General features: G+C 43.8%; 93 protein-coding genes and 2 riboswitches (2 of these 95 running past the window's edge). Of the genes, 56 read left to right on the top strand and 37 right to left on the bottom strand.

The window, feature by feature from the left end:
* The 5 genes from clpB to ACSUPM_RS05445 all read right to left on the bottom strand — a co-directional run.
* Positions 1 to 965, bottom strand: partial view of an ATP-dependent chaperone ClpB gene (clpB, locus tag ACSUPM_RS05465; RefSeq protein ID WP_436880260.1) — the 5' portion only. Its footprint begins 1,633 nt before the window's first position; only the first 965 of its 2,598 coding nucleotides appear in the window; its start codon is at positions 963 to 965; the stop codon falls past the left edge of the window.
* A 456-nt stretch (positions 966 to 1,421) separates the two neighbouring features.
* On the bottom strand, positions 1,422 to 2,009 hold the full coding sequence (locus tag ACSUPM_RS05460) for a L,D-transpeptidase family protein (protein ID WP_201566020.1): 588 nt from the start codon (positions 2,007 to 2,009) through the stop codon (positions 1,422 to 1,424).
* A gap of 132 nt (positions 2,010 to 2,141) precedes the next feature.
* On the bottom strand, positions 2,142 to 2,927 hold the full coding sequence (locus tag ACSUPM_RS05455; RefSeq protein WP_025651069.1) for an SDR family NAD(P)-dependent oxidoreductase: 786 nt from the start codon (positions 2,925 to 2,927) through the stop codon (positions 2,142 to 2,144).
* A 100-nt stretch (positions 2,928 to 3,027) separates the two neighbouring features.
* Entirely contained in the window at positions 3,028 to 4,731 is a 1,704-nt protein-coding gene (locus ACSUPM_RS05450; protein WP_201566018.1) for an AMP-binding protein, read from the bottom strand.
* A 323-nt stretch (positions 4,732 to 5,054) separates the two neighbouring features.
* Positions 5,055 to 6,197 carry a DNA topoisomerase IB gene (locus ACSUPM_RS05445; protein WP_101212144.1) on the bottom strand — a complete coding sequence of 381 codons (1,143 nt, stop codon included), beginning with the start codon at positions 6,195 to 6,197 and terminating at the stop codon, positions 5,055 to 5,057.
* 180 nt (positions 6,198 to 6,377) lie between these two features.
* On the opposite strand from ACSUPM_RS05445, the gene ACSUPM_RS05440 reads away from it, so the two are divergent.
* Entirely contained in the window at positions 6,378 to 6,830 is a 453-nt protein-coding gene (locus tag ACSUPM_RS05440) for a GNAT family N-acetyltransferase (RefSeq protein WP_173239696.1), read from the top strand.
* 263 nt (positions 6,831 to 7,093) lie between these two features.
* Here the strand turns inward: ACSUPM_RS05440 and ACSUPM_RS05435 are convergent, their stop codons facing one another.
* From ACSUPM_RS05435 to ACSUPM_RS05425, 3 genes are all read right to left on the bottom strand, one after another.
* Positions 7,094 to 7,378: a pyrimidine/purine nucleoside phosphorylase gene (locus ACSUPM_RS05435; RefSeq protein ID WP_025651065.1), complete on the bottom strand. Its 285-nt coding sequence runs from the start codon at positions 7,376 to 7,378 to the stop codon at positions 7,094 to 7,096.
* A gap of 42 nt (positions 7,379 to 7,420) precedes the next feature.
* A protein-coding gene (gene prfB / locus ACSUPM_RS05430; RefSeq protein ID WP_101212133.1) for a peptide chain release factor 2 occupies positions 7,421 to 8,516 on the bottom strand; the annotation gives its coding sequence in 2 pieces (ribosomal slippage) (positions 7,421 to 8,443 and positions 8,445 to 8,516; 1,095 coding nt in all).
* A 116-nt stretch (positions 8,517 to 8,632) separates the two neighbouring features.
* The gene (locus ACSUPM_RS05425; RefSeq protein ID WP_025651063.1) at positions 8,633 to 9,334 is read right to left on the bottom strand and encodes an HAD family hydrolase; all 702 of its coding nucleotides are present in this window, start codon (positions 9,332 to 9,334) and stop codon (positions 8,633 to 8,635) included.
* Between the two features lie 193 nt (positions 9,335 to 9,527).
* On the opposite strand from ACSUPM_RS05425, the gene ACSUPM_RS05420 reads away from it, so the two are divergent.
* The gene (locus tag ACSUPM_RS05420) at positions 9,528 to 9,977 is read left to right on the top strand and encodes a hypothetical protein (protein ID WP_025651062.1); all 450 of its coding nucleotides are present in this window, start codon (positions 9,528 to 9,530) and stop codon (positions 9,975 to 9,977) included.
* 138 nt (positions 9,978 to 10,115) lie between these two features.
* On the opposite strand, the gene ACSUPM_RS05415 is transcribed toward ACSUPM_RS05420, so the two are convergent.
* Complete coding sequence (locus tag ACSUPM_RS05415) at positions 10,116 to 10,652, bottom strand: gamma carbonic anhydrase family protein (protein WP_173239695.1); 537 nt, start codon at positions 10,650 to 10,652, stop codon at positions 10,116 to 10,118.
* Between the two features lie 739 nt (positions 10,653 to 11,391).
* Between ACSUPM_RS05415 and carA the strand changes: the two genes are divergently transcribed.
* From carA to ACSUPM_RS05365, 10 genes are all read left to right on the top strand, one after another.
* Positions 11,392 to 12,624, top strand: a complete 1,233-nt coding sequence (gene carA / locus ACSUPM_RS05410; RefSeq protein WP_201576811.1) for a glutamine-hydrolyzing carbamoyl-phosphate synthase small subunit — start codon at positions 11,392 to 11,394, stop codon at positions 12,622 to 12,624.
* Between the two features lie 3 nt (positions 12,625 to 12,627).
* On the top strand, positions 12,628 to 13,395 hold the full coding sequence (locus ACSUPM_RS05405) for a hypothetical protein (protein ID WP_201566002.1): 768 nt from the start codon (positions 12,628 to 12,630) through the stop codon (positions 13,393 to 13,395).
* A gap of 92 nt (positions 13,396 to 13,487) precedes the next feature.
* A complete protein-coding gene (carB, locus tag ACSUPM_RS05400) occupies positions 13,488 to 16,742 on the top strand; it encodes a carbamoyl-phosphate synthase large subunit (RefSeq protein WP_201566000.1) in 3,255 nt (1,084 codons plus the stop codon).
* Positions 16,743 to 17,137: 395 nt separating this feature from the next.
* On the top strand, positions 17,138 to 17,614 hold the full coding sequence (greA, locus tag ACSUPM_RS05395; RefSeq protein WP_045445504.1) for a transcription elongation factor GreA: 477 nt from the start codon (positions 17,138 to 17,140) through the stop codon (positions 17,612 to 17,614).
* A 484-nt stretch (positions 17,615 to 18,098) separates the two neighbouring features.
* On the top strand, positions 18,099 to 19,064 hold the full coding sequence (locus ACSUPM_RS05390; protein ID WP_227687595.1) for a hypothetical protein: 966 nt from the start codon (positions 18,099 to 18,101) through the stop codon (positions 19,062 to 19,064).
* A gap of 184 nt (positions 19,065 to 19,248) precedes the next feature.
* Positions 19,249 to 19,863 carry a hypothetical protein gene (locus ACSUPM_RS05385; protein WP_201576814.1) on the top strand — a complete coding sequence of 205 codons (615 nt, stop codon included), beginning with the start codon at positions 19,249 to 19,251 and terminating at the stop codon, positions 19,861 to 19,863.
* Positions 19,864 to 19,980: 117 nt separating this feature from the next.
* Positions 19,981 to 21,249 carry a putative DNA modification/repair radical SAM protein gene (locus ACSUPM_RS05380; RefSeq protein ID WP_201565989.1) on the top strand — a complete coding sequence of 423 codons (1,269 nt, stop codon included), beginning with the start codon at positions 19,981 to 19,983 and terminating at the stop codon, positions 21,247 to 21,249.
* 79 nt (positions 21,250 to 21,328) lie between these two features.
* The gene (locus ACSUPM_RS05375; RefSeq protein ID WP_201617219.1) at positions 21,329 to 22,201 is read left to right on the top strand and encodes a TIGR03915 family putative DNA repair protein; all 873 of its coding nucleotides are present in this window, start codon (positions 21,329 to 21,331) and stop codon (positions 22,199 to 22,201) included.
* Between the two features lie 154 nt (positions 22,202 to 22,355).
* Entirely contained in the window at positions 22,356 to 23,699 is a 1,344-nt protein-coding gene (locus ACSUPM_RS05370; protein WP_101212127.1) for a glycosyltransferase, read from the top strand.
* Between the two features lie 528 nt (positions 23,700 to 24,227).
* The gene (locus ACSUPM_RS05365) at positions 24,228 to 25,601 is read left to right on the top strand and encodes an NAD-dependent succinate-semialdehyde dehydrogenase (RefSeq protein WP_025651051.1); all 1,374 of its coding nucleotides are present in this window, start codon (positions 24,228 to 24,230) and stop codon (positions 25,599 to 25,601) included.
* Between the two features lie 82 nt (positions 25,602 to 25,683).
* Here ACSUPM_RS05365 and ACSUPM_RS05360 read toward each other — a convergent pair whose 3' ends face one another.
* From ACSUPM_RS05360 to ACSUPM_RS05350, 3 genes are all read right to left on the bottom strand, one after another.
* Complete coding sequence (locus ACSUPM_RS05360; protein WP_101212126.1) at positions 25,684 to 27,126, bottom strand: APC family permease; 1,443 nt, start codon at positions 27,124 to 27,126, stop codon at positions 25,684 to 25,686.
* 363 nt (positions 27,127 to 27,489) lie between these two features.
* Positions 27,490 to 28,752 (bottom strand): 4-aminobutyrate--2-oxoglutarate transaminase, encoded by a 1,263-nt coding sequence (gene gabT / locus ACSUPM_RS05355; RefSeq protein WP_350588093.1) that lies wholly within the window; start codon positions 28,750 to 28,752, stop codon positions 27,490 to 27,492.
* A gap of 129 nt (positions 28,753 to 28,881) precedes the next feature.
* Complete coding sequence (locus ACSUPM_RS05350) at positions 28,882 to 30,348, bottom strand: NAD-dependent succinate-semialdehyde dehydrogenase (RefSeq protein ID WP_350588094.1); 1,467 nt, start codon at positions 30,346 to 30,348, stop codon at positions 28,882 to 28,884.
* Positions 30,349 to 30,686: 338 nt separating this feature from the next.
* Between ACSUPM_RS05350 and ACSUPM_RS05345 the strand changes: the two genes are divergently transcribed.
* Complete coding sequence (locus tag ACSUPM_RS05345) at positions 30,687 to 31,457, top strand: IclR family transcriptional regulator (protein ID WP_025651254.1); 771 nt, start codon at positions 30,687 to 30,689, stop codon at positions 31,455 to 31,457.
* 40 nt (positions 31,458 to 31,497) lie between these two features.
* Here ACSUPM_RS05345 and ACSUPM_RS05340 read toward each other — a convergent pair whose 3' ends face one another.
* Positions 31,498 to 32,706 carry a CaiB/BaiF CoA transferase family protein gene (locus ACSUPM_RS05340; RefSeq protein WP_201632056.1) on the bottom strand — a complete coding sequence of 403 codons (1,209 nt, stop codon included), beginning with the start codon at positions 32,704 to 32,706 and terminating at the stop codon, positions 31,498 to 31,500.
* A gap of 186 nt (positions 32,707 to 32,892) precedes the next feature.
* Positions 32,893 to 34,077, bottom strand: coding sequence for an acyl-CoA dehydrogenase (locus ACSUPM_RS05335; protein ID WP_101212124.1), 1,185 nt, complete (start codon positions 34,075 to 34,077; stop codon positions 32,893 to 32,895).
* Positions 34,078 to 34,253: 176 nt separating this feature from the next.
* Between ACSUPM_RS05335 and ACSUPM_RS05330 the strand changes: the two genes are divergently transcribed.
* From ACSUPM_RS05330 to ACSUPM_RS05320, 3 genes are all read left to right on the top strand, one after another.
* Positions 34,254 to 35,081, top strand: a complete 828-nt coding sequence (locus tag ACSUPM_RS05330; RefSeq protein WP_201632054.1) for an IclR family transcriptional regulator — start codon at positions 34,254 to 34,256, stop codon at positions 35,079 to 35,081.
* A gap of 526 nt (positions 35,082 to 35,607) precedes the next feature.
* A complete protein-coding gene (locus tag ACSUPM_RS05325) occupies positions 35,608 to 37,413 on the top strand; it encodes an FMN-binding glutamate synthase family protein (protein ID WP_201565968.1) in 1,806 nt (601 codons plus the stop codon).
* A 207-nt stretch (positions 37,414 to 37,620) separates the two neighbouring features.
* Positions 37,621 to 38,442 (top strand): phosphodiester glycosidase family protein, encoded by an 822-nt coding sequence (locus ACSUPM_RS05320; RefSeq protein ID WP_025651264.1) that lies wholly within the window; start codon positions 37,621 to 37,623, stop codon positions 38,440 to 38,442.
* Between the two features lie 121 nt (positions 38,443 to 38,563).
* On the opposite strand, the gene ACSUPM_RS05315 is transcribed toward ACSUPM_RS05320, so the two are convergent.
* The 5 genes from ACSUPM_RS05315 to ACSUPM_RS05295 all read right to left on the bottom strand — a co-directional run bounded on the left by ACSUPM_RS05315 (position 38,564) and on the right by ACSUPM_RS05295 (position 43,878).
* Positions 38,564 to 39,760 carry a globin domain-containing protein gene (locus tag ACSUPM_RS05315; RefSeq protein WP_025651265.1) on the bottom strand — a complete coding sequence of 399 codons (1,197 nt, stop codon included), beginning with the start codon at positions 39,758 to 39,760 and terminating at the stop codon, positions 38,564 to 38,566.
* 450 nt (positions 39,761 to 40,210) lie between these two features.
* A complete protein-coding gene (locus ACSUPM_RS05310) occupies positions 40,211 to 41,434 on the bottom strand; it encodes a vWA domain-containing protein (RefSeq protein WP_025651266.1) in 1,224 nt (407 codons plus the stop codon).
* A gap of 94 nt (positions 41,435 to 41,528) precedes the next feature.
* Complete coding sequence (locus tag ACSUPM_RS05305) at positions 41,529 to 42,392, bottom strand: AAA family ATPase (RefSeq protein WP_025651267.1); 864 nt, start codon at positions 42,390 to 42,392, stop codon at positions 41,529 to 41,531.
* Between the two features lie 297 nt (positions 42,393 to 42,689).
* Positions 42,690 to 43,301, bottom strand: a complete 612-nt coding sequence (locus tag ACSUPM_RS05300; protein WP_025651268.1) for a hypothetical protein — start codon at positions 43,299 to 43,301, stop codon at positions 42,690 to 42,692.
* A gap of 256 nt (positions 43,302 to 43,557) precedes the next feature.
* Positions 43,558 to 43,878 carry a YcgL domain-containing protein gene (locus ACSUPM_RS05295; RefSeq protein WP_350588096.1) on the bottom strand — a complete coding sequence of 107 codons (321 nt, stop codon included), beginning with the start codon at positions 43,876 to 43,878 and terminating at the stop codon, positions 43,558 to 43,560.
* Positions 43,879 to 44,115: 237 nt separating this feature from the next.
* A riboswitch (glycine riboswitch) is annotated at positions 44,116 to 44,255 on the top strand.
* Positions 44,256 to 44,311: 56 nt separating this feature from the next.
* A riboswitch (glycine riboswitch) is annotated at positions 44,312 to 44,490 on the top strand.
* 168 nt (positions 44,491 to 44,658) lie between these two features.
* Between ACSUPM_RS05295 and gcvT the strand changes: the two genes are divergently transcribed.
* The 6 genes from gcvT (at position 44,659) to ACSUPM_RS05265 (ending at position 51,880) form a co-directional block, all read left to right on the top strand.
* Positions 44,659 to 45,846, top strand: coding sequence for a glycine cleavage system aminomethyltransferase GcvT (gcvT, locus tag ACSUPM_RS05290; RefSeq protein WP_201565964.1), 1,188 nt, complete (start codon positions 44,659 to 44,661; stop codon positions 45,844 to 45,846).
* Positions 45,847 to 45,915: 69 nt separating this feature from the next.
* Positions 45,916 to 46,296: a glycine cleavage system protein GcvH gene (gene gcvH / locus ACSUPM_RS05285; protein WP_350588097.1), complete on the top strand. Its 381-nt coding sequence runs from the start codon at positions 45,916 to 45,918 to the stop codon at positions 46,294 to 46,296.
* 394 nt (positions 46,297 to 46,690) lie between these two features.
* Positions 46,691 to 47,449 carry a nitroreductase family protein gene (locus tag ACSUPM_RS05280; RefSeq protein WP_201632043.1) on the top strand — a complete coding sequence of 253 codons (759 nt, stop codon included), beginning with the start codon at positions 46,691 to 46,693 and terminating at the stop codon, positions 47,447 to 47,449.
* A 62-nt stretch (positions 47,450 to 47,511) separates the two neighbouring features.
* Entirely contained in the window at positions 47,512 to 50,409 is a 2,898-nt protein-coding gene (gcvP, locus tag ACSUPM_RS05275; protein ID WP_350588098.1) for an aminomethyl-transferring glycine dehydrogenase, read from the top strand.
* A gap of 150 nt (positions 50,410 to 50,559) precedes the next feature.
* Positions 50,560 to 51,258: an esterase/lipase family protein gene (locus ACSUPM_RS05270; protein ID WP_025651274.1), complete on the top strand. Its 699-nt coding sequence runs from the start codon at positions 50,560 to 50,562 to the stop codon at positions 51,256 to 51,258.
* 49 nt (positions 51,259 to 51,307) lie between these two features.
* Positions 51,308 to 51,880, top strand: a complete 573-nt coding sequence (locus ACSUPM_RS05265) for a hypothetical protein (protein ID WP_201575667.1) — start codon at positions 51,308 to 51,310, stop codon at positions 51,878 to 51,880.
* A gap of 23 nt (positions 51,881 to 51,903) precedes the next feature.
* Here the strand turns inward: ACSUPM_RS05265 and ACSUPM_RS05260 are convergent, their stop codons facing one another.
* From ACSUPM_RS05260 to ACSUPM_RS05245, 4 genes are all read right to left on the bottom strand, one after another.
* Positions 51,904 to 53,226, bottom strand: coding sequence for a ribonuclease D (locus tag ACSUPM_RS05260; RefSeq protein WP_101212110.1), 1,323 nt, complete (start codon positions 53,224 to 53,226; stop codon positions 51,904 to 51,906).
* 157 nt (positions 53,227 to 53,383) lie between these two features.
* The gene (gene recR, locus ACSUPM_RS05255; protein WP_025651277.1) at positions 53,384 to 53,977 is read right to left on the bottom strand and encodes a recombination mediator RecR; all 594 of its coding nucleotides are present in this window, start codon (positions 53,975 to 53,977) and stop codon (positions 53,384 to 53,386) included.
* 152 nt (positions 53,978 to 54,129) lie between these two features.
* Positions 54,130 to 54,459, bottom strand: coding sequence for a YbaB/EbfC family nucleoid-associated protein (locus tag ACSUPM_RS05250; RefSeq protein WP_025651278.1), 330 nt, complete (start codon positions 54,457 to 54,459; stop codon positions 54,130 to 54,132).
* 108 nt (positions 54,460 to 54,567) lie between these two features.
* Complete coding sequence (locus tag ACSUPM_RS05245; protein WP_436880259.1) at positions 54,568 to 55,857, bottom strand: O-succinylhomoserine sulfhydrylase; 1,290 nt, start codon at positions 55,855 to 55,857, stop codon at positions 54,568 to 54,570.
* Positions 55,858 to 56,278: 421 nt separating this feature from the next.
* Between ACSUPM_RS05245 and ACSUPM_RS05240 the strand changes: the two genes are divergently transcribed.
* The 3 genes from ACSUPM_RS05240 (at position 56,279) to dusA (ending at position 60,522) form a co-directional block, all read left to right on the top strand.
* Positions 56,279 to 57,931 carry a phospholipase D family protein gene (locus ACSUPM_RS05240; RefSeq protein WP_436880258.1) on the top strand — a complete coding sequence of 551 codons (1,653 nt, stop codon included), beginning with the start codon at positions 56,279 to 56,281 and terminating at the stop codon, positions 57,929 to 57,931.
* Between the two features lie 218 nt (positions 57,932 to 58,149).
* Positions 58,150 to 59,451 carry an MFS transporter gene (locus ACSUPM_RS05235; RefSeq protein ID WP_025651281.1) on the top strand — a complete coding sequence of 434 codons (1,302 nt, stop codon included), beginning with the start codon at positions 58,150 to 58,152 and terminating at the stop codon, positions 59,449 to 59,451.
* A 99-nt stretch (positions 59,452 to 59,550) separates the two neighbouring features.
* Entirely contained in the window at positions 59,551 to 60,522 is a 972-nt protein-coding gene (gene dusA / locus ACSUPM_RS05230) for a tRNA dihydrouridine(20/20a) synthase DusA (protein ID WP_201566587.1), read from the top strand.
* A 39-nt stretch (positions 60,523 to 60,561) separates the two neighbouring features.
* Here the strand turns inward: dusA and ACSUPM_RS05225 are convergent, their stop codons facing one another.
* From ACSUPM_RS05225 to ACSUPM_RS05210, 4 genes are all read right to left on the bottom strand, one after another.
* Positions 60,562 to 61,353 carry a CPBP family intramembrane glutamic endopeptidase gene (locus ACSUPM_RS05225; protein ID WP_025651283.1) on the bottom strand — a complete coding sequence of 264 codons (792 nt, stop codon included), beginning with the start codon at positions 61,351 to 61,353 and terminating at the stop codon, positions 60,562 to 60,564.
* Between the two features lie 103 nt (positions 61,354 to 61,456).
* A complete protein-coding gene (locus tag ACSUPM_RS05220; protein WP_436880257.1) occupies positions 61,457 to 62,344 on the bottom strand; it encodes an alpha/beta fold hydrolase in 888 nt (295 codons plus the stop codon).
* A gap of 440 nt (positions 62,345 to 62,784) precedes the next feature.
* The gene (gene sppA, locus ACSUPM_RS05215) at positions 62,785 to 63,840 is read right to left on the bottom strand and encodes a signal peptide peptidase SppA (RefSeq protein WP_025651285.1); all 1,056 of its coding nucleotides are present in this window, start codon (positions 63,838 to 63,840) and stop codon (positions 62,785 to 62,787) included.
* A gap of 199 nt (positions 63,841 to 64,039) precedes the next feature.
* Positions 64,040 to 67,084 carry a ComEC/Rec2 family competence protein gene (locus ACSUPM_RS05210; protein WP_350588099.1) on the bottom strand — a complete coding sequence of 1,015 codons (3,045 nt, stop codon included), beginning with the start codon at positions 67,082 to 67,084 and terminating at the stop codon, positions 64,040 to 64,042.
* 472 nt (positions 67,085 to 67,556) lie between these two features.
* Between ACSUPM_RS05210 and ACSUPM_RS05205 the strand changes: the two genes are divergently transcribed.
* Positions 67,557 to 68,132 carry a DUF2062 domain-containing protein gene (locus ACSUPM_RS05205; protein ID WP_025651287.1) on the top strand — a complete coding sequence of 192 codons (576 nt, stop codon included), beginning with the start codon at positions 67,557 to 67,559 and terminating at the stop codon, positions 68,130 to 68,132.
* A 34-nt stretch (positions 68,133 to 68,166) separates the two neighbouring features.
* On the opposite strand, the gene ACSUPM_RS05200 is transcribed toward ACSUPM_RS05205, so the two are convergent.
* The 3 genes from ACSUPM_RS05200 to ACSUPM_RS05190 all read right to left on the bottom strand — a co-directional run bounded on the left by ACSUPM_RS05200 (position 68,167) and on the right by ACSUPM_RS05190 (position 70,809).
* A complete protein-coding gene (locus ACSUPM_RS05200) occupies positions 68,167 to 68,475 on the bottom strand; it encodes a hypothetical protein (RefSeq protein WP_025651288.1) in 309 nt (102 codons plus the stop codon).
* A 268-nt stretch (positions 68,476 to 68,743) separates the two neighbouring features.
* Positions 68,744 to 69,424, bottom strand: a complete 681-nt coding sequence (gene lolD, locus ACSUPM_RS05195) for a lipoprotein-releasing ABC transporter ATP-binding protein LolD (RefSeq protein WP_025651289.1) — start codon at positions 69,422 to 69,424, stop codon at positions 68,744 to 68,746.
* A gap of 149 nt (positions 69,425 to 69,573) precedes the next feature.
* Positions 69,574 to 70,809, bottom strand: coding sequence for a lipoprotein-releasing ABC transporter permease subunit (locus tag ACSUPM_RS05190; protein ID WP_025651290.1), 1,236 nt, complete (start codon positions 70,807 to 70,809; stop codon positions 69,574 to 69,576).
* Between the two features lie 448 nt (positions 70,810 to 71,257).
* On the opposite strand from ACSUPM_RS05190, the gene ACSUPM_RS05185 reads away from it, so the two are divergent.
* Entirely contained in the window at positions 71,258 to 72,238 is a 981-nt protein-coding gene (locus ACSUPM_RS05185; protein ID WP_025651292.1) for a hypothetical protein, read from the top strand.
* 209 nt (positions 72,239 to 72,447) lie between these two features.
* Here the strand turns inward: ACSUPM_RS05185 and ACSUPM_RS05180 are convergent, their stop codons facing one another.
* Positions 72,448 to 72,837 carry an SCP2 sterol-binding domain-containing protein gene (locus ACSUPM_RS05180; protein WP_025651293.1) on the bottom strand — a complete coding sequence of 130 codons (390 nt, stop codon included), beginning with the start codon at positions 72,835 to 72,837 and terminating at the stop codon, positions 72,448 to 72,450.
* 278 nt (positions 72,838 to 73,115) lie between these two features.
* Here ACSUPM_RS05180 and ACSUPM_RS05175 point away from each other — a divergent pair, with 278 nt between their 5' ends.
* From ACSUPM_RS05175 to ACSUPM_RS05145, 7 genes are all read left to right on the top strand, one after another.
* On the top strand, positions 73,116 to 73,997 hold the full coding sequence (locus tag ACSUPM_RS05175) for an IS982 family transposase (protein ID WP_436880028.1): 882 nt from the start codon (positions 73,116 to 73,118) through the stop codon (positions 73,995 to 73,997).
* A gap of 697 nt (positions 73,998 to 74,694) precedes the next feature.
* Positions 74,695 to 76,173 carry a cytochrome-c oxidase, cbb3-type subunit I gene (ccoN, locus tag ACSUPM_RS05170; protein WP_025651294.1) on the top strand — a complete coding sequence of 493 codons (1,479 nt, stop codon included), beginning with the start codon at positions 74,695 to 74,697 and terminating at the stop codon, positions 76,171 to 76,173.
* Between the two features lie 9 nt (positions 76,174 to 76,182).
* Positions 76,183 to 76,821: a cytochrome-c oxidase, cbb3-type subunit II gene (ccoO, locus tag ACSUPM_RS05165; RefSeq protein ID WP_025651295.1), complete on the top strand. Its 639-nt coding sequence runs from the start codon at positions 76,183 to 76,185 to the stop codon at positions 76,819 to 76,821.
* Entirely contained in the window at positions 76,821 to 77,003 is a 183-nt protein-coding gene (locus ACSUPM_RS05160; protein WP_010199605.1) for a CcoQ/FixQ family Cbb3-type cytochrome c oxidase assembly chaperone, read from the top strand. The genes ccoO and ACSUPM_RS05160 overlap by 1 nt, the downstream gene beginning before the upstream one ends.
* On the top strand, positions 77,000 to 78,139 hold the full coding sequence (ccoP, locus tag ACSUPM_RS05155; protein ID WP_025651296.1) for a cytochrome-c oxidase, cbb3-type subunit III: 1,140 nt from the start codon (positions 77,000 to 77,002) through the stop codon (positions 78,137 to 78,139). The genes ACSUPM_RS05160 and ccoP overlap by 4 nt, the downstream gene beginning before the upstream one ends.
* Before the next feature lie 507 nt (positions 78,140 to 78,646).
* Positions 78,647 to 80,056: a cytochrome c oxidase accessory protein CcoG gene (ccoG, locus tag ACSUPM_RS05150; RefSeq protein WP_436880256.1), complete on the top strand. Its 1,410-nt coding sequence runs from the start codon at positions 78,647 to 78,649 to the stop codon at positions 80,054 to 80,056.
* A 193-nt stretch (positions 80,057 to 80,249) separates the two neighbouring features.
* Positions 80,250 to 80,831: a FixH family protein gene (locus tag ACSUPM_RS05145; protein WP_201583925.1), complete on the top strand. Its 582-nt coding sequence runs from the start codon at positions 80,250 to 80,252 to the stop codon at positions 80,829 to 80,831.
* Positions 80,832 to 80,956: 125 nt separating this feature from the next.
* Here the strand turns inward: ACSUPM_RS05145 and ttcA are convergent, their stop codons facing one another.
* Positions 80,957 to 82,060 carry a tRNA 2-thiocytidine(32) synthetase TtcA gene (gene ttcA / locus ACSUPM_RS05140; protein WP_407074178.1) on the bottom strand — a complete coding sequence of 368 codons (1,104 nt, stop codon included), beginning with the start codon at positions 82,058 to 82,060 and terminating at the stop codon, positions 80,957 to 80,959.
* A 487-nt stretch (positions 82,061 to 82,547) separates the two neighbouring features.
* Here ttcA and queC point away from each other — a divergent pair, with 487 nt between their 5' ends.
* The 12 genes from queC (at position 82,548) to ACSUPM_RS05080 (ending at position 96,554) form a co-directional block, all read left to right on the top strand.
* Entirely contained in the window at positions 82,548 to 83,264 is a 717-nt protein-coding gene (gene queC, locus ACSUPM_RS05135) for a 7-cyano-7-deazaguanine synthase QueC (protein ID WP_201566633.1), read from the top strand.
* Between the two features lie 513 nt (positions 83,265 to 83,777).
* A complete protein-coding gene (locus ACSUPM_RS05130; RefSeq protein WP_025651003.1) occupies positions 83,778 to 84,107 on the top strand; it encodes a hypothetical protein in 330 nt (109 codons plus the stop codon).
* A 158-nt stretch (positions 84,108 to 84,265) separates the two neighbouring features.
* Positions 84,266 to 84,763, top strand: coding sequence for a peroxiredoxin (locus ACSUPM_RS05125; protein WP_350588102.1), 498 nt, complete (start codon positions 84,266 to 84,268; stop codon positions 84,761 to 84,763).
* Positions 84,764 to 84,893: 130 nt separating this feature from the next.
* On the top strand, positions 84,894 to 86,390 hold the full coding sequence (locus ACSUPM_RS05120) for a dihydrolipoyl dehydrogenase (RefSeq protein ID WP_350588103.1): 1,497 nt from the start codon (positions 84,894 to 84,896) through the stop codon (positions 86,388 to 86,390).
* A gap of 116 nt (positions 86,391 to 86,506) precedes the next feature.
* Positions 86,507 to 87,694 carry a mechanosensitive ion channel family protein gene (locus ACSUPM_RS05115; protein WP_025651000.1) on the top strand — a complete coding sequence of 396 codons (1,188 nt, stop codon included), beginning with the start codon at positions 86,507 to 86,509 and terminating at the stop codon, positions 87,692 to 87,694.
* Positions 87,695 to 87,947: 253 nt separating this feature from the next.
* On the top strand, positions 87,948 to 88,475 hold the full coding sequence (locus ACSUPM_RS05110) for a peroxiredoxin (protein WP_025650999.1): 528 nt from the start codon (positions 87,948 to 87,950) through the stop codon (positions 88,473 to 88,475).
* 578 nt (positions 88,476 to 89,053) lie between these two features.
* A complete protein-coding gene (gene rlmKL, locus ACSUPM_RS05105; protein ID WP_201566599.1) occupies positions 89,054 to 91,393 on the top strand; it encodes a bifunctional 23S rRNA (guanine(2069)-N(7))-methyltransferase RlmK/23S rRNA (guanine(2445)-N(2))-methyltransferase RlmL in 2,340 nt (779 codons plus the stop codon).
* A 526-nt stretch (positions 91,394 to 91,919) separates the two neighbouring features.
* Positions 91,920 to 92,495: a TerD family protein gene (locus ACSUPM_RS05100; protein ID WP_025650997.1), complete on the top strand. Its 576-nt coding sequence runs from the start codon at positions 91,920 to 91,922 to the stop codon at positions 92,493 to 92,495.
* A gap of 299 nt (positions 92,496 to 92,794) precedes the next feature.
* Positions 92,795 to 93,862: a DUF475 domain-containing protein gene (locus ACSUPM_RS05095; protein ID WP_101210979.1), complete on the top strand. Its 1,068-nt coding sequence runs from the start codon at positions 92,795 to 92,797 to the stop codon at positions 93,860 to 93,862.
* A gap of 369 nt (positions 93,863 to 94,231) precedes the next feature.
* Positions 94,232 to 94,807, top strand: coding sequence for a TerD family protein (locus ACSUPM_RS05090; RefSeq protein ID WP_025650995.1), 576 nt, complete (start codon positions 94,232 to 94,234; stop codon positions 94,805 to 94,807).
* 196 nt (positions 94,808 to 95,003) lie between these two features.
* Positions 95,004 to 95,756: a TIGR00266 family protein gene (locus tag ACSUPM_RS05085; protein ID WP_025650993.1), complete on the top strand. Its 753-nt coding sequence runs from the start codon at positions 95,004 to 95,006 to the stop codon at positions 95,754 to 95,756.
* Between the two features lie 189 nt (positions 95,757 to 95,945).
* Positions 95,946 to 96,554, top strand: coding sequence for a TerD family protein (locus ACSUPM_RS05080; RefSeq protein WP_025650992.1), 609 nt, complete (start codon positions 95,946 to 95,948; stop codon positions 96,552 to 96,554).
* A 128-nt stretch (positions 96,555 to 96,682) separates the two neighbouring features.
* On the opposite strand, the gene ACSUPM_RS05075 is transcribed toward ACSUPM_RS05080, so the two are convergent.
* Positions 96,683 to 97,957 (bottom strand): TerD family protein, encoded by a 1,275-nt coding sequence (locus ACSUPM_RS05075; RefSeq protein WP_201566601.1) that lies wholly within the window; start codon positions 97,955 to 97,957, stop codon positions 96,683 to 96,685.
* Positions 97,958 to 98,393: 436 nt separating this feature from the next.
* Here ACSUPM_RS05075 and ACSUPM_RS05070 point away from each other — a divergent pair, with 436 nt between their 5' ends.
* The 7 genes from ACSUPM_RS05070 to ACSUPM_RS05040 all read left to right on the top strand — a co-directional run bounded on the left by ACSUPM_RS05070 (position 98,394) and on the right by ACSUPM_RS05040 (position 106,916).
* Entirely contained in the window at positions 98,394 to 99,545 is a 1,152-nt protein-coding gene (locus ACSUPM_RS05070; RefSeq protein ID WP_201566603.1) for an ATP-grasp domain-containing protein, read from the top strand.
* Positions 99,546 to 99,608: 63 nt separating this feature from the next.
* Positions 99,609 to 100,841, top strand: a complete 1,233-nt coding sequence (locus ACSUPM_RS05065) for a S1 family peptidase (RefSeq protein ID WP_101210982.1) — start codon at positions 99,609 to 99,611, stop codon at positions 100,839 to 100,841.
* Between the two features lie 81 nt (positions 100,842 to 100,922).
* Complete coding sequence (locus ACSUPM_RS05060) at positions 100,923 to 102,287, top strand: NYN domain-containing protein (RefSeq protein ID WP_101210983.1); 1,365 nt, start codon at positions 100,923 to 100,925, stop codon at positions 102,285 to 102,287.
* Positions 102,288 to 102,330: 43 nt separating this feature from the next.
* Positions 102,331 to 103,581 (top strand): phosphoribosyltransferase domain-containing protein, encoded by a 1,251-nt coding sequence (locus ACSUPM_RS05055; protein WP_436880315.1) that lies wholly within the window; start codon positions 102,331 to 102,333, stop codon positions 103,579 to 103,581.
* Positions 103,582 to 103,634: 53 nt separating this feature from the next.
* On the top strand, positions 103,635 to 104,453 hold the full coding sequence (locus ACSUPM_RS05050; RefSeq protein ID WP_201566609.1) for an HAD hydrolase family protein: 819 nt from the start codon (positions 103,635 to 103,637) through the stop codon (positions 104,451 to 104,453).
* A 78-nt stretch (positions 104,454 to 104,531) separates the two neighbouring features.
* Positions 104,532 to 105,731: a cysteine protease StiP domain-containing protein gene (locus tag ACSUPM_RS05045; protein WP_350588106.1), complete on the top strand. Its 1,200-nt coding sequence runs from the start codon at positions 104,532 to 104,534 to the stop codon at positions 105,729 to 105,731.
* An 84-nt stretch (positions 105,732 to 105,815) separates the two neighbouring features.
* On the top strand, positions 105,816 to 106,916 hold the full coding sequence (locus ACSUPM_RS05040; RefSeq protein ID WP_025650984.1) for an HpcH/HpaI aldolase/citrate lyase family protein: 1,101 nt from the start codon (positions 105,816 to 105,818) through the stop codon (positions 106,914 to 106,916).
* Between the two features lie 366 nt (positions 106,917 to 107,282).
* On the opposite strand, the gene ACSUPM_RS05035 is transcribed toward ACSUPM_RS05040, so the two are convergent.
* Positions 107,283 to 108,098: an alpha/beta fold hydrolase gene (locus ACSUPM_RS05035; RefSeq protein WP_101211511.1), complete on the bottom strand. Its 816-nt coding sequence runs from the start codon at positions 108,096 to 108,098 to the stop codon at positions 107,283 to 107,285.
* A gap of 352 nt (positions 108,099 to 108,450) precedes the next feature.
* Here ACSUPM_RS05035 and ACSUPM_RS05030 point away from each other — a divergent pair, with 352 nt between their 5' ends.
* Positions 108,451 to 109,248 (top strand): enoyl-CoA hydratase/isomerase family protein, encoded by a 798-nt coding sequence (locus ACSUPM_RS05030; protein ID WP_201566613.1) that lies wholly within the window; start codon positions 108,451 to 108,453, stop codon positions 109,246 to 109,248.
* Between the two features lie 124 nt (positions 109,249 to 109,372).
* Here ACSUPM_RS05030 and ACSUPM_RS05025 read toward each other — a convergent pair whose 3' ends face one another.
* The 3 genes from ACSUPM_RS05025 to acnB form a co-directional block, all read right to left on the bottom strand.
* A complete protein-coding gene (locus ACSUPM_RS05025) occupies positions 109,373 to 109,816 on the bottom strand; it encodes a PACE efflux transporter (protein WP_201566615.1) in 444 nt (147 codons plus the stop codon).
* Between the two features lie 398 nt (positions 109,817 to 110,214).
* On the bottom strand, positions 110,215 to 111,033 hold the full coding sequence (locus ACSUPM_RS05020) for a hypothetical protein (protein ID WP_201539935.1): 819 nt from the start codon (positions 111,031 to 111,033) through the stop codon (positions 110,215 to 110,217).
* Between the two features lie 174 nt (positions 111,034 to 111,207).
* Positions 111,208 to 113,811, bottom strand: coding sequence for a bifunctional aconitate hydratase 2/2-methylisocitrate dehydratase (acnB, locus tag ACSUPM_RS05015; protein ID WP_173240158.1), 2,604 nt, complete (start codon positions 113,809 to 113,811; stop codon positions 111,208 to 111,210).
* A 642-nt stretch (positions 113,812 to 114,453) separates the two neighbouring features.
* Here acnB and ACSUPM_RS05010 point away from each other — a divergent pair.
* The gene (locus ACSUPM_RS05010; protein WP_025650979.1) at positions 114,454 to 114,849 is read left to right on the top strand and encodes a carboxymuconolactone decarboxylase family protein; all 396 of its coding nucleotides are present in this window, start codon (positions 114,454 to 114,456) and stop codon (positions 114,847 to 114,849) included.
* A 201-nt stretch (positions 114,850 to 115,050) separates the two neighbouring features.
* Positions 115,051 to 115,343 carry the 5' end (the start) of a lipoyl synthase gene (lipA, locus tag ACSUPM_RS05005; protein WP_201566617.1) on the top strand. Its footprint extends 751 nt past the window's final position, so the window shows 293 of its 1,044 coding nt (coding positions 1–293); it begins with the start codon at positions 115,051 to 115,053; its stop codon lies off the right edge, out of view.

The raw sequence follows: 115,343 nt of genomic DNA, 5'->3' as shown, positions 1-115,343 counted from the left end.
TTTTCGATATACTTGCGATACTCGTCCAAAGTCGTCGCACCGACGCAATGCAGCTCACCACGGGCTAGCGCAGGCTTTAGCATATTACCCGCATCCATCGCACCTTCTGATTTACCCGCGCCAACCATGGTATGTAGCTCATCGATAAATAAGATGACATTGCCTTCTTGCTTGGCCAAATCACTCAATACGCTTTTGAGGCGTTCTTCAAACTCACCACGAAATTTTGCGCCGGCAATAAGCGCACCTAAGTCTAATGACAGTACTTCTTTACGGCGCAACCCTTCTGGTACATCACCATTGATGATTTTTTGTGCTAAGCCTTCGACGATAGCGGTTTTACCCACACCCGGCTCACCGATAAGTACTGGATTATTTTTAGTCCGACGTGACAGTACTTGAATGGTGCGGCGAATCTCTTCGTCACGACCAATGACTGGATCCAGTTTGCCAAGCTCCGCCTGCTCAGTTAAGTTAATCGTATATTTATTCAGCGCGTCACGTTGATCTTCCGCGTTTTGATTGTTCACGGTTTCATCACCACGTAATTGTTCAATAACGGCTTTTAATTTGGCTGCCGTCACGCCAGCGCTTTCAAATATTTTTTTGGTTTCGCCTTGTTCAGCGAGTGCTAATATCACCCATTCAGTGGCAATAAAATCGTCGCCTTCTTTTTGCGCTTGGCGATCGGCCAAATTCAAAATTTTGACCGAATTAGGGTTCAAATTAACGTCACCAGTTGGCTCGCTAATCGTCGCTTGATTATCAAGCGCCTTTGCCACGCCATTTTTTAGCGCAGGAATAGACGCGCCCGCTTGCTGGCAGATAGACAAGTTAGACTCGTCTTGCAGCAACACGGCAAGCAAATGCACAGGATCAATTCCTGTATGGTCGCGCCCTAGCGCCAAACTTTGGGCTTCTTGAATCGCAGATTGCAATTTTTGGGTAAATTTTTCGAACCTCATATTGGTGTCCTTTTAGAATTAATAATATTTTATATCTGATAGTAGCTGCGGCTTTTTATAAGTATCAAACAATGCCCAAGCTTTTCGTTGTTATCTATATCAGGTTTGTTGAGTAATATTTCAATATCAATTTAACGGTTATCAACAATCAATAATGGCTTATCAATATCAGCTCCTATCAATAACAAGCCAATAGCAAGCAGTGCGCATTGCACCTGATTAATATAAACCTTACTTATAACAATGATATGACGATAAGGCATTAATAGGCACATTGATGAGCTATTTCAAGGGAATATAGGAAAGAAAAATAGGTAGTGTTAAGTTTGTGAAAAAGAGAGAGGAATAGTTTAGGAGTGTGAATAAATCGTCGAAAAAAATATGCGGTTATTACAAAATATCTAAAAAGCTAATCAACTCAGCAAGCATTAAGTATACATAAACCTTAAAAGTGGCTTATTCAACAATTTCAATCGCGGTGCCTACTTTCACAGCCGCCATAATTTCATCCATCTCATCATTAGTGACGGCGATGCAGCCATCTGTCCAATCGCGTTGTTGATTGAGCCCGGCTAAATGACCAAAGCCATTCATTTGCCCATGAATCATAATGTCGCCACCTGGATTGACGCCGCGAGACTTAGCCTGTGCTTTATCTGCCGCATTTGGGTAGCTGACATGGATGGAGCGATGGGCTATTGAGTTTTCATTTTTATAATCTAAGGTATAGTAGCCTACTGGTGTGCGCTGATCCCCTTGTTGGTGCTTATGTCCTATCGGGCTGTCACCTAATGCAATGCGATAGGATTTGACCACGATATCTTTGCTTAATAACTTTAAAATGCGCTCAGACTTGTCAACAAAGACCTTATCGACAATGAGCGTGCTAGGAATAGACTGACCTTTATCAACCGCGTTTTTTGCCTGCGAGGAGGTTTTGACATAGCCTATCGCACTGGTACTAATGATGGCAGTCAGACCAAGTCCTATCGCAATAAACAACCAACGAGATTTGGTGCTAAGACTGAAAGAGAAAAATGACATAGGCTTTGGTCCTTATAAGCAATGCTTGATAGCAACGAGTCATAATATATCAAAGCACTATGTCATATTTAATGATCAGGTTTTGTGCAAAAATGATGAATAAGATAACAACGTGTTCTGGCAGTTGTCAAACTAAACCATACGAATGGCACCATCAAGACGAATCACTTCACCATTTAGGTAGGCATTATCAATAATATGGGTCACCAGTTTGGCAAACTCATTCGGTGCTCCTAGGCGCTTAGGATAAGGAACGGCTGATTCTAATTGCGTGCGTGCTTTTTCCGGTAAGCTCTCCATCATTGGGGTGGCAAAGACACCCGGTGCAATCGTCATCACGCGAATGCCATGACGAGTCAGCTCACGAGCTAATGGCAGCATCATACCGACAACGCCAGCTTTAGATGAGGCATAACTGGCTTGCCCGACTTGCCCATCAAAAGCAGCGATAGAAGCAGTATTGATAATGATACCATTGTCCGCGTTCTGCTCACTATCAGGGTTCACATTCGCTGCTACGCGCTTAGCAATACTAGCTGCTACTAAACGTGCAACATTGAACGAGCCCACTTGATTAATTATAACACCGCGACTGAACTGATCGAGATCAGCAGGATTGTTTTCACGATCCAGTAGCTTTTGCACCACGGCAATACCTGCACAGTTAATAGAACCTTGCAGACCACCAAACTCTTTTTCTGCTGTATCTACCGCCGCTTGCACCTCATCACCACTGGTCACATCACAACGAACAAAACGCGTATTATCGCCCAGCTCAGCTACTAGCGCTGACCCTACTGTTTCATTCAAATCAGCGATGACGACCTTGCCACCTTGAGCGACGATAGCGCGAACCACGGCTTCACCCAATCCTGATGCACCGCCGGTGACCAAAAAGCTATTTTCTTTAATCTGCATATTATTCCCTTAATAAATTTTTGTTTGATGTTGATGTTTAACGTTTTTATAACTGCTCTTTTTATAACTGCTCTGCGCCCCTACTCTGGACCAAGAGGCTTCAATCTGCAGACAGGCTACGCAGCAAAAAGCGCTGAATTTTACCGCTTGGTGTTTTTGGTAGTGCACTCACAAATTCAACTTCCCGCGGATAAGCGTGAGTCGATAAACGTTTGCGTACCAAGTCTTTGATTTGCTGAGCAATCTCTTCAGAGCCCTCGATGCCATCTTTGAGTACCACATAGGACTTAATCGTATGCCCACGCACCTCATCAGGTATACCAACGGCAGCAGACTCCGCGACCGCTGCGTGCTCGAGCACAGTGTTTTCGACATCGGTAGGACCGACCCGATAGCCTGCCGTGATAATGATGTCATCATCACGTCCTGAAAACCAATAGCTGCCGTCACTATGACGCTCGACCACGTCGCCTGTCAAATAGTAATCTTCAAAAAACGCTTGTTTTTCATTCCAACTATAGCCTCGGAAATAAAACGCAGGCGACTGACTGACCACGACTGCCAATTGTCCTTGCTCACCATCGGGCAATACTTGCATATCATCATCGAGCACTACCAGCGTATGCCCCGGTAACGCCATGCCCATCGAGCCGACTGGACATTTATGCGCCAAAGCATGATGCTCGCAGCAGGTCATACCAGTCTCTGTCTGCCCATATTGATCGCAAACCTGACAGCCCAAATGACTTTCCACCCAACTTACTACTTCAGTATTCAGCGTCTCCCCTGCCGAGTTAGCGCAGCGTAGAGACAAGGCGTTATCGTCATTTGCGGACGATGCATCAAAAACACCACTCGATTTCATCATCCGAAAAGCCGTTGGCGATGACGCTAGATTGGTAATCTTATGGCGCACCATAAAGTCGCGGGTATTGGTCGCATCAAAGCCTGCTTCGTTAAAGTAGGTCGTGACCCCTAATAATAAAGGCCCAGTAATCGCATAATATAGCCCATACGCCCAGCCGGGATCAGCCATATTCCAGTAGTTATCAGTCTCGCGCAGATCAATCGCATAACGCATATATAGATAAAAAGCAGGCAACGCCGCTAATGACACACTAACGCCTTTTGACTTGCCCACCGTACCTGAAGTAAACATTTGCAAGAATGGTGCATCCGTATCTAGCAAAACAGCTTCTATCGCTTGCGGCTGCGTCACCCTCATCTCGTGATAATTGTCATCACCCCAAGCGTCGCTATCATGAATACTGCCAATAAGTACCATTTTGGCTTGTTTGGCCAAATCTTCAAACTTGCCACGATTTTCCTGATTGGTAAATACCACCTTGGTATTGGCCTTATCCATACGGTACTTAATCGAATCGTAACCAAAAGCGGTAAATAGCGGCTGGTACACTGCCCCAATGCGCCATGTCGCTAATACAACCGTTAGTAATTCAGGCGTGCGCGGTAGCATGGTGGCGACTTGGTCACCGGCTTTTACACCATAGGACAATAATAAATTGGCAACTTGCGCACTCGCTTCATCCAACTCGCCAAAGCTCATGCGCGTTATGTTACCGCTAGTATCTTCATGGACTAAGGCCGTATTGTCCGCGCGACCGTCACGCACATGGCGACCACAGCAAGCCATGTAAGCATTTAATCGATCATCCAAATGCGCGCCAAATATTTCCTCTAACAACGCATTCATCTCGAAGTTATTATAATAATCACTATAATTGATGGGTGTTTTAGAAGTATCCGCTGTAGCGTGCGCGGTTTGTGTAGATGAGGTATTCATGGGCTAATCCTTTAGCGGTGGAGATCGAGCTGAAAATATCAATTGCTATCACAACAGTCGATATCCTATAGACTGTGTTACTTGATAAAATTGGGCGTTAATCATTAGGGTCTGTTAAAAAAGCACGTTAACATCTAATTCAATACATAACGTATCATTTATAAATATCTGAGTCCAGATAATTATCTTACTATTAGCAGTTGTTAGACTGCTATATATTCTTCTAATGTGCTTACTTTATAAAGCAACTATTCCCGAGGCCTTTATTTTATAAGCCTCTTATTTTCTAACGCAGTTACTCTAGTGCGCTTAGTCAAGTACGCTTAATCGAATGTACTCAAAAAGCCCAGCAGTGCTTTTTCTTCACAGCTTTGATACTTTCGAGTGCGTCCACGGCGCGCTTGTTTATAGGGCTCAAAAAACTGACCTGCCAAAAACCGTTCAATAATAACAGGGTGAATATAGGATGCTCGGCACACGCTTGGAGTATTGCCAAGCTCATCTGCCACTTCTTTAACCATATCAGTGACCAACTGTTGGCGCGTCCGACTGTCCGGCTCGCTAGTCAATATCTCTTTGCCACTGGCGGCTTCAAGCTCGTCATACAGATGACTGGCAGCCAATACACTGGCCATCCAAGTACGAAAATCCTTGGCACTATACAGATTGCCACTATATAAATGATCGCTTTTATTATTGCTGGCATCAGTGCAAAGGTGCTTACGCAAATAATCATTGATATCGGCACTATCGACGACTTGCTTATGACCATTATCATCTAAGTATTTAAAAATTTGATAACCGGGCAGCTCAGAACACGCTTGTACAATCTCAATCAAACGCTCATCCTGCAATTCGATATGATGGGCTTTGGCACTTTTTCCGACGAAATCGAATGCCAAGCCATCGTCTATCTCGCTCACATGTTTGCTACGCAATGTACTGAGACCGTAGCTTTTATTCATCTTCGCATAGCGGCTATTACCGATTCGAATTAACGTCGTCTCAAGCAATTTAACCACGGCAGCCAGTACATTGGCGCGTGATAGCGGCGCTGCTTCTAAGTCTTCTTCGACTTGCGCACGTAGGTTTGGCAATGCCTCCGCAAAACCTATCATCGCATCGAACTTGGCTTGGTCACGTACCGTATCCCACTCAGGATGATATAAGTATTGCTTGCGCGCTTTGCCATCACGACCGGTCGACTGCAGATGACCCTTATCATCTTGGCATATCCATACCTCTGACCACATCGGTGGAATGACCAAGGCATCAAAACGCTGGCGCAAAGCCTTGTCTTTCACCGTCTTGCCAGTAGCATCTCGGTAAGTAAAACCGCGACCCCAACGCTGACGACTATAACCCGGTTCATTATCACTGACGTAGCGCAAATTCGCCCGACGTGCTAAATGCTCATAATCGTGACGAATATCCTCTGAGGTCGTTTGTGCAGCTGCTTTGGTCATAAATAATACACTTTTAAATAATAGTGGTTTTAGCATAATTAACTATGAGAATTTTTGCTGTTTACTTGCCACGGATAAAGTGTAATCGCTATGTAAAAATGCTGTATAGAAGGGTTATCAATTATGATTGATTGCGTCATAATTGAACGTCTGTCCATTAATAAAATCAAGTGAACACCCATGAAAAATATTTCGATAAAAATAATCCCATTGTCTAAAGCTGATTACGATGCTTGGTTAAAATTGTGGCAAAGTTATTTAATTTTTTATGAAACTCGTCTGCCACCAAGTACCACAGAAAAGACTTGGCGCAACCTGCTTGATAGCAATATGCCAATTTATGGCTTTGGGGCATGGGTCGATGAAACGCTGGTAGGTATCACGCATGTCGTGCTACATCCCAATACATGGAATACCACCGAATGCTGTTACTTAGAGGATCTGTATGTTAGTGAGTCTGCCCGCGGGCAAGGCATAGGACGCGCACTGATTGAACAGGTTTATGACTTTGCTGATAAGCAACATTGCAACCGTGTCTATTGGACCACGCAAGAAGGCAACACCACAGCACGCAAACTCTATGATGCCATCGCCACCCAAACGGACATGGTGCAATATCGTAAAAAATTATAACGATTGACAAAGATAGTCAAAATATTTTAAAAACGCGATGGTATTGCTGATATAAATTTTTTGTCGCCTCTGTCTGTGCAGACACAGTAAGCTAGAAAAATTGATATCAGCAGTGCGTGATGGTTCGATATTACTTTTCACTGACTATATCTTACGACTGAAACTTAATCTTACGACTGAAACTTATCTTAAAATTTAACCATAAAAAAACGCCAAGCGTTAAACACTTGGCGTTAATTATTATATTACTACTTTAAAATCGCTTATTTACCATATACACATAAATAAGCAGTTTCCACTTCAACTTTAACATTGAATTTCTGATTGGCTTCAACGGTAAACTGCTCGCCCGCATTAAAGGTTTGCCACTCAGTGCTTTCTGGTAGCTTAACTGTCAATGCACCACTCACCACACTCATGGTTTCAAATTCGCTAGTACCGAATTCATACTCGCCAATTTCCATCACGCCAACGGTAGCGGGCTTGGTCGCGGTTTGAAAAGCAATAGAAGTGACTTTATCATCAAAATAATTATTAACGCTTGGCATAGTTTTCCTTAATAAGGTTTTAGGTAATATTTGAAAGTTTTTTTACAATCCCGCTTTTAGACTTGCTTCGATAAATTGATCAAGGTCGCCATCTAGCACTGCACCGGTGTTAAAGGTTTCAACGCCAGTACGCAAGTCTTTAATACGTGAGTCATCCAGCACATATGAGCGGATTTGACTGCCCCAACCGACGTCAGATTTACCATCTTCAACCGCTTGTTGCGACTCCATGCGTTTTTGCATCTCAAGCTCATAAAGCTTGGCACGTAGCATCTTCATCGCCGTCGCTTTGTTGCCATGTTGGCTACGCTCATTCTGACAAGTCACCACCACACCACTCGGCTCATGAGTAATACGCACCGCAGAGTCAGTGGTGTTCACGTGCTGACCACCCGCGCCTGATGAACGGTAAGTATCGATACGCAAATCAGCTGGGTTGATATCAATCTCAACGTTATCATCAATTTCAGGCGAGACAAAAACAGCGGCAAATGAGGTATGGCGACCGTTGTTACTATCAAATGGTGATTTACGCACTAAGCGATGCACGCCAATTTCGGTACGTAACCAACCAAAGGCATAATCACCCTTAATCTCAATCGTGGCTGATTTAATCCCAGCAACGCTACCAGAAGATACTTCAATCACGTCAACTTTAAAGCCATGCGCCTCTGCCCAGCGCGTATACATGCGCAGTAGCATCTCGGCCCAATCTTGCGCTTCTGTGCCGCCACTGCCTGACTGGATATCCAAGTAGCAATTATTAGGATCCATCTCGCCACTAAACATGCGACGGAACTCTAAGTCAGCAACGCGCTTCTCCGCATCGTCAAGCTCGGCTTGTACATCAGCAAGTAACGACTCGTCTTCTGCTTCTACCGCCAGCTCCAGCATGGCAGATGCATCTTCTAAGGTGGTCTCAAGCGAGACCACGACATCGATGACGCCATCAAGCTGGCTTTTCTCTTTATTAATCTTGGTTGCACGCTCTGGATCATTCCATAGCTCGGGGTTTTCTAATTCTAAATTGACTTCTTCTAAGCGTTCTTGCTTACCATCGAAGTCAAAGATACCTCCGCAAGTCCTGTCCACGCTCAGATAGATCTTTGATTTGTTCTTGATACGGATTGATTTCCATAAGTATTCCTGTGTTTTTAAATAAATATCTCACTGATATGGCGCTATTTTAAATGAGATTGACGATAAATAGTTGACTAATTATCAATGCCTTTATATTAAATAATCATAGACCAGCTAAATTGACCAATCCTCTACTGCCCAGCGATGGGCTAACGCATGCGCATGCAACGCGTCATCAGGGGACACGCAAATAGCCACATCCGCCCATTCAAGCAAAGGAATATCATTTTTGGAATCTGAATAGGCATAGGTTTTATCAAATTTTATGCCAGCCAGTTGCTTTTTATTCAGCCACTTATCGAGATGGTATATCTTGCCTGCCTGAAAGTTTGGTTTGTCCATCAGCTTACCAGTATAGCGCTGATCTTTGATTTCCAAAGGCGTAGCCAAGACATTGGCATCTTCAATACCAAAACGTTTAGCGATAGCCGACACTACAAAGTCATTGGTCGCCGAAATAATCACCACATCATGACCTTTTTCGACATGATGACAGAGCGCCTCCATCGCTTTTGGACGAATATGAGGCTCGATTTCAGTCTTAATATAATCTTCTCGCAACTCATGCAGTCTATCCATCGGCAAACTGCTCAAAAACTGGGCGACGAATTCATTATATTCGGTCGCATCAAGCGTGCCTTCGATGTACTGTTCGTAAAATGCTTGATTGGCTGTACGATATTCAGCTTCATCAACGAGGTTATGCTTGACGATATATTCGCCCCATAGGTAGTCGCTATCGACATCGAGCAAGGTATGATCTAGATCGAATAACGCCAATTCTTTTCCATCAGTGTGTGCTTGAGTTGCCTGCATAATTGGAGCCTTATGATTTTTTAAGGGAATGATTTTTTGAATGAAAAATATTTTAGAGAAAATATTGGATATAAAATGTGCTGATAATTCTCTATAAGCCTACTGTTCACCGAACAAAATTATGCTAACTTGTTTACTTTAAAATCTCATTAGCTTATCTTTAGCTTGCTTGATAATAACAATAGAGAACCTTATGAAAGCGCCTGATGATAAAACTGCTTTGTTTAATCGACCGCGACGCCCTGCCCGCTCCATCAGAGAAATTAGGCGACGGCAGTTAGGCAAAAGCTATCAATCGCCTTTAGAGCGTCTGCTTTATGCGCTGTTAAATGGCTTGATGTATGGCTTTGGCGGCTTACTTATCGACCTTGCGATTGTTGTCATTCGCTCACTTGCTGGCATGGGCAATGGCGAGATATTCTGGTTATTTACGCCGTTTATGTTGGTTTTGGGTGCTTTAATAGGCTTTATCGTTGGCAAAAGCGCCGGTGCCGAGAGCGTCAATGCTTTGCATAATGATGAAACTGGCAACAACAATGCTTATCTTAACGACTACTCGATACGCCATGACGTTTTTCGTGGAATAATCATCGGTATTATCATTTTTGCCGTTATTTGGCTTATCATGATGCTAATGGCATAAATAACATAAAAGCTTCTGCCCCAAAATTATTTGCTCAAAAAACGTTTCAATAAAGGATGAGAAATCAATAACGCTCAATCTGCTTATCACTTATAAAACGATTATCTAAAGATAAATCAATGCTCACTTTTATATTGATTAATCAGGCATGGCTATTTCTTTTAAGCCAGTCTTAAATGTCTGACAACGATCGCTATAATGCAGCGCAGACCACTTCATCATGGCAGCTTGCTCATCGGTCAAGGTTTTGACTACTTTTGCAGGTGCGCCCATTACCAGAGAATTATCTGGAATCTCTTTGCCTTCAGTGACCAACGCTTTGGCACCAATGATACAATTTTTACCAATTTTGGCATTATTTAAAATAACTGCACCGATGCCAATGAGACTATTATCACCGACTTCGCAGCCATGCAGCATCGCTAAATGACCAATGGTGACATGATCGCCGATCTTTACTTCGATGCCTGCATCGGTATGAATGACGCTGTTTTCTTGCACATTACTATAATCACCGATATGAATGCGCTCATTGTCCCCGCGAATCACCGCCCCAAACCAAACACTGGCTTGATGACCCAAATATACATCGCCGATGACACGTGCGGTATCTGCCACCCAACCGTTAAATGGAACGGCAAACTCAGGCACTTTGTCTAAATATTGGTAAATCATAACGGGTCCTTGTTACATTGGGTATTTTAATAATTATATTCGGTTCAAAGCTATATTTATAACAGCGCCGTCCATTGTGGCAAAGCTACCTGTGAAAATCTAGCTCTTTTAGTATTAGATTTATGGTTATATCAGTCACGAAAATTCATTTTTATAACTTAGGCTATTTTATATATAGTTAGAATATCCTAGAAACGCGACGGTATTGCTGATATCGATTTTTTGTAGCCTCTGTCTGCGTAGGCACAGCAAGCAAGAAAAATGGATATCAGCAGTGCATGATTTATCGATATTACTTAGGCCATTTTATATGGCTCTTATTTTAGGCAATCATGTTCTTTAAAGACGACCATACATATGCATGTCACGCAAATTTTAAACAAAGCCCAAGTATACAGATATCGGCTTTTAGCTAAGTTAATATCGGCTATTTACTACGATCAGCAAAGCCACAGTCATCAACCTTGAGAATCGGCTGGCTATCTTAGCGGATATTGTATATAATGCGCAAAATCTGTGCCTAAGCGAGCGGACATGATGCAAGTTACCTATTCACTACCTAGTGAGTTTTGTAGTTTCCATCGATAATGTCTTCTCGCTTTTTTGTGGAAAAATTTTGGCTTTAGTCCTTTTTTATTCTGGTTTTAACAGCAGCTATAACCCTATAAATAGTGATTATAAGTCAATATTTTCACCCACAAATCATGATGGCACTCACCAATAACAGCGGAGGCAACCCTTGAATTCATCGGCAGAAATACAAGCAATTTTGGCACTAGCAGACGGTACGATCTTTCGCGGTGTGAGTATCGGCAGTCTTGGTCATCGTGTCGGTGAAGTGGTCTTTAATACAGCCATGACAGGGTATCAAGAAATCCTGACCGACCCAAGCTACGCGCGCCAGCTCGTCACCCTCACCTATCCGCACATTGGTAATACTGGTACCAATGCTGAAGATACGGAGTCTGGTAATGGACACCAAGTATGGGCAGAAGGCCTGATCATTCGTGATGCAACGCTGGTTACCTCAAATTTCCGTAACTCTGAATCGTTGAGTGATTATCTACAGAGCCATGATACGGTCGCTATTGCTGATATAGATACCCGTCAGTTGACCCGCCTACTACGTGATAAAGGCGCTCAAAACGGTTGTATCATGACCGCATCTAACGGCGACACGATTAGCAGCGAAGACGAACAGCAAGCCATCAAACTGGCGCAAGAGTTCGCTGGTCTTGAAGGTATGGATTTAGCAAAAGAATGCTGTACGCCGACGACGTTTGAGTGGACCGCTGGTAGCTGGGATTTATCAGATACCTTGCTTAATCGTGATGTAGCTGGTAGCCATGATAGCGGTACGGGCGGCTTCTTTAAGAATTTGGGCACGCACGTTGAAGCAAAATATAATGTTATCGCTTATGACTTTGGTACCAAAACCAATATCTTACGTATGCTAGTCGACCGTGGTTGTCACGTCACCGTTGTACCAGCACAAACGCCTATCGCTGACGTGCTAGCGATGAATCCAGATGGCATTTTCTTATCAAACGGTCCTGGTGACCCTGCTGCTTGTGATTATGCCATCGATGCGGTACGTCACATCATTGAAGAAACGGAAATTCCAACTTTTGGTATCTGCTTAGGTCATCAGCTGATTGGTCTAGCCAGCGGTGCAAATACTATTAAAATGAAAACCGGTCATCACGGTGCCAACCATCCAGTACAAGACTTGGCTACTGGTACGGTGATGATTACCAGTCAAAACCACGGTTTTGCGGTTGACGAAGACACCTTGCCTGCCAATGTTAAATCGACTCATCGCTCATTATTCGATGGTACTAACCAAGGGATTGAGCTGACTAATAAGCCGGTCTTTAGCTTCCAAGGTCACCCAGAAGCCAGCCCTGGCCCGCATGATGCTGCGCCATTGTTTGATAAGTTTGCAGAGATGATGGAAAAGGCTAAGGCATAATCAATGTTGAAATTAGTTTTAGCAACTTTGTTCTTGATATCTTTTTCAGTAGCTAATGCCGATGATAGAAGAAATTTATTGCCTGAAGATACAAAAGAGCAGGTTGCTAAACTAGTTGCTAATAATTCAATTGATACGCCTATTACTTTAGGGGTTTTAGTCGCTAATAATCCAAAATTTTATAACAAAAGAGAAGACGCTGAAAAAATTTCTAATGCTATTTTAGGTTTATACGATTACAGCGGTTATCTTAAGCAATTTCGAACTAATATGAACGACCATGATCCTATAGAAAAGGTGACTGCCCCGCATCAAAAGGCATATTTAACATGTCTACAAAATAATTGGACTCCAGAAAAATATGCAGAGCATCTGCTAACTTATAGCTTAATATATGTAAATTCCATTAATGATAAAGAGTTAAACGAAAAACTGTTGCTATTAAATAATCAGCTAATAAAGGATTACTATAGTCTTTTAGCTCAGACTTGGGAACATTCATTAAAAGCAATAGAAGATAATGACTCATCTCTAAAAGCCTTGCTAACAAAGGATGAGCAACAACTCGACAAGATGTTGAAAAACCCTCGACTTTTGGAACTTCTACAAAATATTCATGAGTCTCCAGGTTTAACATTTTTAACAAATTATCCTATGCTGACCACTTTCGAATTTGATAATGGTATTTTAGCAAGATTTATAAATGGGACTGCAACCATATGTACTGCTGATTTTAATAAAGAGTTCTATAAAATGTTTGATAGAAAATGATTTTTTTATAGAATTCAACTCAACTATCTAATCTATACGAATTTTAAATATTTAACAAATCCCAAACCGCCAAAATAGGACTTAAAAACATTATGCCAAAACGTACCGACATAAAAAGCATTCTTATCATTGGCGCAGGCCCCATCGTTATCGGCCAAGCGTGTGAGTTTGACTACTCAGGCGCACAGGCGTGTAAAGCACTAAAAGAAGAAGGTTACCGCGTTATCTTGGTCAACTCAAACCCTGCGACCATCATGACCGACCCTGTCATGGCGGATGCCACCTATATCGAGCCGATCACATGGCAGACGGTTGAGCAAATCATTGCCAAAGAGCGTCCTGATGCGATCTTGCCAACCATGGGCGGACAGACCGCGCTCAACTGTGCGCTAGATCTAGACAAACATGGCATACTGACTAAGTACGACTGCGAGCTAATTGGCGCGACCAAAGACTCAATCGAGATGGCAGAAGATCGCGACTTGTTTGACAAGGCAATGAAACGTATCGGTCTTGAGTGCCCACGCGCTGAAACCGCTGAAACGATGGAAGAAGCTTTTGCGACCCAAGAAAAGATGGGCTATCCCTGTATCATTCGTCCCTCATTCACCATGGGCGGCTCGGGCGGCGGTATCGCGTACAACCGTGACGAATTCATCGAAATCTGCGAGCGCGGTTTTGATTTGTCTCCAAACCATCAGCTACTCATCGATGAGTCACTCATCGGTTGGAAAGAGTACGAGATGGAAGTCGTCCGTGACAAAAACGACAACTGCATCATCATTTGTGCCATTGAAAACTTTGACCCAATGGGCGTACATACAGGTGACTCAATCACCGTAGCCCCTGCGCAGACGTTGACCGATAAAGAATACCAAATCATGCGTAACGCCTCGCTCGCGGTACTGCGTGAGATCGGTGTAGAAACAGGCGGCTCAAACGTACAGTTCGGTATCAACCCTGATACGGGCCGCATGGTGGTCATCGAGATGAACCCACGCGTATCGCGCTCGTCTGCCCTCGCCTCAAAAGCGACTGGCTTCCCAATTGCCAAAATCGCAGCAAAGCTAGCGATTGGTTACACATTGGATGAATTGCAAAATGACATCACGGGTGGCAAAACGCCAGCCAGCTTTGAGCCTGCGCTTGATTATGTCGTTACCAAGATACCTCGTTTTAACTTTGAAAAATTCCCACAAGCGGACAACATCCTATCGACTCAGATGAAATCGGTCGGTGAAGTGATGGCGATTGGTCGTAACTTCCAAGAGTCAATGCAAAAAGCACTACGCGGTATGGAAACAGGCGCAGATGGTTTTGATGAGCAAGTTGATTTATCCAAAGTCAGTGCTGAGAAGGCTCGTAGCGAAATTATCAATCGCTTAACGATTCCAACCCCTGATCGTATCTACTATATCGCTGATGCTTTCCGCGTTGGTATGAGCGTCGATGAGGTGTTCAACTTCACCAAGATTGATCCATGGTTCTTGGTACAGATCGAAGACATCGTGAAAACCGAAGCAACCGTAAAATCACTCGGCTTTGGCGGTTTAACCGAGAAAAACTTGCGCAGCTTTAAGCGTAAAGGCTTGTCAGATTTACGTTTGGCTAAATTGCTAGGCGTGTCACAGAAGCAACTACGTAAGAAACGCTGGGATATGAACGTCTATCCAGTTTATAAGCGTGTTGACACTTGTGCTGCAGAGTTTGCGACCAGCACCGCTTATATGTACTCAACCTACGATAGCGAATGTGAAGCCAACCCAACTGACAAGAAAAAAATCATGGTCATCGGTGGCGGCCCTAACCGTATCGGTCAAGGTATCGAGTTTGATTACTGCTGTGTACATGCAGCGCTTGCCATGCGTGAAGACGGCTATGAGACTATCATGGTCAACTGTAACCCAGAAACGGTTTCAACTGACTATGACACTTCTGACCGTCTATACTTTGAGCCAATCACATTAGAAGACGTGCTAGAAATCGTCCGTATCGAAAACCCAGACGGTGTGATTGTCCAGTTCGGTGGTCAAACGCCATTGAAGCTTGCCCGCGCGTTAGAATCAGCGGGCGTAAAAATCATCGGTACCAGCCCTGATGCGATCGACCGCGCTGAAGACCGTGAACGTTTCCAGCATATGATTCAACAGCTAAACCTAGTACAGCCATCGAACGCCTTAGCAACGAGCTTGGAAGATGGTTTGGTCAAAGCAAAAGACGTGGGTTATCCATTGGTTGTACGCCCGTCGTATGTCCTTGGTGGCCGCGCGATGGAAATCGTCTACAACGAAGACGAGCTAAGACATTACCTGCGTACTGCGGTACAAGCCTCGAACGAAGCGCCTGTCCTACTCGATCGCTTCTTAGATGACGCCATCGAAGTCGATGTCGACTGTGTATGTGACGGTACTGATGTCGTCATCGGCGGTATCATGCAGCATATCGAACAGGCGGGTGTCCACTCAGGCGACTCAGCCTGTTCATTGCCGCCATACTCACTGTCTAAAGAGCTATGTGATGTCATGCGCGCGCAAACAGTCGCGATGGCAAAAGAGCTTGGCGTGGTTGGCCTCATGAACGTTCAGTTCGCGGTCAAAGGTGAAACGGTTTATATCTTAGAAGTGAACCCTCGTGCTGCCCGTACTGTCCCGTTTGTCTCTAAGTGTATTGGTACATCATTAGCACAAATCGCCGCTCGTTGTATGGCTGGCACGTCATTGAAAGACCAAGGCTTTACCACTGAAATCGTTCCTGCATTTTTTGCCGTAAAAGAAGCGGTATTCCCATTTGCTAAATTCCCTGGTGTCGACCCTATCTTGAGCCCTGAGATGAAATCAACGGGTGAAGTCATGGGTGTGGGTAAAACCTTTGGCGAAGCATTCTATAAAGCCGTCATCGGTAGTAATGAGCGCCTGCCCGGTCTACCTGTTGAGGGCGAAAGCAAAACGGTCTTTATCTCGGTACGTGATAGTGATAAAACACAAATCGCCCCTATCGCCCGTCAGCTAGCGGACTTTGGCTTTAACATCGTCGCTACTACTGGTACGCAAGAAGTCTTGGCTCAGAATGGTATCGAATGTAAGCAAATCAACAAAGTCACCGAAGGTCGCCCGCATATCGTTGACGCCTTGAAAAACGGTAAGATTGACCTTATCATCAATACGACTGAAGGCAAACAAGCTCAAGAGGATTCGTTCTCTATTCGCCGTAGTGCACTACAAGGCAAAGTCTTCTATGTCACGACGTTAGGCGCGGCAGATGCGGTTTGTAAATCTTATGGCATTGACCTACCGTTTGAGGTCTATAAGCTACAAGATTTGCACGAACAAGCAAAGACTATTGCTTAGCTCTATTGACTTAGCAGCATAATTTCAGTAGATTAAGCATAATGGCAACGCTCGTTTAACAGCGGATGCAAAACTTGTTATCGATTTTTATATAACAATAGGGCTTTAAAAAAACGTACGGCTTAAAAAAGCAGTACTTTAAAAAAATAAAGTTTTAAAAAGATAGACCTAAAAAGCATAGTGGCTAAACTGCGACTATGCTTTTTATTACGTAAAGTTAAAGTGCCTTGCTTGTCAGTGTATCCACGCTCACAGATAAGCGCATGTTTAGTTGTTACGCAGTCTAAACCTCATTCTTTTTATATCTTCACATACTCATTGCAACAACACTGACACCATCTCACTATTCACTAAGAGTAGGAGATGGTGTGGTGTTATTGGTTTAAGGAAAAAACATGCAACGTTATCCCATGACTCCTCAAGGACATGCGGCTCTAGAAGCCGAATTAAAACAGTTAAAAAGTATCGACCGTCCACGCATCACTGCTTCTATCGCTGAAGCCCGTGAACACGGCGATTTGAAAGAAAATGCTGAATATCATGCTGCTCGTGAGCAGCAAGGTTTTTGTGAAGCGCGTATCCGTGATATCGAAGCCAAACTTGGCGGCGCGCAAGTGATTGATCCTGCAACATTACCAAAAGATGGTCGTGTGATATTCGGCGTGAGCGTCGTTATCGAAAACATGGACACCGGAGAAGAAAAACAATACAAAATCGTTGGTGATGATGAAGCGGACTTTAAAGCGGGTAAAATCTCAGTCAATTCACCGATCGCACGTGGTTTGATTGGTAAGTCTGAAGGCGATGAAGCACGTATTGAAACGCCAAAAGGCGTGGTCGAATACGAAATCATGAAAGTGATTTACGATTAATTTTCCTGATTTGAGAAATATCTGGATAGAAAGCCTTTGATAGCAATTCTTTGATAAAGAAAAAGCTTTTGATAACAGAAGTATCTTAACGCGAATCAGCTGGCAATTCGCCTAGCAAATGAGCGTAGAAAGTAGTACACAACCTCATTATGAATAGAGCAGAAGTTACACAACGCTGCTTTTTTAGTCTGTTTGTTTTAGCGCATAATTGCTCGAGTATAGATGCTGAGCCTTGTGACTATTACAAGTGTCTCATTATAAGTATTAGACATAAGTGCTTAGCAACTGACTAAAATAATGATGGAGAGATAGCGAACGTTGGCTATCATTAGTATCTTTACCCTCGTTATTTGACATGGTTTACATGCTCATTTGACGGGGGTTTTTCTTTTCTAGGTGTTGTTTTCTAAGCGTTATTTTTTACGCTTTGCTTTCTGCTACTACATTAGCGGCTTTATTTACTGTTATTTTAAAGGAATCTATTATGACCATACACATCGATATGCCAGCGTTACTGACTATAAATAAGAAGGCGTTTACCCAGCACAGCCTCGTCAAAAAAAGCGTGATAAGCACTGCTATTCCAACAATTTTAGCAGGCGCTTTATTGACGGTATCTACCGCACATGCTGCGCCTGAGATCGCCATCACTTCGTCTGCTGGTAGTAGCACTACCGTCGTTGAGCAGTATTCTGACGGTAAAACCGCGACCATTACAGCGACACCACACGGCATCACCATGCAAGACGGCATGCCTTATGCTGTGACTCAAGTAACTAACGTTCCTCGCTATACGGTTCGCCAAGTCGCCAGTGGTGCGAGCAATACGGTCGTCACCCAAGGCAGCACCACGGTTACGAGCGTACCTGTGACCAACCAAGTCACCAATCAAACAAGCAACGTTGATGTCATAGCCGTGCCGACGACTAGCGTGACACAAGTATTGCCTGTGACGACGGCTACCCAATTGCCAGTCATCAATACGCCAACGACAACCATAGTGACGAACCAACCTGCAACGACGCAAATAGTATCTACGTCTTTAGATGCTCTGCAACTGACCCCGACCTTTAGCACGCCTGACGTGGTGAATGCACAAACCAAAGTGATGAAAATATTAAAAAATAAAGATGGTCGCGAAGTGGCTGTACCTGCGAACCATATCGCACCTGGCGACATCATCGAATACCACACCACTTATACCAATACCACGGCACAACCCGTCACTGACATCAATGCCATGGTGTCACTGCCAAATGGCGTGCAATTGGTATCATTGAATAGCCCACTACCAACGCTTGCGACAACAGGCGGCGACAGTTATCAGACTATCCAACAAGTTGGCAATACTGTAGTTATCACAGAAAATTACTCTGGACTCAAATGGAACTTGGTAGATCTTCCTGCTAACGTACCGCAAACGGTTGTTATACGTGCGAAGGTTCAGTAAAAATTAGATTTGAAAGTTTAGATTTGAAAGTATTGTTATTTAATAAATCTTAAAATTAATAAAAGGTCTTGCCGGCTAATTTCCTAGTCAGCAAGACCTTTTTGATGAGCGTACCTTATTCCTTAACAACCAACCTTTTGCTATAGTGCTATTAATTCAAAACAAATATCCGGTCATTACTTCCATGTATAAATTTACTCCTCTCTATTCATTGGCTTTTATCATTTACAGCTGTATTTTGAGTTCTATATCTTGGGCTGAAGCTGCCGAACCAAAATTTGACGATAGCTTTTATATGTCGAAAATTTGTACTGCCTATATGAGTAAAGACGGTCATGAGTATTGCGATGATGGTTACATCCTTAAAAGCGAAACCTTGAAAGACGGTCAAGTAAAAGAAACTAAACTTATGGATGGAATAGGTCATTACGGCTGGAACCATACTTCGCTCAAAAAAATCGATAAAGATACTTATCATGTTTACGTTGGCTGTGGCAATCCGTGCGGTGCTAATATGCTATTTGGTCGTGGCGGCAAGGAGCAATACTTTGGCCGTTATTTCACCTTTGACCTAAACAGTCCGTGTAGCGTTGGATATAATAGTGATAAACAATTATGGACGGCTAGCCGATTTTTTTCAGATAAAGAAATCGATTTTCCTTCGACCTATGACCCTGACGCTTTTGCAGCTTACCCCAAGTACAACGTCGAGTTTGACAAAAAAGGACGTCTTATTATCAAAGAATACTTCTCAGAAGAAGTGGTTCAAACGTTGCCTAACCCCTGTTTCTCTAATTAAAAAACTCATAAATAGCACGACAACAGTTGTCGTATGAAATCGATATTTCCCTAATAATTACAGTGACTTACAAGACAATTTGCTAAAATAATAGCCAATAAATGAATTGGTAATCTTATGGCCACCATCAATTATGAACGACTACAAGGCAAGCTCAATATTTTAGCGGACGCGGCTAAGTATGATGTTTCTTGCTCATCTTCCGCTGGTACGCGCAAAAACCAAGGCGGTGGCCTCGGTGATGCCTCAGCAACGGGTATTTGCCACAGCTATACCGAAGATGGTCGCTGCGTTAGTTTACTCAAAATTCTGCTGACCAATCATTGTATTTACGACTGTGCTTATTGCACCTCGCGCAAAAGCAATGACACCCCACGCGCGGCCTTTAGTGTTGAGGAAGTAGTCGATCTAACCATGCAATTCTATCGTCGTAATTATATCGAAGGACTGTTTCTCAGCTCAGGTATTTTCAAAAGTGGTGACTATACGATGGAGCGCTTGGTCGAGGTCGCCAAGATATTGCGTACCCGTGAGCGCTTTAATGGCTATATCCATCTGAAGACTATTCCGGGCGCATCAAAAGAGCTTTTGTTAGAAGCAGGGCTTTATGCTGATCGTTTGAGCGTCAATATCGAGATTCCAACGATATCTGGCTTGGCTTTACTCGCACCAGAGAAATCGCATGATGAATTAAAAGCACCAATGGAAACCGTTAAAACTGAAATTATTACGATAAAAGAGAGCCGTAAAACCCATAAAAAAGCACCGAAATTTGTGCCAGCAGGTCAAACCAGTCAAATGATCGTTGGTGCCAGTAATGAGACCGATTTGCAAGTAATTCAGCTATCGAGTCATTTTTATAAACAGTATGATTTAAAACGCGTTTACTACTCTGGCTATGTACCGATGTTGTCCGACAGCCGCTTGCCAGCGATTGGAACGCCCGTGCCGATGATACGTGAAAACCGCCTTTATCAAGCGGATTGGCTGATGCGTTTCTATGGTTTTGGTGCGCATGAGATCGTAGAGCCAGACTCGCCATTTCTAGACTTGGACTGTGACCCAAAATTGGCTTGGGCAATCCGCCATCGTGAGCATTTTCCGGTCAATATTCAGACAGCGAGCTATGAGATGATTGTACGCATCCCAGGTATTGGTACCAAAACGGCCAAAAAGATAATGAAAGCGCGCAAGTTTAATCAGTTAACGCTTTATCATCTAAAAAAGATGGGCGCAGCGGTTAACCGTGCCAAATACTTTATTGCAACAACGGGTAAGAATGAACATTTAGCGCATTTAACCCGTGATAACTTCCGCCAATATGTACTGGCGCAAACGCAGACCAAGTATAAAGATCAACGTAGTGGTCAATTGGCGCTATTTTAAAAACCATTTAGAACGAGTATTTAGAAAAACTGTCTTTAAAATCAGCCATAACATTTTTAGAGTTATCTTAGGATAGACAATGTCGATACTTGCTCAACACATAACGTATTCTGTCGGTCACTTAATGCCCAGTATTGTGCTTTATGAGCCAAGTTTTGAAGGTTGGCTGAGTGCCGTTTTTTATGTCTATGCTAATAAGTTACAGGACGATGCATCCTTACGGATAATTGCTGAGGATTGTTATGTACCGTCATTAATCTCACAAGCGACAAGTGTTGCCACTGATGAAGACAAAGCCGAACGGGTACTAACCAAGCTGCATAAGCTTTTGGGACGCTCGGGCATACGTAACTTGCTTTGGGGGTTTTTATCTGAAAAAGACAACATCGGCACCACTTTATTTCAAGTGGTGAAGTATGCCATTGACTACCCTAGCCGTCATATTATGCAGGATTTAGGTAATTTAGATGTGCTTGAACTGGTACAGACGGTCAAGTCTGTCGGTCGTGAGAAGCATCGCATGGAAGCCTTTGTGCGCTTTGAACATACCACTGATGATATCTACTTTGCCCGCGTTGAGCCTGACTTTAATGTTTTGCCATTGATTGGTGAGCATTTTCGTCAGCGCTACCAAGACCAACACTGGGCGATTTATGATTTGACTCGTAATTATGGTATTTATTATGACAAAAGCCAAAGCACGCCCAAACGCCCCGCTGCCCTGCAAACGATTACTGACCTTGATGATGCAGTACTGCGTAATCCTGCCAGCATTCATAGTCCTGATGAGCAGCGCTATCAAAGATTTTGGCAGGGTTACTTTACCAACGTCAATATCAAAGAGCGTAAAAACCCGCGTTTGCATAAGCAATATTTGCCGCAGCGCTATTGGAAATACCTAAGCGAAAAACAAGTACTGCCCAATGCTAAGCATCTGCAAAAACGTCGCTAAGGTAGTCATACGTTTTTGACCCAATAAGAGTGTCTATTACTTATTTGCTAAACGACTCAAAAACCAAACGCCTCTTTTACGCTTCATGGTTGAGTTTTTTGCGCTTTTAACTGACAATAGCAGTTTAATATTTTAACCGGTGACCCACGCTATTATGAAAGTTATGCGCTTACTGTCGTCTTTAAAGCATGATGAATCCGAGCGCGGTATTTTTCATCTTGGGCGCGCACTGGTCAAAAATGGCCATACCTCTATCATTGTCTCTAGCGCGGACTATGACAATGATTTGGTAAAACGCTTAGAGCGTGACGGCAACCTCTATCATCAGCTGTATATGAATAAAAAGTCTTGGCTATCCCTGCTCCAAGTCAGCGCCTTACGACGCCTCATCGAGAAGTATAATCCTGACGTCATTCATGTGCACTCGCGTACGCCTGCGTGGATATTACATTTGGCACTACGCCGCGCGCGCGTTAAACGTCCGCCAAAGCTAGTGTCGACCATGTATGGCTTTTATCCCATCAATAAATACTCACAGGCGTTGCTCGATGTCGATACCATTATTACGGTGTCCGATAGTGTCACCAACTATCTAAAAAAAGGACTGCGCCGCGAAGACGTCGATCCCAAAGTCATTAAGCGTATCTACCGCGGTATCGATACCCGTCGCTATCCTTATCGCCACAATCCGTCTGTCTATTGGCTGCGGCATACCTTTGCCGAATATCCTGAGCTTGAGCATAAAAAGTGGCTGGTGTTTCCGACCGTAATCGGTAACGAATACGGGCAAGAATGGCTCATCGATATATTGGGCAATCTGCAAGAACAATTTCCTAATATCCACGCCATTATTATGGACGATGACTTTAGAGATGGTGATGTCGCCCACGAAGACTTTCGTCAGCGCACCAATACCTTGGGACTTGCTGAGCGCATCACTTACGTCGGCAGCAAACGCAATGATATGCGTGAATGGTTGTCAGCGGCCAATATTGTTATGGCGCTTGCCAATGAGCCCGAATCAATTGGTATCAATGCGCTGCAAGCCATTCATTTAGGGACGCCTGTGATTGGCTGGGATCAGGCAGCATTTAGTGAAATTCTACAGCCGCTCTACCCGCAAGGCTTGGTAAAAAAATACAATGCCAATGCCTTGTGTAAAGCGGTTAGGAACCAGCTAGAAAGCGTAACGCGTCCAGAGATGACCAATCAATTTACCATGCGCGAGATGATCGAAGAAACGCTTGCCGTCTATCAAGGCTTATATGATGAATCGCTAGTAGAAGAGCAAGCGGCAGCTGATGCGGCAGCGGTACGAAGAATTAAAAAGAGCCTAAAGAAGTCTGCTAAGCTTACCCTTGCACCCACGCACAAAAATACTGGGTCGATTTATATCAAGCCTGAGCGTATTAATACTAATGGCAAGGCAAAGCTACTCAAAAAAGAGGATAAAACGGGTCATATAGCAAAGTCTACTGAGGAAGATCTCAAGCTCTAAATAAACCTCCAAATTCACTGTACAAAACCTCATCGAATGACGTCAACAGCCTTCTGTTTATCCTTTATTATCGTCAAATATAGAAACCTCTCCTGATACGCAGTGGTATTTCATTACCTAAACTCGACATATTTTGTCCCCCTTCTATAGCAAATCCTTAACCTGTCATTATTCCTTCATTATTTGCCAATACAATGATATTTCTGGTATTTTAATGACTATATACCTTGAAAAACCCTTTGCGTGTCATCAGGTAGTGGGAGTAAGAAAGACATGGTTCTAGGCGGCGGCCACATTACTATTATTACTCAACCTCAGCCGTCAAGTAATAACACTACAATGACAGCGCTATTAAAATGCTAGAGTCATTGTAGATGTTTTGGCACTCTTTTTACGAATCTGAAAACTATAAAATGACTGACAACCATAAGAACAATCCACGCGCTTTATGATAAAAAATAGAGTAATTTGCCACACAATCAAAAATGGATCTTAATCCAAGGACATTTTAAACTAAAGGACATAACTATGAGCGAATATCAAGTTAGCAACCCATCTACAGGTGAAATTGAAGCCACTTATCCTACAGCGACTGAGCAAGATATCCAGAATGCCATTGAGCAAGCGGATAATGCGTATCAGGACTGGCAAAAAACGTCGCTTAGCGAACGTAGTGTTATATTAAATAAAGTCGCTGACCTCTATATTGAGCGCCAAGACGAGCTAGCACGTATCGTTGCCAACGAAATGGGCAAGCCTGTCGCACAAGCCAAAGGTGAAATCCAGCTAGTTGCCGAAATTTATCGTTATTACGCAGACAACGCAGCGCAGCTATTAGCACCAAATAAGATTGATGTTGCAGAAGGTTCAGCCTCGGTAGAAAAACTACCAGTTGGTGTGTTACTTGGCATCATGCCATGGAACTATCCACATTATCAGGTAGCACGTTTTGTCGCACCGAACTTTATGGCAGGTAATACGGTCATTCTAAAACATGCACCGCAATGCCCTAATACGGCAGAAGTCATCGCTGAGATGCTGACAGAAGCAGGCTTGCCTAATGGCGTGTATAACAATGTTTTTGCTACTAACGATCAAGCAGCAACGATTATTGAAGACACTAGAGTTCAAGGTATTTCTTTGACAGGCTCTGAACGTGCAGGACAAGCGGTTGCAAAAATAGCAGGCGGCGCACTTAAAAAAGTCGTTTTAGAACTTGGCGGCTCTGATGCCTTTATCGTTGCAGCAGATGCTGACATCGAACAAGCCGTACAAGGTGCGATCACAGGTCGTTTCGGTAATACTGGCCAGGCTTGTAATGCTGCTAAGCGTTTAATTATCGTCGAAAGCGTTTACGACCAGTTTGTTAAAGGCTTTACTGACGCCGTACGTGGCATGAGCCTAGCTGATCCACAAAGTGAAGATACTTTCATTGGTCCGATGTCTTCGAAGGCCGCAGCAACCAACTTGCAAGAGCAGTTAGACAATGCTGTTAAAGCTGGTGCAACCGTTCTAGTCGAAGGCGGCATAGTCAAAGACAAGCCCGGTGCTTGGTTTGCACCTGCTGTATTGACAGACGTCAATGATTCAATGGATGTTTATAGTCAAGAGTTGTTCGGTCCTGTCGCCGTTATCTACAAAGCGGATGACATTGCACATGCTATCAAAATTGCTAATGATGTGCCTTTTGGTTTGGGTGCTTCTATCCAAACTCAAGATGCCGCATTGGCAGCAGAGATTGCTGAGCAATTAGAAGTGGGTATGGTAACTATTAATGCTCCTTCTGGTACCGAAGCCAACACTCCATTCGGTGGCGTTAAACGCTCAGGATTTGGTCGCGAGCTAGGTACTCTTGGTATTACAGAATTTCTAAACTACAAGTTGATCCGCGATAAATCGTAATCAATAGCGTATTTTTTAGATAAACAAAAAGCCTAACATTAAATGTTAGGCTTTTTTATGCATGATCATTGATAAAAAAATCTTATCGTTTAGGTGGGTTATCTTTTAGCCACAACTGGTTAACAATTTTTAATTCACGTAGCTCTTCTGCCATAATTGACTCACTAATACCCGGATACTTGATCCTTGCATAGCCATATAATGCAATACCTAGCACAGTCCAGCCAAAGAAAATCCACCATTCAATGGGTGTTAGCGCCGATGGCATACCTGGCATATATAACATCAATAAACCAAAACTTAGTGCAATCGTAACCATACCAACGAGCTTACCTGCTGGTATTTTAAATGGACGTACCATATCAGGTTCGCGGTAGCGTAGTACTAGGAATGAGATAGCGACACAGGTATAAGCAATAACGATACCAAAGCCACCGGCATCGACGATCCAAACCAGCATTTTACGACCAAATAATGGCGCTAATGTCGCCAAACCACCGATTAATAGAATGGCATTCGACGGCGTCTTATACTTTGGATGTAGCTTGCTCAAGAAGGCAGGCAACATACGTGCTTTTGACATGGCGTATAGTAGACGACTACCACCGATTAAGAAGGCATTCCAGCTTGATAAAATCCCAAGCACACCGCCAATCACCAGCAAAATTCCTGCCCACTTACCTTGCCATGCATTGGTCATCGCATCAGCAGTAGCAAGGGTTGAGTCCTCTGCTTGTACAAGTGGCAGCGTCGTCCCCACGCTCCAAGCAATACCCACATACCACATCACCGCAACGACGATAGAGATGATCAAAAACTTACCGATATTAGGACGAGTTAGATCGATCTCTTCTGCTGCCTGCGGGATAACGTCAAAACCAACAAACATAAAAGGCACCATGACGATGACCGCCATCATACCGCCGATACCACCAATAAACGCGGGCGCTTGTATCGAATTTGAGCCCTCAGGATTGAACAAGACCGCACCGATAAACAGTAATGTACCGACGAATAAAATGCCCAATACCGCCGTTTTTTGAAACCAAGCACTGACTTCCATACCGCGTATATTTAGCCACGTCACAATAATTGAGCCGAGCATCCCGACGCCTACCCAGGTGGCATAGACATCCCAACCAGCGATGGTCCACAGATACCCTTGGTTATAGTTGGGAATGAAATACTCTACGACGGTCGGTAAAGCAACTGCCTCAAAAGCGACCACTGAAAAATAACCGAACAGAATACTCCACGAACAAATAAAGGAGACATTCACCCCTAGTGCTCGGTGCGTATAAGTATGCTCACCGCCCGTAATCGGCATGGAGGCCGCCAGCTCAGCATAAGTCACACCAATCAGTATCACTGCCAAACCGCCAATAAAGAACGCCAGCATCGCGCCCCATGTCCCAGCAGATAAAATCCAGCCTCCTGCCAAGACTACCCAGCCCCAACCGACCATAGCTCCGAATGCTAAGGCAATAATATCTAGCGTCCCTAACGATTTTTTTAATTCAGACATAACTTGCTCCTTGTCTGTGTGTCGTCCGTGTTAACCTTTTATGGCCACACTATTTATGGCCACACTATGTTTTGTTTAGTGGGATAGCACCCATCATAATTATCATATATACCTTTTGATTCAAGCTGTCATATACTACCAGAGCACTTTTAAACCGCTACGGTGTTACCCGCCCTAGATGTACTATCTGCGGTCGGCCGCCTTATAGCGATTTTAAAATTCCTTGACTATACCTGTTTGAGATTCAAATAGTAGAGACAGCAACGGCGTCTTGACTTGCAAGGCGCCGTTGTAAAAAATGTACTCAAAGCGAGTGCCATATGGGCAATCTTGCTGTTCTATCAACTATTGGCTCAATATTTATTAAGCCGTTAGGATACCTTTGATGATATCTAATCCTTCTTGCAGTACTTCATCTTCAACGGTGAGCGGCACCATCACACGAATGGCGTTGCCAAACATGCCGCACGAGGCTAATAGTAGACCTTGCTCGAATGCTTTGGCTTTTAAGTTAGTAGTCGCCTCGACATCAGGCTTGCCGTCACTGTCGATTAATTCAAACGCAAGCATCGCGCCTTTATGACGAATATGACCGATGCTACTTAGGTTTAAATCCTTTAAGAATGCTTCGATTTTGTCGCCAATCTCAATACTACGCTCAAGCAGGTTCTCTTCTTCGATGACTTCCATCACTGCCAATGCAGCAACACACGCCAATGGGTTACCAGAATAAGTACCGCCCAAACCACCTACTTGCGGCGCATCCATAATATCAGCGCGACCGATAACCGCAGAAATAGGATAACCACCTGCCAAGCTCTTGGCACTGGTCATCAAGTCCGGCTCAACGCCTAACTGCTCACTGGCGAACAACGTACCCGTACGCGCAAAACCACACTGCACTTCATCAAAAATCAGTACGATACCATGCTCATCACAGATAGCGCGTAAGGCTTTGGCAAATGATGGCGTCACTTGATGGAAACCACCTTCGCCTTGTACTGGCTCGATAATCATCGCCGCCACTTCACTAGGATCGATATCCGCTTGAAAGATCATCTCAAGGCTATGCAATGCTTGTGCTTCGGTGACGTTCAGCTCTTCTGCTGGGAATAGCGCATGAAAGACAGGACCAGGCATCGGACCGAAGTTCTTTTTGTACGGCAATACTTTACCCGTTAGGCTCATGCACATCAGCGTGCGACCATGCCAACCGCCAACGAAAGAGATGACGCCCGGGCGACCAGTTTTTGCACGAGCAATCTTTATACAGTTTTCGACGGCTTCTGCGCCAGTGGTTAAAAAGAACGCTTTTTTCTCACCGCTGATAGGGGCTTTTTCGCAAAGCTTTTCGGCAAGATCGACATAGCATTCATAGTTAATCATTTGTGCCGCAGTATGGGTAAACTTATCAAGTTGCTCATGGACACGCTGAGTGATTTTCGGATGGCTGTGACCAGTATTGAGTACTGAGATACCGCCGACGAAATCGATATAGCGATTGCCTTCCACATCCCAAACTTCAGAGTTTTTGGCTTTTTCTGCGAAGATAGGAAAGGCAACACCAAGTCCTGTTGGTAAAACGGCTTTGCGGCGCGCAAGTAATGATTGATTGGTCGTAGTCATGAGAATGTCCTTTTCATTATTTTTAATATGAGCGCCATTGATTAGATAGTCGCTCATTTAACAAGCATTAGGTGCTAGATAAGAGGTGCTTTTAATAAACAGCTTACAGTGCGGCGTTGAAATCAAACATTAGCTGACGTCAGAACACCAGTATTTGGTCACGACATATTCTTCGATGCCGTATTTTGAGCCTTCACGGCCAAAGCCAGACTGCTTGACGCCACCAAATGGCGCAACTTCAGTAGATATCAAACCAGTGTTGTGGCCGATAATGCCGTACTCAAGACCTTCGGTGACGCGCCATGAGCGTGCATAACTGCCGCTATAGAAGTAAGCGGCCAAACCATAAATCGTGTCGTTGGCTTGACGGATGGCTTCTGCTTCATCGTCAAAAACGAATATCGTCGCGATAGGACCAAAAATCTCTTCAGCAGCGATATCCATGTCGGTACTGATATCGGTAATGACGGTTGGGTTAAAGCTAAGCGGAGAAGCGTCATTTTTGTCACCACCAGTGACCAAGTGAGCGCCTTTATCCAAGGCATCTTTTAATAACGCTTGTACTTTTTCTAAGCCCTTTTCATTGATCAAAGGACCAATATTAACGCCCTCATCCATACCATTGCCGACGTTAAGTGCTTCAACTTTTTTCACAAAAATATCGAGGAATTTATCTTTGATACTGGCTTGTACGTAGACACGGTTGGCACATACGCACGTTTGACCAGCGTTGCGGAATTTGGAGGCAATTAAACCATCAGCAGCTTTTTCGAGATCGGCATCATCAAAGACGATAAAGGGCGCATTGCCACCCAATTCTAGAGACAATTTTTTGATGGTTGGTGCGCACTGTGCCATCAAGGTACGACCGACTTCAGTAGAACCGGTGAACGATAGCTTTTGAATACGGGCATCACCCGTTAAGATTTCACCGATGACCGATGATTTGCCCGTCACTACTTGAATGACGCCTGCTGGGATACCAGCTTGCTCAGCTAATACACCAAGGGCTAAGGCCGAAAACGGGGTTTCGGTGGCAGGTTTGATGATGATGCTACAGCCAGAAGCCAAAGCAGGAGCCGCTTTACGGGTAATCATTGCCGCAGGGAAGTTCCAAGGTGTAATTGCTGCACAGACACCGACCGGTTGCTTTAAAACAACGTGGCGCAGTTGTGATTGATTGGCGGGGATGACATCGCCGTAGACGCGCTTACCTTCTTCGGCAAACCAGCGAATAAAGCTGTTGGCATAACCAATCTCACCACGTGATTCCGTCAATGGTTTACCTTGTTCGGCAGTCATAAGAATCGCGAGATCTTCTTTGTTTTCATCAATAAGATCGGCCCACTTTTGCAGTAGCTCGGCACGTTCTTTGGCCGTTTTTTCCGCCCATGATACTTGCGCTTTATGAGAGTAAGCGACCGCTTCATCGACGTCTTGTTTGGTTAAGCTTGGCACCGTACCGATGACTTCGCCATTAAAAGGATTGGTCACATCGATAGTCGCGCCGTCACTGGCACCTTGCCAGCCGTCTTTGATAAAACACTGCTGTTTTAGTAGCTCTGAATTCGATAGGGTTAGCGTATTTTTTGGCATCGTAACACTCCATGTGGGTCGTGATTTGCGCATTTATTATGGGCAAGCTATTTAACAATTTGATAATGTGGCCATTTAAAGTGAAAACTCAAAACTATGCCATTTTAAAAGTACGGCAACACCATTCATTGTTAGTAAGCTCATTATAAGAGACTAAAAATCAAAACGATCAGTCAGTAATAATTATTGCTCATCTGTATTTTGTTCAATATACTGAACATTAATTCTATATATGAGACATCATTATAAGAATGATGCGTCACTATTTGCAACCTTTATTCAAATTATTTTGAGTATTCTCTTCACTATTTTGGTTTTTACTTTTTTATAGGCGACTTATGAGCACAACGGCCGTTCCAGCATTGGACAAAACCTTTCAGATTTTAGATTTGATTACAGCAAGTCAACAGCCCTTGACTGCCGCTTATATCGCCAAGCAATTAAAGCTGCCGCGTAGTTCAACCCATAACATTTTGCAAAGCTTGCTGGCCAAGCATGTCATCTATAAAGATAGCGACAGCCGCTTTCATTTAGGCTCCTATCTGATGTATTGGGCCGGCAAGTATGAGCAGCAGCAAGGCGTCATCCAGCTATTTAAAGACCTCATCGTGCAGTATCCTATACTCATGCAGCATACCGTTACCTTATCCAAACTTGACTTGGGCGAAGTAGTATTTTTGGCCTGTCATGAAGCGCCTGCCCCGCTCGGCTTTACCTTCCGTGCTGGTGTGCGCGTGCCAGCGGTATTTTCAGCGACTGGCAAAGCGATGTTGTCTACGCTCTCCATCCAAACCATCGAATCTTTGTACGAAGGTATCTTCCCTGAACCACTGACGCCAAACGGTGTCGATAACTTTGCGGACTTATCTACTGAGATGGCCGCCATTCATGACAGTCGTATCTCACTCGATGACGGGCAATTACGCGAAGGTATGTACTGCTTGGGTACTTATATTCGCAATGCGTCAGGCAATGCCGTTGCAGGTATGGCGGTTAGCTTTTTGCAGGCAGAGTACGAGTCTAAGTATGCTGAGGTCAGTGCTGTGCTGATTGAATTGGCACAGCAAATTGAGCAGCGTTTGGGTTTTAAAGAGGAGCATTTGGCTTAGCTGTCTGATAAACGTCTCAAACAGTCAAATGAACCATTAACTAAACAATCCCATCCGCTTTAAGCTTGGCAATCATCTCGCTGTCGTAACCCAAATCAGCAAGCGTGCTATCGGTATGCTCGCTCAATTGCGGTGGCGGCGTACGATAGCTGACAGGTGATGCAGAAAGCTTAATGGGATTACCCAGTGCTCTAACAGGACTACCCTGCTCACTAAAATCAACAATCATCTCGCGTGCCAATGCTTGCGGCATGGCTAAAGCTTCGGCCACGTTATGAATAGCACCGCACGGAATGCCTTCTTGATCCAATACCTCTAACCAATAGTTGCGTGGTTGCTCGCCGAACTTTTTGGCCAGCTCATTACATAGCAGCTCACGATTGGCAACGCGTTGCGGATTGGTCGTAAAGCGGCTGTCGCTATGCCAATCAACACCCAATACGTCACAAAGCTTGGCAAACTGGCTGTCATTACCACATGCTAAGATAAAGTGCGCCTCCCCCTCACCAGCAAACACTTGATAAGGCACGATATTGGGATGCTGATTACCCAGTCTTGGCGGTACATCACCTGAGGCTAAATGATTCATACCGACGTTCGCTAACATCGCCAGTGCACTGTCAAGCAATGCTACATCGACATGTTGTCCAAATCCAGTATGCTGACGTGCCAGCAGTGCCGCTTGAATGCCAATGGTCAGCTGCAAGCCTGCAAACAAATCAACGACGGCCACACCAACCTTGTGCGGTTCGCCGTCGCTTGGCCCAGTAATACTCATTAGTCCTGATAGCCCTTGAATAATATAGTCGTAACCGGGGCGCTTGGCGTCGGGACCTGTCTGACCAAACCCCGTCAATGACGCATAAATCAGACGTGGATTGGCTTGTTTTAAACTGTCGTAATCTAAGCCGTATTTCTTTAAACCACCCACCTTAAAGTTCTCAACGACAATATCGCTATCAGCAATGAGCTGTTTGATAATGGCTTGTCCTGCCGGTTTAGTAATATCGACGGTAAGCGATTTTTTATTGCGGTTAATAGTGGCGTAATAAGCGGAAGTGTCATCGCTGAATTTTGGCGGGGCCCAATGACGCGTTTCATCGCCGATATGTGGACGCTCAACTTTTATGACTTCTGCGCCCAGATCAGCAAGTACTTGTGTGCAAGAAGGGCCCGCCAATACTCTCGATAAATCCAGTACCTTGATACCATGCAACGCGCCCTCTGGCATATTAGCCCTATCAGTCATAATCATCCCTTATTTTGTAGCGTATTCTTTGATTTTTTGATCATAAAACTGTTCTGCATCATTTAGCCGCTTAACGGTTAAATCATGAAGAACAACTGAAAAACGTACGCTACTGTCTATAACTGCTTCGTAAAAAGCAAAACAATAACGTACGTCACAAAATACAGTTGTATCAACTAAAAACGCTTAAAAGAACGCTTGAATACCCGTCTGTGCACGACCTAAGATGAGCGCATGAATATCATGCGTCCCTTCATAAGTGTTGACCGCCTCTAGGTTCATGACGTGACGGATGATGTGATACTCATCAGAGATACCGTTACCGCCATGCATATCACGAGCGATACGCGCGACATCCAGCGCTTTACCACAGTTATTACGCTTAATCAGCGAAATCATCTCAGGCGCTGCATTGTCTTCATCCATCAGACGCCCAACACGTAGCGCTGCCTGTAGACCCAACGTGATTTCAGTTTGCATATTGGCAAGCTTCAACTGTACGAGCTGCGTCGCGGCTAGCGGACGACCAAACTGCTTGCGATCTAGCGTGTATTGACGAGCCGCTTTCCAGCAAAACTCAGCCGCGCCCATTGAGCCCCAAGCGATACCGTAACGGGCTTTATTTAAGCAACCAAACGGCCCTTTTAGACCACGGATATCTGGGAAGGCATTGGCTTCGGGAACGAACACTTTGTCCATGACAATCTCGCCAGTGACTGAGGCACGCAGTGAGAACTTCCCTTCAATCTTCGGCGCTGATAAGCCTTTCATGCCTTTATCTAAGATAAAACCACGAATATCACCAGCGTCATCTTTTGCCCACACCACAAACACATCCGCGATAGGACTGTTGGTAATCCACATCTTATTACCCGTCAGCTCATAACCGCCATCCACTGCACGCGCACGAGTCGACATCGATGAAGGATCAGAGCCGGAATCTGGCTCAGTCAGACCAAAGCAGCCGACATATTCGCCTGAAGCCAGCTTCGGCAAATATTGCTCTCTTTGCTCTTCGGTGCCGTACGCCCAAATAGGATGCATGACCAAGCTTGACTGTACACTCATCGCTGAACGATAGCCCGAGTCAACCGCTTCAATTTCTTTGGCAATCAAGCCGTAAGCGACACTAGACAAACCGGCACAGCCATAACCTTCAATCGTCACCCCAAGTAAGCCCATCTCACCCATTTGGCGCATGATATTACGATCAAAGTTCTCGTTGCGATTGGCCTCTAAAATACCAGGCATCAGCTCTTTTTGAAAAAACTGACGAGCACTTTCAGTGACCATGCGCTCTTCGTCAGTCAGCTGATCGCGTAATAAAAAAGGATCTTCCCAATCAAAACGTGGGCTAGTAGATGTTGCCATGTGGAGCTCCTTGGTGTCAGTCATCCTGACCGACGAGTAGTGAATGAGATATGAACTAACTTAGTAAGATATTGACTTCTTAATTCCGCTGTGCGAAACTTAGTTTCATAATATAAAACTATTTAAGCAAAATTTAGCCGCGTTGTAAACCCTTTATCAACACAGACGATTATAAAATGACAAAAAATGTATCAACAGCTCTGCCATTATTAGACCGAATCACTACTGTCATTGGTCAAAGCAAGGAAGATAATGACCGACAGTTTGTCACTGCGCTGGGACGTGGACTGACTTTATTAGCAGCCTTTGAAGACTGTGAGCAGCTCAGTCATCAACAATTATGCCAGATGACACAATTACCAAAAGCAACCGTTACACGCCTAATTTATACGTTAACCACGCTTGGATTTTTACGTCTTACCGAGCACGGACAGTATCAATTGGGCAGTAGCACGGTGCGACTCAGCGCCACTGCGTGGAGTCGCCACGATATGGTCGCAGCCGCTGAGCCACTGCTAAGGCAGTTTGCGAGTAGCAATGAAGTATCGGTGAACTTGGCAACAGAGGTCGAAGGAGAAATGCGCTATCACGCTTGTTGTCGCAGCCCTGCTCGCCTATCGGTCAATTTGCAAGTTGGCTCAGCAGTGCCGGTCACCCGTACCGCTATTGGTCGCGCTTTTTATGCAGTGAGCTCGCCAGTGAGACAGGCTGTTATTAGAAACAATCTACAAGAGCATTTATCCAAAGAAGAGTATGACCGCGCGCAGACTGCTTTATCTGAGTCTGCAGAGTATTATGCAAAATACGGCTATACGGTATCAGATGGTGAGTTTTCTACCGATATATTGGCCGTCGCCGTTGGCGTATTTGATGTGGCCACTGGACAGCATGCCTATTCGCTTAATGCCAGTGTGCCGAGTGCCAATTGGCAAGCGGACGAATATGCAGCGATGATTGTGCCAAAATTGCAGGCGTTGGCTGAAAGGATTGGCAGTGGTGGTTAGACAAGATGATTGAATTTATTATTTTTCATCGAGGTATACAGATACTGATAATATGATGAAATAGACTAATTATTATTCAATCAAAAATTTTAGAATTTTCTATGTGTTTGCTTTAAGCGCATAGACTACCCTTAGCCTATTCTAAGAGCAAAATTAGCACTCTGTTACCCAATTAAACCGATGCAGTGATATCATATGTGTATGATATCATCGATAAATTTAAGCGCTTTATTTTCCCATAATAACAATGATAACCGTATAGTTATTTTTTAACCTGTTATTTGCTAAGTTAGCGCCTTTTTAACTTATAGTCGATACTAAATAAAATGGATACGTTATTTAGGGTCTGTTGAACATTCAAATGTGGAACTGGTATAAATTTTTCTGGCTTGCTTTGCCCACGCCGACAGAGGCTGCAAAACCAACATTAAAAACTAAGCATCCCAGTCCCGCTGTATCTTTTTCGTATTGGACTGACTATATCGTTGCGTTTTTTAATCTTTACGCCTTACTGTTGAGCCTTGCTATGCCTGAATCTCGTACCAATCTAAACCCCAAACCTGAAAACAACTCCCCTTACCTGACTGGTGTTCTGCTACGTTACAGCACTTTTGCGGCAGCTATCTTGCTATTCTTAGCAGGGCTACTATTAACCAATTGGTGGCTGATTATTCTCGGTGGTTTGGCAGTAGGTTTGGGTATTTATGACTTGATTCAATCAAAGCATTCTATTCTTAGCAATTACCCTATCGCGGGTCATATTCGCTATGTCCTCGAAGACTTCCGTCCTGAGATTCGTCAGTATTTATTAGAGGATGATAAAGAGCAAGTACCGTTTTCACGCCAGCAACGTGCGCTCGTTTACCAACGTGCAAAGAACGTCAGCGATACCAATGCCTTTGGTACGTTGGATAATTTATACGCGCATGGTAAGGAGTGGTTTTTGCAGTCGGCAGTGAGTCAACCGTTAGAGAGCCAAGACTTTCGTATTATCGTTGGCGGCGAACGCTGCCAACAGCCGCACGATATGTCGGTGTTTAATATCTCGGCGATGAGCTTTGGTAGCTTATCAGCCAATGCCATTATGGCGCTCAATCAAGGTGCAAAGATTGGCGGCTTCACTCACGATACCGGTGAGGGCGCGATTAGCCCGTATCACCGCAAGTTCGGTGGCGATTTGATTTGGGAATTGGGTACGGGGTATTTTGGTTGCCGTGATGACAACGGCAATTTTGATCCACAGTCTTTCGCCGAAAAAGCGGTCGATCCACAAGTTAAAATGATTGAGATTAAGCTCTCTCAAGGTGCAAAACCTGGTAAAGGTGGCGTGCTACCTGCTGAGAAGATCACTCAAGAGATTGCTGATACCCGTCAAGTTCCTCTTGGGCAGGATTGCGTGTCGCCATCTTCGCATACCGCCTTTAGTACGCCACGCGAAATGGTGGCTTTTTGGCAACAGCTACGTGACTTATCAGGCGGCAAGCCCGTTGGTTTTAAGTTATGTGTGGGTCAACCGTGGCAGTTTATGGCCATTGTCAAAGCCATGATAGAAACGGATAACTATCCTGACTTTATTGTTATCGATGGCGCTGAAGGCGGTACGGGCGCAGCACCGGTTGAATTTATGGATAACGTCGGCATGCCGATGGTTGAAGGGTTTTTATTGGTACACAACACCTTGGTTGGTGCAGGCATCCGCAACAAGATTAAGCTTGGCGTCAGCGGCAAGATCGTATCCGGCTTTGATATTGCGCGTATGATTGCTTTGGGCGCAGACTGGTGCAACTCAGCGCGTGGCTTTATGTTTGCCGTTGGCTGTATTCAGTCACGCTCATGTCACACCAATACCTGCCCGACTGGTGTGGCTACTCAAGACCCGTATCGTCAAAAAGCACTGGATGTCCCCAGCAAAGCCGAGCGCGTCGCAAGCTTCCACAAGAACACCCTCAAATCTCTCGCCAGTATCGTGGGAGCGGTGGGACTTGAACACCCAAGTCAGTTGCAGCCTTATCATATCGCTCGCCGCTTAGACGACGGCCAAATCAAATTATTATCTAAGTTCTTTTACTTTACCGATAGAGGCGCTTTACTTGATCATAGTGCCCGCGCAGACGTTTTCAACCAGATGTGGGTCATGGCAAACCCCGATAGCTTCTTAGCCAATAACGATGCGTTGATTGCTTATAACAAGGACTCGCGTGATAAAGGCAAAGAAACCAGCGCACCCACAGAAGCAAGCCTGGGTAGTCCTGAATATAATGAAATCAATGGTGGTCGGCTGATTGGTAATGTCAATAATACCTTTCGCGACTTCCCGCCTGCTAGCAAATAATAAGCTAATAGCCATACAAGCCTATAAATTATAGACCCAATTATATCGTTAAAATCTTCTAAAAACGCGATGCTATTGCTGATATCAGTTTTTTGTAGCCTCTGTCTGCGCAGGCACAGCAAGCAAGAAAAGTTGATATCAGTTGTACATGATATATCGATATTACTTTTCACTGACTATAGTCCTAATATAAAAGACACCTCATTGATGCCAAGTTTCGGTTTTGCTTTACCCCACTCCCTACTGGCGGCAGCGCTTATGGCCTTGAGCGTTAGTGCCTGCCAGCCGATAGGTGCTGATGCATCTGACAATGATACAGAAAACTGGTCATGCGAAACACAAAACTCGCCGTTTTCTTATAGCATCTGCCGTATCGATACCAATGCATTAAATAGCGAGCGCTACTCTTTACAGCTGTTTTGGCAATCGTCTGCAAGCGAGCAACCTTTGCTAACCTTTGACAATGTAATAGCGACCTTGCCAGACAATCAAACGCTTAGTTTTGCCATGAATGCAGGCATGTATAACGAAAATTATGCACCGATTGGCTATACTGTCATCGATGGTAAAGAGATTCGTGCGTTAAATACCAAAGAAGGAGGCGGCAATTTTCATTTATTGCCCAATGGTGTGCTGTGGTGGGATAAGTCTGGCAAGGTAAAAATCACTGAAAGCAATGCTTTAAATGAGCAGCTTGAGAGCGGCAAAGCGCAGCCTTGGTATGCCACCCAATCGGGTCCGATGTTGGTTATCAATAACGAGATACATCCGCAGTTCAACTCTGATAGCACCTCACTCAAGCTACGCAATGGTGCCGGTGTTTGCAGCGATGGTAGCATCCAATTCGTCAATAGCGATGAGCCTGTGACGTTTTATCAATTTGCTGCGCTGTTTAAAGATGACTTAAACTGTGCAAATGCGCTATTTTTAGATGGCGGGATTGCATCGGCATTATATGCACCCAGCATCGCTACACATGATAAAAAAGAGATGGGTGTGATGATTGGCTTGGTTGAAAATAAAAATTAATATACCTTTTATACCTCTGCCTTCCTAAGCAGTTACTAACCATTTATTGTTTGAAATTAAAAAAGCACTTGAGACGATTTTGTCATCCAAGTGCTTTTTCTTTATCAACAATAGCTAAAAACTAGCCGCCCAGACTCATTTTAGGACCAAAGGGCTCATAATGGACGCTATCAACGCCATGATCTAATGTCATCAAGCCATCAATCATACTTTCCATAAATGGCATCGAGCCACAGACATAAATATCAGCAGGCTCAGGCAAGGTAGCAAGCCATGCCTCATCTAATAGTTGCCCAGACTCGAAGTAAAAAATATGCTTTTCTACGTGGTCGGCCTTATCTAACAGCGCATTCACTTCAGGATTAAAAGCGTGATGCGCTTCATTTTGGCAAGCATAAACCCAGATAATATGTCGTTTCGGATTGGTCAATACTTGCGCTTCTAACATGGATAATACAGGGGTCACGCCAACACCAGCACTCATCAATATCAATGGAATCTCATTTTGCTCAACCAGCTCTTGGTTGAGCGCAAAGTCGCCCGCCGGTGCCGACAATAGAACGGTATCACCCACTTCTAAATCATCATGTAGATAGTTAGAAACCAAACCGTGATGCTCATTACGGTTGTCGCGTCTCACAGCGAACTGGACGCCTGTATCGGTACTGGCAGAGTACAAAGAATAATGACGCAGGGCAACATGGTCGCTGGCCTTTGGATCTGTTTTGACCGTGATATATTGACCAGCGGTTAGATTTAATTTACTCAGGTCAATACTTTGTGTACTTTCTGAATGCTCGTTCACTGGCACAACCGTAAAGGCGGCGATATCCGTGGCAGCCGCTACCTTTTCAGTCACTTTAAAAGGTGAAAAACCCTGCCACATCGCCTCTTCATACATACCATGTTCAATCTGGATAAATACCGAAGCAATCTCATCATAAGCTTCCGTCCAAGCCGTAATGATATCATCATTGGCAGCCTCGCCTAGCACTTCTTTAATGGCACCGATTAAGTGCTTACCAACGATGGGATAATGCTCGGGCAAGATTTGTAACGCGCGATGCTTGTGACTGATTTGGGTGACCTGTGGCAATAACGTCGCCAATTTATCTAAGTGCTTAGCAGCGGCTAACACTGTCGTCGCCAGAGCCGTCTGTTGACGGCCCAATTTTTGATTGGTTTCGTTAAATATGTCCAACAGCTCGGGATGCTCTTCAAACATGTTTTTATAAAATACCGTGGTAATTGCCGTTCCATGCTCTTCAAGGACGGGTACGGTTGCTTTTACGATTTCTAACGTTTTTGGTGAAGCCATAATATCTCTCTTAGTGATGTATAACATTGCTTGGGTAAGGTTAAAGTTAAGTTGTCAGCGGTGATTAGAATTGCCTAAATCAATCAAACATTTTGGCAATTCTAATTGAAGGGCTGACATAAATCTTTATAAGATATATTTAAAATGAATCTTATCATATTTGTCTACGCATACCAATACTGAATCAGTATTTTCAGTTATTTTTAGCGTGATTGGCTTTTAGAGTGACAAGTTTTTAAAGTAACAGGCTTTTAGAATAAGTATCTCTGATTACTACTCTGGTAAAAACCAACAAAGCTGCAAACGGACGCTTATTTTGTGCCAAAAAAAGCAGCCATTATGAGCTTATAATGGCTGCTTGATTAGAGTCTGTTATACATGCAAATATAATACTGTTGGCGACTATTCTTTAGAGCAATCAGGATAATGCTCTAAACGATTGCGCTATAACTAGCGCGCCATATAGTTGGTCATCTCTTCAACACCGTGCAGAGTCATGGGGTACATCTTGTTATCAAAGATTTTTTTGATCTCAATGATGGTCTGGGTATACTGCCAATAAGAAGGCGCTTCAGGATTGAGCCACGCCACCTTGTCAAAATGCTCCAGTACCCGCTTCAACCACACAATACCTGCCTCATTATTCATATATTCAACGCTCCCACCGACCGTCATCAGCTCATATGGCGACATCGACGCGTCACCAACGAAGATAACGCGATACTCGCGACCGTATTTATTGAGCAGCTCATAGGTTGGCATCGGCGCACTATGGCGACGGTTATTGTCCTTCCAGACATAGTCGTATAGACAGTTATGAAAGTAAAAGAACTCTAAGGTTTTAAATTCATTTCTAGCCGCAGAAAATAGCTTCTCTAAAGCCTCGACATGGACATCCATACTGCCGCCGACATCAAACAGCATCAGCACTTTGACACGATTACGCCGCTCAGCTTGCATATGAATATCGAGCACGCCTTTTTTGGCGGTGCGCTTGATGGTCTCATGAATGTCTAGCTCATCGGCGCTACCGGTGCGGGCAAACTGACGCAAGTTACGCAGTGCCATCTGAATTTGGCGCGTACCAAGCTGACTGTCGTCATCGAGATTGCGATATTTACGCTGCTCCCAGACTTTGGCTGCGCTACGCTTACGCGATTCACCGCCGACGCGTACTCCTTCTGGATGGTCGCCATAGGCTCCAAAGGGTGACGTACCGCCAGTGCCGACCCATTTACTGCCGCCTTGATGACGCTCTTTTTGCTCTTTAAGACGCTCTTCAAGCGCTTTCATCAGCTCCTCTAACGAGCCATATTTTTTTAGCAATCGGCGCTGTTCTTCGGTCAGATTTTTTGGATCGAGCTTGAGATCTAGCCACTCTTTAGGAATGTCCGTCAGCTTGGCCAACAGCTCATCCATATCGAGACTGTCGACGCCTTCAAAATAATCTGACATGGCGCGGTCAAACTTATCAAAGTGGCGCTCGTCTTTGACCATGCACAGCCGAATCAGCCGATACATATCATCACGACTGGCAAAGGTGGACAGCTCTGGATTTTCAGGATGCGTCTGCATCATCAGCCCTTGATCTAACGCGGCATTTAGGTCAAGTAGCTCACGGGTACTGACCGGCACACCGTAAGTACGTAAGGTATAGAACAATTTGATAAACATAAGAGTCGCATCACTTATTGGCTGATATGGTGACGAATGAAGCCGTTTTATGGGCTTCAATCATGAGCTTTAATCATGACAAATGGTCTGTCGCTTAACGACGCATCATATTAGCAAAGCGCTGCAATAAATTGACATCGGCTTCGTTTTTGAGCAGTGCACCATATAACGGCGGAATAGACTTCTCACCGCGCAGGTTTTCTTCTAGCTCTGCTTGAGCCATATCGTCAGCCAGTAGCAACGTTAACCAATCGACCAACTCTGAGGTTGATGGTGGCTTTTTAAGCCCTTGAACATTACGCAGCTTATAAAAGATATCGAGCGCATCATTGACCAGTTTTTCTTGAATATTAGGGAAATGGACGTCGATGATTTGACGCATAGTGTCCTCTTCTGGGAAGTCGATATAATGAAAGAAGCAACGACGCAAGAAGGCATCGGGCAGCTCTTTTTCATTGTTTGAGGTGATAATAACGACAGGACGCTGTGCAGCAGTGATGGTCTCGCCTGTCTCATAGACATAAAACGACATCTTATCGAGTTCATGCAGCAAGTCATTCGGGAACTCGATATCGGCTTTATCAATTTCATCAATCAATAACACACTGCGCTCGTTACTGGTAAAGGCATCCCACAGCTTACCGGGCTTGATATAGTTGCCAATCTCATAAACCTTATCATCACCCAACTGCGAATCACGCAAGCGCGAGACGGCATCATATTCATACAGCCCTTGCTCCGCCTTGGTGGTTGATTTGATATGCCACGTAATCAGCGGCATACCCAAACTTTCAGCCACTTCTTCAGCCAGTAAGGTTTTACCTGTACCCGGCTCCCCTTTGATGAGTAGCGGCTTTTGCAAAGTCATCGCCGCGTTGACTGCCAGTTGTAAATCATCGGTTGCAATATAGCTTTGCGTGCCAGTAAAGCTTTTCTTTGTTTTGTCAGTCGTGGTCATAATCAAGTCTCAGTTATTGTTATAAATTAAATGAATTAGAAGGCAAGTGATGAAAGGTAAATAATGAATTAGATTAGCACAGCATGATTGATTGCCAAAATACTCATGCGTTCGCAGTTGCTCGCAATTATCACCAATATCCAAACATACTACTCTATCTAGGCATGGATTGATAAACGAACACGCTCACATAAAAAAAGACACGCGCGGGTGTCTTTTTTTACTTATTCAGATTATTGCTTATGCAGATTGTTACTTATTCAGAGCTCTAGTACCTTCATCAGGGCAACTTTACCGTTAAAGCTGATCGGTTTTTTTGGGTAATTTGCTGTCTTTTTTTAAATTGACGTCCGCTTTAGGCTGCGACGCTAATGAGCCATTATCAGGCTGTCCAACGAGGTTTGGATTTTCTGTCAGATAATTGCCAGTGGTTAATTGAACCGTTGCCTGCGTGTCTTCTGCACTACGGCTGCGTGCTTTGTCCAAACTTGACTCAAACGCGCCGCGAATAAGTTGCCAGACAAAACCAACAAACAAGCCAACCACTAACACCACCAGTATCGGTAGCATATTAGCAACTGCGCCCGCCATATCCTTCATCATGATGGCATAGACGACACCAATGCTCGCCGGCGCGATCACACTAGGATCGCCAAGGGTGGTGCCCGGTGCCAACAACACAGCAAACAGTATCATCCAGCTCATACCACCGAGCGGCCGTGGTAGCATGCGAGCGACCAACAACCACAATACCAACACAATCACGACACCACCAAGATACGCATACATCGGTAAGTCTGCGGGTGGCACATCTTTTACCAGCTGTCCCCACCAGATAGTAATCTCACCGAGAATATCACTGATGGCTTCTAGCGGTAAGCTGTTTACGATATTTTTTAACCAGTCCATGCGTGTTTAGTTACCTGCGTTTATAAACCTAGCAAGACGTTGTGCGCCTAGCAGTAGCTACAATAGCTATATGGTACGTTCTGTCGTACTAAAAATAAGACCGAATACATCATCGACATGTACGCTTGATAGGTTCTAGTTTATCACGACTTCTTAATAAAAAGCATGCTGCCCATTGCTGAGACCTGTTTTTTTATCGCTTACTCAAAGAAAAGAATGAAGTGTACTTGCCTATTAATCGTTGCAAAAAAGCATGTTAGTCGTAAATATTGTCCTGCGCTTCGCGTGCACGTAACTCTGCTTGCCGGCGCATAACGTCTTGTGGCGGCATCTGTACAAAGTATCCTTGCGCTTGTAACTTTGCCAATACCTCTGCTTTATCAACGCGCGCAAGCGTCGGTGTCGCCCCTAAATCTAGATGCATCACAAACTTACTGCGACCTAAACCAGCACGAAATTCTTTGGGTAACACGCCAAGCCAGTCCTTCAGCTCGTCGGTGTCATCAGGATAATCAGGGCGAGCAATATAGACATACATACCGTCATGTTTGGAAAATTTATAAATATCACAATGCATAAGGACCACCTATCAGAAACTATAGGCGTAGGTTAGCATAATTTCGCTAAATTTCAGTAGTCGCTTTACGTTCTGCTATGGTAAACCATGCCAAAATTATGCGCTGTCATAAAGACTAAAGCGTTCAACTTATCGATACTTCGACCGTTTATTCTAACAATAATGTCGTTTTCGACAAAATTATGCACTTTAATGCGGTTGATGACTTGTAAAAGCGCCCTGAACCTTTCATAATAAAAGCGTTTTTCAGGAGAGAGTCTGCGGGCACAACTGTTGTATCAGACCGTATTGGTCATACCACGTTGCACGTTGCCACCAGACCACCGAAGGCGCATCCACCCTGCCAATCGCTCAGGTAAAAGGACTGAAAAGCACATGTCATCTTTGTTTGCTGTGATGCCATCATTTGTGCATCACATACTCAAGCATTGGGCATAACAAATCTGGAGAGCGGTAAGGACGGACGACGTCTTACCCACCGAAGGGGAGAAAATACGCTATCATCAGTGATAGGTCTTTTAAAGCCAAGCTCTTTACATATTTTTTAGAGCTGCCTTTAAAACTATGATGATTCGTGTTGAAAATCTCAGGTCACAGGACAGATAGGGCTTTTGCTTAAACCGACGTTCAGCGTTTGTTTGGCTTATTGCTCTATCTTTATTTTCTGTGCCGCCCTTGGTTGCAATGCTTGCACCCTGCAATATTGCTTCTCTCTACTATGATACTGCACATCGCTCATTACTCTACCGAGTACGACTGATGTACACATAAGGATTTGTTATGACCGATACCCACTCTCAAGAAACTCACGCTCAAAATACTCAAGCACCGCAGCGCACGCCCCTTTACCAGTCTCACGTCGATAGTGAGGGCAAACTGGTGGATTTTTCTGGTTGGGAATTACCCATTCATTACGGTTCACAAATCGAAGAGCATGAAGCGGTGCGTACCGATGCTGGCATGTTTGATGTCTCACACATGGTCGTCGCTGATATCAAAGGTGGTGATGCCAAAGCTTGGCTACAGAAACTATTGGCCAATGATGTTGATAAACTAAAAACCGTCGGTAAAGCGCTATATTCTGGCATGCTCAACGAGCAAGGCGGCGTCATTGATGACCTAATCGTTTACTTAATGAATGAAGAGGCTACCGAATATCGTATCGTCTCAAACGCTGCTACTCGTGATAAAGACATGGCACAATTTGAAAAAGTCGCCGAAGGTTTTGACATCAATATTACTGAGCGTCCAGAGCTTGCCATGATTGCCGTGCAAGGACCAAATGCGGTTGCAAAACTGGCACAAGCTAAACCTAGCTGGGCAGATACGTTGGCTGAACTTAAGCCTTTCGTTGGTGCTGACTTAACAGACATCGAAGGCGCTGATTGGTTCGTGGCTCGTACGGGTTACACTGGTGAAGATGGCGTCGAAGTGATTATGCATGGCGATGCTGCTCCAGCATTCTTTGAATTATTAAAAGTCAATGGCGTGAAGCCAGCCGGCCTTGGCGCGCGCGACACGTTGCGCATGGAAGCCGGTATGAACCTCTATGGTCACGATATGGACGAGACCATTAGCCCTTACGAATGTAATATGGGTTGGACACTCGCATTAAAAGACGAGCGTGATTTTGTCGGTCGTGAAGCTTTAGTCAGCAAACGCCAGCAGTCAAAAGACGACAACACCGCCATGAAGCAAGTTGGCTTACTATTGACAACGCGCGGTGTATTACGTGAAGGTATGAGTGTGACTATCAATCAAGGCACGGACAATGAACAAACTGGGGTGATTACCAGTGGTACCTTCTCCCCTAGCCTAAAAAATTCGATTGCGATTGCCCGTGTCCCTGCCAGCTTATCAGATGATGACAATGTACAGGTCGATTTGCGTGGCAAAGGTAAGTTCGCTGATGTCCGCGTCCTTAAACTACCGTTTGTCCGTAATGGCAAGCAGCAGTTTGACTCTTAGTCATCATAAATTCTATTATTAGCTTCCACTATTTTTGTAAACCATCCTCTATCACTTAGGAGAGAGACCATGAGCAATATCCCAGCAGAACTAAAATACATCGCCAGCCACGAGTGGCTACGCCTAGAAGACGACGGTACTATCACTGTTGGTATCACTGACCATGCTCAAGACCTATTGGGTGACGTGGTGTTTGTTGAACTTCCTGATGTTGGCGACACCATTGCCGTTGATGACGAAATCTCAGTCGTAGAGTCTGTAAAGGCTGCCTCTGACGTCTATGCGCCTATTTCAGGTGAAGTCGTTGCCATCAATGAAGCACTAGAAGATGATCCAGAAATCATCAACTCTGACCCATACGGTGGAGGTTGGTTCTTTAGAATGAAGCCTGACAATATTGCTGATTACGAAGCATTGCTAACCGCTGATGAGTACGAAAACGAGCTGTAGTCAATCCACTATAAAAGTGTTACAGCGTTAACCTCGCTTGAAGTATGATCTATACATCTGCATTCGGTTGCCTTGTACCACTTTTAAATTGAATCGATTCTATAATCTGATTCTTATTCTCTCGCTTGAAAGCGGTATTTGACTGAACTGAAATACCGCTATTTGTAATCTAAAAAAATGTAACTTAAAAATACAACTAGAAAAATATAATTTACTATGACAGATATTGGCATCAGCTGGTATCTGACCACTTTTTTCCAAAACACTTATCGCTCAATTTATTACGTCTAATCGCTATCTGATTTATTCATATCAATCACTTGTCAGACGCTATTGAGCAGACACACTCAATACTGACCGAGTTGATCACTTAATCCCCAGCATGGATCCTAATATGACTTCCGACTCTGATAACAACGACAATATTGCCACACCCAAACACACACCGCAGCTGCAAGCGTTTCGTGAAGTGGTCGAGTCACGCCGTTCCGTGCGTCGCTTTACTGACACACTGATACCTGACGATGTGTTAGCAGATTGTCTGCGTTTGGCCATGCTAGCGCCGAACTCGAGCAATCTACAGCCGTGGGAATTTTATGTGATCGATGATGCGGATAAGCGCAAACGTACGGTCAAAAACTGCATGAATCAAAATGCGGCAAAAACGGCAGCGCGCTTGATTGCGGTCGTTGCGCGTACGGATATCTGGCAAGATCACGCCCAGCAAATCTTACGTGAATATCCTGAATCGCCAGTGCCCAAAAAAGTCAAAGACTACTACACCAAAGTCGTCGCCATGGACTTTTTGCGAGGGCCAGCCAACGTGGTGTCAGCGGCAAAATGGAGTGCTACTCAAGTATTTAGACGGGTAAAAGGGCCGATCAAGTCACCTTACTATACTTTCGAAGACACCAAAAACTGGGCCACCAACAATACGGCACTGGCTGCTGAAAACTTAATGCTGGCACTACGTGCGCACGGCTTTGATAGCTGTCCGATGGGCGGCTTCGATGAGCCTGCCATGAAGCGCCTGTTAGGTTTAAGCGATGATCAGCACATCATTATGATGATTGGTGCTGGCGAACGCGCTGACAATGGCATTTACAGTAGCCAGTTCCGCTTTGACCAAGAACAGTTTGTCCATTACGTTTAATTAACCCTAACGTTATTTTATTTAAGTCAATCCCTTTATTACTCCCTTAACCAAGGACTGTCATGACTATCTCTCAAAACCCGACGTTTGATACCTTTCAAGGTTTATTCAACGAAGCTGAATTTGTCTATCGTCATTTAGGCTCAAATGAGACCAAACAAGCTGATCTGCTCAGTACAATTGGTTATAAAGACATGGCGAGCTTTATCAATGATACGGTGCCTGAGCCCGTACGCTTGCACAAAGACTTAGACTTGCCACTGGCGATGAGTGAGCACGCCGCGTTGGCTAAATTGCGCGCCATGGCAGATAATATCACCGTTAATAAAAGCTACATCGGTCAAGGCTATTCACCTGTACGTATGCCTGCGGTTATTCAGCGTAATGTGCTTGAAAATCCAGGTTGGTATACCGCTTACACCCCTTATCAAGCTGAAATTGCTCAAGGTCGTCTAGAAGCCTTACTTAACTTCCAGCAAGTTTGTATCGATTTGACTGGTCTAGAAATGGCTGGGGCATCGTTACTTGACGAAGCCACTGCTGCTGCTGAAGCCATGGCCATGTCAAAGCGGGTGAGCAAAAGCAAATCAAATCAGTTTTTTGTTGATGACCGCATTTATCCACAAACCTTAGATGTCATCAATACTCGTGCCAAGTATTTTGGTTGGGAAGTGGTCGTTGGTGATTTTGAAACCGCTAAATCAGGTGATTATTTTGGGGCATTATTCCAATACGTCGGTGTTGAGGGCGATGTAAAAGACCTAACCGACGTCATCGCTGCGGTGAAGAAAAACAAAACCTACGTCAGCGTCGTCAGTGACATCATGAGCTTGGTGTTACTAAAATCACCAGCCGATATGGGCGCAGACGTAGCGTTAGGTAGCACCCAGCGTTTTGGTATTCCCATGGGCTTTGGTGGTCCACATGCCGCTTATTTTGCGTTCTCTGATAAAGCCAAACGCTCAGCACCTGGCCGTATCATTGGCGTCTCAAAAGATTCGCAAGGCAATACGGCATTACGTATGGCATTACAAACTCGTGAACAGCATATCCGCCGCGAAAAAGCCAACTCAAACATCTGTACCTCGCAAGTATTGCTGGCGAACCTAGCAGGTATGTACGCAGTTTATCATGGTCCAGGTGGCGTGAAGCGTATCGCCACACGTATCCATGCTTTTGCCACAGCCTTCGCCAATGTCATTAGAGAAGCTAATGACAGCAACTTAAGCGTGGTACATGATCAGTTCTTTGATACCGTCGTTATCGATTGCGGTTCAGAAAAACTGGCGACGCAAATCTTTGAAAATGCGGACAATGTTGGTTATAACTTATGGCGTCTCGATGATAACAGACTGGGTGTCGCCTTTAGTGAAACCAGTGATCAGCAAGACTTTACGGTGTTAACTCAGCTGTTCGTGAATAAGTCGCATGATTTGCCTGAGACTGCTAGCCTGTCACTTGATAGTGCATATTTACGTACCGACGACATCTTAACCCATCCGGTATTTAACACGCATCATACCGAGCATGAGATGCTGCGCTACTTAAAATCGCTCGAAGACAAAGATTTGGCGATGAACCGCAGTATGATTTCACTCGGTAGCTGTACCATGAAACTGAACGCAACCAGTGAGATGCTACCGATTACGTGGCCTGAATTTGCCAATGTGCATCCATTTGCACCGCGCGATCAAGTCACCGGCTACATTGACATGATTGATAGCCTACAAGACCAACTCAAAGCCATTACTGGTTTTGATGATGTGTCTATGCAGCCAAACTCTGGTGCGTCAGGTGAATATGCTGGCCTACTGGCGATTCGCCGCTATCATGAATCATTGGGCGAGACCAATCGTGATGTCTGTCTCATTCCAATGTCAGCGCACGGTACCAACCCTGCGACTGCCATGATGATGGGCATGCAAGTCGTCGTGGTCAAAACGGATGAAAATGGCAACGTTGATATCGAAGATTTGACCGCTAAATGTGAAGAGCATAGCGCCAATCTAGGTGCATTGATGATTACTTACCCGTCGACGCATGGTGTATTCGAAGAAGGTATCCGTCATATTTGTGATTTGATTCATAAGCATGGCGGCCAAGTCTATATGGATGGTGCCAATATGAATGCGCAGGTCGGCATGATGCAGCCTGCGGATGTCGGTGCAGACGTCCTACATATGAACTTGCATAAAACCTTCTGTATCCCACATGGCGGCGGTGGTCCTGGTATGGGCCCTATCGGTATGAAGGCACATTTAGCACCATTTATGGCCAACCATACGCTAAGCCCTGTACATAATGCCCAAAAAGACTGTTCTGCCGTATCGGCAGCGCCTTATGGCTCAGCCAGCATTTTACCAATTTCATGGATGTATATTGCCATGATGGGCCGTGATGGTCTGCTTAAAGCCACTGAGCTTGCGCTATTGAATGCTAATTATGTTGCCGCGCAATTAAAAGATCATTACCCTGTGTTATATGCTGGCAAAAATGGTCGCGTCGCGCACGAATGTATTATCGATATTCGTCCGCTAAAGGAAGAAACTGGCATCAGCGAAAGCGATATTGCCAAGCGCTTGATGGATTATGGTTTCCATTCACCAACCATGAGCTTCCCAGTGGCTGGCACTCTGATGATTGAGCCAACTGAATCTGAATCTAAAGAAGAGTTAGATCGCTTTATCAGTGCGCTAAAATCTATCAAAGCTGAAGCGATGAAAGCCAAAGCAGGCGAGGACAACTGGACGCTAGAAGATAACCCACTTGTCAATGCACCGCATACTGCCGCTATGGTCACCAATAGCGAGTGGACGCATCCATACAGCCGCGATGTTGCCGCATTCCCATTGCCTTATGTACGTGCTCATAAGTTCTGGCCAAGTGTTGCTCGTATTGACGATGCTTATGGCGATAAGAATCTGATGTGTTCGTGCCCAAGTATTGAAAACTATATGTAGTTTTCAAACAAGTATGAATAATTGATATAAAAATAAACCTCCAAGTCAGTAGCTGATTTGGAGGTTTTTATTGGTCTACAAGTTAATGATAGCTAATAACAGTTGATAAGAAGAAAAATCAATAGGCTAATGATATTATACGCGTATTTGATGAATAATTATCGAGTGCCATTACCTATGCCAACAAACCGCGTCATTCTGATTCATGGCTTACATCAAGCCGCATTTGTTATGCGTCCATTGGCTAAACGCTTGCAAGCACAAGGGTTTGATACCCATCAATATGGCTATCGCAGTATGCGTGACGGCATCAAAACCAATAGTGCCCGATTAAATGACTGGCTAGAAAACCATCATCATCCAGACCAGCCAATCGATTTGGTCGGTCATAGTTTGGGCGGTTTAATTATTCGCGATTTTGTCACTGCGTATCCGCAATGGCAAATTGGACGGTGCGTCACACTAGGTACGCCGCATATGGGTAGCATTTGTGCGGATTATATTTGGCGCTTGATCCCAGCTGTGGTGGGACGCTCATATATCGATGCATTAGATGGAACCGTCGCACCTTTACCAAAACACATTGAGCTTGGTGTGATTGCAGGGAATCGCCCGTATGGTTTGGGACAGTTATTTTTGCATCATCATAACCGCAAACTGCGTAAAGCAGATGTGCCACCACTGAAGCAGCAACTTGACCACGATGGCACAGTGTATGTAGAAGAAACCAAAATGGAGGCAGCAGTCGATCATATCGTCATGCCAGTCTCACATACCGGCATGTTAGTTAACAAAGAAGTCGCTAAACAAGCCTTTTACTTTCTAGAGCATGGGAAGTTTGAGCGTTAGATTGGAAAAAAACCAGATAACAAGTTAGATTTAAATTGAGTATAAACTAATGAGCAATAATGAATTTGATCCAAATAAATATAGTTATTTAGAGACTAGACCAAATAATCTTAAAATATTAATTGTTATAATACTCTGCTCTGGCTTATTTGGTGTCTACTCATATTTTAGCGACAAGTCCAAAGTCATAAAGTTAAATGAGCCACCTTTAGACCCTTTTTGGAGTTTTGTTGTTAGTAACGAGCAAGTAGAAGTGTATACTGATTTAGTCAATGTAAATATGGAAAATCAAGACTCTGATAAAGTAGATTATTGGGAAAAGATAGTTATGCTAAACGGATTTGAAGTAAGTGACGACATCAACGATCAAATACTATTGGATTTTGACAAACCTTTAGAGACTATTATTAGTCACTTCTTAGTAAATTGTTCGAATAGTACTTATCAACGTTTAAATACAATTTATACTCAAGTTGATGGCAAAACACGATTTATGAATACATACGACGATCCGTTACCAGCTGTTGCCATCAATGATGATATGTTAAATTATTATAGTTCACAGTATGCTTGTCAAATTAAAGATATGGACATCGCACAACGACTGGCTACGGTCGAATAATCTATTGGTTAACAACAATCGCTTTACTTAACACCCATGCCTTGCTGTAATTCAGTTTTGTGCTTCTCAATTACTGGTATCAAGGTTTGCGTCACCCACTCATTGCGCCAGCCTTTTAAGCCTTCTGGTAGCTTGCTTAAATCTTTATCAAATGCAATCACTTCATACAGCTGCCCCAGCCATTTTTTACGCATTAATACATTAGCAGGCACGCCAATAGCTTCTGCTTGCTCATCGATCGCTTGTTGCACAGCCTTTGACAGCACTTTGTTTTTTGAGCGATAAGGCGGCAATAGACAGTCTGGATATTCAGCAGGATGCAGATTTTTTGCCTCTTTTATTACTTTAAGCAACTCTTCGCCATACAGTCGCAACATGCTACGGTGCATCGTGGTTTTATGCGCCAACTCGCGCATGCTGGTTGGCTTTTCAGTGATAATCTCGCGTACGGCTTGTTTCTTAATCACAAAAGTGCGCGGCTGATTGGTCGAACGCGCCAGCTCTTCTCGCCAAGTCGCCACCGCTTTTAATATCGCCATTTGCTGCGAGTTATAGCGATAATCAGCCATCGTTAAGTACATCGCTTCGTCCTCAACATGCTGAGCGTCGTACAAATCGCTGGCATAAAGCTGACAATCCGCCCAGACATATTCAAACAGTCCTTGCTTTTTTAGCTCGTATTCGAGGCTCAAATAAAGCGCTGGCAAGAAGCGTACGTCATCAATCGCATATTGCTCTTGCTCATCTGAGAGCGGACGCTGTAGCCAGTCCGACTGACTTTGTTCTTTATCGATATGCATATCTAACTGATCATCGAGCGCTTGCTGATAGCCCATTTGCAACTGTCCCGTCAAATAAGACAACGCAATTTGCGTATCAAAAATATTGGTCAATGGCGGGCAACCAGACAACAGATAAAAAATCCCCAAATCTTCACCACAAGCATGCCAAATCGCTACGTCAACTTCGCTAAGCGCTTGCCAAAAATCAGCCAACTGCAATTGCGGCGCATCCAATAAATATACATGATTGCCGGTATTTAGCTGTACCAATGCCAAGCGTGGATAATAAGTATCGCGCTTGATAAACTCGGTATCTAACGCCACTCGCCCGCAAGTCGCCAATGCATCGATGACTTCAGCCAAACCATCTTGCTCACGCACCCACGTGATGGCAACTTCATCCGCAATATCCAATAATGCATCGATATTTGGTTCAGGCGGCACAGCTGTTGACGCTATATCAGTATTAATTGATTGCTTTGATGCATCGTCAGTAGCAGCAGTGTTGTCTGCACGGTTTGATTGGGTAGAAGCGGTTGAAGCTAATGAAGCATTGTTGGACACGGGCAGATACCTGCATAAATAGGAGAAAATAAAACGCCAAACTGCGTCTTAATAAAAGATAACAATAGTAGCAATTAAGCAATTATAACAAGTTCATAAAATAAAATGGGCAAGATTTGGGTTTTATAGAGAACTTATGAAATTGCTATAGAAAATACTATAAGAAGGAACGATTTTGCATCGCTTGTCCAAGGGTCATACTATCAAGGTACTCCAGCTCGCCACCCATCGGGACACCTTGTGCCAAACGCGTCACTTTATTGACATGACGGCCGACGGCTTCGCTGATAAAGTGGGCGGTGGTCTGCCCTTCGACAGTCGTACCCGTTGCCAAGATCAATTCCTCAACAGGCTCTTGCTTAACCCGCCAGACCAGTTGATCGATATTTAAATCATCAGCGCTAATACCATCAATCGGTGATAAATGACCGCCTAAAACAAAGTAGCGACCACGATAACCTGCCGTTTGCTCGATAGCCATCACATCTGCTGCGGTTTCGACCACGCATAATAGGCCATCATCACGCCTTGGGTCTTGGCATAGTGGACAAACGGCCTCGTCACTAAAACTGTGACAGCGCTCGCACTCAACGATATCACGCATCGCCTCATCAAGCGCTTGCGCCAGTGCCATGCCTTGTGGACGTTTTTTGGTGAGCAGATGCAGCGCCATACGTTGGGCACTTTTTTGACCCACACCCGGCAAAATGCGCAGTTGTTTGACCAGTTGATCAAATTTGGCTGTCAGCAAAGTAACTTCCTTTATTTAACTTAATTTATAAACCGTAGCTATAAAAATGGGGTCGTATCGTGTCGATAACAACCCCATTTTTGTCTTCAATATGCAGTATTTGGCACCTAAAAACTTAACCTTTACAAACTTAGTAGTTAAAAGGCAGTTGCTTAGAACATACCTTGCATACCTGGTGGCAGACCCATACCTGAGGTCGCGCCTGCCATCGTTTCTTCGTACAGCTCATCCGCTTGACGCACCGCGTCATTGATAGCCGCAGCGATTAAGTCTTCGATCATATCCGGCTCATCTTCAAGCAAGCTTGGATCGATGGTCAAACGCTTAACCACGTGTCGACCCGTCATAGTGACTTTTACCAAACCACTGCCCGCCTCGGCTTGCACTTCTTTATTGGCCAGCTCTTTTTTAGCATTTTCAACGTTTGCTTCGACTTTCTTTTGCATCGTTTGTGCTTGTTGCATCAATGCTTGGATATTCATAGTTGCCTCTTTGTCTTTATAGTAATGAGTAATATAGTAATGAGTAATTTTTATTAACGTAGATCATAACGTAAATTTTATGCGTTAACGGTGATTATACCGTTATCTTTACAAACTGTCTAAACCACGCGCCAAATCTTTAATGATGTCTTCTACATCTTCCAAGCCGACCGACAGACGAATAAGGCCGTCTTTGACGCCTGCTTCTGCTCGTGCTTCAGGCGTCAGGCGAAAATGGGTAGTGGTCGCCGGATGGGTAATCGTGGTTTTGGCGTCGCCCAAATTATTGGTGATAGAGACCATTTGCGTGGAATCTATCACATGCCATGCAGCGGCTTTTGAATCCTGACTATTTGAATCAGTGCTAGCAGATGGTTTGACTTCAAAACCCATAATAGCACCATAGCCGCCTTTCATATGATGTTGACGCGTCGCCAGTTCATGCGCAGGATGATCGCTCAAACCTGAAAAGTGCACCGTGCTGACATTGGGATGATTGACCAAAAAATCCGCCACTTGATTGGCATTGTTGCAGTGCGCTTGCATACGCAATTTCAGCGTCTCAAGCCCCTTAGTAAAGACCCACGCGTTGAACGGGCTCATGCTGATACCGCCTGAGCGCACCACGGTAAAGGCCTCTTGCATCAGCGCATCGCTACCGACCAAGGCACCGCCCAATACACGACCTTGCCCGTCTAAATACTTGGTCGCAGAATGTATCACCACATCGGCACCCAAGTCGAGTGGACGCTGCAGCGCTGGCGTGGCAAAGCAATTATCCACCACCAATAAGATATCGTTGGCCTTGCATAGCTTGCTTAAATAGTCGATATCACAAATCTGCGCCAATGGATTACTAGGACTCTCACAATAAATAACCTTGGTATTTGGCTGTACAGCCTTAGCCCACGCGTCATTATCGAAGCAATCGACATAGCTGACTTCCACACCGAACTTTGCCATATAATTATTAAATAAACCAATGGATGAGCCAAACAATTGATTGGCAGCAAGCAGATGATCGCCTGCTTTTAAATACGCCAAGCACATGGTCAAAATCGCCCCCATGCCTGAGGCTGTCGCCACCGCACGCTCACCATTTTCAAGCGCTGCCAAACGACGTTCAAAGGTACGCACGCTTGGATTGGTGTGGCGTGAGTAAACGTTGCCCGTCTTGTCACCATTAAAATGCGCTGCCGCGTCCGCCGCCGACTCATAAACATAGGAGCTGGTGGTAAAGATAGCCTCTGAATGCTCGCCTTCATCGGTGCGATGTTGCCCTGCACGCACAGCGATGGTCTGCATGCCATAATCAAGGTCTAAATTGAGCGCGTCACTGCGCCAGTTAGGATCTAATTTATTTAAATGGTTATAATCATGCGCTTGCGACTGACTCATAAATCTTCCGTTACTCTTGTTGGTAGTAAAATAATTCTTAGTAAAATGGTTGAGCATAAAATGACGGCTTATTCTCTAATTATCGACACCATTCATCAGCGTTATCATATCATGTCAACTTATTCCAAACATCTGGTTTCAGAGCACTACTAAATATTATTTTTGAATACGCTTTCGCAGAATACTAAAACCCGAAATTAGAGTTAAATGCGAGCTTAGTCAAGCGCTTAAGCCAAAAAATAACGTATTTATAATAGGCAGATAAGACAACAACTGCTAAGCTTAGCGACTATTTAAGCTTGGCCTAGGACGTTATTTTTATAAGCGTCATCATCAGTGCTATTATTTTATAAAAATGAACATATTCATTAAAATTTTAGCAGCATTCCAATAAATCAAGGCTCATTAGGGTTAATCAGTTATGTCGATGCTAAGTATAGAACCAAGCAATTTATCGCTCAGTCTAACACTCGGATTAACCTTAGGTCTTACTGGCTGCCAGAGTTTGCCTGAGAAGCCACATTTGCCTGAAAGCCAAGCGTTATCAGCGCGTGTTAATGCTTTATATCAGCAAGACAGCAAACTTAAAAATAATGACAGTACTAACAATAAGAATAATGGCGGTGAAAATACGGATCTGGTCGCGGCCATTAGTGAACAGAACAACGTTCACCCTGATTTGTCCGGCTATCATCCGATTGTGACTGGCGCCAATGCTTTTGCTTCGCGCAGTATCCTGACCGGTATGGCCACGCGCAATATCGATGTGCAATATTATATTTGGCACGATGATCAGGCCGGTCAGCTACTTTTAAAAGACTTATGGGAAGCATCTGAGCGCGGCGTTATCGTGCGCTTATTGCTCGATGATTTTAATAATAACGCCAAGTTTGATCAGCGTTTATTACGTTTTGCCAGCCACCCAAACATCGCGGTGCGCATTATCAATCCGTTAATGCATCGTAAATTTCAGACCTTAAATTTTGTCACGGGCTTACCGCGTATCAATCGGCGTATGCACAATAAGAGCATGACCTTTGATAAGCAAATTACCATTATTGGCGGTCGAAATATCGGTGATGAATACTTAAGTAACAATCAAAACAGCCAATTTGCGGATTTAGATGTATTACTGATCGGCAAAGTAGTGGCCGATATCGATAATAGCTTTGCTAGCTACTGGTCCTCGCCCATCTCATTTGACATCGAAACGCTGGTAACCGCTGATAAAGGGACAAGTAAAGATTTCTTAGCGTCGTTAGACAAGCTCGATCAAGATGAAAAAAATAATACTCGCAGTAGTTTGGCTGTTTATAAGACCGCCATCGAAGACTCCTCTATCGATACTGATTTAATCAATAAGCAGGTGCCCTTTCGTTGGACGGATATGCAGTTTTTGAGTGATGATGTCGGCAAACTGACCAAAACCGTTCCTGCCAATACCAATTTGGTACATCAGCTGCGTACCTTGCTGGGCACGCCCACCAAGCGCTTGACTATTATTTCATCCTACTTCGTACCAACCAAAGATGGCGTCAAGACGCTGGTACAATTGGCCGAAGCAGGTATTGAAATCAAGATTTTGACCAATTCATTTGATGCAACCGATGTGACGGCGGTGCATTCTGGCTACAGTCAATGGCGTCCCAATTTGCTGCGCTCAGGGGTGAAAATCTACGAGCTTAAGTCCACCGCTGCGGAAGAAAAACGCGAAAACAAACTGTGGAAAGCTCGCAGCCAATCCTCAACCAGCTTACATGCCAAAACCTTTGCTGTGGATGATTATCAGGTGTTTATTGGCTCATACAATGTCGATCCGCGCTCTGCCAATATCAATACTGAAATGGGCGTCATTATTAATGATGAAGAACTGGCGAGCCAGCTACACGGTGCACTCAGCGATGATTTGTTAAATCAGGCGTATGAAGTCAAGTTGCTGGAGAGCGGTGCTTTACAGTGGCATACCATGGAAAATGGTAAAAAAGTGATTTACGATACAGAGCCGCGCGTTGATATGGGTGACCACGTTTGGCTGACCATCATGTCATGGCTGCCAATCGATTGGCTGCTATAGATTATAGGTTCCTTTTAACCAAATTTATAGCGTACTGAATGTCTGTCACTTATTTTAAGAGTCAGTGGCTCATTAGCCTTCGTATTCAAAAAGCCTTATTTTTATTATGCCGGCAAATCATTATCTATCTATATTGATTTGCCGGTTTTTATTATGGTCGGTTATCTAGATGATGACCGTCTTAACAATCAGTTTACTGTGTGGATGCGTGATCTATTATGCCGTCTCGTTCTCAATATGCTTTGATGTCTGCTAAAGACAAAAATATCGTGATGCTTATCAGCTTTAGCAGCGCGGTGACATTTTTTGACTTTTTGATTTATCTGTACATCGCAGATATCGTCTCGCTTGCTTTTTTTCCGGCTAGTACCAGTCCTACCGTCGCCAAGCTACAAGGGCTTGGCCTCTTTACGGTCGGTTATTTGGCACGGCCACTTGGCGGCATTATTTTTGGTCGTTATGGGGATATCAAAGGTCGAAAGCCCATATTATTTATAAGCTTGCTCGTCACTGCTGCCAGTTTATTAGCGATGGCATGTCTGCCGACGTATGCGCAGTGGGGCTTGGTTGCGCCCGCTTTATTTATTTTACTCAGGCTGGTACAGGGGATGGCTTATGGCCTATATGTACCTTTAGCATGGGTTTTTGTGGCGGAACATGTGCCGCGGCAGTATCTTTCTGTAGGTTGTAGCTATGTAACTGCCAGTTTCTTCGTCGGTGTATTATTTTCTAATGCCTTTTTTAGTTGGCTTACCGGAGCAATGACCCCTGAGCAGTTGACAGATTATGGCTGGCGGCTGCCATTTTTTATCGCCTCAATACTGAGCTTTTTGCCGTTACTTGCGTGGCGATTGATTGGTGAATCACCGTTTTTTATCGCGATGGAAAAATCGAAACCCAAGAGCTATTTTGCCAAGCCGCTTACCCTGCTCTTTAAAAATCACAAACACTCAGTATTTGTCGGCATGATGCTGACGTTGATTATTTCTAGCATTACGACTGTCGTCATTCTTTTATTACCAGAGTTAATCGAATTACGCTTTACTTTAGATACTGATTTGTTTGGATTTTCGCACAGTTTGGGTATTGTTTTTATGATTTTTGGCTGCATATTTTATGGCTTAGTGTCTAATCATGAGAATTTTGGCAAAATTTTGGTTGTTGGTTCTGCCTTGTTAATCGCTCAAATGCTTGCTTTCTTTTATCACTTGCAAGCAGGCGGCGACTATATCTTGATTATGTATGCGCTACTGGGCTTCTGTGCTGGCATTGTCGGTATGGTACCGGCTATTCTTGTGCAACTGTTTCCAACCAATGTGCGCCTTACCGGAATGGCTTTTTGTTATAATATCACCTATGGCATCGTGGGCGTACTTATACCTTTTGGACTGGGCTATGCCACGTTATTTATCAGTTTTTCCCCCGCTCTCTATATCGCCTTTATCGGCTTTATTGGCATTATCATGGGACTGTATTTTTACAACTTACCCCAGTTCAAAAGAATTGATCAGGTGGTCTAGCAAGGGCGTATTGAATATTCGCCCATTGTGCTTACGACACCTGTTGTCTCTATGCAAAACACTCACACTCAAAGAATAAAATATTAAGGCTTATTATCCATGGTTGATATGACCAATAAACGACTCTCAGTTGCCCCCATGATCGATTGGACGACGACGGATTATCGTTATTTTGCGCGACTTTTTAATCCGCACGTCTACTTATATACTGAAATGATCAGTACAGGGGCGCTGATACATGGTAATCGAGCACGGCATCTACGCTTTGACGCGCTCGAGCAGCCTATCGTGCTGCAACTTGGCGGTGCAGATATTGATGAGATGACCCAGTGTGCCGAGTTCGCGCAACAGCATGGTTATGATGAGGTTAATATCAATGTTGGTTGCCCATCGGATCGCGTCCAACATAATAAAATTGGCGCTTGTCTCATGGCCGAGCCAAATATTGTCGCTGACTTGGTCAAACACATGCAAACGGCGGTCGATATCCCAGTAACCGTCAAGCATCGTATTGGTATAGATGATTTTGATAGCTATGAGTTTATGGCAGATTTTGTGCAGACGGTCGCTGCTGCTGGTTGTACGCGCTTTATCGTCCACGCTCGCACCGCATGGCTACAAGGTCTTAGCCCCAAGCAAAATCGCGAAATTCCACCACTACGTTACGATGATGTCTACCGCCTCAAACAAGACTTCCCAGACCTTGATGTCGAGATAAACGGTGGTATCGAGACCGTCGCAGATATTCAAGCGCACTTGCAGCATATAGACGGTGTGATGATTGGCCGCGCCTTTTATCATAACCCTTATCTGCTAGCAGAAGCCAATAGCTTATGGGGTGAGCCTGCACCTAAGCGCTCAGATATATTGGCGCAGCTTTATCCTTATCTAGAAGAGCAACTGGCCAAAGGTGAAGCGCTGCCAACGATGACTCGGCATTATTTAGGATTATTTCAAGGGCTGACGGGAGCTCGCAAATGGCGACAGGCATTGAGTGGCAAACCTAAACTGACGATAGATGACGTTAAACAAGCAGCCGCTGAAGTCTTGGCATTAAACCCTGATGCATAGCTCTTTTTGATTAAGCAAATTCTCTTAAGAAAATTTTGATTAAGCGGTTTGCGCTAAATACTGCCCCATCGCTGCGCCATTATTGACAATGTGAAGCAGCATGGGCAGTAGCAGCGAGCCAGATTTGATACGGGCATAGCAAAATATCAATGCCAGCACCACGATAGTGCTGATTTCATAAACGCCATACTGCAAGTGAATCACCGCAAATATTACACTGGTGACGATACTAGCAATGATCGCCCCGCGCAGCTCTTGACTTGGTGAGGCGACGAATTGCTCAGTAATGGCCGACCATAGGATGCCGCGAAAGACCAGCTCTTCGTATAATGGCGCGACTATCACCATTGCAAATACTAGCAGCCACACTGAGCTGACGGACTGATATAACGGATCGACAAACACCAGTGGCGATTTATCAAGCCAGTAAGTCAGCGCCTGACTGCCAATCATAAATATCAATAATATACCTAGCATCCCAACGCCAAACGCGACTGAAAATGGTTTGAGCGCAAGATAGCGCTGCCAATTACCGCCTTTTAACCGAATCAACATAACGATGAGGGCGACCAGCAATACACCGCCAATCATAATGGACACACTCACGACCGTGCCATTACTGCTGCCATAGAAAAACACATCAGCCACGTTTGCGCTTTTAGCAGCCGGTAGCAGCAGCTTGCCTGCGATATAGACTCCTAGCAGTTGACTGATAAAGAATGCGACGACCATACCTATGGTCAGTAAAAACACTTCCAAGCGTGAAAATAACGGCAAACGCTTAGGCGAGTTTATCAGCCGTTGCTTGGCAGCACTAAAATGATTTGGCATAAAATGGTGACTCAGTGATATAGAGTATCAATGCTGACGACAACTTTATATTAGGACTAGGACACGCCCTAATCTGAGCAGTCAAATAAGTAGCGCGCATGATTTATTTTGGTAGTTGTTGCTTGATTAAGTCCAATACTTGCCGTGACACAGACTCTGGATACTCAAGCGGGAACATATGACCACCCGTATGGGTCGTATAAGGAATACCAAGTCGTGATTTTATTTGCTGCGGGAAACGGCGTTTTAAAAACAAGCTTTCTTCCCCAATAATGAGGGTAACTGGCGGCTTTGGGGCGCGGTTTGGCATTAGCCAATACCATGAGGGATTGGTTCGAAAGACATCTACCTCAACGGACTTTGGAATCGCTAAGGTCACTTTGCCATCCGCACGCTCATGTAAACCGTGCTCAATGTAACCCTGAAAGCTACGCTCATCAAAGTTTTTAAAAAAACCTTTGTGACGCATTTTATCGTAGGCATCTTCGCGGCTATCCCAAACATCGCGGCGGTGCTTAGATACCCCAGCTGGAGATAGCTTATCCATCAAGCGGTTGTTCATCAATGGCAGCCTATCAGCCGTCTTTGCCAAATGCCAAAAAAAGCTGACTTTACCATAAATCCAAGGGGGATCCATTAATACTGCTTGAGCAAAGTGCTGAGGCTCACGGTACAATGCCTGCATGGTACACATAGCGCCCAGCGAATGTCCAACGGCCACGACTTGCGCGACACCATGCTTCTCACAAGTACTTTTCACACTATCGATAATTTGCTGAGTCAGACTGCGCCAGTGATCATCAACTGGATAGTCAGGATTAGTACCTAACATCGCAATATATTCGATCGTAAAAAACTCACTAAGACCTGCAAAAAATGCTTCATAAACCGCGCTTGGCATACCATTGGCATGGGCAAAATGTATCACGGGCTTCCTTGTTTTTTTAGAGACGGGTAGCGCTGCAAAAGTTTGCAAATTGATGTCACTCATAACAAGCTCTCATTGATTTTTATCATTATGGGATATTAAGGCGTGTATTTTATGGTCATTTTCAAAATGAACACATTCTCAAAATAAAGATACGCCCTAAATAGTAGTTACTTTAATAGTAAGAATGCCTTTAATAGTCGCTGTGCCATTAATAGTCATCAAAGATTATAGCATTCAAAAAATGAGCATGGCGAAAGAAAACCAGACCAATTACTGACGTAAATAAAGCACTGCTTGGTTAAAGCAATTTTGATCAACCAAAGGTATTGTTGGCCTCGGTATTTTTTGGACTTGGTATTTTGTGGACTTAATGTTTTTCGAATACGCTATTCCGTTGGAATGCCCATTATCCATAAATTTGTACTGACCAATAATTAAGGCTGAGCATAATAATACGCTCAGCCTTAATTATTGGTCACAGTAAACCTAACACCATAGGCTTAGCGCATTTCTGCATTACCATCGGTTTGTGGCAAAACATCAAGCTTGACGCTTGAGCCGATACCCGCGCCCAACTTAACTGCAAAGCGATCCATAAATAAACTGAACGGATCGGTTGGGGTATAATTGACGACATTATCGAGCTTTAACTGCTTTTCTAAGCTAGAAATACTGCCTTTTTTATCAGCGAGACCTAAGGCAATCGATTGCTCACCAGTCCAGAACAATCCTGAGAACAGTTTATTCTCTTCTGGGTTTTTTAGACGAGCGCCGCGTCCTTCTTTTACCGCATTGATAAAGTGCTTATGAGTATTGGCCAGCACTTTTTCGACATGCTTTTCTTCATAATCGGTAAGCGGGCGCGATAAGCTTAAAATGTCTTTATATTCACCAGCAGTGATAGTGCGATCTTCAACACCGACTTTATCCATCAAGCCTTCGACATTGTAGCTTGGCATAATCACGCCAATAGAACCAACCAAACTTGATGGGTTCACATAAATCTCGTCTGCCGCTGAGGCAATATAATAAGCACCAGAAGCGCCGATATCACCGATCACCGCATAGAGTTTTTTATCTGGATACTCTTGGCGTAGATCCCTCATTGTCTGCCAAATCTCATCAGACTGTACAGGTGAGCCACCAGGTGAGTTGATATCTAGCGCCACTGCTTTTGAGTTATTATTTTCAAAAGCACGCGTCAATGCTTCGTTGACATCATAAGCATTGGCGACATCACCACTACTGATAGTGCCTTGCAACTCAACCACGGCCAAATGTGGCTTGCTGGTATCCATACCGTCAAGAGCTGATGGCGCTTTACTGCTACAGCCACGGCCAAGGGTCAAAAATATCAATAGGATATAACCAAAGGTCAAGAGTTTGAAAAAGATACCCCAGCGGCGCGCACGGCGTTGCTCTACCACACTAGCGAGCAAGGTATTTTCAATCAAGCGCCATTCTTGTCCGCTCGGCTGGCTTGACTGCGGCATCGGCGCTGGCTGATTTGCCGAATTGTCAGGACGTTTGTTAGGGTCTGGTGGCCAGTTGGGCATATAACTTCCTAAGTCAGAAACAATCTAAAACGATAAAAGAGATGATATAGAAAATGAGGTCAGTAAGAAATCAAATTTTCTCACTGTCTCGGTCATCTATATTAATAGGTTACTAAGTATGGTGCCATTTTGGTTGTGGTTCAATAGTGTAACCGTGAAATATCACCCTATTATAACGCTGCTAGGATGAGGACAATTTTTATGGAGTGGTCTCAAAAGCTAATGCTGCTTCTAAGGCGTTATCATCATAGGTTATTGCTTCACTTATTTGCTGACGGCTGATGACCTCAGTCGTTATTTGCGAGGTACTGTGTCCAAGCCAAGTAACATGACTGTCGGTTCTATTATCCTCAAACGACTCAGCTTGGCAGATCAATGCCCACAGTTGCCAAAGACGCTTATGAGTATCCGCATTAACAATAATACGTGATGGCAGTGACTGATCTTGCGCAGTAAGGTGTTGATTGTCTGTTTGCGTACTTTTTGATATAGAAGGTATTGCCTTTATCATTTGCGCGCTAGCAAGCGGTGAATTTAGGGGATCGGCTGCATTATACTGCCGTATATTAATAGGTAACTTGCTATCAATGACAAGCGTGCACTCCCACACACTGGCATCGTCTATCTCACTCCAGCCCGTGATAGCCTCTAATGATAAAGCGCCGTTGGCGAGCTGCCATGAGTCACCTTGCTCACAGCCTTTCGGGCTGATATACGTTTTGTTAGTGATCTGAGCTGAATCATCAGCTTGGCTTGCTTTTCTATAAAACTTCTCTCGATCGAACCATCGATTACTGCGCCCTGCCTGCCAATACTGGCTAATCGGTAGGCGTTGACTTATTTGAGCAACCGTCATCGGCAACAGCTCAGAGGCATTAGGTTTAAATGTATTGCTTGCCTCATGAGTCGTGAGCGTATCCGTCAGTCCTGTACTGGCTGTCTGCACTATGAGCCCTTCTAAACGTTTAATCGACAAGGTGCGCAACTGCTGTTCTAGTGTTGCGGACAGCTTCTCTGCCGTCAAATTACTTGGCATGGTACGCGTAGCATTAGGCCTATGGTCTGCCAAAAATAACCAACTCACGCTATCCTTTGCTGACTGCGCCTTATTATACTTGCCTCCAATGCCCCCAACCTCATTCATTATAGGATATTGCAGCACAGCAGCGCTTATATAGCGATCTCCAGTGGGCAAGACATATAAAGTTGGTGACGTAGATAATGACTGCTGGTTGGCATATACCGTCATCATTAATAGCGTTAAAGGCGGTAGTGCCAGCCAACGACTGATAAACCCACGCGGTAATAACCAAGGCAATATTGCCAGCAATACCATCAGTAATATCGCCATATTTACTGGCGTATACAACCACGCCTCTGACAGCGCTGGTAATGAAGTCAGCCACCTAATCAAATCATGTAAGCTAGCGACAATGGTACTGACCAGCGCCCAAATACTATCGGCAAGTGCAGGCCATAATAAATAACAAAGCCCTGCTAATAGATTGAGCGGTACGATAACCCAGCCAAATAAACCAATCGCAAATAAATTAATGACCAATCCCCATAGCGAGGCTTTGCCAAACAACAGCAAGGTAATGGGCAGCAGGGCGATAAATAGCCAGCATTGCAGTTTAAAGACACGCTTGCCTGTGAGCCATGCCTTTCTAAGTAAAATACGGCTATATTTACTATCACCATGAGAGAAAGGTATATCTGATTGCGATAATGCTGAGTTGTTTTGCGCCTGTGAGCCACTATCGTACTTTAGCAAGAGCGCCACAGCGATAAAAGACAGCCAATAACCAGCCTGCCACAGCACATAAGGATCAAGCCATGCCATCAAGACTGCTAGCGCTAACAATACTCGCATCGTACTAATCGGTAGTAAGGTTAATCGTACCAGACCTATCGCCAGTAACATCCATGCGGTTCGCGCTGCCGGCACATCAAAGCCAGTAAATAGCGCATAAATAAAAGCGGCACTGATCATCACCCACCAGCGCACTTGCCAGCGTGGTATGCGACGATATAGGGCTGGATACAGACGATTGAACGATAATACAACTGCTCCTGCCAGCATAATCGCTAAAAACAACACATGAGTGCCAGAGATAGCCAGCAAATGTGAAATACCAGCCAACTGATACAGATCCTTGGTATCACGATTGATCAAGCTGCGATCACCTGTGAGCAAACTTAAAGTGACCGCTTTTGCTTGCTGCGCAGCGGTAGTTTGTCCCACCCAATCTTGATAAAAATGCTGCCGCAATTGCCAACGCCCTTGGTCAATCCGAGTACGAAAACGCTTAAGATAGGAATGAGAATTAGCGTCCAGTGCAGACGACTCATCGAGCGCAAAAGGCAAGGTGCTAGTCGCCACTATATTGGCTACCCCATCGATATGACGACCTCGTAACCAGCGATAACTGTCAAAACCAGAAGGGTTATTAATCGCTTGCTCAGAGGTAGCAAGCGCTGCGAGTGTTAGCGTCATAAATAACTGATCACCCGGCTGCAGCTGGTTTACGTCAATCATCTGCGAGCTTTTAGAGCCGCTTTTTGGATAAGCATTGAGTAGCACGCGGTATTTGATGTCGTTAGCAATGTTTTCAGCTTTTTCGTTCAAATCAGCGCCAGCTAAACTATTATTGCTTAGGCTATTATCAATATTTGTAACATAATCGGCCGCAATGCTATCTAATTCCTGAGCCGTTAGCTCAGAGATCAATGGCGACATATGACTAATGGTAGCGATTTGTCGATAGCCGCTATTGGTGACGTCATCATAAACGCTATCGCTAATACCCTCGATAGTAACCAACGCTTGCACACGTATAGGCTCAATAATTTTTGTTGCTTCTGCCCGCTGGTAACCCATCAAAGCTTGTAATGCACTACCAATCACTAACCCTATTGCCAGTATCATTATCAGCGAATAATTGATCATTCGAATGGGGAGTTTAGAGGGAGAAGAACCGTATGGAGAGGTATTTTGAGGAACAGAAGGCTGAGAGAAGTCGCCTTGAGAAGAAAGCTTATGGACGTCCACTGAGCTTATAGACAGAGCTTGACGCTGGTTAATAGCTATCAAAATAATAGCGACGATGACTAATAGTAGCGGTAACAACGTAGTGGCGCCGCTCATAGCTATTAACGAGTTAAATGGTATCGCCATACTATCTGCGACTGCCAAAACCCCCATCATAGCGATAATCACTAAACTGCCAAGTAACCAGTACACCAGCGCTCCTTGCTTGATGAGCTGAACGTTTAAATACGACCAATTTTGCTTGAGTGTTGCCAGTCAAAAACGGGCGGGAATCTATAGCTTCACGCTAGCAATAAAGACTGTCGTTAGAGCGTGTACTCATGTTGGAAATAGTGATAAAAATGAGATAAATGGTAACAAAATAAGAAAAGTAGCGCGGATAATATCAGGATATTGTCCAGCTATTTAACGCCATTTGGCAAGATTTGGCCATTTTTTAACCCTTTAGTCGCTACCATTCAGATCGAGGCCACGCCCTCGTCCAGCAATAGCATTTATTTTTTTATTACCCTATACTCACGGGACATATTGCAATACTGATTATTCAATACCATTACTTTGTTTTTCTGATACTATTCCTACCCGTATTTTATTCCTAATATCTCTTTATATCAGCCCATCAATGTGATTGAACCAGCGGTTGATAACGATTAAAGGCGATGCTGTGTCCCAAAAACGTCTTAAAAACTTGCTGCCCACACCAGAGAAAATTCTAGAAAGCCGCATTTTAAAATTATTTGCACCGCATTTGGCTGATCCGCGCTTATGGCATTTTAACCGGCACAGCTTAAATAAAGCGGTCTATATCGGCGTGCTCAGTGCATTTTTTCCGCTACCCGGACAGATGTTATTAGCATTAATTGGCTCGCTAATTTTTCGTGCCAATGTCCCTATGGCGCTTGGTTTAACTTGGATTACCAACCCTGTCACTAGCCTACCTATCTTTTACGCTGGTTACTACATCGGTGCCAAAATTCTTGACGTGCCGATGATCAGTTTACGGCTTATTGGCAGAATGATTGCTGACTTTAGCTTATGGGCACTATCTGATGGTGCCAACCCCTTTATCACATATCAAGGCACTGTATCGTTAACCGCATTCTGTGTGGGTATCACTATCCTTGCCGTCATTACTAGCATCGTTTGTGGCTTGGCATTTAAGGCAATTTGGCGTTATAAAACCGTCACCAGCTGGCAAAAACGCCAACACAAACCTATCGACAAGACACCTAAACGCTGATGGATGCTTTCAATACAGCGCTTAGGCATTTTGATCAATCGTCTTCTTTCTCTTTCTCTATTGCCGCAATGACATTGTCTGTAAATCTGCTATCCATCTCAAATATATCGATCACTTGTTCATCTTTGAGCAGCGTATAGCGTTTGCCAGTGGCGCTGTCTTGTGCTTTTAGATCGTAATCAACGCCCGCAAGCGTAATAGCATCAAAAACTGGGGTAAGCAGTTCAATCTGCGCCTGCCTATCAATGGTGTCAAATAGGGTTGGATCCATATAGGGTTTTAATGGTTCATTGCCCTCTTCCGCACTGCCGAAAGCAGCGATTGGATCTTCATCTTCGTTCATTGTATTTATCCTTGTAACGTGAGACAGGACTACTGTCGTCAATGTTATATAAATCGACTACATTAGGGCGTGTCCTCATTTTAAAAATGGTCATGAAAATAAGATAAATTGCCGTCAAACGAGGAAAATAGCGCAAATAATATCGAGATATTAATCAGCTATTTGACAATATTTGGCAAAATTTAGCCATTTTTAGTCCATTTAGATACAAGCGTTTGAATTGAGGACACGCTCTAGGCAAATGGTACGGTTAAACAGTTTCGACGCATTAATACTGTTCCCAATGACCATTACGTAGCAACATTTGGCGATCTGCCAGCGCCGCCAAGTTACGGTCATGGGTCACCATCAATAGTGCTGTTTGCATGGTACTTTGCAGCTCTGATAACAAGCCAAAAACACTTTGTGCATTGTCATAATCCAAGTTGCCTGTTGGCTCATCTGCCAATATGAGCGAGGGTTTGGTGACGAGGGCACGGGCAATGGCCACGCGTTGACGCTCACCGCCTGACAGCTCGCCTGGCCTGTGCGCCAAACGATGCTCCAGACCAACGCTTTTTAGGATGGCAATCGCTTGGTCTCTTGCCTCAGTCGTCGATACTTTAGGGCGCAGCAGCAGTGGCATCGCGACGTTTTCAATCGCTGTAAACTCTGCTAACAGATGATGAAATTGATAAATAAACCCTAGGTGCTTGTTACGCATCGCCCCGCGTTCAGTCTCATTCATGCTGTTTAACAACTGACCATGCAGCCAGACTTCACCACTGGTTGGCGTATCCAATCCGCCCAGCAAGTGTAGCAAGGTGCTTTTTCCTGAGCCACTGGTGCCAACGATAGCGATGCGCTCGCCAGCATTGACGGTCAAATCCAAGCCTGTCAATACTTGGGTACTAACCGCGCCTTCATCATATATCTTATTGATATTGGTCGCCTTTAAAATGGCAGACATAGCACTTCCTTTATTTTATTGATACCGATATTCATGATTTTTTAATTTGGCTAACACTTATCACCTGCAGCATAGTTGCTTAAAACGAGGCTATTCTCACTTTAATGGCTTCTCATTTTAATGATAACTACGCCTCGCTTGAGTATCAATTACTCATAACGCAACGTTTGCGCAGGTTGAATTTTAGCCGCTCGGCGCGCTGGATAAATAGTGGCCAAAAAGCTCAATACAAATGACGCACCAGTGATCAATATCACATCCGTTAAGCGCAGCTGTGATGGTAGATAATTAACGAAGTAAGCATCGAAGAGATTGAGACCGAAGGCTTGATTAATGAAGCCTAAGATATCGCTCACTGTCAACGCAAATATCACACCCAAAATCGTACCTGCAATCGTACCAATAAAGCCGATGACCACGCCTTGTACCATAAAGACCTGTGTAATCAGACGAGGAGATGCCCCAAAAGTCTTTAGAATCGCAATATCAGCTTTTTTATCGGTGACCAGCATGACCAGACTTGAGACAATATTAAATGCTGCCACTAGGATGATTAAGAACAGTAGCAACCCGACCATGGCTTTTTCCATTTGGATCGCCCCAAATAGATTGCCGTGCGTTTGCGTCCAGTCATTCGGATAGAGGCGATCAGGAGCAATCGCAGCCGCTTTTTGGGCAGCAATGGGCGCGGTAAAGATATCGTTTAGCTTCATACGGATACCTTGAGCGCCATCGGGGAGGCGGAGCAACTTACCGGCATCACTCATCGGGATAAAGGCCATGAGGCTGTCCACTTCTGGGCTGATACTGAAAATACCCGTCAAGGTAAAACGCTTAAAGCGCGGTATCACACCAGCCGGTGATGGCGATGCTTCTGGCAACACCAAAGTCACCTTATCACCGATGCTCAAGCCCAACGATTGCACCATCTCTTCACCCAGCACAATACTGAAATCACCCGCTTGTAGAGTATCGATACTGCCTTCAGTCATGTGATCGTTAATGATCGAGACGTTTTTTTCGTACTGAGGATCGACACCAGTGACCATGATACCTGCCACTTGACCATTCGAGGTCAGCATGCCTTGCAGCTGAATAAAGGGCGCGACGGCAGCGACTTCTGGATCTTCTTTAATACGATCAGCCAATTGCTCCCAATCACCAATCACCTCGGTTGAGATAACGGTTGCTTGCGGCACCATGCCCAAAATACGGGTCTTTAACTCACGGTCAAAACCATTCATCACCGACAAAACCGTAATCAATACGGCAACCCCAAGGGTCAAACCTATCATCGAGATCAGCGATATAAAGGAGATAAAGCCATTACTACGCTCTGCTCGGGTGTATCGTAAGCCGATAAATAACGCTAAAGGACGAAACATATTCAAACTCTTTATCTTATCTACGTGCGACTTTTATATGCGCCAAAACGAGCAGCGACAAACGCCCTATAGAGTGCGCCTGCCATACCAACATATAAATTGAACACAAAAATAGGGTTTAAAACAGGCCAAATTTGGCCATCAAAAGGGAGCTAGTTTGACACAATTTGGCGGATATGTGCCAGTCATTAGCAAAAACTGCGCGTATTTTTTGCCAAAAAACCGGGTTTTGTTATTATTTTTTATGAGGGGCTTGCTATTACTTGCGTCTATACCTATATATTGTATGCTAAGGACAATTGTCAATAACCCCTCCTTGTTGTTTGCTGACCCTATACTGCCGACATTGCTAGCTATCTTAGACCAATGATTATAAATATTGGATGCTAGATGAGCAATGTCAGCGTTAGGTCCAAACCTCATCGCTGACTTAAGTTTGAGTATTTTCATGACCATTAATTATCAATATAAAAACATCCAATCTCCTACCAAAATCACCTTATCTGACGAGCAAGCTGCCGGTCATGCCGATCATTGGCGTATTTTAACCGATGATATGAGTCATGATGTGCCAGAGTGGCTGCAAAAGATGATCGAAAAGGCGGCCATGCCGAAAGGTCTCAACCCCAACGTCAGCGCCAAAGACAGTTGCTTGTTGCTATCTGAAGACCAACCTTGCCACATCAACCAAGTGCTGGCGATGAAAGACGGTAAGCCCGAATGCTTTATCAACGCCTATCCATGTGTCGACAGTCCTTATGGGCTACATTGCAAAATCGAGCGTATCATTGCCAACGACAACTCACACGACGCAGTACTGCGTTTGCGCACGGCTGACGGCAGTATTATTTATGCCTTTGACCAGCTTTATACCGCCAACCGTCATTTGTATCAACGCGATACGTCTTACTTCGTGAATTTTAGTGCTTGGGCACATGAAATCAAGCTAAGCGAGCAGCACGAAGTTATTATGGTAGAAGATCAAGAAGCCATTCGCTACCATCGTGCCTTTAACGATATCGTCGCCGCCAATGATGGTCAAATACCGGATGATCTACAAGAGCAAATCAAAGAGTGGAAGCCTGAGACCAAAGAACAAATGGCGCCAGTCGAGATTAACCTAGGTCATATGTGTGCTTATTTGTTCGGTGATACTCTGGGACAAGAAGACGAGGCATGGTGCCAAGGTCAAGTACTTGGCAAGCAAGAAACCCTCTTTAATGGCAAGCCCATTATCTTGTTTGATGTGGTAATACTACGTGAACAAGACGCCGATCCATTCGTGGTGCGTATTGGTGCGCTCAATACGACAGAGACTGCTTCTATTAACGTACATGACTATGTACAAGCGAATGTCTGGCTACAGGCAGCGATGTATAAAGAAAACCAAAAGTCACAAGATGCGACGGCGGCATCAAAAGCCAGCTAAACATTCAAGAAACTTAAGTCGTTTAATTAATTTAAATAGTCTAAGTAAGCAGCATCGCTAGGCATTCATTGCGACAATTACTTCTTCTTACTCATATTATCATTCGTAAAAAAGCTCCTAATATAAAATTAGGAGCTTTTTTGTGCTTTGCTTAGACAATATCGATAAAAAAAATCAATTGAAAAAGTGAAAGATATAGACTTAAGCCGTTAAGCCATCGTCGTCATAGATTTGACACGTTTGTACAATTCTTTTTGCTCAGCACTTGGACGTGCCGTTTGTACCGCCATCAATTGTGACATATCGCCTTCAACGCGAATTTTACCACTCATAAATGCGCCCATGATTTCGTTGGTATCAAAGTCGGTAATGATTGATTGCAAGATACTACGGTCAAGCAATAATGTGGTGGTCGCATTATCATTTAAGCCGCGATGCAATAGGCCATCAGCAAAGTTGGCTTCGATATCTCCATCGGTGTCAGACACTTTTAGGTTGATAACCATATTAGCCAGCGCGGGTGGCAAATTTAGCTCACCAGCTTCGCTACCTAACTTCTCAACGTCATCAAACCATGCATCTGTCAAAAAAACTGCCATATTATTGTCCTTAATGAATAGGGTGCTAGGCTAACCGTATCAATTACTGCTTACTGCCGCCCAATCGTATTCAAATGATTAAAATCGTTATTGTGTCATCGTTATTATAACAATGCGTAGGAAACTACTGTCGATACTTTTCAATCTCATTATAAGGGGCGATTTACCGATAAGTAAAACCTATTTATAACCCCACTCTCAACTTTAAAAGTGATTGAAAAAAGAAGAGCACCTCACTAATCTATTGTTTTCGACCAAGAATACAATGGAGTTGTGAGATGCCCATAGACGAATTTATCATCAATATCTATTTAATGGTAGAGCAATATTACAAAATAGTCGTCACCCAGCCCTTGCGAGGTGCAGGTTACGCACCAAAGTTGAGTGATCCTGAGATCATTTGCATGGAGATGGTCGGTGAATTTTTACACCTTGATCAAGACAAACAAATTTGGCAATACTTTACCCAGCATTGGCAAGACTGGTTTCCAGCCATCGGCTCATACCCTAACTTCGCAAAGCACTGCGCCAATCTGTGGCAAGTCAAACAGCAGATACAAGATAAAGTCAGTGAACTTGAGGGCCGTGACAACATCCATTTTATGGATGGCTTTCCGATACCCGTCTGTCATTATGGACGCGCTTATCGGCATAAAAACTATCAAGACTTAGCGGCTTTTAGCTACTGTGCGGCTAAGCAAGAGAGGTACTATGGCTTTGAAGGACATTTGCTTGTTAACTTATCGGGCATGATTAAAGGCTTTACCTTTGCTCCTGCCAATGTTGATGAAAGAGCGGTTGCCCCAGAAATCACCACTCATATTCATGGGCTACTTGGCGCTGATAAAGGGTATATCAGCCCTAGTCTGACATCGTACTACGACGCTCAAGGCGTGGATTTACAAACGCCACTCAGAGCTAACATGAAAGAGGATAGACCCAAACCTGTGGTAAGGCGGCTAATGAAAGCCCGCCGTATCGTTGAAACAGTCATTGGTCAGCTATCAGAACGATTTAATATACAAAGAGTGAGAGCAAGAGATTTATGGCATTTGTCTCATCGATTGATTCGTAAAATCCTGTCACACAATCTGTGCTTTGTACTCAACAAAAAACTTGGTAATCCGCCTCTTCAGTTTGAATTGCTTATTTCAAGTTGAGAGTGGGGTTATTTATAAGGCTAATGTTGCCATTGTTACAAAAACTTCTCTATATTTTGTACTTATACCCTATGATTCATAGGATTCTGCCCTCTAGAATAGTCTTAAAATTGGGTATAAAATAGGCTGATAGCGTAGCAATAATAAGTTGCCTACGCAGATTTTTACCAAAGAGTTTGTATTTTGCCGCATAGTTCTGATGATATTTAATTAGGATTGCGTTACAATACCCTTAAACAGAGTCGGGAGTTTTAACTAAACATTACGTTAACCTGTTTTTTTGTCAGCCACCGCTAGCATACATCAATGGTCCATGCTGTTTTACGACCAGATGGATATCAGTGTCTATCTTCGTTATTGCTGTTGTTTTCAGTAATAATTAAGATAAATCCTTAATATCACTAGATGTTTGATGCTTCTATACGGTGTCACTCCTTATTTACCTTAACGAGTTATTAACAATCCTACTATCAACTGGCTGTAAGCGCTGCATGTTCCTAGCGCTACCCTCTTCCTCTTTGCATCAACTGATACTGAGTGGAAGCTTAGCTTGATAGTTAATAACCTTAAGATAATAATTGAGTCAAGAGACAGCATGTACCGCGATGACTATCTGCCTGCACCAGTATGGTTGCTGCAGATAATGCGGAGAGTTAGTTAATTCTGTTGATAATTCGGGCTGTAAAGGAATCATCCAATGAGTTTACAAAACACAGCAGTCGCCCCAGTTGACCGTGAGTATGAAATTACCATCGTAAGATTTTTTACGATAATGGCCGTGGTATGGGGCATCGTCGGCATGAGCCTTGGCGTGTTCATTGCTTCACAGTTGGCATGGCCAGCGCTTAACTTTGACATCCCATGGCTGACATTTAGTCGTTTAAGACCGCTACATACCAATGCAGTGATTTTTGCTTTCGGTGGCTCTGCCCTGTTCGCAACGTCTTACTATATTGTTCAGCGCACCTGTAAGACAAGGCTATTTGCCCCTTATTTGGCTTGGTTTACCTTTTGGGGTTGGCAAGCGGTTATCGTCTCTGCCGTTATCACCCTTCCTCTAGGCTTGACCTCGACTAAGGAATACGCTGAGCTTGAGTGGCCAATCGATATTTTGATTGCTCTGGTATGGATATCTTATGCCATTGTTTTCTTCGGGACACTCATCAAACGCAAAACCTCACATATTTATGTGGCCAACTGGTTCTTTGCCGCTTTTATTATTACGATTGCATTACTACATATCGTAAACAGCATGGCGATTCCGGTTAGCGCGTTCAAATCTTATTCGCTATTTGGCGGTGCAACTGATGCGATGGTGCAATGGTGGTACGGACATAACGCGGTAGGTTTTTACTTGACGGCAGCCTTCCTTGGGATGATGTATTACTTCGTTCCAGTACAGATTGGTCGTCCTATTTATTCGTATCGTTTGTCTATCGTTCACTTTTGGGCATTGATTGCATCTTATATGTGGGCTGGTGGTCACCATTTGCATTATTCAGCGCTTCCTGATTGGACGCAGTCATTAGCAATGGTATTCTCAATCATCTTATTTGCACCCTCTTGGGGTGGTATGATTAACGGTGTATTGACGCTATCTGGTAGTTGGGATAAGTTACGTACCGATCCAATCATTCGCTTTATGATCGTAGCATTGTCATTCTACGCAATGTCGACGTTCGAAGGCCCAATGATGTCTATTAAAACCGTTAATGCGCTATCGCATAATACGGATTGGACAGTCGGTCACGTACACTCAGGCGCGCTTGGTTGGGTAGGTATGATTACCATTGGTTCGCTATATGTACTATTACCACGTATTTATAACAAACCAAAAATGTACTCTATCAGCTTAATCACCACCCATTTCTGGCTAGCGACTGCAGGTACTATCTTTTACATCGTATCAATGTGGATCTCAGGTATTGGTCAAGGCATGATGTGGTTGGCTACTAATCCAGATGGTACTTTGGTATACAGCTTCGTTGATACAGTTGAGTTCTCGCATTTCCCATATATCGGGCGTGCTTTTGGTGGATTCTTGTATGTGTCAGGTATGTTTGTGATGGCTTATAACTGCTATAAAACACTCAAGATGCCAGAAGGTAAGCCTGTAGATGTCGCTGATCCAACGGATCATGAACCTAGTGTCGATACCTCGACAGCTAACGTATAAGGAGCGATCATGGCTGGTACACCGCATGAAATTATTGAAAAAAATACAGGCCTGTTGGTCATCGGTATCGTTATTGCGATTAGTTTTGCAACACTCGTTGAAATCGTACCGCTGATTTATGATAACAAGGGTCCAGAAGACGGTGGTGTGAACGCGCCGCTACCTGCTATGGAGCCATGGACTGCGCTTGAATTCGAAGGTCGTGATATTTATATTCGTGAAGGTTGTCACGTTTGTCACACGCAGATGGTTCGCCCACTACGTGCTGAGGTTGAACGTTATGGACCTTATTCACGCGCTGCTGAATCTACGTGGGATCACCCATTCTTATGGGGCTCAAAACGTACTGGACCAGATCTAGCACGTGTTGGTGGACGCTATTCAGAAGACTGGCAAAAGCAGCATCTTATTGCGCCACGTTCATTAGTTCCTGAGTCTGTGATGCCTGGTTTCCCGTGGCTTGCGACCAATGAGGTGAATGGTACAAACGTTCAAACTAAGATGCGTCTATTCCGTGATCGCTTTGGTGTACCTTACACTGAAGAAGATATCGAAGGTGCTCCTGATGCGGTGCTTGGTGCCACTGAGCTTGATGCTTTGGTCGCCTATCTCCAACAGTTGGGTACTGCAATGGAAGGACAGCGCTAATGGGTATTGGTGAATTACAAACAATTGCGACCGTTTCTGCCTTTGTTGCCTTTGTAGGCGTTGCATGGTGGGCGTATTCGCCAAAAAACAAAAAACGCTTCGAAGAAGATGCACAACTTGCGCTTGATGACGAGGATATAAAGTCTCTGTCTGAAGAGCAGCGCAATAAGGATAAACGATGACATTTTTTTGGAGTTCTTGGATCACTGTATTTAGTTTTGCTTGTTGGCTATTTATTCTTGGCGTCCTTTTGATGGTTCTAAAGTACAAGCCAGAAGTAGAAGAAGACGGTACAACAGGCCATGAATACGATGGCATCCGAGAATACGACAAACCCCTGCCCAAGTGGTGGTTAGTGATATTTTTTGGCTCAATCGTCTGGGGCATCGCTTACTGGGTGTTTTTCCCAGCCATGTTCCCTAAGCATTGGGACGGTATTACCACAGTAGAAGTCGATGGCGAAACGGTACCTTGGACCTCGCACAATGAGCTAAACAGTGAACTTGAACAGAACAACAAAGTATTTACGGATAACTTTGAAAAAAGTATTTTGGTTAAAGCAAACGCTGCCGGAGCTGCTCAAACGCTAGGTACACTCAATGATTTGCAAGCAACAATGCGCCGTAGTGAAACACCACCTGCAGATTTGCAAACGCAGATCGATGGAAAAATTGCAGAGCTTGCGCCTTATGTTGAAAAGCTCTCTGAAAACCCAAATGCGTTGAAAGTTGGTAGCCGTTTGTTCTTACAGAACTGCTCGGTATGCCATGGTTCTAATGCGAAAGGTGCAACGGGTTATCCGAACTTGACTGATAACGACTGGCTGTACGGTGGTGAAGCACAAAACATCTTGACGACGCTACACAATGGCCGCGTTGGTGGTATGCCAGCATGGCGCGATCAGATCGGTGAAGATGGCGTGCGTGCAGCGTCAGAGTATGTACTATCACTATCTGCTAACAACGGTAGCAAAGATAACGGCAAGCTCGATCAAACTTTGGTCGCTCAAGGCAGTGCAATCTTTCAGCAAAATTGTGCCTTGTGCCATGATAAAGATGGTAAAGGAATGATCTCAGCAGGTGCACCTAACTTGACTGATAATATCTGGCTGTATGGCGGCGATCGCGAAACGGTACGAAATACACTACGTTATGGTCGTGCTGGTGTTATGCCGCAGTGGGAAACCAAGCTAGGTAATGAGCGTATCATGCTACTTGCTGCTTATATTTACTCTTTATCAGACAAGCCCGCTAAAGCCGCTCAAGCGCTACCAGTTACTGCTACTGCGCCGAACGAAGCAGCAGCTACTGTTAACTAAGATTGATTTAGTCATTCTTGATACGATAAATGGATAAGATAGAAAAAAGGGAGGACTGTTATTGCAGTTCTCCCTTTTGTTTGGCTGTTGTGCTAAAGGTGTTGAGTTAATGACCTCATTATCCTTGTCATGATATTCGCTTTATTTGGCCAATGACTTGCACTTGCACCTCTATGCCGACCAGTTTATTTTATATCACTACATGACATTTATTATTCTTATATAATGATTGTGTTTTAACATTATCACCCCATTTATAGTAGGGAGAATGTTAAAATAGCAAAACTTAAACACCACTTATCTGTCGCTATTTTTAGTATGAGTGGTTCAATCGTAATTGGCTATTTACAATCGCTCATTTGGTAGCAGGGTTCGCTGTTTTTTACAGTGATTATCCTACTCAGCTACTTACTGACATTGATAACATCGCACATTCCAACATCTTTTTATTATAGGTGTTTGTTCATCATGCCAGCAGACTGATTCTTTTTTTAAAGAGGCACGTTTATGTCAGCACAACAATCTAATAAAATCCCCGTACAGCAGGTCGATCTTGATGCGACCAAGCAACGCGTGCACCCGAGGTTTGTCACAGGTTTTTATCAAAATATCCGCGTCGTTAGTATGTATGCCTTTTTGGCGCTGTTTTTGTTACTGCCGTGGCTGCGCTATAATGATAGACAAGCAATATGGTTTGATGTGCCCTCGCAGCATTACTATATTTTTGGCATGACGTTTTTGACGCAAGATTTCTATTTTATTGCTGCATTTGCCATTATTGCCGCGTTTACGCTGTTTATGGTGACGGTATATGCAGGACGCGTTTGGTGTGGTTATGCTTGTCCTCAAACGATATGGACGCATCTATACCAGTATGTTGAAAAATGGGTGATTGGTGATCGTAATAAGCGTATCAAGTTTGATAAAGCACCGTTAAGTGCGAGCAAAGTGTTCAAGCGCACAGTGGTATATTCAATTTGGTTTTTGCTTTCTGTGATTACAGCAGCGACCTTTGTTAGTTATGTGGCGGGAACAGACTCTCTATATCATAGCTGGCAGTCAATAGGAGTAATTCCATTCCCTGACTGGCCAACGTGGGTATGGGTTTCAATGTTTATCTTCACCTTCGCTACTTATGCCAATGCAGGCTACATGCGTGAGCAGATGTGTGTACAGATTTGTCCTTATGGCCGCTTTCAGAGTGTGATGTTTGATAAAGACACATTGATCGTATCTTATGATTATGAACGCGGTGAGCCACGCGGTGCCCGTAAAAAAGGCACAAATCCAGAGCACTTAGGCGATTGCATTGAATGTACCATGTGTGTGCAGGTCTGCCCTACTGGTATCGATATTCGTGATGGTTTGCAAGTTGGCTGTATCCAGTGTGCAGCTTGTATTGATGCCTGTAACGAAGTGATGGACAAGGTCGGCTATCCGCGTGGACTGATTCGTTATACGACCGAACGTCAGTTAGCAGAAAAAGAGCCAAGCCGCGTACTACGCCCACGATTATTTGCTTATTTGACGTTATTAGCTGTGCTATGTGGCGGTGTTATATATGCGCTGACCGATCGCGTGCCCTTAGAGATTGATATCCGCCGTGACCGTAATCAGTTGTCGTCTATCAATAATCAAGGCATGATCGAAAACAGCTATATCGTCAAGCTAACCAATAAGACGCAGGATGCTCATACCTACACGATAACACTAGCACCGCAAAAAGGGTTGAGTTTAGAGCTGCGCTTTAATGATGTACCATTAGAAGCAGGCGAAAGCTTCGATATGCCTGTCAGTATTTATGGTGATCCTGATGTGATTGAATTTGGTCAAACGCCAGTGACGTTAAATGTGACCAGTGAAGACGGTAAGTACAATGTCAGTAAGCAAAACGTCTTTACGACTCAAGGTCAGTAATTCATCACTGAACTGATTATTTAGTTTCCTTTATGTCATTCGGTAGTCAGCGACTTTGAGAGTCAAAGACTATCGAATAAATGTTTTACCATTAAACTGGTAGCGCTTAGCCGCCAAATTATCCGTTGATACCATTTGTAGATGTCTAATGAACAGCTATCTATTGATTGCGTATCTGATGCATAGGTATTTTATGTCTACTCCAGCACCGAACTTTAAACATCAAGATACTCAGCCATGGTACAAGAATTACATGGTCGTTATCTTTGTGATTGGCATGCCTGCTGCGGTCGTGATCGCTTGTATTTGGTTTGTTTATTACTCTTACCAGATCCGTGATAGCGTGGTACGTGACGACTGGTATATGGATGGCAAAACGCTCTATCATGATGTCTCTCGTGACAAGCTCACGTATGATTTAGACTTGCATGGACAAATGCAGTTTGCAGAAAATGGCGATATTGTGTTTTATCTTAACTACCCTGAACAAAGCGTCCAGTCAGGCAAGCTGTTAAATGGTACGCCACTTACCTATCCTGATACGTTAGAGCTTTCTATTTCTCATGCAACGGATATCAAAAAAGACCGCGACGTTGTCCTTAAGCATGTTGAGGGCAATAAATACAGCGCACAAGTCGATATTGATTCGGTAAAAGCCAAGTATTACCTACAGGTTAGCAACGACGGTAAAGATGATTGGCGTATGCAAGATGTCGCAAAACTGCCTCGTTCAAAGGTCAGCTTTGACCCACTACCAGTTTTTGCTAAAAGTTAATGCTGTTAATAGCATCCAGACATAAAAAAACCAGCCACTCGTCAGAGATCGGCTGGTTTTTTTGAGCTATTTAGTATTCTACTAATTAATAGGTACTATTTAATCTCGTACTAACTTATAAACTACTAAATCACTGGGTTAATCGTTGGAATTTTCTGCGCTTTGCGCTCGTTTTGCGCGGCTTTATCCGTCTCTGTAGAATAAGGCTTGTCACTAGCGAACTTAGGATTGAACGTTTGCGTCCTTGGCGATACAGGTAAACCAATCTCAGCCAAACTATCTGTCTGCCCGGCTTGAATATTGTCGCCTTCAAATAAACGCTCATCGTTATCACGGTCGAGACTTAAGTGTTCAAAATCGAATAACTCACGGTCTGCTAATTGTGAAGGAGCAACGTTTTGCATGGCCTTAAAGATAGAGGCCAAACGCTGCGGATGAGCATTATCCCATTCGCGTAGCATGTCATTAATAATAGCGCGCTGTAGATTGGTCTGGCTACCACATAAGTTGCACGGGATAATCGGAAACGCTTTGAGGCGTGCGTATTCAATGATGTCTTTTTCTTCAACGTATGCCAAAGGGCGAATGAGCATGTTTTGCTTGTCGTCGCTGAGCAATTTTGGCGGCATCGATTTTAGCGCGCCGCCATGAAATAAGTTCAAAAAGAAAGTCGTGAGCATGTCGTCACGGTGATGACCAAGGGCAATTTTGGTCGCGCCAATCTGCTTGGCAAAACCGTATAACGAGCCACGACGCAAACGCGAACATGCTGAGCAATAAGTCTTGCCTTCTGGCACCACGCTTTTGACGATACTATAAGTATCTTTTTCTAAAATATAATGAGCAATGCCCTGCTCGTTCAGATACGCTGGCAAAATATCCTCAGGATAACCGGGCTGCTTTTGATCAAGGTTGACCGCGACGATATCAAAGTTGATCGGCGCAATACGTTTTAGCAGCAATAAAATATCAAGCAATGTATAACTGTCCTTACCACCTGACACGCAAACCATCACCACATCGCCATCTTCAATCATATTGAAGTCACGAATCGCCCAAGATACTTGGCGGCGCAGCTTTTTTTGTAGTTTGCGAAATATCGCTGTTTCTGTCAGTGCTTGTTCGTCAGCCAATTGCTCAGCACTGCCATAGTCAACACCAGCATGCTCACTATCAGCTGCCACGTCCATAGCATCATTGAGCTCGTCGTTCACCTCATCGTATTCCATACTATGTCTATCAGTCTCTAAAGAATGATTATCGAAGTCAGCATTGGTAGACAACTCGTTAAATTGAGGAGGGAATGTTGGTGTAAACAAGGTCGCTGCGGTCATAAATTACTCAATATCTTTGCAAGGATGATGTGACTATAATGATGTGACTATAAAGCAAGCTATAAAACAGAAGGCGTCTCAATATTAATAGTGACACACGAGTGAGACGCTAAAAGCCGCAGCGATTATAACAAAAATCACTAAGGTATTGAAAAGATGAGGCTAAATTATTAGCATAAATGCTATCGTTGTGGGCAAACAATCATAGAATGTAGTGAAAATCGATGCGAGGAACAAAATCTTATCGCCTTTATGGTTCTGTAATAGCCGTATTTTTGCTAAAATAGCCGTTTTTCGCCAATCAATAATAGACAACACTATGACTAACGCTACCACACCAGCCAACGCCCAAAATCAAACAGCCGATGAGCGCTTAACAACACTGCATAAAAGCCAAAATGCTGTTGTGCTACTGTCTGGTGGTCTCGATTCAGTGACTTGCTTATATTGGGCCAAGGCGCGTTATGCGTCGGTTACTGCGGTCAGCTTCAACTATGGTCAGCGTCACAATAGTGAGCTTGTCGCCGCAAAAAGTATCGCAGAAACAGCCGCGGTCAATCATCGTGTTATCGATATTGATATCGCTCAGTTGGGCGGCTCATCATTGACCGATCACAGCATGATCGTTCCTGACGGAGATGCAGAGAAGTTCCCTAATAAGAAACGCGATGAGATTGATAACGATGCCATTCCAAACACTTATGTGCCTGCACGCAATACCATATTCTTATCTTATGCCCTAGCCGTCGCTGAAGTCATCGATGCCAACCATATCGTCATTGGCGTCAGCTCAGTCGACTATTCTGGCTATCCAGATTGTCGCCCTGAATACATCGCCGCTTTTGAGCACATGGCGAATCTAGCGACTAAAGCGGGTGTGACTGGTCATCATCTAACCATTCAGACGCCATTGCAGCAGTTATCCAAAGCGAAGACCATTGAGCTTGGGCTGTCATTGGGTGTCGATTATGGCCAGACGATTTCTTGCTACCAAGCCGATGCCAACGGTCTTGCCTGCGGCGTTTGCGACAGCTGCACCTTACGTCGTCAAGGGTTTGCCAAAGCAGGTGTCGCTGATCCCACCCATTATCAATCTTAGCGCTTGGATTGGTTATATGGGTTATATGGGTTATAGCAGGTCAATATAAAAAAGATACAGCGTGACTGATATAAATTTTTTGCCGCCTCTGTCTGCGTAGGCACAGCAAGCAAGAAAAATTTGTAACAGTCACGCACCTTCATGTTGTGTCTCTACTCTATTTAGTATCGACTATATACAACCAAAGCATTTGTAAATTGGTACGGTGATAACCTCGCATGATTTACTATTGTCATATCTGTGCTCAGTTGCTTTGTACTGACTTAAAATTGCCTCGACTATAGCAGCGGACGCTATGACTAAACATTAGCGAAACATTCGCTTGCATTAACACAGCACGCCGCCGTTGTATTTTAATTGTGATACTTGCTATGGTATGAACGATTATATTTGTCATTAAATAGACAAATGGTAGAGAAAAAGTGCTATTTATCTCCATTTTTTATCTACCGTCATTTTATTTTGCTCTGCGTAAAAATCTACAAAATTGCCGCCACCTTTGAGAGGATATTTATGAAGTTATTGCCCGTATTACCCCTAGCCCTCGCTGCGCTGTTTGCCATGCCACAAGCCAATGCTATCGATATTAAGCAAAACAATATCAATACTTGCGTGAGCGGTGCCGTCAAGTATAAAGTCGCTGACAAGAGCAACGCGACCAAGCTATGCAATTGCACTATTGATGTCCGTAGCAACATGACAATCGGTCAAATGTGGGAAATTGAGAGCTATGCCCAAGACAAAAAAGACCCGTCAGGCCTACCCTATGTAAAGAAAATGCAAAAAGACTTGCAGCAATGCACTGTTGGCCTAGACTTAAAGCAACCACAAAAACCTGCATAAGCAATAAATGGGTTAATACAAAAAAGACTGGCAATGACCAGTCTTTTTTGTTGCGAATGAATAAGTGAAGTGTAAAACTGAGTATTTATTTCTGCTAATCTGCCTATAATAAGACCACCATAATCTAAAAAAACCATAAAACAACTAAGGATTTTACCATGGCTAAGCCAACCACAGAGACTATTGCCCTGCCCGACTTTCCAGTGACGATGGTACGTGAGCTAGATGGTCATTTTATTCATGACGATATTAGCTTAAAAGACTTGGTTGCGCATACTAACAAAGGACTGATTCTTTATTTTTATCCAAAAGACAATACTCCAGGTTGCACCACACAAGCGACAGAGTTCACAGCGCACATTAATGATTTTGATGGCTTAGGCTATGATATCGTTGGGGTGTCCCGCGATAGTGCCGAATCTCATGAAAAATTTATCGCAAAATATGATTTACAGATTCCACTGATCAGTGATAACGACGAAGAGCTATGCCAGTACTTTGACGTCATTAAAGAAAAGAACATGTACGGTAAGATTACGTTAGGTCTGGTACGCTCGGCCTTCGTATTTGACAAAGACGGCAATCTTACTCATGCGCAGCGTAATCTACGTGCTAAAGACTATACCGAGCGCTTACTGACGATGTTAGCGCCATAACTTTTATTATGGTTATTGGCACTAACATCGTCATAGAATAGCGCTTATTGAGACGCTAAGCACAAACGATTAAAAGCCAACATCTTATCAGTCACTCACATCATATAAAATATAACTATTTGAGAATAATATGAATAACCAGTCAGACAGCACTGCCGCTAGTACATACCATCAAGTCACGCGCAAGGTATCGGTTGCCGTCATTGGCGCAGGGACAGCAGGACAGAATGCCTTTCGCCAAGCCAGTAAAACCAAAGATGATATCGTCATTATTAATGATGGCTTTTGGACGACCACCTGTATTGCGGTCGGTTGTATGCCCAGCAAACTGCTCATTGCCGCAGCCGACCGCGCTCATGATGCCAATCACTCTGCGGAATTTGGGATTCATGGCAGCGCTCAGATAAATGGCAAACAAGTCATGGAACGCGTCCGCACTGAACGCAGTCATTTTGAAAGCTATATTGAAAAACAAGTCGATAGCTGGCCTGACCACAAAAAAATAGCGGGTCGCGCTCATATCAATGAGCAAGGTCTCATTGAGGTCAATGACGAGGTGATTGAAGCAGATAAAATCATCGTGGCTACTGGCAGCTCTCCTTTTATTCCAGAAGGTTGGAATGATAAGTTGGGCGACACTTTACTGACGTCTGATACGGTTTTTGAGCTACCAGATTTACCAAAATCTATGGCGGTGGTTGGCGCTGGTGCTATTGGTTTAGAGCTTGCACAAGCATTTAATCGCTTGGGTGTAGAGGTGACACTATTTAACCGTGTTAAAAAAGTAGCCGGACTGAAAGACTCAGACATTAGCAATAAAGCCATCGACTGTTTAAGCCGTGAGCTGACGATGCATTTGGGCAGTAAAATCAAAGATATTGGCACGCAGGCGGCTGAAGGTAGTCAAGGAGCACTCGCCTTTATTGATTATGAAGACAGCGCAGGTGAGACACAGCAGTGGCAAGGTGAATATGTACTGGTCGCGACGGGTCGCCGTAATAATATTGAGCAGCTAGGCGTTGAAAACCTAGGGGTTGAGCTTGATGACAAAAATCGCCCAAAGAATCTGAGTAAAAAGACCGGTCAAATTGGTGATTTAAATGTCTTTATCGTTGGCGATGCCAATGCCCATATTCCACTGCTGCATGTGGCCAGTGATGAAGGATTTAGTGCGGGCAATATGGTCTGCGACAATGTAAAAAATGCTCATATTCGCCCACCAGCCGTACCCTTCTCTATCGTATTTTGTTCGCCACAAATCATCAACGTCGGTAAGTCTCTCCCCGAAATAGAGGAAGATGAAGAGCTCGAACACGTGATTGGCAGCGTGAGCTTCGACAATCAAGGACGCAGCCGAGTCATGGGCGTCAACTGTGGCCTGCTACATATCTATGGCTGCAAAAAAACAGACAGAATCCTAGGTGCGAGCATGGTCGGTCCCGATGCCGAATATATCGGTCATATATTGGCGGTTGCTATCACCAATGACTTAAGTATCAAACAATTACTGGACACGCCTTTTTATCATCCGACTATCCTAGAAGGTTTGCGTACCGCGCTACGCGATGTCCAACACAAAATGAAGATACCTTTTCAGTCTCAGGACACTCAAGAAAGCACTTCTTAATGCCCAAAACAGTAGCGCTTTTAAACATTATGCTTAGTACCAATCTTCGCTCATGTCGTGTTGTATTGATTGTCACGACTTGAGGTCATCTAAAAACACTTTGCATGGACGACACAATGGCAATCGCTAGTATTACCGAGTTTTTTCAAGAGATCATTCGTGACTTACATACTAGCCTTTACCTTGCTCTCGGCGGCTCAATCGATGAGGAGTCATTCGATTGGACGTCGCAAGCGGTAGAGCTGACCAGCACGGGTATTAAAATCCTGATACTGCTTGCGGTATTAGGGTTTTTTTATTGGTTGGCTATTTATATTGTCAAAAAAAGCAAATCCCGAATCCGTCTGAATGAACGCCGGTCAAAAATAGTACGCTCAGTTTTGCGTTATATTTGGATCGTTGCCAGCTTGATTGCCATTATGAGTCAGATTAGCTTTGAACCAGAGACGATCAAAGCCACGGCTAAGGCCAGTACTTGGGCGGGCATCTATTACGTGCTGTGGACGTCTTCTGGACAAATCATTCACAAGATCCTACAGCATTACGGACTCAATGCCTCTATTGAGCAGCTGCTTAAAAATATTTTGTCGGTATTATTGTTGGTATTGGGGCTTGCCAGTGTCATGGCGCAGTTTGGCTTTGATATTGTGTCTTTAGTGGCAGGTTTGGGTATCGCTGGTTTAGCAGTTGGCTTTGCTGCCCAATCGACGCTCGCCAACTTTATTGCTGGTATTACGATCTTGCTTGAGCAGTCCTTTCAAGTAGGCGACTGGGTCAATATCAACGATAATGAAGGTCGTGTGGTGGTGATTGCCCTACGTACTACTCACGTTTTGACTCGAGACAACATCACTGTCATTATTCCAAACTCCAACGTCGCCTCCTCTGAGGTAACCAACCTAACCTCCAAAAACTTTATCCGCTTTGATGTTCGTGTGCGTATTGCGTTTGAAGATGACATTGATAACGCCCGCAAAGAGATTTTGCAGGTACTTGCCGGCAATGATATGGTGCTTAATCGTCCTGAAACCTCAGCAACCGTCGATGAAATTGGCGAATATGGGGTATTTTTTATCGTGCGTTTTTGGGTAAAACCAGCCGCTGTTGCGCGTATGCCCAAGATTAAAGAAGGTCTAAGAGAAGATATCAAGCGTGCCTTTGATGCGGCCAATATATCCACCCCTTATCCGCATATGCGCCTGCTCATGCCAAAAGACGTGGATTATCCTATCGCGACCAAACCTTTTGCTACCACTACCCAATTGGTTACAGAAGCAGTATCGTTAAAAAAGAATGATAAATAACGTTTATTAGGGATGTCCCTAATGTAGAACAGTAAGTGCAAAAGCCTTAAACGACAGAGACTACTTCAAACATAGCTCTCTAGGATAGGGCCAAAGCAGCTAACGTAGCTTGTAAGGTCTAAAAAAATCTCATATAGTTTGATACCTTATATAGCAAATATCAGCTTAAAGATTTGCTTATGGATTGCTATAACTATTATCATATATATGCAGAATTTTGAAAAAAACACAATAACCTAAATAGGAGTAAATAATGATTACCCATGTACCTGATGTGACTTTCAAAACCCGTGTTCGTGATGAATCTATCGAAGGAGACAACCCATTTAAATGGCAAGACTTAACCACAGATGAGCTATTTGCCAATAAAAAAGTGGTCGTGTTCTCACTACCAGGTGCCTTTACGCCAACCTGTTCGACCAGCCATCTACCTCGTTATGAAGCGCTTTACGATGAGTTTAAGGCGTTAGGCGTAGATGAAATCGTTTGCATTTCTGTCAATGACGCCTTTGTCATGTATCAATGGGGCCTAAAGCAAAACCGTGAAAATGTTTTCTTGCTTCCTGATGGTAATGGTGAGTTCACTCGTAAAATGGGCATGCTTGTTGATAAGAGTAATCTTGGCTTTGGTATGCGCTCATGGCGTTATTCGATGCTTGTCGACAACAAAGCCATCAAAAAAGTGTTTAAGGAACCTAATTTTGGTGACAACTGCCCAATAGACCCATTTGAAGTATCAGATGCAGACACCATGTTAGATTATTTAAAAAGTAATGCTTAATCACAACACTTAAGTACATTGGCTCTTGAATAGTATTATCAGGCGTCTATAAAGGCTCAAATACTAAGGCTCGAATACTGTCGAACTGCGTAGTCCTTGAACATAAGGGCTACGCAGTTTTTTTATGGTTCTTTACAAGAACCTCTATCGCTGAGCGGTGTTATTTTCCTCATTTGACTGCAATTTATCTCATATTTATTACCATTTTCAAAATGAGAACATGCTTCAGATTAAAAACCAATAATGAGCCATTTTTTTTAGTCTGACGCTATAGCCAAAATATCCTAAAAACACGACGGTATTGCTGCTATCAATTTTTTGTAGCCTCTGTCGGCGCAGGCACAGCAAGCAAGAAAAATGGATATCAGCAGTGCATGATGTATCTGTATGACTTTTCACTCACTATAGATAATAATGATTTTAATAATACCTTAACGCCAAAATTTTAAACACCATCTTTTAATCAAAGCCACTTAAACCATCCATAGCGTAATTATGGTAAAATTGACGGTTAAACATCTTATCTTATGATGTGCCTTATTTATCAATATTTATCAATTTAGCCCACAGGTATCCGTATGACCGAAACAACCGCGCCAGCCCTTGCCGCCGCATCTTCACCAGCGTTGTCAGAAGCACTTTCACCAGCGCTCTCAGCAGAGTTGTCACTTGAGCTGATTATCACTTGTGCTGATGGGCTTGAGGCACCGCTACAGACTGAGCTGACGAGTTTTGGTATTGCAAGTGACATCAAAAGTACCGGCCGTCTGACCGTTACGGGTACATTGCGTGATCTCTATACGATTTGTCTGTGGTCGCGAGTGGCATCGCGGGTATTGATGCTGATTAAACGCAGAAATATTAATGCCGAGTATGATGTGGCAGAGCAGCTTTATGGCTTAGCGAAGTCGGTCAATTGGACGGAGCAGTTTAAACTTGAGCAAACCTTTGCCATTCGTCTGTCTGTCGACAAACGCGTCGCTGTCAGCCAGCAGTTTGCCATGCTACGTATCAAAGATGCGATTGCTGATACCTTTAATGAAGTTTATGACAGCCGCCCTAACGTCGATAGCAAGCACCCAGATTTTGCTATTTTCGCGACCGTTAATGACAAGCAAGCCGAATTGTATTTAGATTTATCAGGTACTAGCTTGCATCGCCGTGGTTATCGCGTGGCAATGACTGAAGCGCCCCTCAAAGAAAACTTGGCAGCAGCTTTGCTCTATAGTGCAGGTTGGCATAAGAAGAACGACGCTGGCGATGCACCTTTTTATAATGCGTTAATCGATCCAATGTGTGGCTCAGGCACCTTTATTATTGAAGCACTACTCATGCATTGTGATTACGCAGTGGGTATTGATAAAGCCGCCAATCAATTTGGCTTTTATCAATGGCAGCATCATGATGATGCGTTATGGCAACAGATGATTGATGATGCCCAAACACGCTTCCGCGAAGCCTTAGCAATTGCTAACGAGCAGCCAGATACCCTACCACTAATCTTGGGTTATGATGCGGATAGTGGCGCGATTCTCGCCACAGAAAAAAACCTGATTGCCGCTGGCCTACAAGACTTGCTACCGCTACTCGACATCGAAACACGCGCACTTGACCGTCTAAGCAGTGTGCTAAAGCCGTTGGTCGATGATGGTCGATTGAGCAATCCTCTAATTATCACCAACCCACCTTATGGTGAGCGTTTGGGTGATGAAGAGATGATTAAGCCATTGTATCAAGCGATTGGGCTTATTCTGCAAGACAGCTTTGCCGGTAGCGGCATTGATCCGATGCTTGGTATATTGGCCTCTCATGTCGAGCAAGTCGATATCTTGCCGATTAAAGAGCCAAAAACCTTACGCTGTCATAATGGTGCCATTACCGTTTATTTCCGCTATGGCACGTTGATTGCTGGGCAAACAGGCAATCTTGTGAGCCGTTTTGAAAAGCGTGAGATTGAAGTAGAAGACGGTCAAGATTTTATTAACCGCCTACAAAAAAATCTTGCCAAGCTAAAAAAACTGGCTAAAAAAGACAATGTCAGTAATATCCGTGTCTATGACGCTGACCTGCCAGATTTTAAAGTGGCTATCGACTTATATGGTGACTACGCGCACGTGCAAGAATATGCACCGCCGAAAACCATACCACCCGAGACCGCCAAAAAACGCTTTAATCTAGCTTTGATGGGTATTCGTGAAGTGTTCGATATTAACCGCGAACAAATCTTTATCAAAACTCGGGCACGCCAATCTGGTAATGATCAATATAGCAAACAGAACACCACAGAAAGGCGCGGCAAGTTTCATGTCGCTCGCGAAGATGGTGCATATTTCTACGTCAACTTTACCGATTATCTCGATACCGGTTTGTTTATTGACCATCGTAATATGCGCGCACGGATTAAAGACAACAGTCGTAATAAATCAGTACTGAATTTATTTGCTTATACCTGTACGGCAAGTGTGCATGCGGCATTGGCGGGTGCCAAAAAAGTCACCAGCGTTGACTTGTCACAGAACTATCTCGATTGGGGTAAGCAAAACTTTGTGCTCAACGGTTTGGACGTCAGCCGCAATAAATATCAATTCGTTGCTGCCGATATCTTTGAGTGGATTAAGGAAAATACCGAGCAATTCGATATTATCTTTATCGATCCACCGACCTTTTCAAACTCGAAAAAGTTCCAAGGTACTTTTGATGTGCAGCGAGATCATGCTGCTATTATTAATCGCGCGATGAATCGCTTAACCGCTGATGGCGTCTTATATTTCTCAAACAACTTTACCCGTTTTGAGCTCGATGAGCAATTAATCGAGCGCTATGACATCGTTGATATCACACAAAAAACCATTGGCTTCGATTTTAATATCAAAAAGCCGATTCATCAAAGTTTTGAGATTCGTCATCGTCAAGGGTAAATGAAAGCCTTGCAACCCTTCTAACGCTCAGTAAAATGACCAAATTTTATTTAAAAACAATAATGACTCAATCTACTTTGATTGGGTCATTTTTTGTTGTTATGATAGAGCGTGATTAAGCGTTGGTCTCGGGATAATTCTGACTCTAGTAACGCTTTTACTTCTATAAAATTAGGGTTTGTTGAACATTCAAATATTAGGACTGCTGATCGCTAAAATCGTCCCAAACCTTTTATCAAATCAGGCGTAAACCGACGATAATGTCGAGACCTTAGCTAGGTTTACAACAACGTTTGGGGTGATTTCAGTATCAGCCTTTCAGGGCAGGGCTATTTTTTGCCAACACATGGCGAAATTGTCTAACCTAGAATGACTAGGCGTCAAAAATTTCACTGCGTATTGTCTAAAAAATAGCCACTGCCAGTACCACATTTGAATGTTCAACAAACCCTAATATCAAACTTTCAAAAAAAACGTTTAATTTACTCTAATAACTTTAATTTACTCTAATAACAAGGACAGCCCCATGGCTTTATCACTTAATAAAGGCGGTAACTTATCGCTAACGAAAACTGACCCAAATTTAACCAAGTTGCTTATTGGTCTTGGTTGGGATGAGCGCGCAACCTCTGGTGCTGAGTTTGATCTTGATGCCAGTGTATTTTTGCTTAGCACCGCAGGCAAAGTGCGCGGCGATCATGACTTTATCTTTTACAACCAACTCAAATCTGACAATGGCGCGGTTGAGCATACTGGTGATAACCGTACGGGCGAAGGCGACGGTGATGATGAAGTCGTCAAAGTAAACCTCACCCAAGTACCTGCTGATGTCGACAAAATCGTCGTCACTGTCACTATCCATGATGCAGCGGCTCGCAGTCAAAACTTTGGTCAAGTAGCCAACGCTTTTATTCGCGTCGTTAATGAAGAAACCGGCACCGAAGTGGTACGTTTTGATTTGGCAGAAGATTACTCTGTTGAGACCGCGATGGTATTTGGTGAAGTCTATCGCCATAACGGTGAGTGGAAATTCCGCGCCGTTGGTCAAGGCTACTCTGGTGGCTTGCAAGCCATGTGTCAGCAATACGGCGTTGATATCTAAAGCCGTATTTAGGTTGGTATCGTCATCATGGTTGGGATGATTAGCAAGACTAAAACCAGCGTTTAAAGCAGCTTTATTAGCCAGTTATACAAAATAATTTTATGGGCGAATTATCGAGTAACTTTACAACGTACTTTTAGTTGCAAAATAGCCACAATTATTGATAGCCAAACGACCAATAATGCTTTATGTTTCGTTTAAAATTATGCACTAAGAAGTGGTTAGCAATAGCCACTTTTTTTGTGGTTTGAGTCTATAATAGACCGACCTTAGCTTTACGCAACCAGACAGGATGTGTCATGAGACATTTTTATTTAGACTTTATCTTCACGGCCATTGCCTTAGCGGTCGCGGCGTGGTGGGGATATTCACATGGTGGTATGGGCGGCTTGATAACCACCCTATCTATTACTGCTATTTTGGCCGTCATGGAGATTTCATTATCATTTGATAATGCGGTGGTCAACGCCTCAGTCCTCAAAGGCTGGGATGAGTTTTGGAAAAAGATATTTTTAACGGTTGGTATTTTAGTTGCTGTATTTGGTATGCGCTTGGTATTCCCTATCGTTATCGTTGCGGTTACTGCTGACTTGGGTATTATGCAAGTGGTCGACCTAGCGTTAAACGATCCTAAAGAATATTCAGCCAGATTATTGGCGCATCATGCTGAAATCTCAGCATTTGGTGGTATCTTCTTATTACTGGTGTTCTTGAACTTTATCTTTGACGATAAAGAAGTACATTGGTTTGATTGGCTTGAGAGCCGTTTGGCAAAACTGGGTAAAGTCGATGCCATGAGTGTGTTTGTGGCGCTTATCGTGTTGATGATTGCGGTATCATTTGCTAACCCTGAGCAGTCAGCAGCGGTATTGATTGCAGGCGTATGGGGTATCTTGGTATACCTTGGCGTACAAGTGGTTTCGGGTATGCTTGAAGGTGACCTTGAAGCAGATTTAGAAAATGAAGAAAATGGCTCGGGCGCTGCGGCGACCAGCGCGATTATGAAAGGCGGTATTATCGGCTTCTTATATCTAGAAGTTCTTGATGCTTCATTCAGTTTCGATGGCGTGATTGGCGCATTTGCGATTACCAATGACGTTATCGTTATTATGCTTGGTCTAGCAATCGGTGCGATGTTTGTGCGTTCGATGACGATATTCTTAGTCGATAAAGGCACGCTTGATGAGTTTGTTTACCTTGAGCATGGCGCGCATTATGCTATCGGTGCTTTAGCGATTATCATGCTATTGTCAGTGAAATTCCATGTGCCAGAAATTATCACTGGTCTGATTGGTATTGCCTTTATTGGTTGGGCGTTCGTGGCCTCACTCAATTATCGCAAGCAAGAAGCAAAATCGATTAGCTGATAAACTGCAAGTTTGAAGCGTAGTAAGCATCATATTGTTTTAATGACAGGTTATACCAAAAAGTTGGTATAACCTGTTTTCGTTTATAAATACTTTGTGATAACAATATCTTAACTACTGTTGCTCAGTTTGTTAAAAAGTATCAGAGTTACAGCACTGATATGTCCCTTAGTAACCATCTAGTAAGCGCACAAAATAGACCTTGCTTAGTGAGCACTCGCTTAGTATAGTAAAACGTAATGATATGCAGGACGTGGCATACAGGTATATTCATTTAACTTTTATACCAACACTACCATAACTGCATAATTTTTAATTCATTCGTTCGAAAACCCAATCCACTTAATTATTAATCTAAAGGATATCTATATGGCTATTAGCTTAACGAAAGGCGGCAACGTAAACTTATCAAAAGAAGCGCCTGGTTTAACCAATATTACGGTCGGTCTTGGCTGGGATCCACGCGCCACTGACGGTCAAGAGTTTGACTTAGACGCGATTGGCTTTTTGGTCAATGAAGCCGGCAAAGTACGTAACGATCAAGATTTTATCTTTTTTAACAATCTAAAGTCAGACAATGGCGCGGTCGAGCATACTGGCGATAACCGCACTGGTGAAGGTGATGGCGATGATGAAAAAATCAAAATCAACCTTGCTAGCATCCCAGCTGACGTCAGCAAAGTCGCTATTTGCGCCATCATTTATGAAGGTCAAAGCCGTAACCAAAACTTCGGTCAAGTAGGCGAAGCTTATATCCGTGTCGTAAACGACAATGGCGATACTGAAATTGCTCGTTATGACCTATCAGAAGACGGTAGCACTGAAACAGCAATGATCTTTGGCGAATTGTATCGTCATAGCGGCGATTGGAAATTCCGCGCCGTTGGTCAAGGCTTCAGCGGTGGTCTTGGACCATTAGCTGCCTCTTATGGCGTAAACGTCTAATTTAAATCGTTTAGATCGTTAACAGCGGCAGTCAGCTAGCTGATTGCCCGCTATATAAGCTATCAAGTGTGCCTTTTTAAAGCATTTGATGGCTTTAAATTTAATAGCTCCTCTAAAATTGAAAAACAACGTATCAAAAGAATATCTATCGAATTTCAAAGTATATGTCAAAGCATTAGAATAAGGATTTGCACCCATGGCCGCAACATTTAGCTTAATCGGTACCATTGAGCCTTTTTTACATTGCAACCTCAAAAAGGGTGACTCGATCTATTGTGAAGCCAATGCCATGGTCATGATGGAATCTAACCTTGAGCTAAAAGGTAAGCTGCAAGGTGGCCTTATGCAGTCATTGATGCGCCGCTTTGCTAATGACGAATCACTGTTTCAGCAGCAGATTGAGGCGACGGGCGGTGAAGGCGATTGTTTGCTAGCACCGACGCTCGATGGTGATATGCAAATTATCGATTGCGGCGCTCAGCAATATACCTTGAGCGATGGCGCTTTCGTCGCTGCACAAACGGGTGTCGATATCAGAGCCAATATTCAGCGTAACCTCGGCGGCGCGGTGTTTGGTGATACTGGTGGCTTTATGGTTATGCAGACGCAAGGTCAAGGTCAGGTCGTGGTATCTGGCTTTGGCTCGTTGTTTGAGATTGATGTCACCCCAGACAAAGACGTCATCATCGATAATGGTCATGTGGTCTGCTGGGACTCAAATCTTGAGTACAAGCTGTCGGTCTCAACCAGCAAGAAGAAAGGTATCATGAGCAGCATCATTAACTCGGTCACCAGTGGCGAAGGTATGGTGTTGAACTTCTCTGGCACTGGTAAAGTCATTATCTGTTCGCGCAATCGTGACAGCTATCAAGGCTGGCTACAAAGCATCTTGGGCAGTAGCTCCGGAGGTCGTGGTGGCGGTGGCGGCTTTTTAGATAATATTTTATAGCTCGATTTTTAACCAAAATGAACAACTGAAAATATCACTGAACGTTGCAGTATTCCACTCACAATTATTATCATATCATTTACGAAAATTCGAGTAGCAAGTAAAACAAGTGCAAGTACTACGCTTTGTAGACTAAGCAAGTTTGACACCACTAACCGTATTTTTTGAGAGTGATATAAGGATTTTATCATGGCAGTTAGTTTACAAAAGGGACAAAAGATATCCCTAAGCAAAGAAGCCGGTGGCGATCTGACTCAAGTAAAATTGGGTTTAGGTTGGGACGTAGCACAAGGACCGCAAGAGAAAAAAGGGGGCTTCTTAGGCAAGTTGTTTGGAGGTGGCAGCGGCGGCGATTCTATCGATTTAGACGCTTCGTGCATCATGTTTGATGCCAATAAACAAGCAGTCGATGCCATTTGGTTCAACCAGCTTAAATCAAAAGATGGCAGTATCGTCCACACTGGCGATAACCGTACTGGCGACGGTGATGGCGATGACGAAGTTATCAACGTCGATCTTTCAAGAATCCCTGCTGATGTCGTCTCGCTGGTATTTACCGTCAATAGCTTCACTGGTCAAACGTTTGAAACAGTAGAAAACGCTTTTTGCCGTATCGTGAACGCCAATAATAACCAAGAGGTCGCACGCTATAACCTATCAGCGCAAGGCAGTCATACAGCGATGGTGATGGCAAAAGTCTATCGTCATAACAATGAATGGAAAATGCATGCCATTGGCGAAACTGCCTCAGGTCGTACTTTCCATGATTTGATGCCTGCTATTACGCCACATGCTTAAAGGCCTATAAAGTCTAAACAGTTTTTACTTGTAACGCTTTAAAACGTTAACACTTAAAAGCAATCAGCCCGTCTATTATTAATAATAGACGGGCTGATTTTTTGTATTAATGGATGCTATTCAAGCACTTACTTACTACCACGTTTCCAGCTAAAGCCCCAATTAAAGGCTTTATCCATTTCTTGATGGCCTTTAAAGTATTGATTGATACGTTCAACATTGATACTGCCTTGTTGGTTGACCAAACGCGCAATGGCACACATTGGCAAGTTGCCTGTGCCTTCTGTTAAACGCGTCTCAATCGGCGACTGATCGGGCACATGAATGGTCACTACCCCATCCGTTTTTGCCCAATTCGGCGCACCTTCGTAGATGAAAGCAAAGATAAATACTTCCTCAATTTGCGACCACTGCTGACCATTGATATCGAGCCACTCCCCGCCACTCACTTGTCCTGTCCTATCATCAGCACGCAGACAGACGTAAGGTGCTGACTGCAAACTACCAAAGCGATTGCCCAAGGCTTGAATCAAAGTTTTTTCGCCGTTTTTTAGATGAATCATTGCCCCGACGTCAAGGTCAATACCGCCCGCTTTATGCTGTTTGAACAGGTCACCCAACAAACCTTTTTTCGGTGCTTGCTTATCCATATCTGGACGTTGGTTCCAGTTTAGGTTGACAGAAATTTTACCAAAATCATCACGTTTCTTTAGATTGATACTGGATTGGTTTTTGGTTAAGGTAATTTTGCTCAAGTTGATCGAAGGGCTGGCTGGAATCGGTGGCGGCGCGCTTGCTTGAGTGGCACTGCCCGCCTTTTGCGTATTGATTGGACGTTGAGTATTGATAGGTTGAGCCTGATTGCTATTTTGAGATGGGGGCTGCGCTGGTGCTTCATCGGCAATCTCTACACCGAAATGTTCGGACAAAGGCTTTAAGCCACCTTCAAAACCTTGGGCAATAAAGCGAAACTTCCAGCTGCCCTGCCGACGATAGCATTCTGCTAAAATAATGGCTTTTTCATTACGCCCAGCACTACTAAGCTGACAAGTCATCAGCACTTGGCTGCCTTGCAATACTTGGATATCTACATCGCCAACTTGCGCCAATGTCTGCGTACTAGAAAATGCCAAGGCAATTTTATCAATATTCGCCGGTTGCGCTGCTAAATTAATGTCGAAAAACCCATCACTTTCGTGACCTCGGAAGCTGACATTGCCGTCATCACTACGCGTCTGCCCATAAAATATCATATCGCCATCACCGCGCACTTTACCATCAGTAGTCAGACGATAAGCGGCACAATCGATGGCGTTTTGACTTAAAATTCGGATGCTGATATTGTCAGTCGGTAGTGGCGCATTGGCACCAGCAATCAGTTTTTGAGGTTGGTTCTGGCTCATCATATGTCCTTTAAATTTATTATATTAGCGTTTTTTATGTTCACTATCGTTATATAGTAGCATGGATAATGCCAGACTTTTAATCAGCACACTAAGGCGTGCTCTCAATTCAATCGATGGTCATCTAAAGGGGTTAAAAATGGCTAAATCTTGCCAAACAATATCAAATAGTTGACTAATATCTCGATATCATCTGCGCTGTTTTCCTTGTCTGACTACAACTTATCTCATTTTTATCGCCATTTTTTAAATGCGGACACGCCCTAGAGCGTAGCATTTCTATATAATAGACTTTGCTATCAACGGCGGCGCAGCGTGGCTTTTTTGGCAACAGATAAGTATTGACCATCTTGATATGAAACGTGCGACAATCACACCCAGTTATCCAATACCTATAACCCTTATCTATAACATTGATAACAATGCTGAGAGAATTATGAGTAACCTTGCTAACGATAGCCTTGCCAATGACAACCTTATAACGCCAGCTGCTTGGTTGGCCGAAGGTCAGTCTAGCCAACGCGATATGTTAGCCAGCTTGCAAGCCCTAAAAGCACAAACGCACTCGCCCTTTAATATCATCGCCTCACACCGCCATGACAGACCCGAGATTTTTGAATTTGCCGACAGCGTATATATTGAGCCGTCTGCAACGGCGCTCGACAGCGATGAGCAAGTCATATCTGAACCCATCACACCGCGTTGGCAGTTTGTACTGGAGCAAGCCAAGCAACACAATGTAAAAGTATTATTGACTGGTCGTAATGGTATCGATTATGAAGCACAGCGTGAAGCATTTGATGCTGTTGGTATTCGCTTATTAACAGGAGCAACCAGCGTCGCAGCCCTAGAGTGTATCGATGACAAATTTGCCTTTATGCAGCAGTGTCATCGCCACGATATTCCAGTGGCAGACGCGTGGCGCTTTGACAATACTGCTGAGCTTGAGGCCCTACTTAGCGAGCATGGTCATCAGCCTTTATGTGTCAAACCGGTCACGGGTATTTTTGCACAAGGCTTTTGGCGGCTTGATTTGGCCAAAGACGATGGCGAGCAGTACGATAGCTTTGAGCATTTATACTTTACCGAAGAGAAAAAAATTAATACAGCGCAGTTTGTCAATGCTTACACAAACAGCCAAATGATACGTGAGCGCCCTATTCCCATGTTATTGATGCCTTATTTATCAGGGCAAGAGTACTCTATCGATGTGGTCTGTGAATATGGTGAAGTACTGGCAGCCGTTACTCGTCATAAAACGGGAAAAATCCAGCATGTCGGTTACGAGCAGGACGTCATGGAGGTGGTGATACCATTAATCAAAGTCTTTGGCTGCGATGGTATCGTCAGTGTTCAAACTAAAGCAGATGATGATGGTCAGCACCGTGTGCTTGAAATTAACAGTCGCCCTTCTGGTGGCATCGGTTATACGGCGCATAGCGGGATCGATCTCACACAACTGGGGTTTGCCTATTGGCTGGGCTTAACGGACAAGCCACAGTTAGAAAACATTGCTCAAAAAATTAAACCTTGTCAGGTGCGCTCGCTAATGGTAAGTGTAAAAATTGAAGAAGACATCGTTGAATAAGTAAAATATCTTAGGATAATAAAAATATACTGAGCCATTATAAAGTCAATGAGGGGGCGGGTGATGACAGCACAGACCACATTAGTATTAGGCGCAAACACGGTGATCACTCAAGAGCGCTGTATTGTTGCTTTTACGACCTCAAATTCGCTTAGGTTTGGGCAGCAGCTTGGACTATTATGGCTACCTTTAAATGAGCAGCGCAAGGCAGTCTGTAGCCCCGCCTATTTGCATGAGCCTAAAGACTGGGCAAAGCTAGACGATGATGACAGTCCCAGCGAATGGCAGCTGGATTTACTCACGTTATTTGACACGCAAGGGGTGAGCTTCTTACAACTAATCGCTTATACTTATCAGGAGCCGACACTTAATTTGCCCGCTGTCGAATTAAAAAATATAAGCCTAACTTTAAACAATGGTGCTATTCACTATGACTTCATAGCAAGCGAGCGCCATGTCAAAGCCGCTATTGTTTTTGAGATTTACAAGCGTAATGGGCAGTTTAAATGTCGCGCTCTTGGTGAAAGCTCGACCCAAGGACTGACAAGCCTTGAGCAACGAGTGCAAGTCAGTCTTGATATTCGTCCGCCAGATACTCATGCACTCATTCAAGCGGCGCAGCAGCAGCAGCGTGGTTACCCAGATAGCGACTCTCGCCCGCCCCGCCAAGTCCAAGCTGGTGAAACATGGACAGGCACGGCTTTTGCTATTGACCCTTATCATCTATTGACTTGCTATCATGTCATTGAGTCGGCGGCGATGATTGGTGTGCGCCAGCAGGGCCAGCCTGACCGTGAGGCGCAAGTGGTACTTAGTGATATCGGTAGCGATTCTGCCATTATCAGAGTAAACGATCCTTTGGCTTGCCACCTACCATTAGCGCAGCAGTGTTCGGATATCTTGGGCGAGACCATTACCACTTTGGGCTTTCCGCTATCAGGACTCAGTAGCCAGCTACAAGTCACACAAGGCTGTATCTCAGGATTAACAGGCTTAAGTGATGATATTCGTTATATGCAATTTACCGCACCGATTCAGCCCGGCTCTAGTGGCAGTCCGCTGCTCTTGCCGACAGGTGAAGTCATCGGCATGGTGACTGCTAGCCTCGTCCATGAGCATGCGCAAAACATGAATTATGCGGTGAAGTTCCAGTTATTATCGGCCCTACTCGCGAGCGCTGGCATTAGTTTGGCTAGCTCGTCTACCACATCTAGCTCTACAACTGCTGCACTGACTACCCCGCAGCTTAGTAAACAAAGTCGCGGAGCGCTTTGGCTGGTCGGCTGTCAGGGTTAAAATATCTAAGCAACGCAAGTTAATATAAAATCAAGTTAATATAAAAATAGCCACTTTAACAAAGTGTGTTAAGGAAAATAGATGACCGCTAAACTCAAAAGTATAGCCGTACTTATTGATGCCGATAACGCCTCAGCAAAAAATATTGGTCATATTCTGCAAGAGATAGAGAATATTGGACATGTCACTTGTAAAAAAATCTATGGCGACTGGGGCAATGCGCATATCCAGAGTTGGCAAGAAGCATTGCTTAAATACGCCATCGACCCTATGCAACATTTCGCTTATGTGAAAGGCAAAAACGCCACTGATATCGGCATGGTTATAGAAGCAATGGACTTGCTATACAGTGATAATTACGATGGGTTTTGTTTGATCTCAAGTGATAGTGATTTTACTTCATTAGCGCTACGTATCCGCAAAAACCATGTAAAAGTATTTGGCTTTGGAAAGCGTAATACGGTTAGCGCGTTTTCACAGGCTTGTGATAAATTCTTTTATGTAGAGGATTTATTAACTGCTAAAAACGACTCCATTACAGTCAGTCCTACACCGAATAAGAATGATACCCCATCTTCAAACATTGCATCAGAACGTTGGACGACTAAGCAATTACATACCCAAAATCATCTTATTGGCGTAATAAATAAACTAATCAATGAAAATCCTAATGCTAAAGATGGTTGGTCAAACCTATCTTATATTGCTAGCCAAATTCATAAAAACCATGAAAATATCAAACTAGATAAATATGGCTATAAAAAATTCTCTGATCTTATTACGACACTACGTCTATACGATGTGCGCCGTGAAAATAAGGTTATGTTAATTAAATTAAAAAGTAAAAAAATTACACAATCTCCTGTGATGACTAACAGTAAATCAGCGTTAGACTTACAAACTAATAATACCATTCATGAAAAACAAATTTCTAAATCAGCATCCAACCTCTTTGCCGCTGCGCCCATTATTGTCAAAATAACAACGGCACCTACTATCAATGCTGTATTGTTTAGAGTAGATGCCACTGCAAAAGTACGGGGCGATGAAGACATGATATTTTACGGACAGACCCATAGTGAAGATGGTGCAGTCGAACTGGATCAACAACTTGAATCTGAGAAGTCCATATCTGAATTTAGTTGTGATCTAAACCTTCAGCCTGCCAATATTGAACAACTTAACTTTGCTTTATCAAGTGAGCTTGAGAACTTAGCGACTGATCCTCCACAAACACCTATTCAGCTGAGCATCCTTGACAAGCAACAGAATGCATTATTATTTTCAGGTGAATTTGACATAAAAGATAAGTCAGGCAAAAGTTTGATTCTATTTACATTAAACCGAGCAGGCAAACAATGGCAATTTATGCCAAGGCATCAAAATATAGATGGCGACCTACGTTATCTTTGTGAAAAATATGGGATAGAAATAAGCGATGACTGATCTTAAAAATAACACAATACTTAATACCATGATATCTAATACTATGTATAAACGCAGCATCACCCTACCACGCGGCACTCTTGATTTAACTTATCAAACCAATTCAGCCACTGCAAAAGATGGAACAAAAACAAGCAATCACTATCAATTAGAAGACTTGCTTGGCTTTGCGCAGCGCATCAATCCTAAACGCGCATTTTTGTTTGTCTCAAAAGTCTTAGGTCGCCATATTCCAGTCGCCCCTAACACCATGCGACATGCTTTTACTGATTTGGCAAGCCTAGTGCCGAGCGATTTGCCCGAGGCACTTTTGGTCATCGGTATGGCAGAGACTGCCGTTGGGTTATCTGCTGGGGTGCATCAAGCGCTACAAACGCGTTATCCCAATGCCTTACTACTGAACTCTACCCGTCACGCACAACATAACGACGATAATTCTGAAACCTTGCTAACAACTTTTAGCGAAGATCACAGTCACGCTAGCCAGCATCTGATTTATCAAAGTGCAGATAAAGCTATCCAAGCACAGCTACTAGCGAGCAAAACATTGATTATGGTTGATGACGAAGCATCAACGGGCAATACTTGCGTCAATGTAGTTACCGCCCTTCGTAACGCAGGGCTTGATCAATTAGAGCAAGTACATCTGACCACTTTGGTTGATTGGTCTCTAAATCAGAACCAAGCTCAAGCTGACGTAGACGACAATATATCTGCACGTTTGCCTAACATTGACTTTCATCGTCATCACCTATTATCTGGTGCGTGGCAATGGGCGGATGCGCCCAACCCTGAGCCGATTACTATGCCGTCGGTCGATACGACTGAGGCTGGCAGTCAACCACTAGGCAATACTGGTAATTGGGGACGCTTCCCAACGCTAGATAGCACAGATGGATTTAATAATTATTTAGCGAAGTTTCAATCCGCATTTACGCGTTTCAGTAACCAAGCACCGTTTGATAAAAAGCAATTACCTGAGCGAATTTTGGTATTAGGCAGTAATGAGTTTGTTTGGTTGCCATTTTTATTGGCGGAATGGCTTGAGGCGAAGACTCAAAACGCTACCGTTAACTTTAGTGCGTTAACACGTTCACCGATTGCCCTTGGTGGCGCGATTACCACTATGCTAAGTTTTAGCGATAACTATGGGCTTGGTATGACCAACTTTGCTTATAATGTTGAGCCTAGCGATTGGGATGTGATTGTCTTGTGTGTAGAGACATCAGCGGATAGCGTTGATGACATGTGGAAAGGTTTGGATAATGTATTGGTGGTGAGTCCTACACTTTGAACTATCTTCTAAATCATACTCTGATTTTCAAATCTATTATTACGGACACTTTTATGACCACCCCTTTCTTTAAGACTAGCCCCAACATTATCAAACCTTACGCCTTAATGGATTTAGACGATACCCTATTTCAAACACAGCGTAAGATCGACGCTTGGGATTTACCTACCGCTGAATCTGAAAGCTTAGTCTGCGCCACGGTAAACAAACAAGCCGAACCATTAAGCTTTATGAGCCAACGGCAAGCATCGTTCTTTAATTGGTTGCTTGCTAGTACCGAATTGATAGTGGTCACTGCACGCGACCGTAGCGAAATCAAACGTGTAAAGCTGCCTTTTGACAGTTGGCAAGTTTTGACTCACGGTGCAATTATTTTGACAGCTAATGGCGAGCTGTTAAGCGCATGGCAACAGCGTATGTATGAACAGTTGAGTCCTTTGCAAGACAAACTTAACCAACTGAGCCAATTATTCGCGGGTCACAGTAGAAACGATAACAGTCAGCTAGTATTTACACCGCATATTGATAGTTTTAATAATGGTTCTGTTAATGAAGAGCTAACCATTTATCTGGCTATTAAGCATGCGCAAAAAGACCATCAAGCGTTAGTCGAATTAGCCAAAAAGCTACCTACATTAATACGTGATTTTGATCAGGATTTTTATGTCCATGTAAACGCTAACAACCTCGCGATACTGCCACATGCGGTACATAAGCATCATGCGGTACAGTTTTTATTAGACCATTATTTAGATAGTCAGCGCCCAAGTTTTGGCTTCGGTGACAGTCTGGCAGATTTGCCGTTTCTGCAACTGCTAGACTGGTACGGTATGCCCAATCATGGTCAACTGCACGACAATCTTAGTTCTTAGTAATTCTCAGCTCTTAACAACTCTCAAATATCAATAATTACAATAACGACAGCAGCTTATACGAGTAAAAAACCTCCTATGACCACTCCCAATATTCAAAAACTCGATAAATACGGCTCAGGCAGTTACCTTGCCAGCGATGTAACAGTGCTACTCGATATCGTTGATAAAGACGCGGTTGCAGACGTGCCGGTTAGCCAAAAAGAAGCACTGATCCAAAGTGGTCAGCGCCACTATTCAGACATGCTGACTTTAGAGCAAGCGCCGTCAGCCATGCATGAGCAATTATACGCGCAGGCATTAGAGCAAGGCACAACGAGAACCGCGACTGATATCGCTAATTTAGCGCATACGTTACACCATACTTTCGAGCAAACGGTTAGTGCTGAGCACCCATTAGTATTGGTCAGCTTAGTACGAGCAGGTTTGCCAGTTGGCGTATTATTACAGCGTGCCTTATCAGATAAGAAAGGGTCAGATAATGAAAGGTCAGATACCGATAGCGACTATAACTTGCCAAGTGTGCATTACGGTATTAGTATCATTCGTGACCGCGGTCTTGATCCAGTCGCTTTACAGATGATATTGGACGCTTACCCAGACAGCCCCATCGTATTCGTTGATGGCTGGACAGGTAAAGGTGCCATCTATCAAGAGCTTGCTCATAGCTTAGAAGTCTTTAGTGACCCTAGCCATCCCAATTTTGCCAATATTTTTCATCAAGGAAAAGACGTAATCCCGCTACTGACACTTGCTGATCCAGCGGGCGTAGCATGGCTAGCTGCTAGTGAAGAAGACTGGTTGATCCCATCAGGTTTATTAAATAGCACGGTGTCGGGACTGATTTCACGTAGTCTTTATACTGAGCCGCAATCAGGTCTACATCGCAGTGTTTTTTATGATAATTTAGTAGAGGCAGATCATAGCTTGACGTTTATCGATCACATCGATACTGCACGACGTGCATTAACGATACCTTTGCAACGTTTGCCAACATTTAAGCAGCCGCGCTATCAGACTGCTGATTTAATAGATAAGCTGGCTGCAGATTACAATATCACCAATCGTAACCGCATTAAGCCGACGATTGCAGAGGCGACACGCGCCATATTACGCCGCGATCCCGAGCGCATTCTACTGGCCACTGCTGATCATCCCGATACCGTATTATTGCGCCATTTATGTACCGAACGAAATATCAATATCAAGGTATTAGGTGCTAAAATACTCCCCTATCAAGCCATCACGCTGATCAAGCAGCGTAGCAAAGACAGCTAAGCTATTATTGCTGATCAATTCATACGTTCTGTCTTTTATAACCCTTTACGACCATTCAATTTATCACTATTTACGATGCCGATTATGCCAGATATGCCAAATAACGAATCAAACATTTATAGCCATACCCAGTCTTATGCGCATCTCATCACTGAGCGTCATGCGATGGTTAGGCCCAATACCCATCATCCGTATCAGCTGGGTGCAAGCCTTTATATGCCTGCTACTCGCCAAGATATCTGGCAAGTCATCAAGCGCGATAAATTACCAACGATTAATAGCATTATCATCTGCTTAGAAGATGCCGTTAGCCACAATGATGTCGAGCTGGCGCTGACACGGCTGCAAACCCTGCTTCATACTTGGGCGATACACGTCGATAGTATCAATGATCCGTCAAGAGAATCTGGCTTTCAATCGAATCAGCAATCGAATCAGCAATCAGAGCAAAAAAACCAGCATCCCACGCGGCCCTTGGTCTTTATACGTCCGCGCAATCCAATGATGCTGCAACAACTGGCAGACTACGCTCATATCGATCTCATCGACGGCTTCGTCATGCCCAAAGTCGATATGTATAGCTTATCCAATTGGCGCATGGCCTGCCAGAATCTCAGCATCGATCATTTATTAATGCCGACGCTTGAGACCGCAGCATTATTTAACCCACATCACAATCAAGAACTGGCCATTGGTTTTAAAGAAGCTTTTAGCCAGCCAGTCTTTGCGCTGCGCATCGGCGGCAATGATCTGTTTGCCGCGCTGCGTCTGCGCCGTCCGAAGAACAGTATCGTCTATGATACCCCTATCGGCACGCTTGCTTATCAGCTGCTCGGCTGCTTTGTGCCGCACGGCTTTTATCTCACCGCACCGGTCTTTGAGTATTTAGATCAGCCAACGCTGTTTATGCAAGAGCTGACTCGCGACGTCAGTTTGGGCTTAGTCGGCAAAACGGTTATTCATCCTAGCCAAATCGCTTTAGTTCAGCAAGCCTACTGCGTGCCAATGAGCACATTAGATGAGGCGCAAGCCATATTACATAGCGAAGCCAAAGCGGTATTTAAATATAATAATACGATGCTAGAGCCTGCCACACATCGCGCATGGGCGACCGAAATCGTCAATCGTGCCGATGCCTTTGGCACTATCGATGACGGCAATAGTGACTATACATCACGATTGTAAGCACCTCTTATACCAAAACCAAAGACGCCGTTATCATAGCAATGATAACGGCGTCTTTTTAGTATAGTCGATTCAATTTAAAAGTAGTACAAGGCAACCGAGTGTAGATGTATAGGTGATACTTCAAGCGAGGTCAACGCAGTAATATTTTTATAGTGGAATGACTATATAGGGGCATGCCCTAATTAGGGCGTGTCCTCATTTTAAAAATGGTGATAAAAATGAGATAAATTGCAGTCAAACAAGGAAAATAACGCAGATAATATCGGGATATTAACCAGCTATTTAACGATGTTTGGCAAAATTTAGCCATTTTTAGCCCGTTTAGATATGATCAATTGAATTGAGGACACGCTCTAGTCATACTTATGATACACAGCTCGTCAAAAATTGACTCAGCACTTTATTGACCTGTTCAGGCTCTTCTACCGTCGAAGTATGTCCAGAGCCTTTGATTATTGCAAGCTTAGAGCCATCGATGGCGAAGTGCATACGCTCAGCTTTGGCATAAGGAGTGGCGACATCCTCATCGCCCACGATGATTAGAGTAGGCGTCGTGATGCGATCGATTTGATCATAAATAGCGTCGCGTTCGATGACTCCCATCGTGGCTTTGACGACCCCACCTTTGCGATTACCATTGAGCATTGCCAACCATTCTTTTTGATCCGCTTTACGCGATTTATCTTCTAAAAAAGTACTACCAAACATAATAGGCATGACTTTTTTACTCACCCTTTTCATCCCCAACCAGCGAATAGCCGTCATGAGCTTTTTGTAGCCGGGAATATTGTCAGGGTCTTCCGCATCAGCCGAAGTGTCTATTAGGGTCAAGGATTTTAGCAGCTCTGGTCTTCTAATAGCGATGCGTTGTCCAACGAAGCCGCCCATCGATAGTCCGACATAATGGCAGCTGTCTATATCGAGCGCTGCTAGGAGAGCAATAGCATCATCTGCCAAGGTGTCCATGTCGTAGCCGTCTTTAGTAATTTGCGACTGGCCTTGTCCGCGAAAGTCAAAAGCGATGCAGCGATAGCGGTCCTGAAAGTGCTCGACTTGTTTGTCATAGATTCTCGTATTCCAAAGTAGCCCATGAGCAAAGACCATGACAGGTTTCTGCGTATCGTTTGGTGCGCTGTCTTCGTAATTGATATTAGCATTATTGACTTCAATAGTTGGCATAACAACTTCCTTGTATAATCGATTAAAAAATTAAGCATATGACTGCTTTTTCTTTTTAGCCCTGCCTTTCTAACGCTTTACTTCTTCCACTGATCTTTTAGCATAATTCACCAGCCACTCAGTTGACAGTCTTATTTCTGAATGAGCCGTTTTTATCGGTGCATCCTAAGAAATTAACATAGCGAGACAGATTAAACCACACTGGCGATTTGTCCTAAGCGCCCACAAAACTTGCTTTTATAATCATAGCAAGCTGCTATAGTAATCAATAGTGAATGATTTGTTACAAAACCTGCTCAGCCTTTATTTTGAATCGCCTATTACCTAACTAATTTAACTAAGGAAAGCCAAGATGTCACCGTCTCTCGTCGAGTACAAAAGCGAAAACCACATTGCCACCATTACTATGAACGATCCAAAAACGCTGAATGCCTTTAGCACGCCATTAAAAAACGCCATTATGGATGCGCTTGATAAAGCAGATAGCGATGCAGACGTACGTGCGATTGTCTTGCAAGGCAGCGGTCATAATTTCTCTAGTGGCGGTCATATCGGTGAAATGCTAGAGAACGGTATGGAGTCTGAGGCATTGGTCGCAAAGCTTGATTTTATGCTACGTGAAGTCGCGGAAGTGAGCTTAAAGCTACGTAATATCCATAAGCCAATTATTGCTAAATTGGAAGGTGCAGTCGCTGGTGCAGGCATGAATCTAGCACTGACTTGTGATTTCCGTATCGCCGCTGACAATGCAAAATTCGTCCAAGCCTTTGTTAATATTGGTCTGATTCCCGATGCTGGTGGTATTTATTTACTCAATCAATTGATTGGTGCTGCCAAAACCACTGAGCTCGTTATGCTTGGTGATAAGCTCAAAGCGGACGATGTCGCACGTCTAAATCTAGTAAATAACGTCGTTAGTGCGGACGAGCTAGATGCCACTGTACAGGCATTAGCGACGCGCCTAAGCAACTTACCGGGTAAAGCGCTTGCTTCAATGAAGCATATGATTAATGTCCATGCCTTTTCTGGTCTTAATGAAGCGCTTGATATGGAAGTTGAACAACAAAACATGATGGCCGTTACCGATGACTTTAAAGAAGGTATCACCGCTTTTATGGAAAAACGTAAGCCTGTTTATCAAGGTAAATAATAACCTGATCACACTCTGTTTTGCACTATCATCAAAAAGGCTGCCTAATGGCAGCCTTTTTTTAGGTCATACGATATCAAGAAAATTCCGTATTAAACATATCTTTAAGTGACACTTTTAACTCTTAAGAATTAGAGGCTATCTTATAGTGATGCGGTAAGGTAAATATCTTGTCAAAACCCAAGGTAAAAATAAAGGTATAAACCAAAAAAAATAGCAGTAATGCCGCCTCCATCATAAAAGCTTTGATCAAGCCAACCTCATACCAAATCATATAAAGCGGCAGGCAAATCAACACCAAGCCACCTTCAAATCCTATCGCATGAATACTGCGGATAAATAACGTGCGCTTTGTCACCTGCTTGCGCCGTTCCCACGCTTCAAAAGCTGTATTGTAGAGAAAGTTCCAAATCACCGCTGCCAATGACACCATCACAGCGACCGGTAAAGACTCTGCCGCATCACCACCGCTGAGTTTCATCAATACAAGAGTAGAAGCAATAATAGCGATAAGCTCAAAAACAGTCACATAGAGAATACGACGTTTGAGTGGGGATAAAGTAATCAACCAAGACTCCAAAGCACTTGAGTGTAAACAAAAAAGTGCCTATCAAAGTATCGGTCCGTCCCGAGAGAAAAAAGATATATTGAGTGCAGAGCCACGGTTTCCGCCTGCACTTATATTATACAGAAGATAGGTTAAAAAATCAGTTAGTACTTATGTCAAACACATCCGAGTCATTTCGGAATTGCTAAGTTGCCAATTTCTAATTAATAAGATACCTTCACCTGCTTTTTCTAATAGATTAGTTTTGAATAAGATAGTAATTTTTTGGGTGTTTACCTAAGATTTGTGTCAGCTTACTTTGAGCATAGAAGTTAAACCCCATAAAGAGTATTTCAGCTCTATCGTTCATAAAGCTAGCAATAAATTTAGTTAAGTATTTAACTGCGTTAGTGATTTTTTTAGTCTTTAAAGTCTTTTAGAGTCACATGATGTAACAACATTCTATTAAAAATATTAAATCTATATGAACTTTTGCTATTTCTGCCATCTATAGCAGAGATGAACCTTCTAGCAAAAATCTGAAAAAGACTATATAAAAATAAGCATAATAAAATTAAAATAAATAAATTAAAGGCTATTAGTACTGTCTCATTAGGGTATTTACTTGCTATCTCAGAGACTTCGACTCCACCTAAAAACTTAGCTGATATGGACAAGCCTATAACAGCCAAAAAATTTTTCATAATTATGTTAATTTTTGAATTTTGGAGTAATTTTCCAGTAGATAAAAATTCATTATGATTTACCTTATGATAACTCTGAAACCATTCAGTGCTTTTACTTACTAAACTAAAAGAATTCATGTTCTCAGGAAGATTATTTTTTAACCACTTATCTTGTATTATTTGGATATCCTTACTGCCATATTTACTTTCTAGAATATCTGTTTTTCTGCTATTTATAAATAGTAAGACTGCTACGTATACAGCTAAAGATGCAAGATAAAATATCCAACCTAAAATTTTACTCTTATAAATATAAATTGGGAACACACTTTGTAAAATCGATGACTCCATAACAATTACCATAATTGCATGGTAGCTTATAGACAGCATCAAAAATAACATGAGCCAAGCAATTCCTTTATGCTCAAATCTTTTAGAAAATATACAATACCTTTTAAAATATACTGTAATAGACTCAATATCATAATAGTATTTATTAACTATTTCATATACTTTTTCATCTTGATTTTGACCACCACTAGAACCCGCCATAAAAACTCCTTGTTAAATTAGTTTAGTTAATTATTAACCAACAAATGACAGTTTACAACTGGGTATTATATTTAAGCGTCAATCAATGACGTGTTAATTTATCACACTCAACAAAAAACCTCGCATCATAAGACACGAGGTTCGTTTTAAATAATCTAAATTTTTAAACCAAAATTAGGTCAATTGAGCAACGTTAATCTTATCAGCTTCTTCAGTATAATCAGTCATACGGTCAAAGTTCATGTACTGATATACTTCATCACCCATGCTGTTTAGCATACCAGCATACTGCTGATATTCGTCGTTCGTTGGCAATTTACCAAGTACCGCTGCTACGGCTGCAAGCTCTGCAGAAGCAAGGTATACGTTAGCGCCTTGACCTAGACGGTTCGGGAAGTTACGGGTTGACGTTGATACCGCAGTAGAGTTCGGTGCGATGCGTGCTTGGTTACCCATACATAGTGAACAACCTGGCATTTCAGTACGAGCGCCCGCTTGAGCATAAATGTTGTAATAACCTTCTTCCATCAATTGACGTGCATCCATCTTAGTAGGTGGTGCAATCCATAGACGAGTTTTGAGGCTACCTGCTGGTACGTCTTGTAGCAGTTTACCGGCAGCACGGAAATGGCCAATGTTGGTCATACATGAACCAATGAATACTTCATCAATGGTGTCACCAGCCACGTCAGCCAATGTTTTTGCATCGTCTGGATCGTTCGGGCAGCAAAGAATCGGCTCTTTAATCGTGCTCATATCGATGGTCATATCGATAGCGTATTCTGCATCTTCGTCAGCACGCATAAGGCTTGGGTTCGCTAGCCACTCTTGCATTTGCTCGATACGGCGACTGATAGTACGCGCATCGCCATAGCCTTCTGAGATCATCCACTTAAGAAGGGTAATGTTTGAGTTTAAGTACTCAGTCACTGACTCTTCAGATAGAGTAATGGTACAACCAGCAGCGCTACGCTCAGCTGAGGCATCAGATAGCTCAAACGCTTGCTCAGCGGTCAAGTCTTCTAGACCTTCGATTTCAAGAATACGACCATTGAATTCGTTGATTTTGCCTTTCTTATCAACGGTCAATAGACCTTCTTTGATCGCTTGATAAGGAATCGCATGGACTAGGTCACGTAGCGTGATACCAGGCTGACGTTCGCCAACGAAGCGGACACGGACAGACTCAGGCATATCAAGTGGCATCACACCAGTCGCGGCTGCGAATGCAACTAGGCCAGAACCAGCTGGGAACGAGATACCCATTGGGAAACGAGTATGCGAGTCACCACCAGTACCAACGGTATCTGGAAGTAGCATACGGTTAAGCCACGAGTGAATGATACCATCGCCCGGACGTAAGCTGACGCCGCCACGGTTCATGATGAAGTCAGGTAGTGTGTGCTGCGTCTCAACGTCAACGGGCTTTGGATAAGCAGCCGTATGACAGAATGACTGCATAACTAGATCTGCTTGGAAGCCCAAACATGCCAAATCTTTTAGCTCATCACGAGTCATCGGACCCGTAGTGTCCTGACTACCAACTGTAGTCATCTTCGGCTCACAGTACATACCCGGACGTACGCCTTGCAGGCCACAAGCTTTACCAACCATTTTTTGTGCAAGGGTAAAGCCTTTACCCGTATCGGCTGGCTCTTCTGGCTTAGCAAATACGTCTGAATGACCAAGACCCATGTACTCACGAGCACGATTAGTCAAACCACGACCAACGATTAATGGAATACGGCCACCAGCACGGACTTCATCAAGCAATGTTGGTGAATTTAGCTTGAACGTTGACAATACTTCATCAGAGTCATGCTTAGTGATTTTGCCTTCGTACGGATAGATGTCAAAAACATCACCCATGTTTAGGTTATCAACCGCTACTTTTTCGATTGGTAATGCGCCAGAATCTTCCATAGTATTGAAGAAGATAGGAGCGATGTTGTTACCTAATACTAAACCGCCACCACGTTTGTTTGGCACGTTAGGAATGTCTTCACCCATGAGCCACAGTACTGAGTTGGTCGCAGACTTACGGCTAGAACCCGTACCAACCACGTCACCAACATAAGCCAGTGGATGGCCTTTTTCTTTTAGCGCTTCGATCTGCTTCATTGGACCGACGACGCCCTCTTCGTCAGCAGTGATGCCGTCGCGAGAGTTTTTGTGCATGGCTAATGAATGCAATGGGATATCAGGACGGCTCCACGCATCTTGCGCAGGTGACAAGTCATCAGTGTTGGTTTCGCCAGTCACTTTAAACGTCGTGTAAGTGGTCTTTTCTGGTACGGCAGCACGGTTCAAGAACCATTCAGCGTCCGCCCAAGACTGCACGACTTCTTTTGCAATGTCATTACCAGCTTCAGCTTTTTCAGTGACGTCATTGAATGCGTCAAATACCAGTAGCGTTTTTTTCAACGCTTCAGCAGCGTCTTGTGCAACATCGGCGTCATCTAGTGCAGCAACCAATGGCTGCACGTTGTAGCCACCTTGCATAGTGCCTAGGATTTCGACGGCTTTTTGCTTGCTGATAAGTGGTGATGATGCTTCACCTTTAAGAATAGCCGCTAAAAATGCAGCTTTAACGTAAGCAGCTTGGTCAACGCCAGCAGGAATACGGTTTTCTAGCAGGTTCATTAAGAATGCGTCTTCGCCTGCTGGTGGGGTTTTTAATATTTCAACCAACTCTGCTACTTGTTTTTCGTTCAGTGGTAGCGGAACCGTTCCTAGCTCAGCACGTTCTTCGACATGTTTACGATAAGCTTCTAACACAATAGTCGTCCTCGTCAGTTGGGGGTATTAGCACATTACGTGGGTAGTCAGCATGACAGCCTGCGTCTATATACTAGATGGAATAATTATCCGTGCAATCATAGCTTAAAACGCTCTAAATGTTAATGGCTCAGCCTTTAAAAGGCTCAATATAGGGCCATATTGGACATTTATTATAAAAATAGTACCATCAATAATATGATTGGGCAGCCTTTCGCAACCAATATGCTGCTTGTCACTCTCGTCAAGCATAGCTCGATTCATAATCAAATTAATACATCGAGACTACCAAACATTTTTCAGGATATTATTTGATAAAATATTATCTTGCTACGATAGCTTAGAGAAAATATCAATTAAAAAAATAGCGCTTGAAAAAACAGCTTTTATTAACCATATACTAAGGCATGCCCTCATTTTAAGAATGGTGATAAAAATAAGATAAATTGTAGTCAAACAAGAAAAATAGCGCAGATAATATCGAGATATTAATCAGCTGTTTGACGCTGTTTGGCAAAATTTAGCTATTTTTAGCCCATTTAGATGACTATCAATTGAATTGAGGACATGCCTTAAATAAATATTAGGGATGACGACATGGACGATAGCAATATAGAAAACCACGACATAGAAAACAATGATATGAAGAATAACGCTAATTATCAAAACGGCCTTAAGGTTCGTACTGAAGTAATGGGCGAGGCACATGTTAAACGCTCGCTTGATGCGGCGACTGGATTTACCCAACCGTTACAAGACTGGATTATTGAACATGCTTGGGGTAGCACTTGGCAAGATGATTCAGTATTACCGCGTAAATATCGCTCCTTAATCACCATCGCCTTTTTAATTGCACAAAAAAGCCCGACTGAGCTAAAAGGGCACATTCGAGGTGCGATTAATAATGGCGCAACTGTCGCTGAGATTCGAGAAGTATTGATGCACAGTTTACCTTACTGCGGTGCACCTGCCACCCAAGAGGCGTTTCGTGCCGCCATAGATATCCTGAATGAGTTGGATATTGATATTGATATTTAAAACTATGGTTGCAAGCGCAATCGTAGTAGTCTTAAAACAGTAGTCTTAAAACAGTACTTTGAACCAGTAACCTTAAAAGGTCGGTTAAACAATATTGATTAAAAATCGACCTCTAAATTTCTGCTATAATAGTTCAACTAATAACATATGCTAATAATTCCATAAACCCTTATACGATAAAGGGTTAAGAGATAATTTATTATGACAACTGCCGTACAAACACATGTGCCTGCTGCTAAGGTCAAACCTAGAAAAGCCATCCAAGGCGAAAAGCTACGTGGCTATGATAAAGTTGCGCGTATCCCAATTAAAGTGATTCCGACCGTCGAGGCGAAGAAAAAGCCAGATTGGATTCGGGTCAAGATGTCCTCGCCTACTGAAGTGGCACGTATCAAAGCCACCTTGCGTGAGCAAAAGCTCTATACCGTCTGTGAAGAAGCCGCTTGCCCTAACCTGCCGCAGTGCTTCGCTGATGGTACGGCGACCTTTATGAT

It is taken from the genome of Psychrobacter okhotskensis (assembly GCF_965638355.1).
In the GTDB taxonomy this organism is placed as follows: domain Bacteria; phylum Pseudomonadota; class Gammaproteobacteria; order Pseudomonadales; family Moraxellaceae; genus Psychrobacter; species Psychrobacter okhotskensis.
This window is presented reverse-complemented; position numbering and strand designations above follow the sequence as displayed.

Bases quoted from the DNA above. Each gene is read 5' to 3' on its own strand.
- ACSUPM_RS05030 (WP_201566613.1), top strand. From the start codon at position 108,451: ATGTCACCGTCTCTCGTCGAGTACAAAAGCGAAAACCACATTGCCACC.
- ACSUPM_RS05050 (WP_201566609.1), top strand. From the start codon at position 103,635: ATGACCACCCCTTTCTTTAAGACTAGCCCCAACATTATCAAACCTTAC.
- ACSUPM_RS05085 (WP_025650993.1), top strand. From the start codon at position 95,004: ATGGCCGCAACATTTAGCTTAATCGGTACCATTGAGCCTTTTTTACAT.
- ACSUPM_RS05075 (WP_201566601.1), bottom strand. From the start codon at position 97,957: ATGAGCCAGAACCAACCTCAAAAACTGATTGCTGGTGCCAATGCGCCA.
- ACSUPM_RS05035 (WP_101211511.1), bottom strand. From the start codon at position 108,098: ATGCCAACTATTGAAGTCAATAATGCTAATATCAATTACGAAGACAGC.
- ACSUPM_RS05110 (WP_025650999.1), top strand. From the start codon at position 87,948: ATGATTACCCATGTACCTGATGTGACTTTCAAAACCCGTGTTCGTGAT.
- ACSUPM_RS05095 (WP_101210979.1), top strand. From the start codon at position 92,795: ATGAGACATTTTTATTTAGACTTTATCTTCACGGCCATTGCCTTAGCG.
- gabT (WP_350588093.1), bottom strand. From the start codon at position 28,752: ATGACTACGACCAATCAATCATTACTTGCGCGCCGCAAAGCCGTTTTA.
- ACSUPM_RS05265 (WP_201575667.1), top strand. From the start codon at position 51,308: ATGAGCAATAATGAATTTGATCCAAATAAATATAGTTATTTAGAGACT.
- ccoO (WP_025651295.1), top strand. From the start codon at position 76,183: ATGGCTGGTACACCGCATGAAATTATTGAAAAAAATACAGGCCTGTTG.
- ACSUPM_RS05115 (WP_025651000.1), top strand. From the start codon at position 86,507: ATGGCAATCGCTAGTATTACCGAGTTTTTTCAAGAGATCATTCGTGAC.
- ACSUPM_RS05040 (WP_025650984.1), top strand. From the start codon at position 105,816: ATGCCAGATATGCCAAATAACGAATCAAACATTTATAGCCATACCCAG.
- gcvT (WP_201565964.1), top strand. From the start codon at position 44,659: ATGACCGATACCCACTCTCAAGAAACTCACGCTCAAAATACTCAAGCA.
- ACSUPM_RS05055 (WP_436880315.1), top strand. From the start codon at position 102,331: ATGTATAAACGCAGCATCACCCTACCACGCGGCACTCTTGATTTAACT.
- ACSUPM_RS05225 (WP_025651283.1), bottom strand. From the start codon at position 61,353: ATGCCAAATCATTTTAGTGCTGCCAAGCAACGGCTGATAAACTCGCCT.
- ACSUPM_RS05315 (WP_025651265.1), bottom strand. From the start codon at position 39,760: ATGGCTTCACCAAAAACGTTAGAAATCGTAAAAGCAACCGTACCCGTC.
- ACSUPM_RS05010 (WP_025650979.1), top strand. From the start codon at position 114,454: ATGAAGAATAACGCTAATTATCAAAACGGCCTTAAGGTTCGTACTGAA.
- carB (WP_201566000.1), top strand. From the start codon at position 13,488: ATGCCAAAACGTACCGACATAAAAAGCATTCTTATCATTGGCGCAGGC.
- dusA (WP_201566587.1), top strand. From the start codon at position 59,551: ATGGTTGATATGACCAATAAACGACTCTCAGTTGCCCCCATGATCGAT.
- ccoG (WP_436880256.1), top strand. From the start codon at position 78,647: ATGTCAGCACAACAATCTAATAAAATCCCCGTACAGCAGGTCGATCTT.
- ACSUPM_RS05390 (WP_227687595.1), top strand. From the start codon at position 18,099: ATGACCATACACATCGATATGCCAGCGTTACTGACTATAAATAAGAAG.
- ACSUPM_RS05385 (WP_201576814.1), top strand. From the start codon at position 19,249: ATGTATAAATTTACTCCTCTCTATTCATTGGCTTTTATCATTTACAGC.
- ACSUPM_RS05060 (WP_101210983.1), top strand. From the start codon at position 100,923: ATGACCGCTAAACTCAAAAGTATAGCCGTACTTATTGATGCCGATAAC.
- ACSUPM_RS05200 (WP_025651288.1), bottom strand. From the start codon at position 68,475: ATGAACGAAGATGAAGATCCAATCGCTGCTTTCGGCAGTGCGGAAGAG.
- ACSUPM_RS05250 (WP_025651278.1), bottom strand. From the start codon at position 54,459: ATGAATATCCAAGCATTGATGCAACAAGCACAAACGATGCAAAAGAAA.
- gcvH (WP_350588097.1), top strand. From the start codon at position 45,916: ATGAGCAATATCCCAGCAGAACTAAAATACATCGCCAGCCACGAGTGG.
- ACSUPM_RS05125 (WP_350588102.1), top strand. From the start codon at position 84,266: ATGGCTAAGCCAACCACAGAGACTATTGCCCTGCCCGACTTTCCAGTG.
- rlmKL (WP_201566599.1), top strand. From the start codon at position 89,054: ATGACCGAAACAACCGCGCCAGCCCTTGCCGCCGCATCTTCACCAGCG.
- ACSUPM_RS05440 (WP_173239696.1), top strand. From the start codon at position 6,378: ATGAAAAATATTTCGATAAAAATAATCCCATTGTCTAAAGCTGATTAC.
- ACSUPM_RS05240 (WP_436880258.1), top strand. From the start codon at position 56,279: ATGTCGATGCTAAGTATAGAACCAAGCAATTTATCGCTCAGTCTAACA.
- ACSUPM_RS05365 (WP_025651051.1), top strand. From the start codon at position 24,228: ATGAGCGAATATCAAGTTAGCAACCCATCTACAGGTGAAATTGAAGCC.
- ACSUPM_RS05190 (WP_025651290.1), bottom strand. From the start codon at position 70,809: ATGTTTCGTCCTTTAGCGTTATTTATCGGCTTACGATACACCCGAGCA.
- ACSUPM_RS05130 (WP_025651003.1), top strand. From the start codon at position 83,778: ATGAAGTTATTGCCCGTATTACCCCTAGCCCTCGCTGCGCTGTTTGCC.
- ACSUPM_RS05420 (WP_025651062.1), top strand. From the start codon at position 9,528: ATGAAAGCGCCTGATGATAAAACTGCTTTGTTTAATCGACCGCGACGC.
- ACSUPM_RS05350 (WP_350588094.1), bottom strand. From the start codon at position 30,348: ATGCCAAAAAATACGCTAACCCTATCGAATTCAGAGCTACTAAAACAG.
- ACSUPM_RS05445 (WP_101212144.1), bottom strand. From the start codon at position 6,197: ATGACCAAAGCAGCTGCACAAACGACCTCAGAGGATATTCGTCACGAT.
- ACSUPM_RS05160 (WP_010199605.1), top strand. From the start codon at position 76,821: ATGGGTATTGGTGAATTACAAACAATTGCGACCGTTTCTGCCTTTGTT.
- ACSUPM_RS05375 (WP_201617219.1), top strand. From the start codon at position 21,329: ATGTCGATACTTGCTCAACACATAACGTATTCTGTCGGTCACTTAATG.
- ttcA (WP_407074178.1), bottom strand. From the start codon at position 82,060: ATGGAATACGATGAGGTGAACGACGAGCTCAATGATGCTATGGACGTG.
- ACSUPM_RS05330 (WP_201632054.1), top strand. From the start codon at position 34,254: ATGACAAAAAATGTATCAACAGCTCTGCCATTATTAGACCGAATCACT.
- ACSUPM_RS05070 (WP_201566603.1), top strand. From the start codon at position 98,394: ATGAGTAACCTTGCTAACGATAGCCTTGCCAATGACAACCTTATAACG.
- ACSUPM_RS05145 (WP_201583925.1), top strand. From the start codon at position 80,250: ATGTCTACTCCAGCACCGAACTTTAAACATCAAGATACTCAGCCATGG.
- ACSUPM_RS05425 (WP_025651063.1), bottom strand. From the start codon at position 9,334: ATGCAGGCAACTCAAGCACACACTGATGGAAAAGAATTGGCGTTATTC.
- ACSUPM_RS05340 (WP_201632056.1), bottom strand. From the start codon at position 32,706: ATGACTGATAGGGCTAATATGCCAGAGGGCGCGTTGCATGGTATCAAG.
- ACSUPM_RS05325 (WP_201565968.1), top strand. From the start codon at position 35,608: ATGCCTGAATCTCGTACCAATCTAAACCCCAAACCTGAAAACAACTCC.
- ACSUPM_RS05185 (WP_025651292.1), top strand. From the start codon at position 71,258: ATGACCATTAATTATCAATATAAAAACATCCAATCTCCTACCAAAATC.
- ccoN (WP_025651294.1), top strand. From the start codon at position 74,695: ATGAGTTTACAAAACACAGCAGTCGCCCCAGTTGACCGTGAGTATGAA.
- ACSUPM_RS05345 (WP_025651254.1), top strand. From the start codon at position 30,687: ATGAGCACAACGGCCGTTCCAGCATTGGACAAAACCTTTCAGATTTTA.
- ACSUPM_RS05305 (WP_025651267.1), bottom strand. From the start codon at position 42,392: ATGACCACGACTGACAAAACAAAGAAAAGCTTTACTGGCACGCAAAGC.
- ACSUPM_RS05295 (WP_350588096.1), bottom strand. From the start codon at position 43,878: ATGCATTGTGATATTTATAAATTTTCCAAACATGACGGTATGTATGTC.
- ccoP (WP_025651296.1), top strand. From the start codon at position 77,000: ATGACATTTTTTTGGAGTTCTTGGATCACTGTATTTAGTTTTGCTTGT.
- ACSUPM_RS05065 (WP_101210982.1), top strand. From the start codon at position 99,609: ATGACAGCACAGACCACATTAGTATTAGGCGCAAACACGGTGATCACT.
- ACSUPM_RS05415 (WP_173239695.1), bottom strand. From the start codon at position 10,652: ATGATTTACCAATATTTAGACAAAGTGCCTGAGTTTGCCGTTCCATTT.
- ACSUPM_RS05045 (WP_350588106.1), top strand. From the start codon at position 104,532: ATGACCACTCCCAATATTCAAAAACTCGATAAATACGGCTCAGGCAGT.
- ACSUPM_RS05300 (WP_025651268.1), bottom strand. From the start codon at position 43,301: ATGGACTGGTTAAAAAATATCGTAAACAGCTTACCGCTAGAAGCCATC.
- ACSUPM_RS05460 (WP_201566020.1), bottom strand. From the start codon at position 2,009: ATGTCATTTTTCTCTTTCAGTCTTAGCACCAAATCTCGTTGGTTGTTT.
- ACSUPM_RS05120 (WP_350588103.1), top strand. From the start codon at position 84,894: ATGAATAACCAGTCAGACAGCACTGCCGCTAGTACATACCATCAAGTC.
- ACSUPM_RS05360 (WP_101212126.1), bottom strand. From the start codon at position 27,126: ATGTCTGAATTAAAAAAATCGTTAGGGACGCTAGATATTATTGCCTTA.
- gcvP (WP_350588098.1), top strand. From the start codon at position 47,512: ATGACTATCTCTCAAAACCCGACGTTTGATACCTTTCAAGGTTTATTC.
- ACSUPM_RS05220 (WP_436880257.1), bottom strand. From the start codon at position 62,344: ATGAGTGACATCAATTTGCAAACTTTTGCAGCGCTACCCGTCTCTAAA.
- ACSUPM_RS05235 (WP_025651281.1), top strand. From the start codon at position 58,150: ATGCCGTCTCGTTCTCAATATGCTTTGATGTCTGCTAAAGACAAAAAT.
- ACSUPM_RS05405 (WP_201566002.1), top strand. From the start codon at position 12,628: ATGTTGAAATTAGTTTTAGCAACTTTGTTCTTGATATCTTTTTCAGTA.
- ACSUPM_RS05100 (WP_025650997.1), top strand. From the start codon at position 91,920: ATGGCTTTATCACTTAATAAAGGCGGTAACTTATCGCTAACGAAAACT.
- greA (WP_045445504.1), top strand. From the start codon at position 17,138: ATGCAACGTTATCCCATGACTCCTCAAGGACATGCGGCTCTAGAAGCC.
- ACSUPM_RS05090 (WP_025650995.1), top strand. From the start codon at position 94,232: ATGGCTATTAGCTTAACGAAAGGCGGCAACGTAAACTTATCAAAAGAA.
- ACSUPM_RS05380 (WP_201565989.1), top strand. From the start codon at position 19,981: ATGGCCACCATCAATTATGAACGACTACAAGGCAAGCTCAATATTTTA.
- ACSUPM_RS05455 (WP_025651069.1), bottom strand. From the start codon at position 2,927: ATGCAGATTAAAGAAAATAGCTTTTTGGTCACCGGCGGTGCATCAGGA.
- ACSUPM_RS05450 (WP_201566018.1), bottom strand. From the start codon at position 4,731: ATGAATACCTCATCTACACAAACCGCGCACGCTACAGCGGATACTTCT.
- ACSUPM_RS05270 (WP_025651274.1), top strand. From the start codon at position 50,560: ATGAATAATTATCGAGTGCCATTACCTATGCCAACAAACCGCGTCATT.
- ACSUPM_RS05180 (WP_025651293.1), bottom strand. From the start codon at position 72,837: ATGGCAGTTTTTTTGACAGATGCATGGTTTGATGACGTTGAGAAGTTA.
- sppA (WP_025651285.1), bottom strand. From the start codon at position 63,840: ATGCCCAACTGGCCACCAGACCCTAACAAACGTCCTGACAATTCGGCA.
- ACSUPM_RS05245 (WP_436880259.1), bottom strand. From the start codon at position 55,857: ATGAGTCAGTCGCAAGCGCATGATTATAACCATTTAAATAAATTAGAT.
- ACSUPM_RS05175 (WP_436880028.1), top strand. From the start codon at position 73,116: ATGCCCATAGACGAATTTATCATCAATATCTATTTAATGGTAGAGCAA.
- ACSUPM_RS05335 (WP_101212124.1), bottom strand. From the start codon at position 34,077: ATGGCAACATCTACTAGCCCACGTTTTGATTGGGAAGATCCTTTTTTA.
- ACSUPM_RS05080 (WP_025650992.1), top strand. From the start codon at position 95,946: ATGGCAGTTAGTTTACAAAAGGGACAAAAGATATCCCTAAGCAAAGAA.
- ACSUPM_RS05020 (WP_201539935.1), bottom strand. From the start codon at position 111,033: ATGGCGGGTTCTAGTGGTGGTCAAAATCAAGATGAAAAAGTATATGAA.
- lolD (WP_025651289.1), bottom strand. From the start codon at position 69,424: ATGTCTGCCATTTTAAAGGCGACCAATATCAATAAGATATATGATGAA.
- ACSUPM_RS05435 (WP_025651065.1), bottom strand. From the start codon at position 7,378: ATGCCAAGCGTTAATAATTATTTTGATGATAAAGTCACTTCTATTGCT.
- ACSUPM_RS05370 (WP_101212127.1), top strand. From the start codon at position 22,356: ATGAAAGTTATGCGCTTACTGTCGTCTTTAAAGCATGATGAATCCGAG.
- ACSUPM_RS05310 (WP_025651266.1), bottom strand. From the start codon at position 41,434: ATGTTTATCAAATTGTTCTATACCTTACGTACTTACGGTGTGCCGGTC.
- ACSUPM_RS05320 (WP_025651264.1), top strand. From the start codon at position 37,621: ATGCCAAGTTTCGGTTTTGCTTTACCCCACTCCCTACTGGCGGCAGCG.
- ACSUPM_RS05280 (WP_201632043.1), top strand. From the start codon at position 46,691: ATGACTTCCGACTCTGATAACAACGACAATATTGCCACACCCAAACAC.